Origin of the sequence: Tautonia sociabilis (assembly GCF_003977685.1) — a bacterium.
In the GTDB taxonomy this organism is placed as follows: Bacteria; Planctomycetota; Planctomycetia; order Isosphaerales; family Isosphaeraceae; genus Tautonia; species Tautonia sociabilis.
The window spans coordinates 1-115343 of sequence record NZ_RYZH01000011.1; the positions used below are offsets into that span (position 1 = coordinate 1).

Consider the following 115343-nt stretch of genomic DNA (forward strand, 5'->3'; position numbering starts at 1 on the left):
GGCAAGAAGGCGATCGTGGCGGTGGCGCGTCGGCTGCTGGGGGTGATGGTCGCCCTGCTGCGGACGATGACGCCGTACCGCCTGGCCGCGACCTGAGCCGAAGCCGAAGCCGAAGCCGAAGCCGAAGGGACGATCCATCACCAAGAGCCGGAGACCTGTCGAGCCACCGCCCGGTGGGCGTGACGACCTGAGGGATGACCCCGGAGCGAACCCCGGCGGCGGCCCCGCCGCTGACCGCCGAGACATTGAGTGGCGGCGTCCCTCGGAATCCTCTTTCCTGGCGACGTCCGGCCTGGCCGGACGATCCCGCATAGATGGTTGAGCGTCCACGTCACGTCGGCCGAGCCTCGTGGAGAAGGATGCGGGCCGGGGCCTCCCCTCGGCCTGTGGCTCAGGGGAGGTGTGCCGGGGTGCACCGCCGCATCGCTGGTGGGCGTGGTCTGGGACGGGCAGGCCGACCGACGCCGACGGCGAGGGGGAGGTGCCGGGGCCCCGAGCCCACCGAACCTGCACCGGCAGCTTGACAGTCCCCCTCTCATAGATGGGTTCGTTTCGTCGCGAGCGTGCGGGAGCGGGGACGGCTCTGCCGCCGGTACCTCGATTCTCGGGCCGGGAGGCTCCCGGTCGGCCCGCTCGGTGGGAACGGGGATCGGGGGGGCCCATCGCCCTGCTCGCTCGGAGCGAGGGAGGGAGAACGGCGGGAAGGTCCTGGGAGGGGAATCCAATGGTCCTCGATTCGCTGGGAAGGTGTTCTGGAAGGCAGGGGAGCGCGGGGGATCGACCGGCCTCGAAGCGCTGGGCGAGCGGCCTTCGGGGGGAGGATCGGACGGCGATCGTCCCCTCCGACCCGGATCGGAGTGAGGTCCGTCTGCGATTCAGGAGGCGGGCGACGACGGTTCATGGGACGACGGTTCATGGTTCGAGGCGAAGCGACGACGATCCGGCCGGACAAACCCCCGGGTTCGAGGGCCCCACAGGGAGATCATCGGGAGATCGGGGGGGGGGGCGCAGTGCGAATCCAAGGGGAGAGGGGCGGGGTCGCGGGGGAGGGTGGGGGAGGGCTATACTCTTGGATCGACGCCGGCCGGAGGGAGCGACGGGGTGCTGTCTCGGGTCCGGCGAGGCGAGAGAGGAAAGGAGCGGTCGTGCCGGCTCGCATCCTGGATGGGAAGCAGACGGCCCGGGAGATCCGGGGAGAGCTGGCCGCTCGCGTGGCGGTCGTCCGGGATCGGCTGGGGAGGCCGCCGGGCCTGGTGGCCGTGCTGGTCGGGGACGACCCGGCCAGCGCCCTCTATGTGAAGAACAAGGAGAAGGCCGCCACAGGAGCCGGCTTCTCGGGCGAGGTGCTCCGGCTGCCGGGGACGACCTCGGAAGCCGAGCTGCTCGGGGTGGTGGACCGGCTGAACGAGGAGGAGCGGGTCGACGGCATCCTCGTGCAGTTGCCGCTGCCGAAGCAGATCGACAGCGACCGGGTGATCGACCGGATCCGGCCGGAGAAGGATGTGGACGGCTTCCATCCGGAGAACGTCGGCCTGCTGGCGATCGGTCGGCCGAGGTTCGCGTCGTGCACTCCCCTGGGGGTGGTGGAACTGCTCCGGAGGCACGGGGTCGAGACGAGGGGGAAGCGGGCCGTCGTGCTGGGGAGGTCGAACATCGTGGGCAAGCCGATGGCGCTGCTGCTCTTGCGGAAGGGGGCGGTCGGCGACGCCACGGTCACGGTCTGCCACTCGGCCAGCGAGGGCCTTCCGGAGATTGTCGGAGAGGCGGATCTCCTGGTGGCGGCGGTCGGCCGGCCGGAGTTCGTGAAGGGGAGTTGGATCAAGCCGGGGGCGGTGGTGGTGGATGTCGGCATTCACCGTCGGCCGGACGGGTCCCTTTGCGGGGACGTGGCGTTCGACGAGGCGGCCGAGGTGGCGTCCTGGATCTCGCCGGTGCCAGGGGGCGTGGGGCCAATGACCATCGCGATGCTGCTGGCCAACACGGTGGCGTCGGCCGAGCGGAGGGGGGGGTGGACGGCCGAGGGTTGAGGTCGGAAGGCGGAAGGCCGATGACGGTCGGGACCGGGACCGGGAGGCGAAGGGGGAGCGTCGAGGGCTGGGCACCCGGACGATCGCCCCGGAGAACCGCGTTTCGCCCCGGGAGGCCGACCGGAGGGCATCCGATCCGGGAGGGCGGGAGATCGCCCGCGTCGAGCAAGAATTCTCTTTCTGGAAGGGGATCGGGCGATGATTCGATTCGGGATCTGCAACGAGCTGTTCGAGGGCTGGGACCTCGCCCGGACCTGCGCCAGCGTGAAGCGGCTGGGGTACGAGGGGATCGAATTGGCGCCGTTCACGCTGGCGCCGCTGATCACGGACCTGGGCAAGGATCGCCGGGAGCAGATGCGGCGGACGATCGCCGACTCGGGATTGGAGACGATTGGCCTGCACTGGCTGCTGGCGAAGACGGAAGGGTACCACCTGACGAGCCCGGACCCGTTCGTGAGGGCGAGGACCCAGGACTATCTGAAGGCGCTGATCGAGGCGACGAGGGACCTGGGGGGATCGCTGATGGTCTTCGGCTCGCCGAAGCAGCGGGACATCGCCCCGGACCTCGCGCCGGAGGAGGGGATGCGGCTGGCGGCGGAGGTGATTTCCGGCGTCTCGGACGACCTGGAGGCGGCGGGGGTCGACCTGTGCCTGGAGCCGCTGTCGACCGCGGAGACGAACTTCCTGACCAGCATCGCCGAGACGAGGACGCTGATCGATCGGGTCGGCCACCCGAGGGTGACGCTGCACCTGGACGTGAAGGCGATGTCCTCCGATCCGGGCGGGACGGTCCCCGATCTGATCCGGGCCCATGGCGGCGTCGCCGGGCACTTCCACGCGAACGACCCGAACCTCCGGGGCCCGGGGATGGGAGCGGTGGACTTCGGCCCGATCATGCAGGCCCTCGTCGCGTCGGGGTACGACCGTTGGGTGTCGGTCGAGGTCTTTGACTTCTCCCCCGGCGCCGAGGAGACGGCGAGGCAGAGCATCGAGACGCTCCGTCGGACGCTCGAGGCCGCCCGGGGAGCGTGACTGGGGAAAGCGATCGCTTGCGGGAGGAGCGGCGTCGGGACTATCCTCGGGCCGGGGCAGCCCGGGGCCCGGGGTTCGATCCGGTCCCGGAGGGATCGCCGTGCCGGGTCGATGCGATGCGCTCCGATCCGATCCGATCCGAGAGCGACAACCAGCCAAGGAGCTTAGACGATGGCCGAGATCCGCAAGGGCGAGGTGACGATGAAGGGGAACCCGGTCGATCTGATCGGGCCCCGGTTGAAGGCGGGGGATCAGGCGCCGGACTTCTCCTGCGCGACCAAGGGGGAGGCCGGCCTGGCGGTGCTGTCGCTGAAGGACACGGCCGGCAAGGCGAGGCTGTTCAGCGTGGTGCCGTCGCTGGACACGCCGGTTTGCAGCGTCCAGACGAAGACGCTCTCGAAGACGCTGGCCGAGCTGGGGGACAAGGTCGGCGCGTATACGATCAGCATGGACCTGCCCTTCGCGATGGCCCGGTTCTGCGCCGACGCCGGCGTCGTGAACATGACGAACCTCTCGGACCTGCACAACCACAGCTTCGGCGAGCATTACGGCGTGCTCATGCACGGGACCCCGGTTCCGCTGCTGACCCGGGCCCTGTTTGTGGTGGATCCGAGCGGCACGATCGTGCACGCGGAGTACGTCAAGGAGGTGACGAACGAGCCGGATTACGGGCCGGCGATCGAGGCGCTGAAGAAGGCCGCGGGGGCCTGAGGGACCGGGAAGTCGGACGGATTCGAGCTTCCGGACGCTCTTGACCGGATCCCGGCGATCGACGGACGGGGAAGGCCCCGGAGGGGAGCCGGGATCCGGGCTCGAGGGGTCAGGGGAGCGGGGTGATGAGGGGGGCGTTGCCGTTGGGGGAGGGATCGGACCAGTACGAGGAGGGGGAGCCGCTCCGACAGGGGTCGGCAGCGCCTTCGGGCCAGGGGAGGTAGGCGATCTCGGCGCCGCGGACGATGACGTGGACGCGGCACTCGGGGGCGCAGATCAGGGCGGTTCGGCGATCGAGGCGGCGGTAGAAGAGGGCTCGCCCGTCGGCGTCGCCGCGGTGGGGGAGGCGGTCGGAGGAGCGGGACAGGGCGTCGTCGAAGAGGACGGGCATGCGATCGCGGCGGTCGAAGTCCTCGGCGACGATGCGGGCGACCCGGAGCAGGTGGGCGCGCTGTCGGGCGGCGGCGGCGGCCTCGGACTCGAAGGACATGGCCACGAGCAGGAGCATCGTCACGGCCGGGACAAGCAGCAGGGCGGAGACGATCCGACCGGGAGTGCGGTCGTCGGGCAGTCGTCGGAGCAGCGGCAGCCAGCAGATGAGGGCCACGGTCATCATGATCGCGGCGATGAAGAAGAGCAGTCCGAGGATCAACTGGTCCTGCACGTGGAAGCTGCCGTCGTACCGGACCCAGGCCCCGAGGGCGAGCAGGGTGAGGCTCGTGGCGATCCAGGCGGCCAGGGGGACGTGATAGAGCATCGTCGGCCGACGGGCTCGAAGGCGCTGGCTCGGCGGAGAGGAGAGCGTCCGTGCCCCCAGTCTACTGAAGGCCCCCGTCGGGAGGAAGGCGGGGGCGTCGGAGCTGGTGGTCGGGGGTGAAGGCGCGTCGGGTCCGCAGGGAGAGCAGGACGAGGATGGCCAGGCCGACCGAGCCGCTGATGGCCAAGTAGATGAGGATCTGATAGCGGAAGGCGGCGGTCGGCTCGGCGCCGGCGAGCAACTGGCCGGTCATCATGCCGGGAATGGAGACGATGCCGGCGACCATCATGCCGTTGATCGTCGGGGTCAGGCCCGCCGCGACCGCGGCGCGAAGTGCCGGCAGGGCCGCTTGTCGGGCAGAGGCGCCGAGGGAGAGGCGGCGCTCGATCAGGTCGGCCCCGGAGCGCAGCTCCGACTCCAGCCGCTCGGCGGCGAGAGCCACGCCGTTGACGCTGTTGCCCAGAATCATACCCAGTAGGGGGATGACCACCGGAGGGTCGTACCAGGGAGCGACGCCGAGGGCCAGCCGAGTGGACACCACCACGGCCAGGCCGGCGCCGACGGTCATGGCGGCGGCCGCCTCGAGGCGGAGCGACCAGCTCGGCCGGGACTGGCGGGCCCCGACCGCCTGGGCGGAGGCCGACAGCATGACCAGGCCGGCCGCGCCGACGACCCAGGGATGATCGACCGCGAAGGCCGCCTTCAAGACCATCCCGAGCAGGAGCAATTGCCCGGCCATCCGGGCCGAGCCGACCAGCAGCGGACGGGCCTGGCCGAGCCTCCTCGATCGGAGAACGGCGGCGAGCAGGACCACCGGGATCGCCGCCCAGGCCAGCCCGGCCCAAGAGGGGATGGGGACCGGAGGCTCGGTCATGGGAGGGGCTCCTGACCATCGAGGGGGGCGTCCGATCCCCAGGCGAGGGGATCGGCCCGGCGGAGGACATCGAGCGTGGGGCCGAGGTCGACGACCCGTCCGGCATCGAGCACGACCGCGACGTCGCCGAGGATCGGAGCGAGGCGGCGGTCGTGGGTGACAACGATCGTTCGCAGGGCGTCGGCACGCACCCGGCGGTCGATGGCCTCGACGAGTCTTCGGGAGGAGGCTGGGTCGAGCGCGGCGGTCGGCTCGTCGAGGGCGAGGATCTCGGGGGAGGTCTGGAGGGAGACGGCGATCGCGAGCCTCCGGCGTTCTCCTCCAGAGAGGGCGGAGGCGTCTCGGTCGAGCCAGGAGGGGTTGAGGCCGAACTCGTCGAGGGCGAGGGCGAGCTCGGCGTCGGGGGGCGGCTTGAGGCCGGCGAACTCCGAAGGGGCGAGGAGGTTGTCCCGGATCGAGCCGGGAAGGGGGAGGGGGTCCTGGGGGACAACGGCGATGGCTCGGCGGAGGAGCCGCACCGGGAGGCTCGGGAGTGGGAGGTCTCCCAGGAGGATGCGGCCGGAGTCGGGGTCGTCCAACCGGTTGAGGAGGCGGAGGAGCGTCGACTTGCCGGCGCCGGAGGGGCCGAGCAGGAGGAGTCGACGATCGGCGGGGATGTCCAGATCAACCCCGTTGAGGATCGTGGTCGCCCCTCGGGAGAGGCGGACCCCCTCAAGCCGGAGGGGGAGACCGCGAGGCCAGGGGAGTCGGGACGGTGAGAGGAGGGGGCGGGTCACAGGGGAGATCCGGTCGGCCGCTGGGTAGGGGATGGTCATTCTGGCAGATCCGGCCGCCGGGTGCGAGGAAGGAGGCCGCGGAGGTTGATTGGCCGAGGGGATTCGGGGACGATGGATCGGGATTCCCCACCGGCAGGCGGTTGCCGAGGGAGAGCCGCCCGGTGACGACCCAATCCGACGCAATCCGCCGATGCCGCTGGACCTGCTGACCCGACTCGATCCGCTGCGCCGCGTCCAGTGCCCGTTCTGCTTCGAGCGGTTCGCGGCGTTCGAACTGCACGTCAAATGTGACGGCCCGGGATGCGAGTCGGACTTCAGCCGACAGGTCGAAGACCCGATCCTCACCCGGACCTTCTTCGGCTCGGGCGCGGACTCGATGATTCGGAGCCCGTGGTGGGTCGACCCGAGGAGGGACCAGCGGCGGGGGGTTCGGAGGCACCTCGATTGGCTGGTGCTGCCGGGATCCCTCGACTGCCCGAACTGCGGCCGGGAGACCGACTGCCGTCTCTGCCCGAGGTGCCATCAGCGAATGCCCGAGGCGGCCATCGCCAGGAGGCCGGGGCACATCACGGTCTTCGGGCCGCAATCGGTGGGCAAGACGACGTACATGACCGTCGTGCTCAACGAGTTCGACCAGCACGTCGGCCCCGAGCGCGGCCTGCTGCTGGAGCCGATCGACGAGGAGGTGCGCCGCCGCTATCGTCAGGAATACCGGGACGTGACCTACGGGTCGGCGCTCCAGGGGGTCGGCGTCGGCCACTGGGGCGAGGTGACTCGCCAGGCGCACATGCCGACGCCTCCGCTGGAGGTCAACCGCCGGGTGCTCCAGCCGCTGGTGTACAAGGTGAAGCGGCGGGGGAAGACCGGCAGCGAGCCCCTGCTGTCGTTCTCGGACATGGCCGGGGAAGACTGGGAGATGAACTTCTCCGTCCTCCGCCGGGAGGCCGGGCACCTGATCCGGCGGGCGAAGGGGCTGCTCCTGCTGATCGACCCGATGCGGCTGCCCCAGGTGGCGTCGGACCCGAGGATGCGGCTCTCCCCCAAGGAGGCGATCGCTCCCCCGGCCGACTATCGGGAGGACCTGTCGAAGCTCGCCGGCTTCTTCGACCGGGTGCCCGTTCGCGTGCCGCTGGCGATTTGCCTGAACAAGCTCGACCGCTGGGGGCCGCTCATGGCGCCCGGGACGACGCTGCATGAAGTCGCCACCGGGGTGCCGGGCAAGCCGATCGAAGGGGACCTGGACGTCCTCGTCCACGAGGAGGTCCGAGCGGCGATGAGGCGGTGGGACCAGCTTTCGTTCCTGGAGCACCTGGGCATCGACTTCCCCCGTCACCGCTTCTTCGCCTGCTCGGCCCTGGGAGACGCCGCCCAGGAGGACGAGGAGGCCCCCCAGCCGCTGCCGACCCCGCTGCTGGTGGAGCGCCCGCTGCTCTGGCTGCTCCGGCAACAGGGGCTGCTTCGCTGATCGAACCGCCGAGCCATTCTTCCCCCCGCCCCCGAGCTAATGATGAGCGACGACGACCGGCCCGATGTGACCGAAGAGCCCCGGGAGGACGAGCAGGAGGCGGGGCCTCCCCCGGAGGAGACTCCCGATCGAATCGAGGAGGAACTGGTCGCGTCGGCCTCGTCGTTCGAGTCGATCGCGACGATCGGCCCGCCGGGATGGCCGGACGCTGCCTCCGAGGACGCCAGCGTCGAGCCGACCGGCATCAGCATCGCCCCGCCGGCCGATCCGATGACGCCCGTGCTGGAGGCGATCGCCGGACTCGGGGACCTGCTCGGAGGGCGGCTCGACCGGCTCCAGGCTCAGTTTGACCGGGAACTGAGGGCGGAGTCGACCCGGGAGAAAGTGGTGGATCGGCTCCATGCGGAGCTGCAGGAGTACAAGAACGATCTGCTCCTGAAGGTCACCAAGCCGATCTTCCTCGACCTGATCGTGTTGCACGACGACATGGGGAAGATGGCCGATTCGGTCGGCGACGATCGGGCCGCGGGCCTGCTGAGGGACTTTCAGCGGGGGGTGGAGGATGTGCTCTATCGCCAGGGGGTGGAGCCCTTCCGGGTCGATGGGGAAACGTTCGACCCGAGGCGGCAGCGGGCGATTTCGACCGTCTCGACGGAGGACCCGGCGCGGAACAAGACGATCGCCGCCCGGCTCCGGCCGGGGTTCGCGAGCGGAGACCTGGTGATCCGGCCGGAGCTGGTCTCGGTGTTCGCCCTCCGGAAGGCTCCCGCGACCGGGGAGCAGTCCGGGGCCCAGGAGCCGTGAGCGAACGACCGCCCCCGGATCGGTTGAGGAGCCCTCGATGGCGACCGCGCTGATGTTCCTGGCCGGGCTGACCCTGCTGATCGTCGGGGCCGAGGCGTTCGTCCGGGGGGCCTCGGCGCTGGCCCGCGCGTTGGGGATCGCTCCGCTGGTGATCGGCCTGACGGTGGTGGCCTTCGGCACCAGCGCCCCGGAGCTGGCGATCTCGCTCTACGCGGGATGGCGGGGGAACGCGGAGATCGCGTTGGGGAACGTGGTCGGGAGCAACATCTTCAACGTGCTGTTCATCCTGGGGGTTTCCTCGCTCGTCGCTCCGCTGGTGGTGGCCGGCCGACTGGTCCGGCTGGACGTGCCGCTGGTGATCCTGGCCTCGGTGCTGACGCTGGTGCTGGGGATCGACGGCGAGATCGGCCGGCTCGATGGGCTTGGGCTGTTCGCCGGCATTGTCGCGTACACCACCTGGCTGATCCGCCAGGGGAGGTCGGCGGTCCGGGAGCAGAGTGCTCTGGCCGGGGAGGGGGACGATCTCGGATTGGGTCGGGGGTGGCTGGCGGTTGACCTGACGATCATCGCGGCGGGGCTGGGGCTGCTGGTGGTGGGGTCGAGGCTGCTGGTGTCGGCGTCGGTGGCGATCGCCACCGGTCTGGGGGTGAGTGAGCGGATCGTCGGGCTGACGATCGTGGCGGCGGGGACGTCGCTGCCGGAGGTGGCGACGTCGGTGGTGGCGAGCCTGAGGGGGGAGCGGGACATCGCGGTCGGCAACGTGGTGGGCAGCAACCTGTTCAACCTGCTCTGCGTGCTGGGACTGACCGCGGCCGTGTCCGGGGGCGTGGCCGTCCGGCCGGATGCGATGCGGTTCGACCTGCCGTTGATGATCGCCTCGGCGGTCGCCTGCATGCCGATCTTCTTCAGCGGGCATCGGATCTCCCGGTGGGAGGGCCTGCTGTTCCTGGGGTACTATTTCGCGTACACGGCCGACATCGTGCTCGTGGCGACCGGCAACGCGGCGCTCGGGACCTTCCGGGTGGTGATGGCGGCGTTCGTGACGCCGCTGACGGTGGTCACGCTGGCGGTGGTGACCGCCCGGGAAGTCCGGGCGAGACGGCCTTCCCGGTCGTCTCGCTGAGCGTGCGGAACGGTTCCGGTCCGGACAGGGGAGCCGGAACTGTCGCTTTCTGAGAGAAGGGGAGGCAGGGGCGGGCGTCCCCGGACGGGCCGGGAGGGGCTCGCCGCCACCGAGGAGGATTGATCGATGGACCATGGGAATCGTCGCCACCTCTCGCGCCGGGGGATGCTCGGCGGGCTCGCGTTCGGGGCCGCCGCGTTCGCGACGCGGGGGGCATTCGCCGAGGAGCTCGTCCGGACGCCTCCCCAGACCGAGGGGCCGTTCTACCCGGACCACCTGCCGCTGGACACGGATAACGACCTGCTCATCATCAACGATGAGATCACTCCGGCTGTCGGCGAGGTGACGCACCTCTCCGGCCGCATCCTCGACGCCAGGGGAGAGCCGGTCCGCAATGCCGTGGTGGAGATCTGGCAGGTCGACAACCAGGGCGCCTACCTGCACTCGGGGAGCGACAACCGGTCGGCCCGAGATGCGAACTTCCAGGGGTTCGGCCGCTTCCTGACCGGATCGACCGGCGAGTACTACTTCCGGACGATCAAGCCCGTCCCCTATCCCGGCCGGACTCCCCACATCCACTTCAAGATCTGGAAGGGCCGCGAGGCGCTGCTGACGACCCAGTGCTACATCAACGGCCACCCCGGCAACGAGCGGGACGGCATTCTTCGCCGGATCACCGACCCCGCCTCCCGGAAGGCGGTGCTGGTCGATTTCAACCCGGTCGCGGGCTCTCGCATCGGGGAACTCGCCGCGAAGTTCGACGTGGTGCTCGGGTTCACGCCGGAGGCGTGACTCGGGATCCCCCGCGTTTCGGATCATCCGAGGATCGGGGTGGCTGAGCCCGACTCGATGCCAGCCACCCCGATCTCGGATCGTCTCGCCTCGAAGGGCGCCGGAATCCGATCGCTCCGAGATCAGCGCTCGTCGGCCGGCGGTGCGGGCTCGATCCGGTAGACCTCCTCCCCGATGGCGACGACCAGCGGCTGGGAGAAGGAGAGGTAGGCATTCTCCTTCGCGGAGAGGCGTCTCGAGAGTGCGAAGTAAGGCTCGGTGAACTGGGTGATCGTGGTCGCTCCCCGCTCGTCCTCGGGGGAGACGGCGGAGTCGATCCAGCGCCCGTCGCGGAAGAAGAAGGTCTTCGGGCCGACCTTGCGGACCGTGGCGACGGGGACGACGTTCCCCTCGAAGTCCCGGGCGACCGCCATCGTGCCCCCGGCCGGCGCCATGCCCATGCCTCCCCGGCCCATCCGGCTCGAGCTGAGATCAGACTCGGGGGCAGAGGCGGCTGCGGCGAGCGTTTCGGGGGTCAGGAGCCGATCGTTCCGCTGGTAGTAGGCCTTGTTGGCCCGCTGGCCGACGCCGGCGGCGCCCTGGACCTCGCTGAGTCGATCGAGCTGGTCTCGGGCGCGTCGGGTGTTCAGCCCAATGGCGAAGTGGTCGGTCTCCTCGTCGGCGAGGAAGGAGGTGTACGGCGTGAGGATGCCGTACTGGGTGCTGAGCCGGACGAGCTCCTCGGTCAGCTCGGGGTTCGCTCCGTGCAGGTCGATCTGGTCGATGATCTCGCCAATGCGTCGGGAGGCCCAGAGGGGCTCGACGAAGTCGTAGCGGGTTCCCGCGCCGGGCTGCGCGAGGTCGGCCTCGAACGAGAAGGTCCGGCGCTCCTCGCCGACGGTGCCGGTGAGGCGGACGGTCGCCTTGCCGGATCGGGTGTAGCGGCCGACCCAGGTGAGCTGGCCGCCCTCGAAGAGGTCGGGGAGCGATCGGGGGTAGGTGCGGTTCAGGTCGGTGCCGTCGACCTCGACGCGGAGGCCGGCGAGGACCGGGCTGGTGAGCTTGGAGAAGAAGCGGGAGACGACGGCCTCGATGTGCTCGTCGGGCTTGACGTAGGCGCTGGCTCCGCCGTGGTCGGCCGAGAGGCGGTCGAGCAGGCGGGCGTTGACATCGAAGCCGACGCCGAAGGGGAAGATCCGGGCATCGGTGCGGTTGGCTTCTCGGGCTCGATCGGCGATGCGAAGCTCGTCGGTCTCCCCGACGGTGGGGAGCCCGTCGGTCAGGAAGATGACGTAGCGGGGGCGGCCGTCGTCTTGGAGCATCTCCAGGGCGGTGCGCAGGGCGGCGTCGAGGTTCGTGCTGCCGCCGGCCCGGATGGTGTCGACGAAGGCGAGGGCGTCCCGGCGGGAATCGGGGGAGTAGCGCTGCAGCTCGGGCCTGTAGGTTTCGACGAGGTCGTCATAGACGACGATGTTGAAGGTGTCGTCCTCGTTGAGGTGATTCAGAACGAACGTCAGGGCGTCCCGGGCCTGCTCGATCTTCTCTCCGGTCATGGAGCCGGAGCGGTCGAGCACGAAGACGACGGTCTTGGGGGCCGGGTGGCGGTCCCGGCGGTCGGAGGAGACGTCGGGGCTGGCCAGGAGGAGGAAGTACCCGTCCTCGTCGCCGTCCGGGCGAACGCTGAGGACCGAGGCGCCGAGGCCTCCCTCGGCGAGGGTGTAGAAGACGCGGAAGTCGGCGGCGGGGACGACCTGGTGGGCCCGGTAGGAGACGTGGGCCTCGTGGTCGGAGCGGGACAGGTGGTCGAGATCGTGGCTGGGGCTGTAGAGGGACTTGATCGGGGTCCGGCTCTCGACGCGGAGGGAGAGCTCGAGCGTCTCGATCGGCTTGGCGGTGAACTTCTGAGTGCCGAAGGGATAGGAGAACTCGACGACCTCGCGATCCCGGTGCAGGAGCTGGGTGTAGGTCATCGTGACCGTGCGCTCGGCCTGGGGAGGGATGGGGAAGACGCTCGTTTTGATCAGGCCGCGGCCCATGTACTCGAGCAGGGCGGGGTCGCGCTTGCGACGGACGATCTCCTCGTAGATGCGTCGGGCCTTCTCGGCGTCCATCAGCTCGCCGGGGAGCTCCTTGCCGTCAACAAGCAGGACGACGTCCTGAATCGTGCCGGCGTCGGGCACAGGGAAGAGGTACTCGGCCTCAATGGTGCCGGAGGAGGGGTTGCTGAGGGTCTGCGAGACGCGGACCCGGGCCACCTGCTCTCGGACCAGGGCATCGACGACGACCGACTTGACCTCGAACGAGCCGGCCACGGGACGATCCGGGATCCGGTCGACGAGGATCCCCTGTCCGGAGGCGGGCGGGCCGACCGCGAGCAGCCAAGGGAGCGCGAGGACGAGGAGGCGGGGACGCGTCGGAGACATGGCGGACCGGTCCTTTCTCCGGGAGGATTCCCGGATCGCTGGCTCAGGGGTCCGAAGGGGCCTATCCCGATGACGATCCCGCGGGGCTGGTTCTTAGGACGACGGCCGGGAGAGGGCGGTTCCCGGGGCTTGCTCTGGGCCTGGGGCGGGGTCGGGTGCTGAATCGCTGGGGCGGTCCCTCTAGAATATTGGCGAGACGTGGGACGAAGACCCTAAAGTGGCTGGCGGCCCGGGGCGATCGCCCGGCGCGCTGATCTTCCTACCGAGTGAGGGCCTCCGTCGTGAGCGAGCCGATGAAGCGGGTCTACGGCATCGACCTGGGGACGACGTACTCGGCGATCGCCTATGTCGACGAGCACGGCAAGCCGGTGATCGTGCCGAACCAGGAGAGCGATCGGATCACCCCGTCGGTCGTGCTGTTCGACGGCGACGCGATCATTGTTGGCAACACCGCGAAGGAGTCGGCCAAGGTCGAGCCCGATCGGGTCGTCAGCCGGGTCAAGCAGCACATGGGGGACCCGCACTTCGTGTTCGAGTACGAGGGGCAGTCGTACAGCCCGGAGGACATCAGCTCGTTCATCCTCCGCAAGGTGGTGGGAGACGCGGAGGTTGCTCTCGGCCTGTCCGACGACGAGAAGATCACCGATGTCGTCATCACCTGCCCCGCCTACTTCGGCACCTCCGAGCGCGAGGCGACCGCCAACGCCGGCGTGCTGGCCGGCCTGAACGTCCGGGCCGTGCTCAACGAGCCGACGGCGGCGGCGATCGCCTACGGGTTGGAGCAGGACCGCGACCAGGTGGTCCTGGTCTACGACCTCGGCGGCGGCACGTTCGACGTGACGATGATCGAGATCAAGGACCGCCTGATCCGGGTCATCTGCACCGGCGGCGATCATCGCCTGGGCGGGACGCTCTGGGATGAGGCCATCGTCATGCATCTGGCCGACCAGTTCCGGGAGCAAACCGGGCTGGACAGCGACCCGATGGACGACCCGGAGGTGCTCAACGACCTGTTCCTCCAGGCCGAGCGCGGCAAGAAGACGCTCACCCAGCGCGACAAGGCCCCGTTCCGGGTGACTCACGCCGGGCAGTCGGCTCGGGTCGAACTGGACCGTTCGACCTTCGAGGAGATCACTCGACACCTGATGGACCGGACGCTCGAGCTCACCCGGGAAATGCTGGCCGACGCGAAGGAAAAAGGCTACGAGGGCTTCGATTCGTTGATCCTCGTCGGCGGCGCCACGAGGATGCCTCAGGTCCGCGACCGCCTCGTGGCCGAGTTCGGCATCGAGCCGATCAGCTTCGACCCGGACGAGGCGGTCGCCAAGGGGGCGGCCCTCTACGGCTTCAAGGAGTCGATCCAGCAGCAGGTGGTGCAATACCTCCCCGGGGCCGAGGGGGAGGGCGGGCGGTTCGACCCTTCGGCCGTGACCGAGGAACAACTGGAGAAGGCGCTGGACGCGATCGAATCGCAGACCGGCTTCACGCTCAGCGGCCCGGTGCGGGAACTGGTGGGGACGCAGATCGTCAACGTGCTGTCCAAGAGCCTGGGGGTGATCGCCCGGAACGACGAGGGGAGGGACGTGGTCGTCTACCTGCTCCCCCGCAACGGCGAGGTGCCGATGGAGCGCACTCAGGACTTCGGCACCGACCAGCCGAATCAGTCGGGGGTGGACATCCGCGTCATGGCGGGAGAGCGGGACAGCCCGGAGCCAATGGACTGCCAGGAGGTCGGCGTCGCGCAGCTTCACCTCCCCGAGGGTCTGCCGGCGAGGAGCCCGATCCGGGTCACGTTCGGCATCACCCGGGACGGCCGCCTGACCGTGACCGCCACGGATCTGACCGGAGGCGGCTCGATCGACGTGGAGTTCGAGACCGAGTCGGTGATGAGCGCCGAGAAGCTCGCCGACCGGTCGACGGCCCTGCGACTGATGGAGGTTTCCTGAACCGACCCGGCCGCCGATCCGATCCAATTCGATTCGATCCGATCCGATCCGAACCGGGATGGGAGGGCCCCGGCCATGTCGTCGGAATCGTTCGCCTTCGCCTGCCCCTCCTGCGCCGCTCCGGGGCGCGCCCGGACCGAGTGGGCGGGCCGATCGGTGCGCTGCCGCCACTGCAAGGCGACCTTCACGCTCCCGACCCGCGGCGAGGCGATGGCTGACACCTACGAGCTGGCCGAGCCGGTTTCCGTTGCGGCCGGGCCGGCCCCGCTGTCGGCCGGGCCGGGCGAGGGGGCGTCAACCTTCTCCCCGTCGTTCCGGGATGCCCCGCTGTCGGACGTGCCCCGCGATCGGCCCCCTCGTGGGAAGACTCGTCGGCGACAGAGCCTCCGGGAGGCGCTGCTCGAAGCGGGGAAGGATGGAAGGGTCCGGATCCTGCTCGGGTTGGGGATCGTCGCCGCGGCGCTCTCGGCGCTAGCGTTCGTGCCGGGAGTCGGGCCGATCCCCGGGTGGGTCCTCTCCGGCTTCGGGATGCTGCTCGTCGCGATCGGTTCCGGGGCCGGCGCCTATGCCGCCTTCCGGGAAGACCTGCTGTACGGTATTGCATATATCGTCTGCCCGATCTATACGGGATACTACCTCGTCTCTCGGTTCGACGACCTGTGGCCGTGGTTCTCGGCCTCGACGATCGGGTTTGTCTCCTTGCTCATCGGGACGAAGGCCCTGGAGCTGGTCGGGGCGCTCTGATTGGCCGGAGGATCGGCCTCGCGCCGAGGGGAATCGCCATGTCCGCGTTCGTCGGGATCGACCTGGGGACGACCAACTCCGTCGTGGCCCGCCGCAATGAGTACGGCCGGCCGGAGGTTGTGCCGAACCGGGACGGGGCGCCGATCACGCCGTCGGTGATCTACTTCGGCACCGACCCGCCCAGCGTCGGTCAGGAGGCGAAGGAGTATGCGAGGCTGGGAGACGACCAGATCGCCAGCTTCTTCAAGCCCCAGATGGGCAACCCACTCTTCTCGCTCCGGTTCGGGGGCAAGGACTATGGGGCAACCGAGCTGTCGGCCCTCGTTCTCGCTCGCCTGAAGGCGGATGCCGAGGCGGCGATGGGGGAGGAAGTCGACCGCGCCGTCATCACCGTGCCGGCCTACTTCGCCGACGCGCAGCGCAAGGCGACGATCGAGGCGGGGAGGCTGGCCGGCCTGGAGGTGATGGGGATCATCAACGAGCCGACGGCGGCCGCGCTGGCCTATGGGCTGCAAAACGCAGGGGCCGACGAAACCGTCCTGATCTACGACCTTGGCGGCGGCACGTTCGACGTGACCGTGGCCCGGATCACTGCCGAGGAGATCACCGTGCGGGCGACCGCCGGCGACCACGACCTCGGGGGCAAGAACTGGGACGACCGGATCGCGACCCTCCTGGCCGAACGGTTCGCCGCCGAGACCGGGTTCGACCCGCTGGACGAACCGGTGGCGCTGAACGAGGTGCTCGTCCGCAGCGAGCAGGCGAAGTGGCAGCTCTCCGAGCGGTCGTCGACCCGGGTCACGCTCCAGCTCGGCACCGAACGCCGCAGCTACGAACTCACCCGGGAGGAATTCGAGGGAATGACCTTCCCGCTGATGGACCGGACCCGGAAGCTCACCGAGGAGGCGCTGGAGGAGGCGGGGCTGCGCTGGAAGGACCTGACCGGAGTGCTCCTGGTGGGCGGGTCGACCCGGATGCCGATGGTCCGTCGCTTCGTGACCGAGATGAGCGGCCAGCAGCCCCGGGCGGGGGTCAACGTCGATGAGGTGGTGGCACTGGGCGCGGTGATCCGGGCGGCGATGCTCGTCGGGGAGCAACCGGAGGACGCCCGGCCGAGGTTCACGCTCGCAGGGGCGACATCGCCGCGGTTCACGCTGCCCGGCCCGTCCCGGATCAGCGACGTGATGTCGCACAGCCTGGGGACGGTGGCCGTCAGCCCGGACGGCTCGGCGTATGTCAATGATGTGGTCGTCCGACGGAACGTGGCGATCCCGGCCAGGGGGACACGGTCGTACCGACTGGCGACGCACGGCGGGAGGAACGACCGGATGGAGGTCTACCTCACGCAGGGAGAGAGCGCGGCGCCGCTGGATTGCACGATCCTGGGCAAGTATGTGTTCACGGGAATCGAGGCGACCGACGCCGAGGTGGACGTGGACGTGTCGCTCTCCTACGACCAGGACGGGGTCGTGCAGGTTTCGGGCATGCAGCGCGATACGGGGCACCGGCTGGCGATGCACGTGGAGCCGGTGCCGGACGATCTGTCGTGGCTTGGCCGGCCTCCCGAGGGGGGGGCCGTCGAGGGGGAACCGGCGCCAATCACGCTGTTCCTGCTCATCGACGTGTCGTCGAGCATGGCCGGCGAGCCGCTGGCCGAGGCGCAGGAGGCGGCCCGGGCGTTCCTGGACCGCTGCGATTTCACGCACACCGAGGTTGGACTGATCTCCTTCTCCGATCAGGTCGAGCTGCAGTCCGACGCGACCGACAATGCTCGCCGGCTGATCGCGGCGATCAATCGCCTCGACGCCGACGGAACAACCAATCTGACCGACGCGATCGCCCTGGCCCGGTCGCACCTGACGGAGCTGGACCGGACGCGATACATCGTCCTGCTGACCGACGGCTATCCGGACTCGGCCGACTCGGCCGTGGAGGAGGCGGACGCGGCGAAGCGGGAGGGGGTGGAGATCGTCGCGATCGGCACCGGAGAAGCGGACCTGGACTACCTGCGCCGGCTCTCGAGCACCGAGGAGGGGTCGATCTTCGCCCGACGAGGGGAGCTGGTGCAAACCTTCGGGCACATCGCCCGGGTGATCGCCGAGGGCGGCCGCGCCCTCCGCCTGACCTGATCGAGAGGGGCCCCGAACCATGTCCACCACCGCGCCGACCGACCCCCGATCCCTTGCCCGGGCCCTGGCGAGCAACGCGAGGCAAGCCTACGCGCTGGCGGTGGCCGGGGCGCTGGGAGCGGTCATCGGCCTGTTCTCGTATGCCGAGCTGATCCGGCCGTTCGACGGGCTCCGGCAGGCCGACGCGCTCTGGTGGGCCAGGAACCTGATGGCCGGGGCGGCGCTGGGGGGCTCGATCGGCTTCTTCCTGAACGCGGTCGACCCGCTTCGCGATGGCGCCCCGCTGAAACTGGCGAGGACGACGACCTGGGGGGCGATCGCCGGCGCGGCGGGGGGAATGGTCGGCCTGGTGCTCGGCGAGCTGGTGCTCGGGGGCCTGCGCGGGGGGCCGATCGGCCGGTCGGTGGCGTGGGCGATCCTGGGGCTGGGGATCGGCCTGAGCCAGGGGCTCGCGGATCGATCCCGGCAACGGTTGATCTACGGCCTGATCGGCGGCGGCCTGGGAGGGCTGGTCGGCGGCTTCCTCTTTGAGGTGCTCCGGGAAGGCCTGGGCAACCGCTACGATCTGAGCCAGGGGCTCGGCGTGGCGATTCTCGGCGCCGGGCTGGGCCTGTTCCTCGCCCTGGTCGAGCAGGTGCTCCGGAGGGCCTGGGTGATGGTCCTCAACGGCCGGCAGGAAGGGCGGTCGTACCTCCTGGCGACCCGGCTGGCCCGGCTCGGGCTGGACGAGCGGGCCGAGGTCGGCCTGTTCGGCGACGCGACCGTGGCCCGTCAGCACGCCGAGATCGAACGGCGGGGCGAGGGTTACGTCCTCCGCAACCTGGACGAGAAGGGCCGGACTCGCCTCAACGGGCGGCCCGTCTCGGGCGAGCAGCGGCTTTCCGACGGCGACCGAATCGAACTGGGGCGCACGGCCCTCGTGTTCCGGAGCCGGTCTTGACGTAGGATGGAAGGGAGCGCGCGCGGACGGGACGGATCGACCTCGTTATTGATTCGAAGCGTGTTGATGCGAGTGGTCGCCCCATGAATCGGCAATCGGGAGGCATCGGCTGGTCGCTGGAGGTCATCCGGGGCCGGGAGGTGGGGCGTCGGTTCCCGCTGCTCAAGGGGCGGTCGATCCTGGGCAACGGGGTTGGCGATGGGGATGGCATCGATCTCTCGGGCCAGGAGGGGGACTCTCCCCGCCGGATGGCCGCGAGGCAGGCCGTGGTCGAGCTCGGAGCGGACGGGCCGAGCATCCGGGACCTGGACAGCCCCGGTGGGACCTTCGTCAACAAGCGGAGGCTCCTCCCCGATCAATCGCAACCCCTCCGGGACGGGGATCTGCTCCAACTCGGCGGCGTGCAGCTCCGGGTGGTGGGCGCTCCAGCGGGACGGGAGACGGCGGAGCCTTCCGCCGGCCCGACGCCCACTCGAGCCGCCTCGGTGAGGAGACCGGGCGCCTCGGCGACGGCGCGGCCCGTCGTCCGATCCGTTTCCAGGCCAAACCCGCGACCGACGCCGACGCCGAGCCCGGCGCCGAGCCCGAGCCCGACGCCGACCACGACGAGCCCGATGGCGTTCGCCCTCAAGGGCGGGCCGGTCTGCCGGAGCTGGGATGACTTCCTGACCGTGTCGGCCCAGCGTTGGGGGGAGCTCCGGGAGGAGCTGACCTCGGGCCGGCTGGCGGCGTACCTCGTCTCGACCGGCAGGGGGGACCTCGCTCCGAGGGCGGACGCTCCCGGGGCGCCGGATGAGCGGCTGGATGCCTGGCTCGGATCGCTGCCGGTCGGCCGGCCGGCGAGGCCCGAACTGGAGGTGCACCCGAGGTCGATCACTGTCCGGGCGACGCCCGGAGCCCGGACGAGGAGGACGATCCGGGTGTCGAACGTCGGCTTCCGGCTGCTGCGATCGACGGCCCGGGTCGAGCCGGCCGGGGCGGCCTGGCTGGCCGTCGCGTCGGAGTTCTCGCATCCGTTCACCACAGTGGAGGAGACCGAGGTCGTTGTGGAGGTGACTGTGCCGGATCCGTTCCCCGGGAAGATGACGGGGGCCGTGGTCATCGACGGCAACGGCGGCTCGGCCCGCGTGGCGATCGTGCTCGAGGCCCCGGAGGCGAGGGGGGCGGAGCCGTTCGGCGAATCGGCTGAGGCGATGGTCGGGGGGGCGGGGCTCGACGAGATCGGGGAACGCTGGGCCGGCTGGTTGGCTCGATTCGGGATGGCACGCCGAGTGATCGGTGGCGCGGTGCTGGGTCTGGGCGTCCGGCTCGGGATCGGGGCGGCGAGCGGGCTGTCGGGGCTGGCGACCCTGCCGGGGCCGGCGGTGGTGCTGGCGGCGACGGGGGCGGTGGCCGGGGCGATCGCCGCGGGGCGGCGGGGGGGGCCGCGCGACGTGCCGGCCGGCGGCTTCGCGGGAGGCTTCGCCGGGCTCGTCGTGGCGGCGGTGGCGGTGGCTGCGTGTCAGGCGATCGAGCCCATCTTGGGGACGGCGCTGTCGGGAAATCTCGTCGCGGTGTCGGTCCTGTGGACGGCGATCGGGGCGGTGCTGGGCGCGGCCTCGATCCTCGCGGTTCCGGAACGGTCGGCGGGGCAGGGGGGAACACCATGACCCGGGCGATCCTGGCGGCGGCGGCTGTGCTGGCGATGATCCCTCCGACCGCGATCGGTCAGGGAGACGACCTCGACAAGAGAGTTGAGGAGGCGATCGCGAGCGGGGTGGAGTACCTGCGCCGAGAGCAAGCCCGGGAGGGGCACTGGGATTATCGGCTTGCGCACAATCATCGGTTGGGGATGACGGCACTCTGCGGCCTCGCACTGCTGGAGAACGGGGTGCCGGCGGACGATGAGGCGATCCGGAAGGCCGCGGTCGTGGTGCGCGACTTGGCGGCGGTGTCAGACCAGACGTATGACCTGTCGCTCGCGATCCTGTTCCTGTCCCGGTTCCAGGGGACGACCCGAGGGGAGCTGGACGCGCTGATCGTCCGGCTGGCGAGGAGGCTGGAACGCGGCCACCACGAGGGGATCTGGTCGTACAAGGTGCCATCGGGGGAGGAGTCGTCGGTGGGCTCTTCGCGGTTCGCCGCCTTTTTTTCCGGGCCGGGAGATCATTCGAACACGCAATTCGCCTTGCTCGGCATGTGGGCGGGGGGGCGGCACGGATTCGACTCGGACGGCGCCCTGGCCGAGCTGGATGCTCACTTCCGATCGACCGCGAACCCGGACGGGGGCTGGGGCTATCAGCCGGGGGCGGGGAGCACGCCCTCGATGACCTGCGCCGGGCTGATGGCGCTGGCGATCTCGGCGGCTCGGCCTTCGCTGGCGGAGCGACGCTCGGCCCGGGCGAGGGGAGAGGCCCTGGCCTCGGATCCGGCCTTCCGGGAGGCCCTGGAGGCGGTGTCACGGCGGGCGAGGTCGATCGGAGGAAATGAGGATGTGTATTATCTCTGGTCGCTGGAGCGGGTGTGCGTCGCCCTCGGGCTGAGGGACCTGGACGGACTCGACTGGTATCGATCTGGGGCGGAGTCGCTCCTTGCCCGGCAAATGCCCAACGGAGGATGGCCGCACGGCAGGTGGGGGGCGCTGCCAGAGTCGTGCCTGGCGATGCTGTTCCTGCGCAAGGCGAACCTGGCGTTCGAGCTGGACCGTGTGCTGAAGCTACCCGGACCGGCGATCGCCCAGGCCGACTCGATCGGCGCCACCCCGGTCGCCGAAGCGCCCGAGGTGGGGACGACCACGGGAGACGACGGGGTGGCGGTGACCGTCCGGCAGGTGGACGAGTCGGGCTTCCCGGAGATCGCGCTCGACTTCGAGGTGACGGGACCGGACGGCTCTCCTGTGCTGGACGCGACGATAGACGACTTCCGCGTCTCGGAATACGACCAGCCGGTGGAGATCCTGCGATTTGGCGCTCCCGCGTCCCGGGAGGCGGTGCAGACGACCGTGGTGCTGGTGGTCGACCACAGCCGGAGCATGGAGGCGGAGGACCGGATCGGGGCGCTGAAGGAGTCGGTGCGCACGTTCCTGAAGGTGATGCCGAACGGCTCCCGGGTGGCCGTGGTGGCGTTCAGTGACGAGATCCGGTTGATCTGTCCGTTCACCACGGACGCGAGACAGGTGCAGGAGGCGGTCGACGCGCTCCAGCCGATCGGGGGCACTCGGTACTACGACGCCGTGGTCGAGGCGCTGGAACTGCTCTCGGAGGAACCGGGGAGGCGGGCGGTGCTGGCGATGACCGACGGCGAGGACACGTTCAGTCAGTTCGCCGACCTGGGAACGGCGGTGCTGGCCGCCCGGCGATCGGGGTTGCCGGTGCATACGCTGGGGCTCGGCACCGAGGACGAGATCGCCAGCGACGACCTGCGACGGCTGGCGGTCGAGACGCGAGGCCAGTACTTCCCGGCTCGGGACGCGGATCAATTGCTGGCGATCTATGAGGAAATCGCCACTCGGCTGGGGCAGATGTATCGCCTCGTCTACCGGACCAAACGGCCGCTGCCTGACGGAACATTGCGGCCGGTCTCAGTGGCCTATCGCGCCTCGGCGGCGGTGGGGACGGCGGAGGTCTTCATCCGGGGGATGGTGGTGCCGGCCTCGGGATGGCCGAGGCTGTTCCTCGGCCTGGTTGTGGGGCTGGTCCTGCTGGCGATCTTGCCCGGCCGGCTGAGGCGTCGGGCCGGCCTCGGCCCGGGAGCGTGAGCGAACCCATGTCGCCACCTCCCATTCGCTATCCGCTGCCGACCCTGGCGCTCCTGGTTCTGCTCGCCGTGCTCTCGTGGTGGGGGAGGGACTGGCTCTCCGCGGCCGGAGCGGCGGTCCGGTCGGGGATCGATCGCATCGCCTCCGGGCCGCCGGTGCCCAGCTCGAGCGACCCGATGCAGGGGGACGGAGGGATCGTCCGGAAAGTCCTGCTGCTCCGGGACGGCGTCGAGGCGACCGACCGGCCCGATGGGACGACGGTCGAGACGATCGGCCGTCGGATCTTCGCCGACGTGTACGACGTCTGGCCGCTGACGGGAGAGCCGACGCATTACCGGATCGGCAACCGCCGGCCGATCGGATGGGTCCCGGCCGAGGAGGTGCTGCCCTGGGATACCCGGATCGTCCTCATCCCGGAGCCCGGTCGGATTGCCCTGGCAGACGAGCCGGGCGGCTCCGATCGGGCCCTGGTCGAGGTCGATGGCACTCCTCTGCCGGTGGTTGATTGGCGAGGGGGCGACTTGAGGATCGTTGCCTGGGAGCTCGGGAAGGGCTGGGAACGCGTCTCCCGATCGGGATGGGTCCGGGTCGGACAGGTCAACGGCACCCTCGGAGCCCTGGTCAGCCGGACCGAGCTGCTGGAGCTGTTGCGACGATCGCTCGACGTCTCGCCGGCCGAGGCACGGGCCCTGCGCGTGTTGACGCTCCTCGGGAGGATGGCCCCCGGCGAGTCGATCAGGGCGGAACAGGTCGAGGAGGTCGAACGAGCCCTGTCCGGGGGGGGCGAACTGGGCGGTTCCCCCTCGATCGACCGGGAAGCGCTCTCCGATCGGTTGGGGAGACTCAACGACGAATGGGAGGCGGATGCGACCTGGTCCGGGATCGAGTACCGGGCGATCCCGCTGAACGATCTGTCGGGGTGAGGGGGGATTCCGAGGTCGAGGGGATGCCTCCCCCGCCCCAGGGGCGGGGGAGGCGATCGCTCGGCAGGAGGCTCAACGCTCGGAGGCGTCGGCCGAAGCCTCATTGGGCTCGGGGGAGTTGGCCGCATCGACCGACCCACGGGTGACGTGGGGCGGCTCGCGGTCGAGGCCGAGGGGGCTGGAGCCCTCCCGGATCTCGGCGAGTCGGCGGCGGTAGCGTTCGTAGAGCTCGGTCTGCCGGCTCTCAGGGGGGACGGGTTTGCCGCCGATGAAGAGGTACTTGATCTCGTTCGTCGGCTGGAGCAGGTGTCCGGCGGCGATGACGAGGTTGGCCCGCTTGCCGGGCTCGATGGAGCCGATCGAGTCGGCCACACCGAGGATCTGAGCCGGGTAGAGGGTGACGGCCTTCACGGCCTCATCGACCGGCAGGCCGAAGGCGGCGGCCATGGCGGCCTCGAAGGGGAGGTTGCGGACCTCGGAGGCGTCGCCGTTGGAGCTGATGGCGAAGGTGACGCCGGCCTCGTGGAGGCGGGCGGGGTTGGTGTAGGAGGCGTCGTAGGGCTCATCGCGGCCGGGGTTGTGGTGGGTGCCGGTGACGAGCACGGGGATGCCGGCTTCCTTCAGGCGGTCGGCGACCTTCCAGGCGTCGGCGCCTCCGGAGATGATCGCCTTGAGCCCGAGCTCCTCGGCCAGTTCGATCGCGGTGAGGATCTCTCCTCGGCCGGAGGCGGAGAGAATGACGGGCTTCTCGCCGAGGGCATAGGGGGCGAGGGCCTCCAGCCTCGGGTCGACGGGGGGACGCTCCCCCCGCTCCTGGGCGGCCCGGACGACCTCGGCGAAGCTCCGGGCCTTGCGGAAGGCGTCCTTCAGCTCGGTGAGGCGCTTGTCTCGGTCGCTGAAGCGGGCTCGGAAGCGCTCGGCGAACTGGGAGGGGACCTGGCTGAGGCGCTGCTCCAGGTCGGAGGGCGGGGCGGGCGGGACATTGACGTGGAGGGCGAGTTCGTCGGCCTGGACCAGCTCGGACCAGATCCAGCCATTGAGGTCGATCAGGGCCCCCTGGCCGGAGATGGTGCCTCCGGTGGGGCGGACGAGACCGGAGAGGACGCCGCCGAGTCGATTGGCGCCGATCAGGGCGGAGTCGGCGTTGATGGCGACGCTGGCGCGAAGCTCGGGCTGGTAGGGGGCCAGCTCCCGGGCATCCTGGGTGGCCGAGATGCTGCCGATCTCGTTCAGGCCGAGGTCGCTGCCGCCGTCGATCATGCCGGGCCAGACGTCGAGGCCGCCGAGGTCGACCGTGGTCGCCCCCTCGGGAACGGCGGTCTCGCCACCGCCCAGCTCGGCGATCAGGCCGTCCTGAATGATGATCGTGCCCCCCTCGATCGTCGGGCCCGAGACGGTATGGATCCGGCCGTTGACCAGGGCGTAGGTTCCCTCAGGGTTCGGCGTGACCTCGACGGTTCGGCCGCGGAGGTCGTCGCTGGCGACCGGCATGGTGACGTGGTCGCCGGGGCGGGGGCGGAGCAGGGGGCCGTCCTCTCCGGAGTAACGCTGGAAGGCGACCTCGCCGTCGATGAGCGTAAGCTGGCACTGGGCGAAGCCGTCAAGCGGGTGGGCGTCGAAAAGCGCGATGTCGGCATCCTTGCCGACCTCGATCGAGCCGAGCCGGTAATCGAGGCCCAGTTCCCGGGCGGGATTGATGGTGACCATGGCCAGCGCCTCTTGCTCGGAGACGCCGCCGTAGCGGACCATCTTGGCGGCCTCCATGGAGAGGTGGCGGACCTCCTCGCCGCTGTCGCTCTTGATGCAGACGTTGGCGCCGGCCTCGGTGAGCAGGGCGGCGTTGTGGGGGATCGCGTCGTAGGCCTCGACCTTGTAGGCATACCAGTCGGAGAAGGTCGAGTTGCTGGCGCCGTGGGCGGCGATCTCGGCGGCGACCTTGTAGCCTTCCAGGACGTGCTGAAGCGACTGGACGCGGATGCCGTAGGACTCCGCGGTGCGGAGGAGCATCAGGATCTCATCGGCCCGGTAGCAGTGGCTGTGGATCTTGATCTTGCCGTCGAGGATCTCGGCCAGGGCCTCGAGCCGGAGGTCTCGGCGGAAGGGGGGAAGGTCCTCGCCGGAGGCGATCGCGTCGGCATAGGCTCGGCGGCGGGCCTGGTATTGCCTCGCCTCGTCGAAGGCGCGGACGAGGACGGCCTCGACGCCGGGGCGGGTGAAGGGGAAGCGGTCGGGGTCGTCGGAGCGCTTCCGGGTGACGTTCTCACCGAGGGCGAACTTGATGCCCTGGGGGCCGTCTCGGAGGATGAGGTCTCGGGCCGCCTGGCCGTACTTCAGCTTGATGACGGCGTCCTGACCGCCGATGGTGTTGGCCGAGCCGTGGAGCAGGCGGGCGGCGGTGACGCCGCCAGCGGCGGCCTGGTAGATGGTCACGTCGTCTCCGGTCACGACGTCCTTGACGCGGACCTCGGCGACGATCGACAGCGACCCCTCGTTGACGCCGCCGCTGATCGCCATGTGCGAGTGCGTGTCGATGATGCCGGGCATGGCGACCATGCCGTCGGCCTCGATGACGGTTACGCCCTCCGGGGCCTCGATAGACTCGCCGATCTCGGCGATCTTGCCATTCCGGACGAGGATCGAGCCGTGCGGGATGGTGCCGTTGGTGACGGTGAGGATGGTGGCCCCCGTGATCAGGACGTCGCCTCCCGTCTTCAACGAGGGGATGCGGTCCTCGTCGAATTCGGTCGCCTCGTCGACGAAGGGCTCGGCGGGCTCATTTTCCGCGTCCTCGGCCTCGGCGACCTCGGGGCGGTCGGGGCGACGGTCGGGCTCCCCGGCCTGGAGTTCGGGCGGGGTGATGTCCTCGGGAAGCTCGTCTCGGAGGTTCTCCAGGGCGACTCGGACCTGTTCCCAGGCGGCCTCCGCGTCGGCGTCCTCGTCCAGGGTGACGACGAGGCGGACCTCACCTTCGGTGCCGATCGAGCGGATGGAGGACACCCCGTCGATGGCCATGACCGCATCCTCGATGGGAGTGGTGAGGCGCTGGGCGATCTCCTCGGGGGAGGCTCCGGTCCATCGGGTCAGGATCGTGGCCTTCGAGCCGCTGGCGACCTCGGGGCGCCCGTTCCCGGGACGTCCACCGGAGGGGCGGGATCGCTCGGACGATTCCTCGATCTCGAACTTCAGGCCGTCGACGAGCACGAACCGGGGAGTGGCGTCCTTCGACTCGAAGGCCCCTTTGAAGGCGACGAGGTGGCCGAGCTTGCCGGGCTCGAGGGTGCCGAGGCGGTCATCCACGCCAGCGATCCGGGCGGCGCCGATGGTGAGGGCCTCGATTGCGTCGGCCGCGGGGAGGCCGGCCGTGATCACCTCGCGGACCTTGGCGGGAAAGTCATCAACCCGGGAGAGGCCGTCGCTGGAGAAGGCGAAGGGGATTCCGGCCTCGGCCAGGGTCCGGGCAAGGGCGACGCGACGGTCCCAGTCCTGCTTCGCGTGTTGGAGGGCGCGAAGCGGGCGGTCTCGGTCCTTCAGCGGCTTCTTGGCGTACTCCTCCTCGGAGGGGACCTCGGGGGAGCGGGGAAAGTTGACGCGGAGGATGACGGGGGTCTTCGACTCCTTCAGCCGGTCGATCACCTGATCGGCCTCGAGGCCGCCGACGATCACGGTGCCGGAGGTGCCGAACTCGGCGGCGAGGTCGAGAACGCGGTGGATCTCGTCTCGGGCATCGGCCTGCCACCAGGAGGGGATGACTCCGGTGCGGGCGTCGTGGAGGGCCTCAAGGGCCGGGTCGTAGGAGGGCCGGGGTCCGCCCTTCTCTCGGGCGAATTCAAGGAGCTTGTGGTGGTAATCGGCGTCGAGCATGGCCTGGCGGAGGTGGGCGATCACCCCCATCAGGGCGCCTGGGAAGCCTCCGGAGTCGGGCGGGCCGGCCTCGGCCATGGCCTCCTCGATCAGACCGAGGAGGGCCTGGTCGCTGGGGCTGTGAGTGTGGCCGGCGCAGTGTTCGTCGTGGTGGATCCCGAGGGCCTGGAGCAGGCCGTATTGCCTGCCCCGGGGGCTGGCGAGATTGAGATGCAGTGCGACGCGGTCGCTCAGCATCGACTCGCGACGGCCGAGGCCGCCGAGCGAGACCAGCGCGCTTTGGCCGGTGGCAATGGCGCCGTTGGGAGCGGAGAGCAGGGCGGTGAAGCCGAGCGAGCGACGGGACGAGAGGGCGTCGTCCTCGAGCCTGATGGCCTCGGCGACCCGGAACTCGGGGGTGAGGCCGTTGCGGTTGTCGGGCGGAGTACTGGCCTGGGCGAACTGGCTCAGCGGGATTGGTCGGCTCAGGCCGGTCGCGGATCGGGGGACGTTCTCGTCCTGACCGATCGTGGTGTAGAGGTCGATGAAGCCGGGGTAGACGGTCAGCCCCTCGCCCTCGATCCGCTCCGCGTCGTAAGGGACCTCGACCTCGGCATCCGGACCGACGGCCTCGATCACACCGTCTCGGACGACGACGGTGCCGACCTCGATGGTGCGGTCGGGAGAGGCCACGACCGTGGCTCCGGTGATGGCATAGGCGGCCGGCACGTAGTCGGGGCGTCGTTCGGTGCCCTGAGCGGCAGCGATCGCCGGGAGGATCAGGGCGATGAGGGCGAGCCCGGGCGCCCTCTTGGCGCGCCCGGAAGCGAATCGCGGCGAGGTTCGGGTCATGGTGGGAGTCCCTGGGGTCGTCGATCGAGGGGCGAGCGGTCGGGACACCGGGAGAGGGGGCGCGGGTGCCCATCCGGTACGAGTCTCGGCATCACCTTATCCGCGCCCGGGAGGCACCCGCAAGTCGCGGCAAGCGCAGGGGAGACGGCCGTTGCCCGCTTCGGATAGAATAACCGTCCGCCGATCGCGGAATTCGAAGCAGAGCCGTCCACCAGCCCCAGGTTGGGCCCGGAGCTTGAGGGATCCGAGCATGTCCCTGGAGACGTTCCCGAACCAGTTCCCCGGGCGCGAGTACGAGATCGAGATCGTCTGCCCCGAATTCACGGCCGTCTGCCCGAAGACCGGCCAGCCCGACTTCGGGACGATCACCATTACCTATGTGCCGGCCGACCTGTGCGTCGAGTTGAAGTCGCTGAAGCTGTACTTGCAGGGGTATCGGAACCGCGGCATCTATTACGAACACTCGATCAATGTCATCCTCGACGACCTCGTGGCCGCCTGCCAGCCGAGGCGGATGACCGTGGTCGGCCAGTTCACGCCTCGGGGGGGGATCTCGTCCCGAATCACGTCCCGCTTCGAGGACGCCAGGCCGCGCTGAGTCATGAGCCGGATCGACGACGACGCCTCGGGAGTCCGGACCATGCCCCCTCGAATCCTGACCATGACCACCGACTTCGGCGGCGACGGCCCGTATGTGGCCGCGATGAAGGGGGTCGTCCTCGCTCGGGTGCCCGACGCCCGGATCGTCGACGTCAGCCACCGAATCGGTCCGCAGAACATCCTGGAGGCGGCCTTCGTGCTGGCCTGCGTCGTTGAGGCGTTCCCGCCGGGGACGGTCCACCTGGGGGTGGTCGACCCCGGAGTCGGCACGCAGCGCCGGCTGGTGGCGGCCCGGATCGCCGAGCAGTGGTTCGTTCTGCCGGACAACGGGTTTTTGACCTACGTCGCTCGGGATCGGTCGGTGGACGAGGTCTACGAGCTGGACAACCCGGCCATCGCCCGAACGCCAGTCTCGAACACCTTCCACGGGAGGGACCTGCTGGCGCCGGCGGCGGCGCACCTGTTGCTCGGCCAGCCGGCCTCGGCCCTCGGGCCTCCCCGGCACGGGATCGTCCGGCTGCCGGCCGCGGAGCCGAGGAAGGAGGACAGCGGAGTTGTGGGCGAGGTCATCTTCCGGGACGGGTTCGGGAACCTGATCACTAACGTCCCGGAGTCGATGCTCACCGAGGCCCCGGGCGACTGCTGGACGGTCGAGATCGGCGATCACCGGATCGACGGCCTGACCCGGACCTACGGGCTGCACGCGCCCGGGACGCTCGTGAGCCTGGTCGGCAGCTCCGGATGGCTCGAGGTTTCCCTGGTCAACGGCGACGCCTCCCGGTTTCTCAACTGCGGCCCGGGGACCACCGTCTGGTTCCGCCGGAAGGGATGAACCGCCCCCACCCCCCTTTGGAAGACCGATGCCCGACGCACCGATCGACGCGGCGACGCTCCGGCGCTGGGACAAGGACCATCTCTGGCACCCCTTCACCGCCCAGAAGGACTGGTACGCCGTCGAGCCGCTGGTCATCGATCGGGCCGAGGGAGCCGAGCTGATCGACACCGAGGGCCGGCGCTACCTTGATGGCGTCAGCTCGCTGTGGTGCAACGTTCACGGACATCGGCATCCGACGATCGACGCGGCGATCCGAGGGCAACTCGAGAAGCTCGCCCACTCGACCCTGCTCGGCCTGACGCACCCGACAGCGGCGGAACTGGCCCGGCGGCTGGTGGAGCTGGCCCCGGAGGGCCTGACCCGCGTCTTCTTCTCGGACGACGGGGCGACGGCGGTCGAGGTCGCCTTGAAGATGGCGTTCCAGTACTGGAGGCAGAAACCCGATCCCGAGCCGGATCGGACCGCGTTCGTGGCCCTGGGGGGGGCCTACCACGGCGACACGATCGGGGACGTGAGCCTCGGCGGCGTCGACCGATTCCACACGATGTTCCGGCCCTTGCTGTTCCCGGTGCTTCGGGCGCCGATCCCGTTCTGCTATCGCTGTCCCCTGGGCCTGGAGCGGCCGGGATGCGGCATGGCGTGCCTGGAGGAGGTCGACCGCCTGCTGGCATCCCATCCGGGGACGGTGGCCGGTGTGGTGGTCGAGCCGATCGTGCAGGGGGCGGCGGGAATGGTCGTCCACCCCGAAGGCTACCTGAGGGGGCTACGGGAGATCACCAGGACGCATGGGACGCTGCTGATCGCCGACGAGGTGGCCGTCGGCTTCGGTCGCACCGGTCGAATGTTCGCGAGCGAGCTGGAAGGGGTCTCGCCGGACTTCCTCTGCCTGGCGAAGGGGATCACCGGCGGCTATCTCCCGCTGGCCGCGACCCTGACGACGGAGGAGGTCTACTCCGCCTTCTTCGCCACCACCGCTGAAGGGAAGACCTTCCAGCATGGGCATACCTACGGCGGGAACCCGCTCGGCGCCGCGGCGGCGTTGGCGACCCTTCGCGTCTTCGAGGAGGAGCGGACGCTGGATCGGCTCCGGCCGAAGGTCGCCTTGCTTTCCCGCCGGCTGGAGGAGTTCGCCGCGCTGAAACACGTCGGCGATGTGCGGCAGAAGGGGCTGATGGCCGGGATCGAGCTCGTGCGCGACCGGGAATCGAAGAGGGAGTTCGCCTGGCATGAACAGGTGGGCAACCGCGTCTGCCGACGAGCCCGGGATTACGGCGTACTGATCCGTCCGCTGGGAGACGTGCTGGTGGTGATGCCTCCGCTGAGCATCTCGGAGGAGCAGCTCGACCGCTTGCTGGACGTGATGCTGCGCTGTGTCCGAGAGGTCACGGAGGGGACGGCCGGCTGAGGGTGTCGAGCCCCCGCCCCCCGAGATCGGGGGACGGGGAGCGGTGCCGTCATTCACCGGGGCGGTAGAACTTGATGCAGACCGGCATCGGAACCTCGGCGCGGTGGCCGGTCGGTTCGAGGGCTCCGGTGTCGGGGTCGATTCGGAAGACGACCACGGTATCGGTTCCCTGGTTGGCGGCAAGCAGGAAGCGGCCGGAGGGGTCGATGCCGAAGTTGCGCGGGGTTTTGCCGCCGGTCTCCTGGTGCCCGAGGGGCTCGAGGGTGCCGTCGGCCTCGTCGATCCGGAAGATGGCGATGCTGTCGTGCCCTCGGTTGGAGCCGTAAAGGAAGCGGCCCGAGGGGTGAACGTGGATGTCGGCGGTGGAGTTCCGCGAGGAGTCGAATCCCTCGGGGAGGGTGGAGATGGTCTGGATCTCGGTGAGCGAGCCCGCCTCGGGGTCGTAGCGGAAGGCGGTGATGGTGGAGGCGATCTCGTTGATGACGAAGGCGAGTCGGCCGTTGGGGTGGAAGTCGAAGTGTCGAGGGCCGGCGCCGGGGGAGACCGAGGCCGAGGGCGGGTCATTGGGGGTCAGGGAGCCGGCCTCGGGATCGAAGCGGTAGACGAGGAGCTTGTCGAGGCCGAGGTCGGCGGCGACGGCGAATCGGTTGGCGGCGTCGAGGTTGATGGAGTGCCCGTGCGGCCCCTCCTGGCGGCGGGGATTGACGCTCGAACCGACGTGCTGTTCCACGTCGCTCGCTGGGGAGAGCGCTCCGTCGGGCTCGATCGGCAGCACGGCGACGCTGCCGCCAACATAGTTGGCCACGAGGACGTTCTTGCCGGTCGCGTCGACGACGAGATGGCAAGGGGCGCCTCCTCGGGAGGACTGCTCGTTGATCGGGGCGAGCGCGGCGCCGTCGTCGGCGATGCGGTAAGCACTGACGTAGCCGCTCGGCTCCCCCTCGTACTGGACGACCTCGTTGACGGCGTAGAGGAAGCGGCCGGACGGGTGGATGGCCAGGAAGGAGGGGTTCTCGGTCCGGGCGACGACCCCCCGGGATTCGAGCCGTCCGGTGTCGGGGTCCATCGCCAGCAGGTTGATCCCCTGGTCGTCGGCCCGGGTGTAGGTCCCGACGAAGACAAGCACGTTGTCATCCTCCTGGGAGGCCGCCGCGCCGAAGGCGGCCGAGGTGGTCAGTAGCGCGATGAGGGTCGTGGCTCGCAGGCCCATGCGGTGACTCCCCGGGTTGGTGCGACGGCGGGAGGTCGGCCGCGGGCATCGCCTCGATCGACGCGCCGCGGGAGGCGAACGATCAGCTTACCGGGCCGGACCGGGCGTTGCGAGTCAATGCCGGTGGGGGTAAGCCGCCCGGGGGCTCAGACCGACCTTCGCCGATCGTCGGTCCATCGAGTGCCAGCGAGGCCGGGCTCGCCCCGACCTTGGCGTCCCTGGCTCAATCCTCCGACACCGAGGACGACTACGATCAGAGGTTGGCGACCATGAGCGCAAGGAAGATCGCGATGACGACCACGGCGAGGGTGGCGAAGATTGCTCGAATGATCCAGTCGTCGTCGGAAGGGGAGCGATGGCGGATGAGATGAGCGATTGGACTGGCCTCGGGCCCGATCCGGAGTTCGGGCTCGGAGGAGAGTTCGGGATCGTCGTCCGGATCGGCGGCGGGGGGGGCGTCCGGCTCGTCGCCGTCGTCGTCTTGGATGATGATGGCGGCGCGAGGCTCGATCGGGGGGCGGCTGAGGGGGGCGGTGATCTCGGCCTCTCCCAGGTCGCGCAAGCCGCCGAGGGAGGAGAACTGACTTGGGTCGAGGTCGAGCCGGATGTCGTCGTCGTCGAGCTCGGGGGGAGGGGGCCGGAAGCCTCGGGCGGGGCCGGCCCGGCGACCGGAGGAAGGCTGGATCCGGCCGAGGTCGCACCAGCGGAGCAGGTCGGCCCGGAACTCCCGAGCCGACTGGTAGCGGTCTTCGGGCTGCTTGGCCATCGCCTTGCGGACGATCGCGGCGAAGGCGGGGGGGACGTCGGGGCAGAGCTTCTCCAGCGGATCGGGATCTTCCATGCGGTGGCGGAAGATCTTGCTGACAATATCGCCCCCCTCGAACGGAGGCCGGCCGGCGAGGGCGAAGTAGAGCGTGCAGCCAGTGGAGTAGACGTCGCTTCGGAAGTCGGCGCGGGAGGCGTCGGCGAGCTGCTCGGGGCTGGCGTAGTCGAGGGTGCCGACGACGGAGTTCGGGTGCGTGAGGATCCCCTCCTCCCCCATCGACTTGGCCAGGCCGAGGTCGAGAATCTTGGCGTCTCCCTCGGGCGTCACCATCAGGTTCGAGGGCTTCAGGTCGCGGTGAACCAGGCCCGCGTCGTGGGCGGCCTGGAGGCCGGAGAGGACTCGGACGAAGTAGCGCGCCGCCTCGTCGAAGCGGAGGGGGCCGGAGCCGTCGTGGATTCCCTTGACGAGGTTATAGAGGCTGTCGCCGGGGACGTACTCCATGACCATGTAGTGGGCGTCTCCCAGGGCGCCGACCTCCAAGGTCCGGGTGACGTTCGGGTGCCGGACTCGTCGGGAGAGCTCCATCTCTCGATAGAAGCGCCGAAGGGCCTGCTCGTCCTCGAGCGCCTTCTTCGGGGGGAGGACCTTGATGGCGACGCGCCGGTTGTCGGATTCCCGGCGGGCGAGATAGACCTTGCCCATGCCCCCGGCGCCGAGCCGCTTGAGGATGCGGTAGTCGCCGAGGAAGAAGCCCCAGGTCCGGCCGTTGAGCAGTTTGTTGGCCTGGTAGGTGGTCAGCAGTCCGCGGTCGACCAGGGCGCGGGCGAACGGGACGGCGTCGTCGGGGAGGGGCTCCAGCTCGGCCCGGATACGGGCGACCTGCTCGGAGCCCAGCAGCCGGCTTTTGAGAAGGCAGTGGATGAACGGGTCGAGCCGGGGCATGGACCTGGAGGACCTCTCGGTAGGCCGGGGGAGCGGCCGCGGACGGGGCAGGGACCGGCTCAGGACGGGAGCTCGGCCGGCGCCTCGTCCCGGGGGTCGCCGGGTAGGCCGTCGACCGAGACGACCAGGCAGGTCACGTTGTCCCGGGAGTCGTTGCGCAGCGCGAGCCGGACGAGATCCCGGGCCGTGCGCTGGGGGTCGTCGCCCGTGCGGAGATGCTCGGCCAGGGCGTCGTCCGTGACGACGCCGGTCAGGCCGTCGGAGGCGAGCAGGAAGCGATCGCCGGGCAGCAGGCCCTCGACACGGACATCCTCGGGGCCGTCGCTGGCCTCGGGACTGCCGAGGTAGAGATAGAGGACGTGGCGGAATTGGTGACGCTCGGCCTCCTCGGGGCGGATGGTGCCGGCGGTGATCAGCGCGGTGGCCAGGTCGTGATCTCGGGTCAGGCGATCGAGGCGCCCGTCCCGGAAGCGGTAGGCGCGGGAGTCTCCGATGCCGGCGATCGCCACCCGGCCGGGGCGAAACAGCGCCAGCACGACGGTCGTGCCCATGTTGGTGCACTCGGGCACGACGTGCGATTGGGCGATGATCTCCCGGTTGGCGGCGGCGATGGCCCCCCGGATGGCGGTGGCGTCGTCTTCTCCGGCGCCGAGGCGCTGGGCGAGGTCCTTGGGAATGAGCTCGACGGCGATCCGGCTGGCCTGCTCGCCGGCGAGCTGGCCCCCCATGCCGTCGGCGACAATAAAGGGGCCGGCCACATTCGGGCGGATGCATCCCGGGGGAGGGGCCTTCGGAGTAGAACCGTTGTCGACGGCCCCCTCCGACGCCTCCGGGGGGCGGAGGATCACCTCGGTCGAGGAGGACGGCCCCTCGGGCAGCGAGGCCACCGTCCCGACTCCGGGGATGAAGAAATTATCCTCGTTGTGTTCGCGATAGTTGCCCACGGTCGTCGCGACGCCGACCCGGAGGCGAAGGCGAACCGCGGGCCGGGAGTCGTGCCGGTCCGACGGCGAGACGCCAGCGCTCGAGGGCCCCGCGCGCGCCCTCGATGGATTCCAGAGTCGCTTCAGCCAGTTCTTCCAGGACACCGCTTTTCCTTCGCGAACTCGCGGCGAGGGCTCGATCGCCGGGCGGCCGGGGCGGTCGGGGGGAGGGGCCGGCCGGTCAGGAACCGCCCCCGGGGCGGTCGTCGCCGCCGATCGGGGGAGGAGCGGCCCATCGGATCAGGTCGTCGACGCCGAATGATCGGTAGTTCATGAACAGCTCACCCGCCTCGAAACCGGCGGTCAACCCGAAGTAACGATTCATCATCTCCACGGTCTGGAACAGCCGCGACTTCGAGGGGGGGAACTGGGAACCATACGCCCTGATGGCCTCCAGCTTCCTCTCCAGCGTGTGCCCGATATCAGCCACAATGTAACCGGAGGATTCCGGCATATCCAGGCGATGCAAGGCGATCGGGAAGCTCAACTGGTTGGTGATCGTGTGTGGGGGCAGGCCGCCGAAATGCTCGTCCCACTTGGACAGGCGGCTGTAGAAGACGGCCGCGTCGGTGATGAGCATCGCCTGGTAGTGGTCCGGCGAGGCGAGGATCGTCTTGCCGCCAAACCCCAGGACGATCCGGGGGCGGTAGCGGCGGAAAACTCGGGCGAGGGCCACCCGGGCCTCGAAGCTGTCGAACAGCCGGCGGTTGGGCAGGTTCAACGAGACTCGGACGTGGACCCCGAGGATCTCCCGGGCACGCTCGGCCTCGTTGGCCCGGACATCGGGGCCGGGAGAGCCGGGAGTCGGCTCGCCATCAGTCAGGTCGACCATCCCGACCCGGTAACCCAGGTCCGAGAGCCGGGCGAGCGTGCCGCCGCAGGCGATCTCCAGATCATCGGGATGGGCGCCGACGGCAATCAGATCCAGCGGGGCGTCTTCCGACTCGGCCATGGCGTTGATCCGGGCGTTCCGGGGGGCGGTCCTTGCGCACAACTATACCGTTCGTCCGACGCAAGGTCAACTGAACACAATCATTACGGCTCGCTCCCTCCGGCCGGTCCTCCCGCCTGACGGGCCTGGAGGCGTCCCGGTCCGGGAGGGTCCGAGGCGGCCCCGAGGGGCCTGGGGAGACGAAGCGGCCGCCAGGCCGGGCCGGTCGGCTCGACGACGGGGGAGGCAGGATCGGCCCGATCGGGACCCGGACCCCGCCGCGTCGGGCATCGCCGCCATCGCCGGGGCCCGCACAGCGCCCTTGAATTTCGGCGGATGGGGGAGCCACGCTAAAGGGGTTCACCATCTGGATCCCGCCCTCCCTCAGGACGACTCCCATGATCACTCCCCTGATCGCGCAGCTCCAGGAAGGCAACAACCTGGCCGTCTTCCTGGTCTTGCTGCTGGTCTTCATCGCCTTTGTCAGTCTGTTTGCCTTCATCCTCTTCGCGAAGTACTTCAACCTTTGGATCCAGTCGAAGACGACCAACGCGAACATTGGGCTGATCGAGCTGATCGGGATGACCTTCCGCAAGGTCAACCCGAACATCATCGTGCGGTCGAAGATCATGGCCGTGCAGGCGGGCCTGACGGATCGGGACGGCGTGACCCGGCAGAACTTGGAGGCACACTACCTGGCCGGCGGGAACGTGCCGAACGTCATCCGGGCGCTGATCGCCGCGCAGCGGGCGGACATCCCGCTGACCTACAAGCGCGCCGCGGCGATCGACCTGGCCGGGCGGAACGTCCTGGAGGCGATCCAGACCAGCGTCAACCCGAAGGTGATCGACTGTCCCGACCCGGCCAAGGGCCGACAGACGGTTGACGCGGTGGCCAAGGACGGCATCCAGCTCAAGGCCAAGGCCCGAGTGACCGTACGCACGAACATCGACCGGTTGGTCGGCGGTGCGACCGAGGAGACGATCATCGCCCGGGTGGGGGAGGGGATCGTGACCACGATCGGCTCGGCGGAGTCGCACAAGATCGTGCTCGAGAACCCGGACATGATCTCCAAGCGGGTCCTGGAGAAGGGGCTCGACGCGGGGACGGCGTTCGAGATCCTCTCGATCGACATCGCCGACATCGACGTCGGCGACAACATTGGCGCCCGATTGCAGGCCGACCAGGCCGAGGCGGACATGCGCGTCGCCCGGGCGAAGGCCGAGGAGCGCCGGGCCGCCGCCATCGCCTCGGAGCAGGAGAACCTGGCGTTGGTTCAGGAGAACCGAGCGAAGGTGGTCGCCGCCGAGGCCGAAGTCCCGCTGGCGATCGCCGAGGCCTTCCGCCGCGGCCAGCTGGGGATTGGCGACTATTACTCGCTAAGGAACCTGCAGGCGGATACGGAGATGCGGTCCTCGATCGCCGGCGGCGCGGCCAACTCGCGCCGGAACGCCGACACCATGAACGGCTGAGCCGGCCTCGAGACGCCCCGCCTGTGCGGTCCCCTGGTCGGTTGCTCTCGCCCGGCCAGGGGTTATAGTGAATGAAACGATGTCCCCGGGGGGCGAACCGTCGTGAAGATAACCCTGGTCCCGTCGACCGTCTCCGGGGTGGTGGGCGACCCGCTCCAGTTCGGGACGTCCTACGTCGTCAACGAGTCCCTGGCGATCGACGCGGGGACGTTGGGGTTCTACCGAGGCCCCGCGGAACAGAGCAAAATCAAGCACGTCCTGATCTCTCACTCGCACGCCGATCACATCGCGTCGCTGCCGATCTTCGTCGAGAACGTCTTCGAAGCGAAGTCCGATTGCGTCCGGATCTACGGCAACTCCGACGTGATCGAGTGCCTCCGATCCGACGTCTTCAACGACCGAGTCTGGCCCGACTTCGAGAAGCTCTCCGAAGGCCCGATGAAGCAGACCCCCCTGGTGAAGTTCATCGAGATCGAGGCCGGGCAGACGCTGCACTTCGACGGGGTCGAGGTCCGCACCGTGGCGGTCGATCACCTGGTGCCGACCCTCGGGTTCATCCTGAAGGAAGGGGACACGCACGTTGTCATCCCCTCCGACACCGGGCCGACACAGCGCATCTGGGACCTGGTCAACGAGTTGCCCGGCGTCTCGGCTGTCTTCCTCGAGGTCTGTTTCCCGGACCACATGTCCGCCCTGGCCGACTCGTCTCGGCACCTGGTGCCGGCGACCTTCAAGCAGGAAGTGCTGAAGGTCAATTCCCAGGGCGTCAAGTGCCCCTTCTACGCCGTCCATATCAAGGCCCGCTACCGGGACCAGGTGCTCCAGGAACTGGAGGCACACGAGATCCCCGGGCTCCGGATCGCCCGCTTCGGCGTCCCGTACGTCTTCTGAGGGGAGCGGCGAGCGCCAGGGACCCCTTGCGGGCTCCAGGAGCTAGGGCCGAAGCGTCGGTTCTCCCTCGAGCGTCCCCCACCTCCGGCTCATTGGTTCGATTCCGCTTCCGGGAGACGACCCGGAGAATCGCGGCGACCCGATCCGAACGGCCGATCGGCCCCGGGATCGATTGGGTCCGGATCCGTCGATCCGACGATGATTCCGATCGAGGACCGTCCCGACCGGGCCGCAGCCGAACACCCAACCGCCGGACCCGATGCCATGCCCCCTCTTCGCCCCCGGATCGCACTCGCCCCGGCGCTGCTGGCCAGCGCCGGGCTGATCGCCGGCTGGTTTCCCGGAGCGACCGCGGCCGACGACCTCGCCCGGCCAGCCCGCGGCGAGACTCCCTCCGGCACCCCCATCCGATTCCTCGGCGCCAACTCGTGCAGTGCCAACGCCTGCCACAACCGAGGCAATTTCCGAGGGGCCTCCGAGTTGAGCGTCTTCGAGCCGAAGCGCTTCTGGGAGCACCAGTACTGGCAGCGGTTCGACCCTCACGTTCGGGCCTTCGAGGTGCTGGAGGGGGAGGAATCGAGGCGGATCGAGCAAAACCTCCGCAGGCTTTCCTCGATCGAGCTGGCCTTCCCGGAGCGAGACGGGCTCTGCCTGAGTTGCCACGTCCATCAGAATTTCAGCGGCTCGGAGCACGGGCCCGCCTTTGCCGAGGCCGACGGCGTCTCTTGCGAGGGCTGCCACGGCGCCTCGGAGCTCTGGAACTCGGCACACTACCAGGACGGCTGGAAATTGCTTTCCCCCGAGCGGAAGGCGTCCTATGGTTTCGTGCCGCTCGACGCGATGGCCGATCGAGCACGGTCGTGCACCCCGTGCCACGTCGGTTCGTCGTACGAGGATCCGGAGCACGGCCTGGTGGACGTCAATCACGACCTGATCGCTGCCGGCCATCCCCGCCTGAACTTCGAGTTCGCGTCGTACCACGCCCAGTATCCGAGGCACTGGAACGACCTGGCCGAACGGGGGGAGGACCCGGCCTACGAGGCGAGGGCCTGGGTGGTCGGGCAGCTCGTCACGGCGGAGTCCGCCTTGCGGCTGCTCAAGGCCAGGGGGATGCGATCGGGAGCCCGGCCGGGCGATCCGGGGCCCCTCCCGCTGCGAGGCACCCTGGATTCCAACCCCCACGCCGGTCCCTGGCCCGAGTTCGCCGAGTACAACTGCTACGCCTGCCACCACGACCTCCGGGGAGGCGTTCCTCTCGCCGTGGGGATCGCCTCCGCCGTGCCGGGACAACTGCCGTGGGGGTCCTGGTCCATGCCGATGGTCGAGGTGATCGGCCAGGAGCTCCCTCCTCGAGGGAAGGACTGGTCGGCGATCCGGTCGGCGATCGAGTCCGAGATGACCCTGCCGCTACCCGACCCCGCTCGGGTGTCCAGCCGGGTGGACGAGGCCCTGGCGACGATTGACGCGTGGCTGGCCGAGTGGGACGACCGTCCGATCGACTCGGAGACGGTCGAACGGCTGATCGCCACCGCCGTCGAGCAGCTTCGCGAGTCGGCGGATCCGACCTGGGACCGGAATGCCCAGGTGTACCTGGCGATGGCCGCCCTGTACGCCGCCCAAGGGGATCTCGACCCCGCTCGCCGGGACCCGGCGATGGCCCAGACCCTCGACGCGATGCTCAACCGGCTCCGGTTCCAACCCGGCATGAACAGCCCTCACGAGTACCGCGTCGAGAGCCTGGAGGGCGTGCGTTCGGCGATCCGGCCCCGAGCTTCGATCGAGGAGTGAACCCATGGCGTTTCTCGGCGTTCGAGTCCCCGCGAAGGCGTCGGTCGCGCTGCTGGCGGCGCTGGTCCTTCCCGCGGTCGGACGGGCCCAGGACGAACCGGGGGCGGCCACCCGGATGGCGGCCGCGGGACGCTATCAGGGCGCGAATTACTGCCACCAGTGCCACGCCCAGCCCATCGCCGTGAACCAGGCGAACGGGGTGCTCGACTGGTGCCTGATGACCGAGTTCTCCACCTGGAGAACCGTCGACAAGCACTCGATGGCGTTCGCCGTGCTCGAAGGCCCCCGGGGGAGGGAGATGGGGGAGAAGCTGGGCGTTGATGTCACCCAACCGGAGTCGGGGTGCCTCAGCTGCCATGCCCAGAACTTCGATCAGCAGGAGCTCACCGCCGGCTTCAGCTTCCAGGACGGGGTCAACTGCGAGGTTTGCCACGGTCCTTCCGGCAACTGGGCGGCGCCTCACGTGCTCGCCACCTGGAGGGAGAACACCCCGGAACAGAAGGCGGAACTCGGGATGTGGGACCTCCGCAATCCCGAGGTCCAGAGCGAGCTCTGCCTGTCGTGCCACGTGGGCAACGCCCAGCTTGGCCGAGTCGTCACGCACCCGATGTACGCCGCCGGGCACCCGCCGCTGCCGAGCGTCGATGTCGCCCGGTTCGTCCGGAACATCCCCCAGCACTGGCGGTCGAAGGACGACATCCCCTGGTGGAAGCAGGCCCCGGAGCCGATCCGGCAGGCCAACGGCATCGCGGAGGCGAAACTCTACGGGGTCGAGTTGACGATGGTCGGCAACGTGATCGCCCTCCGCGAATCGATGAGGCTGCTGGCCGATCGGGCCGACCTGGATGCCGCATCGCCGGATCGGCTGCACCGCTGGCCGGAGCTGTACCTGAACGAGACGGTCAAGGACGATCCTCGGTTCGAGGACCCCGGGCAGTTGCCCTCCCTGGCCGAGAGCCGATGGCCCGAGATGGCCATGACCCATGCCGATTGCCTCTCCTGTCACCACGACCTGCGCTTCCCGGGCTGGAGGCAGCGCCGGGGGTATGAGCATGCCCCTCCCGGGAGGCCGCTCCCAAGGTCGTTCCCCTTGGCCCTGATCGACCTGAATATCGAGCGGTTCGGCGACGAATCGGACCGCTCCGAGTTCGATCGGCGCCTCGACCGTCTGTACGACGCCTTCGCCTCCCGGCCCTTCGGGAGGGCCGACGAGGTCCGGGACGCGGCCCGGGAGCTGGAACGCTGGGCGGATACGTTCCACTCCCGTCGGCTGGCCTCGGCCCAGTTCGACAAGGAGACGGCAACCGGACTGATCCGAAGGCTCTGCGAACAGAACCAATCGGCCATCCCCGATTACGACACGGCCCGCCAGATCGCCTCGGCGATCCAGGTCATCTACTGGGACCTTGCCGACCAGGGAGCCGACTCCTCCGACGGGCACGACCAAATCCTGGGCATCCTCGATCACTGGGACAAAGTGCTCAATCTCGGCCGTTATCCCAAGAGCGAGGATCGAGACGCCCTCTCCCTGGAGATCATCCGGAGGCTGGCGAATGACCCGGATCTGGCGGGCTTCGGGGCCTGGACCCCGCTGGCTCTGGGGTTCCCGGACGATCCCGATGTGTACTGGAACGCCTCCCGACCCGACGCGAACGAGTTGCTCGACACGATTCGGGGCAAGCTGATCCCGGACAACGTGCGGCAGAAATACGTCTCCCCGGAGTTCAAGGAACCGCTCCAGGAGATTAACAACGCCGGGCTCAAGATTGCGCTCGAGCGGGCCAGTCAGTACGACCCCTATCGGTTCCAGGCCGAGTTGGTCCAGCTCGGCCAGCTTCTCATGGGCCTCGCCGCCGAGTGATCGGGGAGGCGGACGCCTCCCAACGACAACGGGGAGCCGCCGGGCGGTTGGGCCCCGGCGGCTCCCCGTCTCATTGGAGCGGTTCTCGGGTTCCCGAGGAAGCTCAGCGCCTCGGCCGATCGGCCGCATCCGGCCGGGCGATGTTGGCCGGGAAGCGGGGCCGGGGGGAGCCGAAGTCGAGCGGGTCGTCGGTGACCGTGTAGAGCTGTCCGTTGCGCAGATAGAGCCGGCGCTGCTCCTCCAGGTTGAGCGGCCGGGCGCCGATCCGACCGAAGACCGAGAGCTGGTTGCCGCTCTCGTCGACGGCGCGATCGCGGTCGAGCGTGTCGGCGATCGCGATGGCGTGCCCTTCCTCGGCGAGCTTGTGCGAGGCGACAAGGTGAGGCGTGGGCCTGGGGCTGAAGCCGTCGTTGCCGGAAGTGTAGGGCGAGGTGAGCTGGACCACGCGAAGGCCATTCTTGCCGTCGGCGAGGTAGGCGAAGAGGCTGTTGTAGGTGATGGCGACCTTCACGTCGTGCAGGTCGTTGATCTCACCCTCGGCGTTGTACACCTGGTCGATGAACGCCTCCCGGGGACGCTCGATGTCCACGATGACGAGGCCCTGCTCACCGGCCGCGACATAGGCGTAGGTCCGGACGAGGAAGGCCTTGTGGGCGTCGTGGATGGGGACCTCGTGAACGAAGGTCGGCCGGGTCGGGTCGGTGATGTCGAAGACCTTCAACCCGTCCTCGTCGCAGGCGAAGCCGTAGCGGAACTGGGCCTGGAAGTCGGTGGGGTGCTGGACCACGTCGGGCCCGATGACGGTGACGACCTTCGGGTCGAGCGGGTTGGCGAAGTCGACGACGACGATTCCGGCGTCGCAGCAGACGTAGGCATAGGTGCCGTAGAAGGTGATCTTCCTCGTGCCGCAGAGGATGCCGCCGGGGTTGAAGGTGAGGTCTCGCTTGAGGAAGTTGTTCAGCGGGTTGCCGTCGAGCAGGGAGGCGGCACCGACGAGGATGATTCCCTCGTACTTGTCGCCGACGTAGAGGAAGGCGTACGGCAGGGGGACCGACGGCTCTCGGTTTTCGGGGAAGTGGTGCCGGGTGGGATCGGGGGCGAGCGTGGTCGGGGCGGTCACGCAGGTGGCGTACCGCGTGCGGACGTAGAACCGCTGACCGAGCGGGGAGAACGGCGCCGTGAGAATCCGCTCGGAGAAGCCCTTGTTGTCGATGAACGCGATGTCGAAGACGCGGAGCCCGTTCGGACCGCAGGCGGCGTAGAGGAACTCGCCGCGGGCCTGGAGGTCGAGCACCTCGGGTTTGTTGTACTTCAGGCTGAGGTTCTCGCCCACGTCCTTACCCGGGTGCTCGTGGGCGACGACCAACTCTCGGCCCTCGGCGAGGTGCTCCTTGTAGCGATCGGGGTAGACGAGGGCGTGCATCGTGCTGCCGATGACCGCCTGGGGCTCGTCGCGCTCGGTCACCTCGATGGCGAACAACCCGTGCTCGCCGGCGGCGACCCAGGCGTATCGGCCCAGGAAGTTCATGAAGTTGGTCCCGTGCATCAAGAGCTGGGCCATGATGGCGTTGTTGTCGTCCGCTCGGGAGACGTGGCAGTCGGTGCACTGCTTCGTCTCACCGCGGCCGGGAAGGTAATTGGCCGGGTTGAGGGCGCGGCCGGTCGTGGGGTCGACCGGAGGTCCTCCTCGAACGGTGTGCGGGACGTTGGTGCTGAAGGCGATCCCGCTGAGGCCCTCGGAGGAGATGGTCTGCTGCTGAATGTAGATCGCCTCGCGCTGGGCGTTGTACGAGGTCACGTGGATGGCGCAGGACGATCGGGAGGGGTTGATGCGATTGCCGGTGACGTCGCCGTCTCGGGCGATCATGAAGGTGTCGTCGCGGAGGGTTTGCCAGTTATACGAGACGTAGTTCCGGGAGACATCGCCGCCGTTGTGCAGCTCGGGCATCTTCATGTTGGCCCGCTGCGGGAGGTGGCAGCCGTAGCAGCTTGGGTTCCACGAGGAGTGGCAGGCCTGACAGCTCATGTTGGTGCTGGAGTGGGGGCAGAGGTCCTCGTCGTTGCCGGGGAGGTCGCCCCAGACGAGGTTGTTCCCCTCGAAGCGGACGGTCTTGGCGAGGTGGGACTTCTGGTTGTAGTCCCGGTTGCCGGGAGTGGTCGTGTCGGCGGTCTGGACGACGCGCCACCAGAGGTCGGGCTCGACCATGGAATTCTGGATGAGCTGGCCGTCCTTGACCTCGAACCGAGGCTTGCCGAACGGAGTGCGAAGGGCCTTGAGGTCGAGGCCGCCGTCGGGGGAGGCGGGGCCGGAGGTCATCAGCGTGGCGTAGCGGACGGCGGTGCCGTGGCAGTCGATGCACTGGATCTCAATCGCGTTGCGGACCTCGCCGTAGAGCTTGCCGTTGCCGTGGGCACTGACGAGGAAGTGGCAATCGACGCAGTGCATCCCCTTCTCCATGTGGATGTCCATCAGGTGGAGGGGGACGCCGTCCCGGTCGGCCTTGCTGCCGTCGGTCTGCCGCTCCTCTCGGCTGGGGGGCGCCATCGCCGCCTGGAGGACGGCGTTGTCGACGTGGGGGACGATGTCGCCGTCGGCGTCGAGGAGGCGGCCCTTGCGGTCCTTCTTGAAGACGGCGTCGAAGACCCAGCCGTGGCCGTGGAAGTCGGCGAACTGCTGCTTCTCGGCGACGGCGTTCAGCTCGGCGACTCGGCTCAGGAACTCGGGATCGCTCCAGAGCCCTCGGGCGCTGGCCTCATTAGGGTCCACCATCATCGCGCTGACGAATTGCTCGGCGGTTGGGTCGCGCTCTTCCTCCGGGTAGAGCAGCTCGCCGTCGGTTTCGAGGTCCCACCACATGTAGCCGACATAGCTGTTCATGACGGTCGTGCCGGGGTGGATATGGCAGACCATGCACTGGCTGGTGGGCGGGGCCCAGACGAACTCGTGGGCGATGGGGTGGCCGGGCTCATTCTTGGGGATGGTCGGGTCGGGGCTGGCCGAGGTGCCTCGGTTGCCGAAGACGGCGAAGGGGCCGGAGTGGACCGGAGAGCGGTCATTCGCATAGACGACGTGGCAGGCGGTGCAGCCGCTGGAGCGGAAGTCGCCGGCCTTGTCGTTGGTGCCGAGGAAGTTGAGCGTCGGGTCGAGCAGCCGAGTCTTCTGCAGGCCGATGAGCACCGGGTCGGTGCGGTTCTTGGTGCCGAGCCCTCGGTTGCTCAGGCCGGAGACGGGTCGGCCTGGGGGATCGCCCCCGGCGTTGATGAGGCCGAGGTTGGTGACCGGGGCCGGGAACCCGATCTCGGCCGGCAGCAAGCGGCCGCGCTCGAAGATGCGGAGCACGTTGCCGGGCTGGGAGACCTCGAATCGGGGAAGGGGGTCGAGGAAGGGAAGCACCCCCTCGACCTTCATCTCGTACTCCGTCGGCGGCGGGACGGTCTGCACGCGCTGAGGGACGCCGTGCATGCTGTAGCTTTCGCCGAAGCGGGCCCGCTTGGCCGGGTAGGAGCCGTTGTTGTAGAGGGCGGCTTCCCAGAGCATGGCCCCGTGAGTCATCATGCTCTTGCGTACGTAATTGACGATTTCGCCGTGGCAGCCGGAGGTCCCGCAACTGATGTGGGCGACGCGGAGGTCGCCCGGATTGACGAAACGGATGAACTCGGGGGACTCGTGGTTGAGCAGGGTGTAGGAGCGGGCCGGGTTGCCGGAGGTCGGCCAGGCGTCGGGGAAGCGCGGGCGGACGTGGGCGAGCTCCTTGAACTCAGCGGTGGGGTCGCCGCCGTGGCAGTCGATGCAGCCAAGGCGGACGGTGTCCTTCATGTGCGGATCGCCGACGTTCTGGTGGCAGGTGACGCAAGTGCCGCTCTTGCGAGCCACGTCGAAGTCGGTCTGACCGAGCAGGTTGACTTGCTCGTAACCGGGAGGGAAGGGGAAGCCGCCGGGTCTGGGCCCGTGTGCGACCGGGTGTCCGTGGTATGAGGCGGGCGGCTCCCCGTGGGGGAGGGGGGGGGCCTGGGCGGCCGCGGCCGACGTCAGGGCGGCCCCGAGCAGGGCGACCAGCCCGGCGACCGGCGGCGATCGGCGGGCGGTGCGACTCCGGTCTCGTCCCGTCATGTGACTGGCGACCTCCATGTCTGCGGCGATCGATTCCGAGAGCGGTTCCTCCGCCCAACAGAAATGACCGCCTTTCAATCAGAAGCGTCTGAGGCCGTCAAGGCCGATCGGGCCGGCGGCGCTCGACGGAGTCGGCGCCTCCGGCCCGGGTGGGGGAGGGATCGGCACTCACGCCGTCGGAGCCGATCAGTAGGTCAACACCAGCGTCCCAAACGCCTGGACAAAGGGGTCGACCCGATCGTAGGTGTTGTTGTAGAGGTCGCGGAAGCCCTGGCCCGGGATCAGCGTGGCGGCACCGGCGAGGAAGACGATGTTCTCGCTCACCAGCGGGCGGTACTCGAACCCGATGCTCAGGTCGGCCCCAATGAAGTCGTGGATGTGGCCGTCGAAGAGGTACTGCTCGAGGACCGCGGTGTGGTCGAAGTAGAGCAGGTTCGCGTTGTTGAACATCTTCAGCTTGGGGGTCAGGTCGAGGTCCACCCCGAGGTTGCCCAGCAGCAGGCCGGGGTTGACGAAGTTGGCCTGACCCTTGACCTTGCTCGACCGGAGGTCGTTCACGAAGCTGTTCCGCTGGGTCAGGAAGACGCCGAAGAGCGGGATGAACTGGCGCTGGTAGAAGCTGAACTGGCCGCCAGCGAAGACGGGGTTGTCCAGGATGGTGTCGAATCCGGTGGCGTGAGTGTCATTCGGGTTGGCGTCGCCGGACTGCCACAGGAACGAGATCTTGAAGCGGGCCCAGTCGCGGTCGTAGGAGCCCTCGATGGCGTAGAACTGGGCGTTGATCGTCTGGGCGCGGTTGGCGATCGGGTTGTTTGTGTCCCGGCCGAGGGCCCAGTAGAACTGGTGGCTGAGGTTGTACCGGCCGAAGTGCCCCTCGCCGCCGAGGCCGAGGTAGGCGACGTTCACCGCGTGGGGGCGGAAAATGCCGATCGGGTCGGGGCGGGCGAGGAAGTGGTTCTGGTCGAACTCGATGCCGCCGTTGTCGTTGTTGTAGGCGACGTTGAACAGAGCGGTGTAGCCGGGGACGATGAAGTCCTGGCGGAAGAGATTGGCGAAGAACAGGTTCTGGTTCCGGAAGTTGAACGCCTGGTTGAGGAAGCTGTTGATGTTCTTCTCTTGCTGGTGGAAGTACACCAGGTTGAATTGCGTGCGGTTGGAGTCGGCGTTGCCGAAGAGCCGGACGCCGGAGTTGATGTCGAAGAAGAGGAAGCCGCGGAAGTCGGAGATGAACGGCTGGGAGCCGACCCGCAGCGACATGAAGTCGTAGTACGGGCTGAGATCGCCGAGCTTCGTCTCGACGAACCACTCCTGGAGCGTCCAGTCGGTCCGGGTGCGCTGCGTCCCGGCCAGGACGTTCGGGTTGACGTTCGCCAGCTCCATCAAGTTCAGGTTATTGATGTTGAAGACCGGGGTGAGCTGGATCCTCCAGTCGGCGGGCTTGAAGGCGGCGTCGCCGTGGAAGAGGTTCGCCGTCAGGAAGAAGTTCTGGACGAAGAAGAACTGGTTCGGGCGGCCGAAGAACTGCTCCTCGAACGGTCGGGAGGTGCTCTCGAAGGGGGTGGTGGCGGTGGGCAGCTCGCGGTACTCGTAGATGCCGATGGTTGAGGCGGTCATCTCGAGGAAGGTGTGCTGGCCGATGATCGGGTAGTCACCCTTGAGCACGTTCTGGTTGAAGGGGTCGAGCAGGTTGCCGGGGTCGTAGGGGTAGTCGTCGTCGAGTCGATTGCCGCGATCGTAGCGGTCCCAGAACGGGTAGCCGATGCGCCAGCGGTCCTCGACCGGGACGAAGTCGTCAACGACCTGCACCTCGGACGGGATCACTCCCGACTTGCCGGCGAACCCCGGAGTGGGGAAGAACGGCCAGCTCAGTACGCCGGGCCCCCTTGGCGGGACGGGCTCCTCCCCGAGCAGACCGAACGGGGTCGACTCGATGGGCCTGCCCAGCACATTCGGTCGGGGATCGAGGTCGGGGTCGTCCGTCGAGGGGGGAGGAGGCTCTCCCGGGATCAGGCCCGGGACGAACTGAGTAACCGATCCCGACCCGGCGGGGGGAGGGATCGCCGGGGACGCCGGCGGTTCGAATCCGGGGGGCAAGGGTGGCAATTCGATCGGTTCCTGAGCGGTCGACCATCCAGTCGGCTGCGCCAGCACGAGGGCGGCGGCCAGCGCCCATGCCCGTCGTCGGCGTGAGGAAGATTTCGACATCTCGCTCTGCTCCCCCAACTTCGGGACGGCGACCTGACCGACCCCCGACGGACACGCGAACCGGCGCCGGCCGTTCGATCCCGGCGACCGTGATGGCTCGGATCGGTGTCGAAGCCTCCCCGATCGTCGTCGCGGCCCGGCGAGGAACGATTGCGTAAGACGTGCGGGTCCGACCGATCTAGACGGTAGATCGGGTTGAGCGGGCCCGAGCATTACGATTTTTCTCCCTCATCGGATGCGCATCGGACGAACGAGGCCCCTCCGTTCGGGCGCTTGGCCCCTCCCCGGGAGGCCGGAAGCTACCGGCGAAGGTCCCGCCAACCGATTCCTCCCGGAAGATTGGTTGAAACGGAACACGCGATTCAGCCGATGCTGACGACGAGTTCCCGACGACCGAACCGGGACCAGACCTGACCCGAGGGTCGCCGCCTGGCCGCGCGATGCGGGCCGGGCGTTCGGAATCCAGCCCGAATGGTCGGGACCGGGCCCGCGGTCGGAGGGGCCGGCTCGACTCCACGGAAGGGGGTTCAGCCATGTCGGACCGAGGTCCCTCCGCGATGAGGAGGCAGTGGGGTGATCGAGGCCGGGCTCCCCGGCGCCCGAGGCGGACGCCGATCGTCGAATCGCTCGAAGCGCGCACCCTGATGGCCGTCAATGTCCAGGTGGTCGACGGGATCCTCCAGGTCCAGGGCAGCAACGGCCCGGATCAGATCGAGGTCTTCCGGGTCGGCAACGAGGTCCTCGTCCGAGACGGCGGCGCGGACGCCGCCCGGGTGCCCTACCGGGGCCTCTCCTCGATCGACATCGAGTCCGGGGAGGGGGACGACACCGTCCGGGTGCTGGCGAACATCACGATCTCGGCGGCGATCGACGGCGGCCCGGGGAACGACTCGCTCTTCGGCGGCTCGGGCAGCGACGTGCTGATCGGCGGCGGAGGGGTCGACAAGCTCGTCGGCAACGAGGGGTTCAACGTCTACACCGGAGGAGAGAACAACGCGGCGGTCCCCGGGCTGAACCTCGACCTCGACTCCGGCCTGTTCCTCGACAACCAGGTTCCCCCCTCGCCGACCACCGACATCAATGGCATGCCACTGACGCTGACCGCCGACGAGGTGAACCAGTTGCTCGACCGCGCCTCGGCCGCCTCGCCGAGCAACGACGCGATCATCGCCATCGTCGACCAGGGAGGACGGGTGCTCGGCGTCCGCGTCGAGGACGGGGTCTCGCCGACCATCCGCAACGATCCCGAAACGCTGACCTTCGCCATCGACGGAGCCCTGGCCAAGGCCCGCACCGGTGCCTTCTTCGCCAACAACACGGCACCCCTTACCAGCCGGACCGTTCAGGCGCTCAGCGAGTCGACGATCTTGCAGCGCGAGGTGGAGTCGGACCCGAACATCACCGACCCGAACTCGCCGCTGCGGGGGCCGGGCACCATGGCCCGAATCGGAGTCGGCGGCCACTTTCCCCGGAACGTGAACTTCACGCCGCAGGTCGACCTTGCGCAGATCGAGTACAGTAACCGGGATACCACCTTCCACCCCGGCCCCGACCGGATCAAGGGAACGGCCGACGACGTTGAGCTGCCCAACCGGTTCAACATTCCTGACGAGGTGATCCCCAAGCGCATCCTGGACCAGGACCTGTTCATCCAGCCGCCCGACAGCTACGGCTTCGTCTCGGGCCTCTACCCGGGGGCCCAGCCGAGGGGGATCTCGACCCTTCCCGGCGGCCTGCCGATCCTGCGACTCTACAAAACCGAGATCAACGGACTGATCCGGACCCGGGCCAGCCTGATCGGCGGCATCGGCGTCTTCTTCCCCGGGGAGACGGGGTACGCGATCGAGGAAAACTCGATCCTCAACGGCCTGGCCTTCGACCCGAGCAAGCCGGATCGCTCGCAGGAGGCCGAGGCGATCGCAATCGCGGCCCTCGGCGGGGTCGTCGACGTGACGAAGATTCCCATGGATGGGCCTCTGATCGTCAACAACCTGGGAGGCGTGCCAAAGATCTCCAACATCGGCCTGCCGCTGGGCCGCATCGACCTGGTCGGCATCACGCTGCCGATCTACGGCGGCCACGGGCTCTCTGGCCTGAAGGCGGTGCAGCGGGAGTTGGCCCAGCTGGGAGTCACGGCGAAGGGCAGCCAGGGCACGGTCAATGGCGTGAACCTGCCCGTGACCCGAGGTCCCGACGGGATTCCTGGCACCGGCGACGAGGAGCACACGATCGCGGGGCGGATCGTCCCCGAAGGCTTCCTCGTCGAGCCGCATGATGCCGCCGACGGCAGCCTGACCCGGGAGGATTTGATCCGGATCACGGCCCAGGCCGTGGTTCAGTCGAACCAGACCCGGTCGGCGATCCGACTGCCGCTCGACGAGTCGGCGCGAATGGTCATCGGGATCACCGACCTCGATGGCAACGTCCTGAGCCTCTACCGGATGCCGGGTGCCACCTACTTCTCGATCGACGTGGCGGTGGCCAAGGCCCGGAACGTCGCCTACTACGCCAACCCGGACAAGCTCCAGGAGGTCGACCACCTGCCCGGAGTCCCTCCCGGGGCGGCGTTCACCAGCCGGACGTTCCGGTTCGCCGCGTTGCCGTTCTTCCCGAGCGGCCAGGACAACTACCCGCCGGGGCCGTTCTCGAAGCTCAACGATGGCCAGGTCTCGACGCAGAGCGCCCTGAACGACGGGCCCCCGCTGCCCGCCTCGGCCTTCCAGAGCGTCAACGGGTTCGACTCGTTCAACCCACAGACCAACTTCCGAGACCCGACGAACATCCTCAACCAGAACGGGGTCATCTTCTTCCCCGGCAGCGCGCCGCTGTACAAGGACGTCGACGGCGACGGTCTCCGGGACCTGGTCGGCGGGTTCGGCATCTCCGGCGACGGCGTCGACCAGGACGACGTGGTCACCTACTTCGGGGCCCAGGGCTACGAGCCTCCGTTCACGGTCCCGAGGGCCGACCAGACGTTCTTCCGGGGCGTCCGACTGCCCTATATCAAGTTCAACCGTCAGCCGTTGAACCAGAAGGACCAGTTCCCCCAGAACTTCCCGGCGATGGAGGGGATCGGACCGCTGCCCTGACCCCGAGGGGGATCGCCCCACGGGCCGGTCGCGCGCCGGACCGGCCTCGATCGTCGAGGCCGGTCCGGCGACCCGGGCTCGCCGACCGTGCCGCGGACGGATCCCGGGACCGAGATCCGAGGAGGAGGAGGAGACCCAGCATGCGAGTCGGAATGGTTCGGCTGGCCCTCGCGGCGGCGGTCGCGGCGGGAGGGACGGCAAGGGGGTCGGATCCGCAGCTCCCACCGCTGCCGGCACCGACGATCGGGGGAGGGCCGCCCACACACTCTCCCCCAATCGTCTCCCGGCCGATCATGTCCCCGCCGTCGCTCGCGCCGGAGATGCCCCTGCCGGTGATGCTCAGCGAGAGCGACTCCGGACTCGGGTATTCCCACCACCACCATCACCACGAGGGGCACGAGGAGGGCCACTGCATCCCGGGGGTCTACAAGACGGAAATCTCGCGGTTTCCCGGCAACGGTTACGTCGCGCGGAAGCACCCGTATACCATCGATCAAAACACGATGGAACGAGCCGGTTTTCCGAAGGAGATCTCCCACCTGGCGGTGCCATCCGACGGGCCGCATTACACCGGATACTTCGTGGGAGGCGGTGCGTCCCTTTTTCACAAGGGCGGGAGGAACCACCCCCTGCAGGAGGGGACCTGGGGCTGGGACTACGAGCACCTCGGCCTGAAGCGCCGGGTCCAGTTGCTGTTCTCGAAGGGAAGGCTGTACCAGGATGGCGACGGGCAATACGAACCCGACCCGCCGTTCGAGATCACCAACGTCTTCGCGATCCGGTACGGAGAGCGGCTGCATCGCTTCCTCGGCCACGAGGCTGAGTGACCCCGGGGCTCTCCCGAGGTCTTCCCCCGTTCGAGGGCCCGGTCTTTGGCCAAACGCCGGAGACCGAGCCCCGGTCCTCTCACTCGGAACGGACGAGCGGACGTCGGGTCGTCCCGACCGCTCCCGGATTGGGATCCCAGCCATGAAGAGTCGTCGGTACCTGACCGTCGCCGGCCTTGGCCTCGCGTTGATCCGACCGGCGGGGGCCGACGAGCCCCCCGAGATTCGGACCCAGGGGGCGCTGATCCGATCGTCAGCCCGAGCTTCCCGAGTGGTCGTCGAAGACGGCCCACCCCGCGATCCGGGCGTTCGGAAGGCCGTCGCTCAGGTGGTGACCGATTTTCCGCCGCCCAAGGCCCTCCCCCGGTACGGTGTGGGCCAGGCACCCGCCAGCGGCGGAAATCCTCTGGTCGTCCCGCCTCCCGGGGAGCTCCCTGGCATCCCCGCCCCGTCGGAGATCCCGGGAGCCCCTGAGCTGCCGCCTCCCTCGGATCTCCCCGGCGTTCCGGAAGCAGTCGTCCCCGTGCCGCCTCTGGAATCGGGGGAGATCCCCCCTCCGCTCGAGCAGCCGGCCCCCGAGCCCATCCTCCCGCCAGAACTTCCCTCGCCGCCGACCGGGTTTCCGGAAGAGGGGCTCCCCCAGCTTCCGACGGCTCCGGAGCCTCCCGCGACGGCGGTCCCGGACCTCTCCCCGATCCCAGAGGCGGCGGAGGCGATTCCGCCCGACGCCTTCTCCTCCGGAGGCCCCGGCGCCGGGGCGCTGACCGACCTGGCCTCGACCGCGGCCCTCGCCGCCTCGTCGGGATTCGCCACGCCGGAAGTCTTCGGCGACTCGTTCGGGGCCTCGGGGATTCGCATCTTCCAGGGGCGTCCCCAGCCTCCTCCGCCGCTGCCGAGGCCGCCGATTCCCCCTCGTCCCCCCTCGCCGTTCGAGCCGGTCGTCTCCGCGGCGCTGGTGCCCACCATCCGGGCGATCAAGCTCTCGGAGAACCAGAGCCCGGCGCCGAGGAGCCGTTTGATCTACCAGTTCAACTTCTACAACGACGTGAACGGCACGGTCAACCAGCGGTTCGGGGCGCCGATCTCTGACATCCGTATCTATCGTCATGTTTTTGGCTTCGAGCGGGCTTTCCTTGACCAGATGGCCTCGTTTGGCATGCGATTGCCGTTGGATACCGTGACCGGGGATAGCCCGTTGCCGAACATCGGGCGCACCTCGACGGCGCTGGGGAACCTCGAGCTCTTCGCCAAGTACGTGCTTTACCGTGACCTGGAGGCGGGTCGATTGCTCTCGACCGGCCTGTCAGTCTCGCCGAACACCGGCCCCCGCCGCTTCGCCGGGGCCGACTACCTCCAACCGTCGAACAGCACAACGATCCAGCCGTTCGTCGGCGGCATCTTCACGGCCGGGAGGTTCTTCGCCCAGGGATTCCTGTCGATCCAGGTGCCCTTCGACACCAACGACGTGACGCTCCTCTACAACGACTACGCCTTCGGCTACTTCCTCTACCGGGCCCAGGAGCCCGGCCGGTGGCTCACCGCCATCACGCCGATCTTCGAGGTCCACGTGAACACGCCGTTGAACCACCGGGGGGTCCGGATTGACGATCCGGTCGGCATCCCGGACTTCGTGAACCTGACCTACGGCGCCGCGTTCGATCTCGGCCGCCGAGCCCGGTTCCTCGCCGCCATCGTCACCCCCGTCACCGGGCCGAGGCCGTTCGACTTGGAGGTGCTCGCTTCGCTGAATGTCTACTATTGAGGGCGGTTCCCCAGAGCCGCCCCCCGAACGGGAACTCCCCCAACGCCGGGGGGAGTTCCCGGTCCTCCTGGTTCAGTTATCGATCCGAGGAGCGGGCCCCTTGATCGTGTCGATCGCCTCGGCGACTCCGGGGCGATCGCGGTACGCTTCGAACCGGGAGAGCCCGACGTCGTTCGCGATCCGGTAGCCCGCCGCCGCGGCCTGGCGGAGGAAGCCGAGGGCGGTTTCCAGCTCGGACTCGAACCGCTCCGGGAAGGAGTCGGGTTGCTGTCTCCTTGCCTCGGCGGCACGGAGGGTGCTGACCGCCGCGAGGTAGAGGTCGAGGCCGCCACCCCGGGCGTCCTCGCCGAAGGCGATGGCCTGCCGCAAGGATTCGTCGTAGTGGTCCAATTCGCTCGCCAGGAAGCAGACCCGCTTGCGCAATTGCTGGACGGTGGACCAGTAGAGCACGTCGTTGGGGCGGTCCCGAGCGGCCTCCTCCGCGAGTTCAAGGGCCTCTCGGAGCGATTCGAGCTCAGCCTCCCGGGCTTCTGGCGAGTCTGGTGACCAGTACCCGCGTTCATCGAGTGCGTTGGCCAGATCCTTCCGGTACTCGGGGACCTCGGGGTAGGCCTCGACGAGTCCTCGGAGCAGCTCGATCGCCGAATCGAGCAGGGCGAGTCCCTCGGCGGGCAAGCCCGAAGCCGGGGACTGGGTGAGGTTCCGCTTGCGGAGGAACGAGGCGATATTCTGGCGGATCAGGGCGAGCCGGTGGCGGTATTCGGGCCGATCGGGATAGGACGCGACCAGATCGGTCCGGATCGCTTCCGATCGTCGGTACGCCTGCTCGGCGCGGGAGAACAGCCCTTCGGCCTCGTCGGCCGATGCCTGGTCGTCCTTGCGTCGGCCGCGCTCCTGGAGAACCTGGCCGAGGTTGCTCAGATAGCCGGCCAGTTCCGACCAGTATTCGGGGACCATCGGGTAGTCGGTGGTGAGGCGATCGGCCAGGGCGATGGCGTTGCGGAGGGGCTCCTCGGCCGCGTCGGGGTCCGTGCCGATGGTCCGGGCGACTCGGTTGTTGAGCGACCGGGCGAGTTCTCGGGAGAAATGGGGAATCTCGGAGTTCTCGTCGACCAGTTGCGACTGCAACCGGATGGCCTCGTCGAACGCGGCATCCGCGGCGTCGGGGTCGGTGCCCTGGAGCAGCAGGGCATAATTGTTGAGGTAGCGGGCCAGTTCGCGGCGGTCTTCCTGCCGATCGCCTCGGCCGTCGACCACTGCCCGTTGGAGGGCGATCGCGTCTCGGTAGAGGTCGAAGGCGTCTCCTTGACGGCCGACCAGCCGGGACAGCACCGCGCCGAGCTGGTAGAGCGTCGAGGCGAGGCCGCTCTGGGCATCGAGGTCGTCCGGGGAGGCAGCGGCCAGCGCCCGCCGGGAGTCCCTCGCCTGTTCGAGGAGGGCGATCGCCCCCTCGAAGTCGTTCATCTGCTTCAGGAGAATCCCGCAGTTGTGGCGGGTCCGCGCGAGGTCGGCTGCCAGGCTCCGGTCATCGGGAGCCTCTTCGGCCAGACGTTCCTGGATCTCCAGGGCGGCTTCATAGGAGGAACGGGCCTGGGGATACTCGCCGAGGAGCTCCTGGATGTCGCCCAGTCGGGTCCGGGCCCGGCCGACCGCCCGTCTGGTCTCGGGGGTCGAGTTCTGCTCGAGGAATTGCTCGTAGAAGGCTCGAGCCTTGGTGAGCAGCTCTCGTCGGGTTCGCTCCATCTGAGGGACATCGGCCAGGTCGATCTCTCCGACCTCGGTGAGCAGCGCGTCGACGGCGTCGTTGGCGATTCGGAAGTTCGCCTCGGCGATCGCCCGCTCGGCGTCGGCCCGCTGGCGCTCGGCCTCGGCCCGCTCGGCGTTGCGCTGGGCCTGCTCGGCGTTGCGCTGGGCCTGTTCGGCGTTGCGTCGGGCGAGCGTGGCATTGCGTTCGGCGCGTTCGGCATTTTCCTCGGCGATGGTCCGTTGTGCGACGGCCTCGCGGCGGGCACGCTCGGTGCGGGACCGCTCTCGCTCCAGCAGGACGGCGCCTGTTGAGAGGCCGACGACCGCCGCGACGAGCAGGACCGTCGCCGAGGTGACGAGCGTCCGGTGCCGCTTCGCCCAGCGGCCAAACCGGACGGTCCACGGTTCTCGGTAGACGGAGACGGGTTCGTCGGCCAGCCAGTGCTCCAGGTCGTCGGCCAGGGCTCGGCAGGAGGGATAGCGGTCCTCGGGCTTGGTGGCCATCGCCTTCAGGCAGATCGCCTCCAGCGGCTTCGGGACGCCCGACGCCACCTGGCTGGGAGGCGGGAACTCGCCGTTTCGAACTTTGATCAAAACCTGGAACAGGTTGCGGTCGGTGAAGGCGGGGATGCCGGCCAGGATCTGGTAAAGGGTGGCGCCGAGACTGTAGACATCGCTGGCGGGGCCCATCCGGGCCAGGTCCCCCTCGGCCTGCTCGGGGCTCATGAAGGCGGGGGTGCCGATGGCCGAGCCGTCGAGTGTCGGCGTCGAGCCGGCGCTGGTCACGGGCCGGAGCGGGAGCTCCTGCGTGCGAGACGGGACCTCGACCGAGTCCAGCGCCTTGGCCAGTCCCCAGTCGACGATGAGGGTCTCGCCGTAGGGGCCGAGCATGATGTTGTCGGGCTTCAGGTCGCGGTGGATTACTCCCCGGCTGTGGGCGTATTCCATCGCGTTGCAGGCGTCGAGGAACCGGCGCAGTAGCGCTCGGAGCTGAAGGGCGCGCTCGCCGGGATCCTTCGGGCCGAGATCGGGGTCGTGGAACTGCTCGATCGCCTTGCGGAGGCTGTCGCCTCGGATGAACCGCATGGCGTAATAGGGCCGGCCGTCGGGGTTCTTGCCCAGCGAGTAGACGGGGACGACGCCGGGATGCTCCAGGCCGCCGGTGATCTCGGCTTCCAGGAGGAATCGGGCGCGGCTGTCAGGGTTGTCGGCGTGGCGCTCCTGGATCTCCTTGAGGGCGACCTCGCGGCGCAGCTCCTCGTCGAAGGCGACCATCACCGAGCCGAGGCCCCCCTTGGCGTGAGGCCGGACAACCCGGAAGCGGCTGCTCGAGGAGGTTGGGGGGAGGATGGACGATCCCGAGGGAGTGGGACCATGTCCCGCCTGGGTCTGGCCGAGGCTCGCGGCCTGGGTTGCCCCCGGGTCCGGGGAGGCGCCGACCTGGGCGGTGGCGAAGGGGTCCGCCTCGGTCGGGACGAGCGACTGGCCCTGGGGCGCCTGGGTCGCATCGTCGACCCTCGGGTCGTGGATGTCCACGTCGGCGGTCGCCATCGGATCGAACCGAGGCAAGTTGGAACCGGAGGAGGGGGATGGGCGGTTGATGGGCAGGTCCAGCGACGAGGGCGGGGAGAGATCGGGCGTCGGGACCGGGCCGGCTCCTGACGAGGCAGAGTCGGCGCCCAGGGCGCTGGGGATCGGGTTGATGTCCGATCCGGGAGGGAGATCCCTGAGGCTGGGATAGGCGATCGGCCCGATCCGGGTCGCGTTGGGATCGTCCTCCTCGTCTTCCTCGTCCTCCTCGTCTTCCTCGGAGAGTGAGCCGGCGGGGGCAGTCGCGGAGGGGGGCGGGTCGAAGTCGGCGATCGTCTCGAATCCGGCGCTTCCACCGCCGGTCGAGGGGGCGGAGTCGAGATCGAGGGGAGGCACGGAGAGGAACCCGGCGACCGTTGCCACGGTGGAGAGCTCGGGCCGAGGCTCGTCGCTGTGCTGCTCGAGCACGATCCGGACGGCTTCGTCGATCTGGGCCCGGACGTCGGGATCCCGGATTCCTTGCTCGTCGAGGAATCCGGCGATCGGGCGAGAGGGGTCGCGCGCCCAGGCGTCGAGGGCACGAGCGAGGGCCGCGTGGTCGACGCTTCGGAGGGCCTCCCGAAGAGAGTCGGGGGGCCGAGGCTCCTCGCGGTGGGGACGGGCCATCGTGCTGCCTCCTCGGGAGGTTCCTCGGGGCCTGGGCTCGTGACTCACTTGCCGGGCAGCTCCCAGACGGGATGCGCCTCGTCGGGCCCCTCGATGAGGCCGTTGACGACACGCTTCATCAGGACGAGCGAGGGGCCGTCCTTGGGGAAATCGGTCAGGAGGTTCCCCAGGGTCTGGGCGGCGACATTGAACTGCTCGTCCTCGAAGGCGGTCAGGGCCCGGTCGTAGCGGGCCTGGAGGTCGGCCCAGTCCCCCTGATAGCGCTCTGGATCGAGCGCGACGAACCGCTCGGGGTCGACGATCTCGTAGAGGTTGACTGGGTCGTCGATATTGACAACACGGACGGAGCAAAGCCGCCGTGACAGGATTTTCGGATCGAGCAGTCGGTGGGTCATCTCGGTGACCATGAGGTACGACTTCAGGTACTTCGTCGCCCCCTCGACCCGGCTGGCGAGGTTGACTGTCGTGCCAAGCGGCCCGTACTTGATCCGGTGGTGCGAGCCCGTGTTGCCGATCGAGGCCATGCCGGTGTTAATGCCGATCCCCAGCCCCATCCGCTCGGGAAGCTGCATCCAGGACTTGTTGATGGTGGGCACGGTGGCCAGCATGTCGATCGCCGCCAGGCAGGCGCGGTTGGCGTGGTCGGGGTCGGGCTGGGGGGCGCCCCACATCGCCATGAGGGCGTCTCCGATGTAGTCGACGATCACCCCCTGGTGCCGGGTGACGCACTCGGAGAGCTGTTGCATGACGTCGTTGATCCAGTCGAACGTCGCCTTGTGGCCGAGGAACCGGCTGATCTTGCTGAAGTTGCGGATGTCGGCGAAGAGGACGGTGATCTCGGCCTCTCGGCCAAGGGCCATGTCGGGGTTCTCGCGGACCCAGTCGGCCAGTTGGGGGCCGAGGATCAGCTCGATCTGGTTGACGGCATTGGCGTAGTTTCGCTCCTGCTCCAGCCGGGCCAGGCCGGTGGCGACGCCGCCGGCCAGCAACTCGACGAGCAGGGCTTCCACCTTGGAGAACTGGGCCTCGCCCCGGGCCCCCTGGCGGCGGTCGCCGTACAGCGCGCCGATGACCTGCCCGGAGCGGTCGAGGATCGGCGCGGCCACCGCCGCCTTGACCGGAAGCAGACTGCGGTTGGAGTCGGTCAGGTTCTGGTCCGGTGCGGTCCAACTTGTCTTCTTCAGCTCCCGGACCCGGTTGAGAAACTTGTTGCTCGGTCGGCGGTCCGACTCGTCGCCGACCTGGCCGCCATAGTGGCAGGCCCGCTCGATCCACTCCTGGTTCGGCTCCTCCCAGGTGAGGACCCAGCCGGTATCGAGGCCAATATTGTCGACCATCGCCTGCGCGGCCTTGAGGAAGAAGTCCGAGGCGTTGGCCGCGTCCTGGAGCACGCCGATGGTGGACTGGAGCCAGCGGACGAGCGTCTCGGGGTCGAGGGCCTCGTCCTGCAGTTGGACCGCAGGCTCCCGCAGACGCTTGATCCGATCGGCATTGACCCCCTGGAACGGGCCGGGGGGACGGGTCACCTCGGAGAGCGACTGGAGCGGTCCGTCGTTGATCCCGGGGTCGGGCTGCACGCGGACAGTCTTCGGGCCGAGGTGGAAGATACAGGGCAGCTCCACTTCCTGAGACGGCGGGCGTTCCTGCTCCCGGCGGTCCCAGCGAGGGAGCAGGACCTCGAAGGGGAGCTGGATCGGAATCATCAACTTGGTGCTATAATTCGAGATCCGAACGCGATTGCCCGGCAGCGGCTCAACCAGGGCATGCTCACGCGACACGTTGTTCTCATCGTAGCGGGCAATCACCAGCCGCCATCGGTTCGCGTCCAGGCGGCGGGGGCGGAAGACCTCCTCCGACTCGTTCGCCCGTAGGTCATTTTGCCGGCCGAGGAGGACGGGGCCGGGGAATTCCCCCTCATAGACGATCTGCTGGCGGTCGAACACCTTGTACTGCAGCGAATCGTTGACGGTCATCGCGGAGTTGTCCCCCGGATCCCGGAATTCTGATCACGACGCCCGTCCCTTCCCTCCCCGGGCCTTGGCCCCCCGCGGGGGCCGGACGATCGCCGTCGGGAGGGGCCGGATGTCCCCCAGCCGGGGCCGCCACCCGAGCCCGGCTCGCAGGTCCTCGACGATCCGGCAGCCGGGATCCCGGCGCGGAGGCAGGCCGCGCCGCCTGCCCTCATGATACGCCACGGGGCCGAGCCCAAGAAACCTATCGCTCGCTCGATCGCCGCCTCCGGAGGGCCCGGGCGCTTACTCGTAGGCCCGAATTCCCCCTGATCCATTGGCGTGGACCGACTCCCCCTCCACCCCCAGCTCGAAGAGCCGCTGGCCGGCCGGAGTGGGATACTCTCCGGTCACGCAGGCCATGCAGAGGTGCCCTCGGGAGAGGCCGACCGATCGGGCGATCGCGTCGACCGGCAAGTAGCGGAGGCTATCGGCCCCCAACTCCTGGGCGAGCCGATTCTGCGCGAGGTCCGAGAGGCCGCCACCGGGCAGGTCGGCGAAGCGGGGAGCGATCAGCTCGGCCCTCGTGGACATGTCGATGCCGTAGAAGCAAGGAGCGATGATCGGAGGGCAGGCGACCCGGAGGTGGATCTCCCTCGCCCCGCCCCGGCGCCGGATCTCGTGCACCAGCGCCCGCATCGTGGTGGACCGGACGATGCTGTCCTCGACCAGCAGCACCCGCTTGCCCGAAAGCACCTCGGGCAGCGGGGTGTACTTCAGGCGGACCTTCGACTCGCGGTCGGCGGTGCCCTCGATGAACGTTCGGCCAAGGTATCGGTTGCGCATCAGGCCCTCGACCGAGGGCAAGTTCAACTCGAAGGCCATCGCGTCGGCGGCGGCCTTGGCGGTGTCCGGCACGGGGACGACGATCGTCTCGGCGTCCCGGGGGACGTCCTCCAACCGGGCCAGCTCCTTGCCCAGTCGAGCCCGGCTCAGGTAGACCGAGCAGTCGTCAAGAGTGCTGGCGACGTTGGCGAAGTAGATCCACTCGAAGAAGCAGTGGGCTCGCCTCGGGCCCTCGGCGAACCTCGAGATGCGGACCCCCGAGCGGTCGACCACGGCCAGGTGCCCCGGCGGCAGGGAATCGATGTGGGAAAACCCCAGGTTCGCCAGCGGGACGCTCTCGCTGGCCGCGGCGAAGAGCGAGCCCTCCCTCGCGACGCAGAGCGGCCGGAGGCCCAGGGGATCCCGGGCGACCACCAGTTGACCCGTGGCCGAGAGCAGCACGACATTGTAGGCGCCGTCGAAGCGCCGGGAGAGCCGGGAGAACACCCCCTGCCAGTCGATCACCGGGCCCTCATCCTGCAGCTCGTAGCTGATCGAGTGCATGAGGATCTCGGTGTCGGTGTCCCGCTTCAGGTGGTAATCCCCCTGGGAGAGCAACTCCTCCTTCAGCTCCCGGAAATTGGTGAGCTGGCCGTTGAAGGCGACGGCGAACCACTTCGACTTGCGGCCGTGGGCCCGCTCGAAAGGCTGGGCGAGGCTCCGCTCGTTGCCGCCGCAGGTGGCGTAGCGGACGTGCCCGATGGCCGCCGGGCCGTCCATCTCCTTCATGATCGACTCGAACTTGGCGCGGTGGTTCAGGCGGAAGGCTTCGGCCACCGTCCCCAGTTGCTTGTACGTCTCGAGCATCGCATCCCGGCGGGGATGGTAGCTGGTCATGCCCGCGGCGAGCTGGCCGCGGTTCTGCATGTCCAGCAGCATCCTCGGGATCAGGCGGGCGGTCTGCTCGGGGACCGCCGGCGCCTGGGAGACGCGACGTCCCTCCTCGGCGTCGAGGAAGGCAACGGCGGCCACGCCACATTCGTGATGCAATTCGCCCATGATCGCGATGACCCTGCCGAGCAAGGAAGGGGGGGGGCTGGCTCGGCTCGCCGAGCGATCGATGAGGAGGGAGCCCCCTCGAGCCGAGTGCGCTGGGCCCGAGCGGCCCAGGCATTATAATCGGTTCCCGCGACGACTCAATGCGCCGAGGTCGGGCCTCCGGAGCCGGGGGCACCGTCCCGGGAAGGAATCAAGAGCCTGGGGGATCGCAAGCCGATGGATCGGGATCTGGTGCGCGAGGACATCGCACATTCGTCGAGCACGTGGGTCATCAAGATCGGCACCAGCGTTCTCGCCGCGCCCGACGGGACCCTGGACGAAGGGCGGATCGCCCGCCTCTCGGACCAGATTTCCGACGTTCTCGAAACCGGCAGGAGGGTCGCCCTGGTCAGCTCCGGGGCGGTCGGCGCCGGGATCGGCCGCCTGGGACTCTCGAAGAGGCCCACCGACCTGAGGAGGCTTCAGGCCGCCGCCGCCGCCGGCCAGGCCTTCCTGATCCGGGCCTACGACGACGCGTTTCTCCGCCGGGGGCGCCACGCCGCCCAGATCCTGCTGACCCGAGCCGATTTCGACGATCGGACGCGATACCTCAACGTCCGCAACACCTTGCTGACGCTCTTCGAGTATGGCGCCGTCCCGATTATCAACGAGAACGACACCGTCAGCGTCGACGAGATCCGCTTCGGCGACAACGACTTCCTCGCCGCCCAGGTGACCAATCTCCTCGGCGCCCCGCTGCTGCTGATCCTCAGTGTCGTCGATGGCCTTCTGCCCGGCGATCCGGCCGACAACGGGGCTCCCCAGGAGCCGATCCGGGTGATTAACGACGTCGACGACGCGATCGTCCGCTTCGTCGGCTCCGGCCGCAGCGCCCTCGGCTCAGGAGGGATGAAGAGCAAGCTGGAGGCGGCCCGCCTGGTTTCCCGGGCCGGGGGCTCGGTGATCATCTCCTCCGGTCGCAAGGAAGACACGATCCGACACGTCCTGGAGGGGAAGCCGGTCGGGACCCTGATTCCGGCCCAGGGGGCGACGCAACAGGCCCGGAGGCGTTGGATCGGCTTGACGGCCCGCCCCCGGGGCTTTCTCGTGGTCGACGACGGTGCCCGGATCGCACTCGAGTCGGGCCGGGGAAGCCTGCTGGCGATCGGCGTCGTGGAGGTCGAGGGGGAGTTCGCCAAGGGGGAAGTCGTCGGGATCCGGGATCGTTCGGGGGCGGAGTTCGCCCGGGGGCTGTCCAACTACTCCTGGGACGAGGCGAGACGGATTCGGGGGCTCCGCACCGACCAGATCGCCGCCACGCTCGGCACAGCCCCGTATGACGAGGTCATCCACCGGGACAACCTGGCCGTCCTCGGCTGAGCGACCCGACCGGAGGGAGGAAGGGCTTCTCCCAACCCTCTGGCCCCCGATGTTAGAATTCGAGACGGTCGGGGCCGCGATCGTCGGCCTCGATCGGCGTCGAGGGATTCCGGAGCCGCTCGTCGATCGCCGGGTCGGAGGTACCACCCATGTCGCGTCCTCGTCTCCTCGGTCCGTGCCTGCCGACGATGGTCGCGGTCGGGCTCGCCGGTTTCCTCGTCGACTCCCCCTGCCGGGCCCAGTTCAACGGCTCCCCGTTCGATCCCTTCCGGGCCGCGTATCGGACCTCCAGCTACCCGGTGGCCCCCTCGGTGGTGCCGGGCCAGGTCCGAACGGTCACACCCCCCGGCCTGGGCACCGTCCCCGGGATCGGCCAGCCCTACGACCTGAATTACACGATTCCCTCGTTCAGCGCTCCCCGAGGAGGGCGGTTCGACCGCCTCGACGAGGAGCTCTTCGGCCCCCTGGGCGATCCCTACAGCCGCTTCCGCCAGCCCGAGGGCAGCGAGCCCCAGGACGACGAATATTCCAACCTCCAGGAGCAACGGCGGCAAGTTTATCTGGAGGCCACCGACCCGAGAACGCCCCCCGAACGACGGGCCGAGCTGATGCGGGAGTATGAGCAACTCGGTCGGCGGGCCGATCTCCTCGGAGCGGGGATCTCACGGAGAATTCCGGGCGGTCGATCGGCACCCTCCAGGTCGCCCGGGGGCCTGGCCGCCGCTGGGCTGCCCTCCGAAGTCCGGTCCTTCGACGACCTGGTCCTGTGGGCCCGCCGGGTCAACCGGGAGGCGATTCGGGCCGGCGTCGTCCGCCCCGGATCGAACTGACGACCCCTGGACCCTTGACGGCCGGCCCCGCATTTTTACAATCAAACCGGTCAAGCCGAGGGGTGGGGGACGATCTCCGCCCGTCGGTGGCGGGCCGGCCCCCGAGGTGTCCCGCATCCCCGAGGCAGGCCTCTTCCGGCGCCATCCGGTTTTTTTTATCGTTTCCCTTGTGAAACCATTCACAAGCGGGGTGACCCCGTCGTCGCCGACGGCGGGCCGAGTCTACGGGAGCGTCGCGTGGGGATCGAATTCACGCCGATCTTCTTGATGATCCTGGTCGGCATTTCGGTGGCGGTCGGCATGCTCGTGTCGAGCTACCTGCTGAGCCCCGGTCGGGCGAAGACGCCCGGCAATCGGGTGAAGCAGATGCCCTACGAATCGGGCATGGACCCGGTCGGCGACGCCCGGCAGCGGTTCGACGTCCGGTACTATCTCGTGGCGATCGAGTTTCTGATCTTCGACGTGGAATTGTTGTTGCTCTACCCCTGGGCCGTGGGGCAGTGGCACCGGGATGACGTCTCTCCGGCGCTGGACGCCACCGTCGGCGTGCCGCTGGAGTTGCGGACGATCGCCTTTCTCGGCGCCCTGGCCTTCATCGGCATCCTCGTGGCGGGCTTCGCATACACCTGGCGGAAAGGGGTTTACGAATGGCGGTGACCCGGAACGGGGGCGGGGCGATCTCAGGCGCCAGCCGGCCCGTGCTCACCAACCGGCCCGGGGCTGGCCTGCCGGCGACCAAGGGCGGCATCGAGGTCCCCGAAAACGTCATTCTCACCACGGTCGACTCGGTCGTCAGCGCGGCCCGGAAGTTCAGTCTCTGGCCGATGCCGTTCGCCACGGCCTGCTGCGGGATCGAACTGATGGCCGTCGGCGCCAGCCGTTTCGACATCGCCCGCTTCGGCGCCGAGGTCATGCGGTTCAGCCCCCGGCAGTGCGATTTGCTGATCGTGGCCGGCCGGGTGGCGATGAAGATGCTGCCGGTCCTCCAGCGCATCTGGCTCCAGATGCCCGAGCCGAAGTGGTCGATCAGCATGGGGGCCTGTGCCTCCACCGGAGGCGTCTTCGACACCTACGCGGTGGTCCAGGGCGTTGACCGGTTCATCCCGATCGACGTTTACATCCCCGGGTGTCCCCCTCGACCCGAACAGATTCTCCGCGCCCTGATGGATATGCAGGCCAAGATCCAGGCTGGCGGATCCGTCTTCGGCACCGGCCTTCCCGAGCTGGCCGAGCGTGAGAAGATGCTCGCCGAGAAGCGGAACCTGCCCGTCGGCCTCGCCACCGCCCGGGAGCGGGGCGACGAAGGCCGATTCGGCTACAAATCCCCCGGCGGCGACGCGCTGCTCGGGGCCGATGAGACCCGCTAACCCCGGCCCATTTCCCGAGTCCCGAGCGATCTCCCCTGGTCGTCCTTGAGTTGCCCGGAGCCGTCCGATGAGCGAAGAGGCCGCCGCGACCCTGCCCCCGGTCGTCGGTCAGTTGAAGGATCGGTTCGGACCCGCCGTGATCCGGGTTTCGACCTTCCGGGACAACGTTCGGGTCCTGGTCGCCGCCGATCGGCTTATCGACATGCTCTCGTACCTCAAGGCAGAGGCCGGATTCGCCTTTCTGGCCGAGCTGGGCGGGGTCGATTATCTCGGCTACCCCGGTCGGAGCGAAGGTGCCCGGTTCGAGGTCCACTACGTTCTGCTGAATCAGGAAACCCACGAGCGGCTCGTCGTCAAGGTCGGCGTCGACGACCCCGACCCAATCCTCCCTTCGGTCGTCTCTCTCTGGGCCGGTGCGGACTGGATGGAGCGTGAGGTGTTCGACATGTACGGCATCCGGTTCGAAGGTCATCCCGACCTCCGCCGGATCCTCATGCCCGACGAGTTCACTTCCTTCCCGCTCCGCAAGGATTATCCGCTCCGAGGCCGGGGAGAGCGGCACAACTTCCCGAGGATCACTCGGGACGAGTCCTGACCCGGACGCCCGATTCGCCCCCCCCCTCGTACGAGCCCCCGCAGCCGAGCCGCCCGATCCGCCCCCGCCCCCGGCGCGTCGGGCCGGTTTCCTTCCCGAGAGGCCAGCCATGCCGGTCAACCTGCTCGAAGACGACGTCCAGGACCAGTCGCCGTCCGACGAGAAGGAATTCCACTGGACGCTCAACTTCGGCCCGCAGCACCCGGCCACACACACCACCCTTCGCCTGGTCCTGGAGCTGGACGGCGAGCGCATCATCAAGGCGACGCCGCACATCGGGTATCTGCACTCGGGGTTCGAGAAGCTCGGCGAGCACCTCACGTTCAACCAGTATGTGACCATCGCCGACCGCAAGAACTACATCAGCCCCCCGATGAACGAGGTGGCCTGGCATCACGCGGTCGAGAAGCTGCTCGGCATCGAGCTCACCCCCCGCTGCAAATACATCCGAGTGATCATCGGCGAGTTGGCCCGGATCAGTGACCACCTGCTCTGCACCGGGGCGGCGGCGCTGGACCTCGGCGCCTTCACCGCCTTCCTCTTCGCCTTCAACACGCGGGAGTTGATCTACGACGTCTACGAGCAGATGTCCGGCTACCGCTTCCACCCGGGTTACACGAGGGTCGGCGGTCTGCTCTACGACTTCGACGAGAAGGTTCTGCAGCGCATCGACCGGGTCCTGCAGCACATGCCGAAGGTGCTGAAGGACATGGAGAAGCTCCTCTTCCGGAACAAGATCTTCGTCGACCGGATGCGAGGGGTCGGCACGCTGACCCGGGAGATGGCGATCAACCTCTGCTGCACCGGGCCCATCGCCCGGGCCAGCGGCGTGACCTACGACCTCCGCAAGGACGAGCCGTACCTGGCCTACCCGGACTTCACGTTCCAGGTCCCCTATGCGACCGAGGGGGATTGCTACGCCCGGTTCCAGGTCCGCATGGAGGAGATCGTCCAGAGCGTCGAGATCATCAAGCAAGCGGTGAAGAACCTGCCCGGCGGCCCGGTGAACGTGCCGATCGCCGAGAAGTATCCGCTTCCTGACAAGGCCACGGCCTACAACAGCATGGAGGGGCTGATCCAGCACTTCGAGTTGATCATGCCCAACCGCGGCCTCGACTCGCCGAAGGATGAGGTCTACGCCGCGGTCGAGAGCCCCAACGGCGAACTCGGCTACTACCTTGTGGCCGACGGATCCCAGGTCGCCTGGCGGGTCCGGACCCGTCCGCCGTCGTTCATTCACTTCGGGGTCTTTCCGCATATCATCAAGGACCATCTGATCGCCGACATCGTCGCCGTCCTCGGCAGTCTGAACATCATCGCCGCCGAGTTGGACCGCTGACGACCCTCGGCCCGGACCCTCCCCCACCCCCTCGACCGACCGGAAGGATCACCATCCCGATGCCCGCCGCCGAGAGCCCGAGTTCGGCCCCGTTGCTCAGCGAGTCGATCCGGGAGAAGATCCGCGCCTACATTCCCCGGTATCCCGACAAGCGGGCCGTCACCCTTCCCGCCTTGCACATCGTGCACGAGCACCTCCGGTGCGTGCCCTACAAGGCGATGGAGGAGATCGCGGAGATCCTGGATCTCCAGCCTTCCGACGTGCACGACACGATGAGCTTCTACGGCTTCTTCCCCCAGGCGCCGATCGGGGAGAAGCGGGTTTGGATCTGCCGGTCGATCTCCTGCATGCTGCGCGGCGGCGACGAGTTGCTCGGGGTCGCCTGCAAGGCGGCCGGCGTCGCGGGGCCCGGGAGCACCAGCGCCGACGGCGAGCTGACGATCGAGTTCGCCGAGTGCCTGGGCATCTGCGACCACGCCCCGGCCGCTCTTTGCGACGACGGCCGGATCTACGGTCCCCTCGACGAGCAAACGGTCGCCGAGATGATCCAGGACGTCCGCTCCCGGACCGTCCCCCCCGACGAGATTCCGCTGTAACCACCCTCATCGCCCACCCCGCGGCACGACGCCCGCCCGGTCCCGAACGATCCTGGAGCGAGACGAACGTGGCAGCCTTCGAACCGGTCCTGACGCGGAATTTCGCCGTCGAGAACAGCCAGTCGCTGAAGGTCTACGAGGGCCGAGGCGGCTACCAGGCGGCGAAGAAGGCGCTCACGACGATGTCGCCGGACGAGCTCGTGCAACTCGTCAAGGACTCCGAGCTTCGCGGCCGGGGAGGCGCCGGCTTCCCAACCGGCCTGAAGTGGAGCTTCCTGCCGAAGGACCGCGCCGAGACGTTCATGTGCGTCAACGGCGACGAGTCGGAGCCGGCGACGTTCAACAACCGCTACTTGCTGGAGCGCGATCCCCACCAGATGATCGAGGGGATCATCATCTCCTGCTTCGCCACCCGGGCCTCGACCGCATATCTCTACAACCGCTTCGAGTACATCGCCGCCACCCGGGTCATGGAGCGGGCGATCGCCGAGGCGAGGGCGGCCGGCTATCTGGGCAAGAACATCTTCGGTTCGGGCTTCGATCTGGAGATCTACGTCCACCGCGGCGCCGGGGCGTACATCTGCGGCGAGGAGACAGGGCTGATCGAGAGCCTCGAGGGAAAGCGCGGGTGGCCCCGGATCAAGCCGCCGTTCCCGGCGGTCGAGGGAGCCTTCCGCAAGCCGACGGTCGTCAACAACATCGAGACGCTCTGCTGTGTCCCCCACATCGTCGAGCGTGGGGCCGACTGGTTCAAGTCGATCGGCACCCCCAAGAGCTACGGCCCGAAACTGTACACCATCTCCGGTCATGTGAATAAGCAGGTGTGCGTTGAGCTGCCGCTGGGTGTGACCACTCGCCAGCTGATCGAGGAGCACGCCGGAGGGGTCTGGAAGGGACGCAAGGCCAAGGCCGCCGTCCCGGGCGGCATCAGCATGGGCCTGCTCTCGGCCGACGAGCTGGACGTGCCGCTCGACTTCGAGGAGATCCGCAAGACCGGCTGCCTCGGCCTGGGGACCGCCGCCGTCACCGTGATCGACGACCAAACGCCGATCATGGACGTCCTCTACAACACCTGCCGGTTCTTCGCTCACGAGAGCTGCGGTCAGTGCACCCCGTGCCGAGAGGGGACGACCTGGTTCTACAAGACCATGAAGCGGATCAAGGCCGGCGGCGGTCGGCTCGAGGATCTCGACGTCATGGAGCAACTCGCCAAGAACCTGGGGATCACCCCCGGCACCACGATCTGCGGCCTCGCCGACGGCGCCGCCTGGCCGATTAAGAACGCCATGACCAAGTTCCGGCCCGAGCTGGAGGAGTACATCCGCTCTCATCAGCAAGCCGACAAGAAGCCGACCGCCCTGCAAGAGGCGATCTTCCGGGGCGTCAGTCCCTCTCTGTTCGACTCCTCGCTCCCCGAGCCTAGTGAGCCACTGCCCGGCCCGACCGCCCCGGGGCACAACCCTCGCGTCTCTCCCGGCACCTGAACCATCCCGCCGCCGTCCTCGACCGGATCGCCGCACACCGATCGCATCACCACGCCCAGGAAACCCGATGGCCACCATCATCATCAACGGCACCGAGTACACGCTCCCCGAGGGCGAGCGACTCAACGCCATCCAGGCTGCGCAGCGGTTCGGGGTCGAGATCCCGTATTACTGCTGGCACCCCGCCCTGTCCGTGGTGGCCAATTGCCGGATGTGCGAGATCCAGGTTGGCAGCAAGGACCCGAAGACCGGGGAGATCAAGATGATCCCCAAGATGGTCCCGGGCTGTCAGACTCCCGCCAAGGACGGCACGGTGATCGTCACCGATAGCCCGGAAGTCCGGTCGCATCAGGCGATGATCATGGAATATCTCCTGATCAACCACCCCCTCGACTGCCCGGTCTGCGACCAGGCTGGCCAGTGCGGGCTGCAGGATTACAGCTACCGACACGGTCAGGCGATCCATCGCTTCGTCGAGGAGCGCACCGTCAACCCGCGCAAGGACGTCTCCGACCAGATCCAGCTCAACATGGACCGGTGCATCATGTGCACCCGGTGCGTCCGCTTCTGCCGGGAGATCACCCGGACCAACGAGCTTCAGGTCGAGCGCCGAGGCAATCACGCCGAGATCACCATCTTCCCCGACCGCCCGCTCGACAACCCGATGGCCGGCAACGTCGTCGACCTCTGTCCGGTCGGCGCTCTGCTCGACAAGGACTTCCTGCACAAGCAGCGCTACTGGTTCAACGACCAGCACTCGTCGGTCTGCACCCGATGCTCGACCGGCTGCAACATCGTCGCCGAGGAGAACCGGGGCCAGATCTGGCGCCTTCGGGCCCGCTACAACCCGAAGGTCAACGACTACTGGATCTGCGACGAGGGCCGATCCAGCTACAAGTCGGCCAACGACGCGAACCTCCTGCCTGCCATGTACCTCCGCGAGGGAGGCCAGCCCCGAGAGGCTCCCGTCGATCGTGCCCTCGACACCGCCCGCACCCGGCTCAAGGAGATCGCCCGCCAGGGAGGCACGATCGCCGCGGTGATCTCCCCCTTCCTGACGGTTGAGGAAGCCTACCTGCTCGCCTCCTACATCAAGGGCCTCAGTGGGGAGGCCGTGCTCGCCCTCGGGCCCGTCCCCGTCGTCGGGGAAGACCAGACCTTCGCCCCCGACCAGCGCCAGGGCCGCACCGGCGACACCTCGTTCGTCGTCCCCAGGCCGTTCACCATCCGAGCCGAGAAGTGCCCGAACCGCAACGGCGTCGAGCGCATTCTCAAGCACTTCCAGGGAGAAGTGATTCCGATCGACCGCCTCCGCGAGCGGGCCGCCTCGACGCCGTTCGACGCCCTCTACATCACTGGAGGAGGCCATGAGCCGGCCTACGAAGGCCAGGAATGGACCAAGCTCCGAGACGGGGCGAAGTTTCTCGTCGTCCAGGACGTCTGGCCGACCGACCTGGCCGGCACGGCCGACGTGATCCTCTCCTCGGCCACCTTCGCCGAGAAGGCCGGCTGCTATGTCAACGCGACCGGCCGCCTCCAGTACGCCTCGGCCGCGCTGCCCCCCCGAGACGGCAGCTTGCCGGATCTCGACATCCTGGCGATCCTCGCCGAGCGTCCTGGCGGCGGCCCGATCTCGTCCCGAGACGTGCTCTCAGAGCTGGCGGGGCAGGTCCCCGCCTTCGCGGCGGTCAGGTCGCTCGACGGCCCCTTCCCCGAGTTCGGTCTGCCGCTCGACGGCTCCGAAGAACCGACGCCAGGCATGTTCCGCTACGTCGACCCCTGGCACGCCCCGCGCGGCCGGGTCTCCCTGGCGACCTGACGCACCTCCGCCGACGCGCAACGACGCCGAACTCCACCGAACCGAACCCAACCATCGAACCGGACGCAGGCCGGAGGGACGAGCGGGCCCATGGCGACCTGGCAGATCGCAGTCATCCTGGTGAAGATTTTCCTCATCGTGGGGCTCTTTCAGGGTGCAGTCGCATATATGATCTTGCTCGAGCGCAAGATCGCCGCCTGGGCCCAGGACCGGATCGGCCCGAACCGCTGCGGACCGCTCGGGTTGCTTCAGCCGCTGGCCGACGGCGCCAAGATGCTGCTGAAAGAGGACGTGATCCCCGGCTACGTGAACAAGCCCCTCTACATTCTCGCCCCGGCCATCGCCATCGTGATGGCCACGATCGGCTTCGCCGTCGTCCCGTTCGGCCCCGCCGGCCTCGACGCGCCGACGGTCAACGGCAATCCGATCCACTTCCAGATCGCCCCGAATGTGGATATCGGCATCCTCTACGTGTTCGCCATCGGCAGCCTCGCCGTCTATGCGGTGATTCTCGGCGGCTATGCGTCGAACAACAAGTACTCGTTCCTCGGGGGCTTGCGCAACAGCGCCCAGATCATCAGCTACGAGATCCCGCTCGGTCTCTCGGTCCTCGGCATGGTGATGCTGGCGCGGTCGCTCGAGTTGAACGACGTGATGAGCTGGCAGGACCGCAACGGGCTTGGACCCATCCCCGCCTGGGGGGTCTTCGTCCAGCCGCTGGCCTTCCTCATCTTCCTGGTCAGCGCCTTCGCCGAGACCAACCGCCTGCCGTTCGACCTGGCCGAGGCCGAGCAGGAGCTCGTCGGCGGCTTCCACACCGAGTACTCGGCGATGAAGTTCGGCATGTTCTTCCTCGGCGAGTACCTGCACGTGATCACGGTCAGCTTCCTCACCGTGATCCTCTTCTTCGGCGGCTGGGACGCCCCGTTCCTGGGGGTTGAGGACACCAGCTGGATCGCCGCCGTGCTCAAGGTCGGGGTGATCTTCTTCAAGGTCACCTTGATGGTCATCTTCATCATGTGGATCCGCTGGACCCTGCCTCGGTTCCGCTACGATCAGTTGATGAACCTGGCCTGGAAGGCGCTCATCCCACTGGCCCTGCTCAACCTTGTCGTGACAATGGTCCTGATCCAGCTCTTCCGGGGGGTCGGCTGACCCGATCGGCCCGACAGACCGAGCGCCGAGTCCCAAACCAACCGATCCCGGAGGACCGCCCGCCGTGAAACCCGACGACCCGAATCTCAAGCGCGTCGAGCCGCCGAAGCTCACCCTGCTGGAGAAGACCTACCTGCCCCAGATCCTGGGCGGCCTGGCCGTCACCGGCCGGCACATCCTGGGGTCGGCCATCGGGGGCAAGGCCGTCACCGTGCAGTACCCCGAGGAACAGCACGTCCCCACGGCCAACTACCGCGGCGTCCACCGCCTGAACAAGGACGAGCAGGGCCGCGTCAAGTGCGTGGCCTGCATGCTCTGCGCCACCGCCTGCCCGGCCCACTGCATCGACATCGTGGGGGCGACCGCCCCGGAAGACTGGCCCGACCGCGAGAAATACCCCGAGAGCTTCGTCATCGACGAACTCCGCTGCATTTACTGCGGCATGTGCGAAGAGGCCTGCCCGGTCGACGCCATCGAGCTGACCGGCCTCTACGACATCACCGGGCTGAGCCGAGAGGAGCTGATCTACGACAAGGCCAAGCTCCTTTCGGTCTTCGACATGACCAAGGACGCCGAGCCGATGAAGACCGGCAATCCCCCCGCGTCCCTCCCCGTCCCCACCTCGCCGCTCGACCCCGAAGGCCCGGGCCCCCGGACGACCGTGCCGGCCGCCCAGCTGCCGTCAAGGAGCTGATCCCGTGACGCTGCTCGACTCGCGAGACCTCGCCCTCATCGCCGCGATCGTCGCGCTCGGCTGGGTCGGGATCTGGCTCCTGCTCCCCCACCGTCACGGCGGCGTGAAGACCGCTCGGGCCTATCGCGTCGGCGCCTTGCTGTCGGCAATCGCCGTCCTGCTGGTCCTCCCCTACCTGACGCCGCCGGGTGACTTGCTCGCCCGCCTTTTCTTCTACAGCTTCAGCCTGCTGGCGCTGCTCGGCGCGGTGCTGATGATCACCGCACGGAACCCGGTGAACTCAGCGCTCTGGTTCGCGGTTGTCGTGCTCTCCAGTTCAGGCCTGTTCCTGCTGGCCGGGGCCCAGTTCCTCGCGGCGGGAACGGTGATCGTCTACGCCGGAGCGATCATCGTCACCTTCCTCTTCGTGATCATGCTCGCCCAGTCGCACGGCCAGGCGATCTACGACCGCAGCGCCCGACGGCCGCTGGCGGCCTCGCTGACCGGGATGCTCTTGCTCGGCGCGTTGATCTCCGCGATCATCGCCCCCGGTGCGACTCGAAAGGACGGGGACCCGGCTCCGATCTACTCCGTCGGAGCGATCGCCGACCAACCGCCCGCCGATGGCCCGATCGCCGCCGTCACCGCCCAGGCCCTGACCGAAACCTCCCGGCTCCCCCGTCCTCTCGAACAGGGCGAGACGCCGGCCCACGTCGCCGGTCTGGGGGCGACACTCTTCACCGACCACCTGCTGACGGTCCAGGTCGTCGGCCTGCTGCTCTTCGTCGCCCTGATCGGAGCCGTGGCGATCGCCACCCCGAAGGCCCCGATCCGGCCCGATCGCTCGACCGCCTCCTCCTCTCCAGGCTCGGCGACGACCAACCCCGGCGGCGTCTCCTGAGCAGTTCCCGGCCGAACGATCCGACCTCCTGGCTCGACCTGACCGCGTCCGAGGGGACCATCCCACCGAGGCCCATCGACCCATGACCGACCCATCGTTCCCGTTCGAGTACCTCTCGAACTATCTGATCATCGGCGCGGCGCTGATGGCCCTCGGCATGCTTGGGTTCCTCTCGCGCCGGAACCTGATCGTCATGTTCCTCTCGGCCGAAATGATGCTCCAGGGCGTCGCCCTGACGCTCGTCGGCTTCAGCCGGTATCACGGCAACTGGACCGGCCAGGTGTTCACGATCGTCATGCTGACGGTCGCCGCCAGCGAGGCGGCCCTGGCCCTGGCCCTGATCCTGGTGCTGTTCCACCGGATCCGGTCCCTCGACGTGACCCTCTGGCAGGATCTCCGCGAGACGGGACTGCCGGAGTCGGTCGACACCTCCGGGGCCGAGCCCTACGAGCCGGTCCCCGGCCCCGAGAGCTATCCCCACCTCACCCCCTCCGGCGTGGAACCGCCGCACCCCCGCCAGCCCTGGGAGCAACGCCGTGGCTGAGTCGCTGATCCGCAACGTCTGGCTGATCCCGCTGCTGCCCCTGCTGGGCGGGCTCATCGCCATCCTCGGCGGCCGGCGGCTGAACGGTTGGAACCACATCCCCGTCGTCGCCGGAATCGGCCTGTCCTTCCTGCTCTCGGCGATCATCCTCCTGGGCATGGAAGGGGCTCACGAGACGGAGGCCTACTCCTGGATCGGGATCGCGCCGACCTCCTCGGCCGCCGACCCGTCCTCGGGGCCGAACGGCTGGTCGCTCGTCGTCCCGGTCGAGTTCCGGGTCGACGGCCTGACGATCATGATGCTCACCATGGTCACCTTCGTCGCCGCCCTGGTCGCCGTGTTCGCGGCGGGGTACATGGTCGGCGATCCGGGCTATCCCCGCTTCTTCTTCGTCTTCGGCCTGTTCGTCTTCTCGATGACCGGCCTCGTCTCGTCAAGTAATTTTCTGCTCACCTATGCCTTCTGGGAAGGTGTGGGCGTGTGCAGCTACCTGCTCATCGGCTTCTGGTACGCGAAGCCGGCGGCGGCGGAGGCGGCCAAGAAGGCGTTCCTGGTGAACCGGGTGGGCGACTTCGGCTTCGCCATCGCCCTGTTTCTCCTCTGGACCTACGCCCCGAACCACGACCTGAGCTACGCGAACATCCTGACCATCGAGACTCGAGACGCGCTGGCGAACACCGAGTTGCTGTTCGGTCAGTCGGCCCTCTTCTGGATCGTGGCCCTGCTCTTCTGGGGGGCGACGGCCAAGAGCGCCCAGATTCCGCTCTACGTCTGGCTTCCCGACGCGATGGAGGGCCCGACCCCCGTCTCGGCCCTCATCCACGCCGCGACGATGGTCACCGCCGGCGTCTACCTGCTCGCCCGAACGAGCCTGCTGCTGGCCGCCGAGCCGGCCCTGCAGATGGTCGTCGCGGTCATCGGCTGCGCCACCGCGCTGCTCGCGGCCCTGATCGCCCTGACCCAGACCGACCTGAAGCGAGTGCTCGCGTACTCGACGGTAAGCCAGATCGGCTTCATGTTCATGGGGATTGGGGCCGGCGTGGGGCACATCGCCCAGTTCGCGATCATCGGGGCGCTGTTCCACCTGTTCACGCACGCGTTCTTCAAGGCCCTGCTGTTCCTCGGCTCCGGCTCGGTGATGCACGCGATGGGAGGCGTCATCGACATGAGGCGCTTCAGCGGCCTGCGCCACCGGATGCCGTACACCTGCTGGACCTTCGCCATTGGCGCCCTCGCCCTCTGCGGCCTTCCCCCCTTCGCCGGGTTCTGGAGCAAGGACGAGATCCTCGCCTCGCTGAAGGCGGCCGGACACGACGAGCATGTTGCCAGCGGCGGCGTCTACACCGGCATCTACTGGGTCGCCACGTTCACGGCACTCCTGACCGCCTTCTACACCGGCCGGGCGTTCTTCCTGACCTTCTTCGGCCCGGAGAAACTCCCCAGCCCGGACGACCCTGAGGCCCTTGGCGCCGACGATCACCACGGTGCCCACGCCTCGTCCGATCACGCGGCTCTCGGCGTCGATACCCCGGCCCCCGATTCTCCCGAGCTCTCCCGGTACGAGGCGGCGATGGGCTCCCACCGGCCCGAGGTGGGCTCGCACGCTCCCGGAGCCTCGGCAACACCCCACGAACCGGCCTCGCACGGCCACGGGCACGATGACGGTCATCACGGCCACGACTCCCACTTCGGGCACGAGTCCCCGCCGATCATGACGGTCCCGCTCATGGTCCTGGCCGCCGGGGCGGTTCTCGTCGGCATCCTGTTCGGGCCGCCCACCCACTGGTTCGGCCACCTGATCGAGGAGACTCCCTCCTTCGAGCTGCTCGGGCACGGCGAGCACGCCTTCGACTGGGGAACCGCCGTCTCCGGTACCCTCGCCGGCCTCATCGGCCTGGGCCTGGCCGCCCTGATGTACGCCCGTCGGACCGAGATCCCCGCCAGGATTTCCGCCCTGGTCCCTCCTCTGGCGAAGGCGTCCTGGAACAAATTCTATGTCGACGAGATCTACGCCTTGCTCATCGTAACGCCGACCCGGCTGGTGGCCACGGCCTGCCGGTACTTCGACGTCTACGTGGTCGACGGCCTCGTCCGGCTGGTCGCCTTCGTGCCGAGGCTCATCGGCGGCGATGCCCTGCGACCGATTCAGAACGGCTTGATCCAGTCGTATGCCGTGATGACCGCGATGGGGGTCGCCCTGCTGCTGATCGTCCTGATGTTCGTCGGCTGACGATGGCGATCGCCCCCGCCCCGGCCCCCCACCCCCGATCCGATCCCGAGGTGACAAGGATCCCGAGATGGCGACGCTCCTGGTGGTGACGGTCCTGCTTCCCCTGCTCGGCGGCCTCGCGCTGCTGCTGGCGCCGAAGCTCGACCACAAGGCGGCCCGATGGGTCGCGCTGGCGACGACCCTCGCCACGCTGGCCTTCTCGCTGGTCCTCGTCGGCGCGTTCCAGGTCGGCGATGCCTCGGCCCAGTTCGCCTTCGAAGGGGCCGACGGCCATGCCGGCCTGCCCTGGGTGGCCGTCGGCTCGGGGCCGGGCATCCGCTTCGCCCTCGGGCTCGACGGCGTGGCCCTCTCGCTCTTCGCCCTGACGAGCCTGCTGTTGGTGACCTCGGTCTTCTGCTCCTGGTCCTCGATCACCGAGCGGGCCCCGACCTACTACGCCCTCCTGCTCTTCCTGGAGACAGGATTGCTCGGGCTGTTCGCCAGCCTCGACGTGGTTCTCTTCTACATCTTCTTCGAATTCACACTGATTCCCCTGTTCTTCCTTGTCGGCCTATACGGAGGGCCGGAGCGCCGCCGAGCGTCGATCACGTTTTTCCTCTACACCCTGGCGGGGAGCCTGCTGACGCTGCTTGGGGTGATCGCCCTGATCGTCGTCCACTACCGCTTCTCGACGCCCCAGGTTCTGACCTTCTCGATCCCGGAGCTGACCGAGGGGCTCTCCCGGATCACGTCGGCCGACTGGGCGTTCACCAGGCCGTTGGCCGACTCGTTCTCCCTCTCGCAATTTCTCCTCCAGCCGCAGGTGTTCATCTTCCTGCTGCTGTTCGCCGGGTTCGCGATCAAGGTGCCGCTCTTCCCGTTCCACACCTGGCTCCCGCTGGCGCACGTGGAGGCCCCGACGGCGGGCTCGGTGCTGCTGGCCGGCGTGCTGCTGAAGGTCGGCGGCTACGGGTTCTTGCGTTTCAATCTGGCGATGACCCCGATGGGGACCGCGGTGCTCGCCCCGATGCTCGTCGCGATCTCGGTCATCGGCATCATCTACGGGGCCCTGACGGCCCTGGCCCAGACGGACGTGAAGCGGCTGGTCGCCTACAGCTCGGTCAGTCACATGGGGTTCATCGCACTGGGCCTGTTCTCGATGACCCTGGTGAGCGTCGACGGCGCCGTGCTTCAGATGATCAACCACGGCCTGACGACCGGCGCCCTGTTCGCCTGTGTCGGCGTTCTGTATGAGCGTTACCACACGAGGGAGATGGATCGGATGGGAGGCATCTGGAAGCGGTTGCCGCTGTTCGCCTTCTTCCTGATCCTGGCGTCGATGGGATCGGCCGCCGTTCCAGGCCTCAACGGCTTCGTTGGTGAATTTCCGATCCTCGCCGGCAGCTTCTCCCGCTTCCCGAGGGCGACGGTGGTGGCCGCCATCGGCATCATCCTTGGTGCCTACTACCTCTTCCTGATGCTTCAGAAGGTGATCTTCGGCCCGCTCCGCGAGCCGGGAGGCGAGGGCCACGGCCACGGCCACGACGACTCGGCCGGGGTCCCTCCGGTCCAGTGGTACGAGATCGCCGGGCTGGCCCCGCTGCTCGCCCTGATCGTGATCATCGGCCTCTATCCGAAGCCGTTCTACGACCGGATCACCCCGTCGGTGGAGTCGATCGTCGCCCGGTTCCCGGCGGAAGGGGCCGGGATGTCGACCGAGCCGAACCAGACCGTCTCGGCCCCGGGCGAGGACTCGCCCCGGGCCCTTCTCGCCCGATCGGCGCAGGTGACCGCCCCATGATTCCCGACCAATCGGAAACGCTCTCCCGGACGATCCTCGTCCTGCTGCCGGAGATCGTCCTCGCCCTGTCCGCCGCGGCGATCATGGTCGCCGGGCCCTTCTTCCGGCGAGGGCGATCCCTCTGGGCGGGCCTGTCCGCCGCGGCGATCGGGGCCTCCTTGCTCGCCCTGCTTGCCGTCTCCGGATCGGGGACCGATGCCTTCGCCTACGGCTCGGTCGCGCTCAACGACGCCCTCTCGGTCTACGGCCGGTTCGCCTTCCTCATCACCGGGCTGATCCTGCTCGGCCTGGCACACAACCAGGTGGGCGACGACCGGGCCGCCGAGTTCTTCGGCGCCCTGCTGTTCGTCATCTCGGGTGCGATGCTCGTCTGCGCCGCCAACGAGTTGATCTTTCTCTTCGTCGGCCTCGAACTGGTGAGCATCCCGACCTACCTCCTCCTCTACCTTCCCCGGAGGAACCGCACGACGCAGGAGGCGACGACGAAGTACTTCTTCCTGAGCGTCTTCTCTTCGGCGCTCTTGCTCTTTGGATTCGCGTATCTCTACGGGTTGACCGGTGTCTCGAACCTCAAGGCCCTGGCCTTCCTGATGGGGGGTGGAGGCGAGGTGATCACGACCGGCACGGCGGCGATCGGCTCGATCGCGGTTGTGTTCGTGACCGCGGGGCTCGGCTTCCGGGTGGCGGCGGTGCCGTTCCACTTCTATGCGCCCGACGTCTACCAGGGGGCCCCAACGGTCATCACTGCCCTGCTCGCCTGGATCCCCAAGGGGATCGGGTTCGTGGCGATGATCCGGGTGCTGACCTCGGTGGTCAGCGTCGGCGAGCCGATGCTGTCGGAGCGGGCCGTCTTCCTCGCCTGGCTCATCGCCGCGGCGACCCTGATCCTGGGGAACACCGTGGCCCTGGTTCAGACGAACCTGAAGCGGCTGTTCGCCTACTCGTCGATCGCCCACGCGGGGTACCTGATGGTCGGCGTCGCGGCGGCCTTCGCCCGGGTCGAAGACCCGGCGAACCTCGGCCCGTATTCCGGGGCCGAGGGGATCGTCTTCTACCTGGCGGCCTACGCGCTAATGACCCTCGGCGCCTTCGGCGTGATCCTCTACCTGGAGGGCTCCGGCGAGCGAGCGGAGACGATCGACGACCTCTCCGGTCTGTCCCGGACCCGGCCCCTGCTGAGCCTGGCCATGGCCCTCTGTCTGTTCAGCCTGGCCGGCGTGCCGCCACTGGCCGGGTTCTGGGGGAAGTTCTTCATCTTCGCGTCGGCCTGGACCGCCGAGCCGATCCAGGGGATCCCGTCGCTGCAGCTGCTCGCGGTCATTGGCGTCATCAACGCGGCGATTGGGGCGTACTACTACCTCCGGATCGTCGCGGCGATCTACTACGGGACGCCGGCCAGGTCGCCAGCGGCCGAATCCCGATCGGCAGCAGGCTGGCCGACTGCGATGGCGGTGGGGACCTGCGCCGTGCTGAGCCTGATCCTGGGCCTGATCCCGGGCCCCTTGCAATCGGCCAGCAGGCGGGCCGCTGTGGCGGCCATCGGCCAGCCTGCTCCCGGCACTTCTGGGCCTGAAGGCGAGGACGAGACCGAGACGGATGACGTGGCCCTCGTCCGACCGCGTCCGGTCCGATGACCCCGCCGAACCGGCGTCGGGCGAGCGAGTTACCGTCGCTCGCCCGATCGCCATTCGGGGAGGCTCCGCCGGGGATCGCTCAGCCAAGCTGGGCCTTCATCCGGCGGCTCAGTTCATGCAACGCACGAGACATGAGGCGACGGGTCGATTCCTCGGATCGACCCATGATGCGGGCGATCTCCTCATAGGAGAGACCACGCCTGCATCGAAGGTTGATGACCTGCCGATAATGGTCCTTCAGGCTGAGGATGGTTCGTTCGAGCGCCTCGGCCGTCTCCCGATGGATGAGAATGGTGCTGGGGGAGGGGCCCGGGTCGGGGATGGAGGGGGCCTGGTCGACGGAGCGGTGCTCGAGCGGACGTTCGCGGTAGTGGTTGCGGCGCTGGGTCCGATACTTGCGGCTCATGTTGCGGATGTTTCGGGTCAGCACCGTTTTCAGCCAGGCCCGCATCTCGCGTTCGGTCCGTCCGTGGAAGCCGTCGAGGTCACGCTGGGCCTCGACGATGGTTTCCTGGACGATGTCGGAGGGGGCCTCTCGGGGGTTGATGGCGGAATCGACCTCCTGATTGGCAATCGAGAGCATCGTGCGACGGAAGAGTTGCACGACGAGCCAGCGTGCCTCTTCCGAACCGTTCCGCGCCTCCCTGAGCAAGAACTGGAACCGGGATTCTGGAGCGGGCGAGGGGAGGGGGGCCATCAGCGACATGGAATCGCTCCGCTAGGCTTCGCGGGTATCGTCCCCCCCGTCATGGGGGCGGTCGCGCCTGGTGTCCTGAACAACACTATCGGGGGGTGTCCGGGGCGCTGTCAAGCATGAATTGGCCAGACTCTCCCAACGCGGATCTCGGGCCTCCGGATCGAATCAGCCGGGCGAGGTACCAGGCGTCGCTGTCGGCCCGATCGGGCCAGAGGATGGCGGTCCCCGGGGTGGGGCTTCCGTCGAGGGGATCGGGGAAGGGATCGAGTTGGAAGTCGGGATGGGTGCTCAGGAAGCGATCGATCTGGGCGACCGTCTCGGATCGCGCCAGTGACGGCACCGCGTAGATCAGGACGCCCGAGGGCCGGACGCCCCGGGCCGCCACGTCGAGGAGCCGGGCCTGCTCCTCGACCCGTCGGTCCAGCGCGGTGCGATCGACGAACCAGCGAGAGGCGGGCTCGCGGCGCCACAGGCCGATTCCGGAGCCAGGAGGCTCAAGCAGGACGCCGTGATAGGATGAGGGCTTGCCGACGACCCGGTGACCGTCCCATCCCCGGGTCGAGACATTGGTGTGAGGCCCCTTCCGGGCCATCCGGGCGGTGCGGATGCGGTCGCGATCCTCGAGCTCGCCGACGACCAGGGTTCCCTTCCCGCGCATGCGGTCGGCCAGCAGGAGGGCGGTTGCCCCCCGGGCGTGGCCGGCGTACCACCAGCGCTCTCCGGGCTCGGCGTCGCAGGCGGCGACGACCGCGAGGGAGCCGAGGTCCTGGGCGACGAGGTCGCCCCGGCGGAACGGCTCGATCCCCTGGAGAACGGTCGAGGGGGGGACGGAGGCGGCGTCCGGGAAGCTCGGGTGGATGCTTACCGGGAGCCCCTGCCGCTGGAGTTCGGCCCACAGCTCGGCGGGCCGTCCTCGGGAGACGCGAAGCCAGGGGAGGGGAGGCCTCTGGAGCGTGTGCAGTAGGGCGACGAGACGATGCTTCAGGGCCTCCTCGCCGGGGGGTTCGAGCAGCTCGTCGCGAAGCCAACGGGGGAAGAGGGTCCAGGGCTCGGTGGTGGCTCGGGGCCGTTCGACCAGCCGGCGGAAGGCCTCGGCTCGCCGGGCCCAGTTCGGGGCGCCCCCGATGGGCTGGAGGCACCGGGGGTCGACGCCGACAGCGCGGGCCCAGAGGCGGCAGGGCTCAGGCACGTCGGTGCGGTCGAGCAGGACCGCGATCAGGAGCCGGGCCTCGATCGGGCCCAGCCGGAGCGGGTCGATCCAGCCCCACCAGCGGAAGAGGGCGTCGATGGACCGGGAAACGAACAGGCGATCGGCGATCGAGACGCCCCGGAGCTTGCGGAGGGCGTCGGAGACAACCGGCTCGGGGCGACGTCCCCGGCCGAAGGCGGCCTGGAGGGCGGCCGAGGCGACCTCGGCGGTGGCCCGGGCCAGCTCGGCGGGGGGGGCCACGTGGTCCAGGATGGGCCCGGACTCCTCTTCCCGGGGAGCGTCTCCCGGGGAGGGGCGTCGGGCCGGAAGGGAGGAGGGAGCGGCGGGGCGTCGCAGGTTCGGGCGGGGGCGCCTCATCGCTTCCGCCTCCGGGCGCCGGATCGGCCGGGGCGGTAGCCGGAGGAGGCGGGTCGGCCGCTCCCGGAACGACGGACTCCGGGAGTCTCCGTATTGGAAACCGTGTCGATCTGATGCACGTAGCGGCCCTCGGCGATCGCCCGGTTGGCCCGCTCCATCCGGGCCCGAAGGGCGGCCTTGGGGGGCTGGGCGGGGATGAGGCAGTCGCAGCCCGAGCCGATCAGGTCCGATCGGCCGGCCTTCAGCAGCGCCTCGCGGACCTCGAAGTAGTTCTCGGGCTTGAAGAACTGAAGTAGGGCCCGCTGGAGCTTGCGGTCGCGCAAATGGCGGGCGACAACAACCTCCTCGCCGGTGAACGGGTCGAGCCCGGTGTAGTACATGCAGGTGGCGACGTCGAACGGCGCGGGGATGAAGTCCTGGACCTGGTCGGGCTTGTAGCCGTTGCGTTTGAGGAACAGGGCCAGGTGGATCATCGCGTTCAGGTCGCTGCCCGGGTGCGAGGCGATGAAGTAGGGGACGGTGTACTGGCGCTTGCCGGCCCGATGGCTGGCGGCCTTGAAGGCGGCGTCGAAGGACTGGTAGTCGTTGATCTCGGGCTTCCTCATCCGCTTGAGCACGTCCGGGTCGGTGTGTTCGGGAGCAACCTTCAGGTGGCCGCCGACGTGGTGCGCGGCCAGCTCCTGGAGGTACTCGGGCGACTTCTGGGCCAGGTCCATCCGGACCCCCGAGGCGACGTGCAGCTTGCGGATCCCAGGAACCTCCCGGCCCTGCCTCATCAGCTCGATAAGCGGGCCGTGGTCGGTGCTCAGCAGCTTGCAGATCTTCGGGTGGACGCACGACTGTCGCTTGCAGACCGCTTCGACCTCGGGCTTCGAGCAGGTCATCTGGTACATGTTGGCGGTCGGACCGCCGATGTCGGAGACGATCCCCTTGAAGCTGGGATCCTGGCCGAGTCGTCGGAGTTCCGTCAGGACGGACTCCTTCGACCGGGACTGGATGATCCGACCCTGGTGGGCGGTGATCGAGCAGAAGGTGCAGCCGCCGAAGCAGCCGCGCATGATCGTCACGGAGTCCTTGATGGCCTCGAAGGCGGGGATCGGCTCGTCGCCGTACATCGGATGCGGCCGACGGGTGTAGGGGAGGCCGTAGATGCGGTCCATGTCGGCCTGGGTGATGGGCAGGGCCGGCGGGTTGCAGACGACGGCCTGGCGGTCGTGATACTGGACCAGCCGGCGGGCGTTGAGCGGGTTCGTCTCCTGGTGGATGATCCGGGTGGCCCTGGCGAAGGCCAGGGGATCGGTCTTCACCTCCTCGAAGGAGGGGAGGACCAGGGCGTCTCTCGGAGGTTCCTCCCTGGCGCCGAGGGCGAAGGCGACCCCTCTCATGTCGCGGAGGGCCTTCACGTCCTCGCCGGCGAAGAGGCGGCGGGCGATCTCCAGGATGGGCTGCTCTCCCATCCCGAAGACGACGAGGTCGGCCTTGGAGTCGAGTAGGATGGAGCGCTTGACCGTGTCGCTCCAGTAGTCGTAATGGGCGAGCCGGCGGAGGGACGCCTCGACGCCCCCGGCGATCACCGGCACGCCGGGGAACGCCTCCCGGGCCCGCTGGCAGTAGGGCAGGGTGGCGCGGTCGGGACGCAGGCCGATGCGGCCGCCGGGGCTGTAGGCGTCGTCGTTGCGGACCTTCTTGTTGGCCGTGTAGTGGTTGATCATGCTGTCCATGTTCCCCGCGCTAATGGCGAAGAACAGGCGGGGACGGCCGAAGGTCCGCCACGGCTCGGCGCTCCTCCAGTCCGGCTGGGCGAGCACGCCGACCCGGAAGCCGGCCGCCTCGAGCACCCGGGGGAGGATGCCGTTGGCGAACGACGGGTGGTCGACGTAGGCATCCCCCGAGACGAAGACGACGTCGACCGCATCCCAGCCCCTCGCCTCCATCTCTTCCCGGGAGGCCGGCAGCGGGGGGAGGGGCGTCGGCCCGAGGTCGTCGAGCACCGGCAGTTGTGTCGGGGCCCGGTTCGGCTCATTGCGGCCGGGGGGAGCCCACTTCAGGTCGACGAGGTCCATGGGAGGGGGTCGATTTCGCGTCGGGAGTGCGGAGGGGCGTTCGTCGTTCGGCGTCGGACTCCACATTGTACGACGCCCGCCCCCCCCGGTTCGAGGCCGATCCCGGCCGGTCGCGATCGGAATCGGGGCGAGCGGGGAGCCGAGCGCCTCCTCGATCCGTCCCGGAGCGTCGGTGCGCCGGACGGTGCGCTCCGGCGAGTTTGGCAGCAATTGACGTTACGTTTTTTTGTACAAGAGGTTGCGGCGATCGCGTCGGTCCGGAATGGGTTCGCTCCGCGCCGGAGGGGTGTCTCCTCGCTCGCCAGCGGACGACCGACGCGATCGATCCCGATTCGGCAGGGGACGCACGCGAGGATCGCTCCGGTGCGCGGATCGGTGCGCCTCGGCACGATGAAGGGGCAACGGCGTAATTTGATTTTTGGCAAGAGGTTGAGGCGATCTCAGTCCGGCAAAATGGCTTCGTTTCGTCAACTGGGCCTCCGCGATCGAAGACCGCTCCGGGGAGTCGCGAGCGGAACGAAACGGGTCCCGGATCACGATTGGATGGATTCGATTGCCAAAGACCAAAGACCGGGGAGATCAGGAGGCCGACCGCCGGGAGGAGTCGAGTGGACGGGCTCCGGTCATCGGGTGAGTCGCGGACGATCGACCGAGGGCGAGGGGGGCGTTGGGGTCAGAGCGATCCCGGAGAAGGGGCCTCTCGTCCCTGGGGTCGATACGATCTCGGACGCCCTGATGGTCGTTCGTCAGTCTTCCGTCGAGTCCGGTTTCCCACCATCATCATCGGGCCAGAGGGGGGCGGCCGCTGACTTCAGATCATCCGACCGTGTTCCGGATGGTTCCTCTGAGGGGACACCGCTGAACCTTGTCGGGACCGCCTGCGGCCTCGCTCACTGTCAGACCGGAGTCAAACACCCAACCCCATGCTCGATGATGAGCCGATTGGAACGCGGCCCTCATCCACACGCATTGATTCCAGGGGTCGCGGACCCTGACTACTCGGGTGGTTCAAATCGGTCCGCTCCGCACCTTGGTTGGCGGCGTGAAACGCGACGGGGGCCCCAGTGTCGGGATGGGTCGACGCGATTTGCCGTTACGGGAGGGGGCTGCTGCGGCCTCGATGCTCAGGTCGCGCTCGACTTCGTACCGCCTCAGCGCAGACAGAGACCGCAGTCCAAGTTCGATGAGCTCCGGACGGTGTGCTTGGACTCGCTCCGTCCGACTTGCTCCATGGTCCTTCTGCTCAATCTCCTCAGCTAAGCGATCGTAACGCCCGGAATCCAGTCGAAAGTCCTCTTGGAGGTCCTTAGCGATGGCGACCCTGTCGTCCTCCGCTCGCTGACGGAGTTCATCAGACGACGCGCGAATCTCAGCAACAAACTGCCCCCGTACCCTGTGTGCCTCCCGTCCAGGTCTCTTCACAACGACCTCCGCCGCCAACCAACTCAGGATGGCGATGCCGACGATCGCTAACATCAGATGCCGCACCTTGAACCGCGTTTTGGGCGAGTGCAGAGCAGGGCCTCGAGAGCATGAGCCGATACCCAACACCCCACTCCAGGGGTTGAGGCTACCTTTGGTAGAGTGGCCCGGACAACGTGTTGTCCGGGCGGCGAAGCCGCAAGAGGCGTCAATCGAGCCAGCCGACCGGCACGCCGACGCTCCGCCCTTGCTCGTCGTATCGCGCCGAACTCCATGGCCAGTCGCACGGATGGGCGACCAGGCCGGCACGCACCGGGTTCTGGTGCAAGTAGGTAAGCTTTTCCTCGAACTTACCCTCCGAGTCGAGGTTGAAGCCATAGAAACGGGGTTGCCAGATCGGCTCCGACAGGACGAAGGTCCGGGCGTATGCCGTCATCCCTTCGCGCAGGAATCGCTTGATCTGCACGGAACTGCGTTGCTTCCACTGCGTCACGAAGTGGGAAAGCTGGTCGTCCTCCGGGAACCAAAGGATCGCGTGCCCGTGGTCGGGCTGACGACGAAGCCGACGCAGCGGCCGTCCTGCAATGACAGCTGCGAGGAAAGGACCCCGAGGACGATCCGCTTGGGCCGGTCGTGGTCGAGAAACCGACGGCGTCGATCGCACGAGAAGGTCACGAAATGGGCGTGCCTGTCTCGATCGTAGATACGCCTGGAGGCCATGGGATGAGCCTACGATTGGGTCGCTCGGACCTCAAGCCTCTCGTCGCTTCGCGACCCGGACAACGAGTTGTCCGGGCCACCCGATGGATGAAGACCATGACGGGAGCCCCTGACAGTTGCGGTATACCGATACTGTCACACTTCTTCGATCATCCGACAAGAACCACGGAGGTCGATCCCGCCCGCCGATAAGAGTGGAGGGGGCATCTCGGATCACACCTGAAGGCGAATCGTTAAGCTGGCCCGGAAGTGGGTACGGAGTCCGCCTGCCCAGGCTGGTCGGGATGGCGGAAGCGGCGGGAGGCCCAGCGGGGGGCGAGGGAGAGGGCGGTCATCTGGGCCGCGAGGCGGGGGTCGCGGGCAAGGAGGAGGAGCAGAGCGGGGGAGAGGGAAAGGGAGCGGCGGAGGCAGCGGAGGGCGAGGGGGGCGTCGCCGGCGTGGAGGGCGTCGAGGGAGCGGTTGAGGAAGGCGCGGCCGAGCAGGCGGTGGGCGAGGCGGCGGGAGCGGGAAGGGTGGGGGAGGGAGGGACGGTCGAGGGTGTGGATCTGGTCGAGGAGGAGGGCAAGCTCGTCGAGGTCGGCGGAGCCGCGCTTGAAGCGGTGGGTTTCGCTGTCGGGGTGCCAGCGGACGGCGACGCTGGGGAGGGGAAGCCAGCAGACGGGCCAGCGGCGGGCGAGGCGGAGCCAGCATTCCCAGTCGACGGCATAGCGGTAGGATGGGTCGAAGCCGCCGATGGAGGCGAGCGCCTCCGCGCGGAGGGTGACGGCGGAGCAGCGCACGGGATTGCGGTGGGCCAGCTCGGCCACGAACGCGGGGGGCGGGAAGAGACGTTCGGCCGGGCCGAGGTCGGGGCGCTCGATGACGGTGGGGGGGATAGGGCGGTCGGCGGCATCGATGACCTCGACGGCACTGATCGCCATGCCGAGGCCGGGGAGGCGGGCGAAGGCGTCAACGTGGGCGGCGAGGTGGCCGGGCAGGAGGATATCGTCCTGGTGGACGATGGCGAGCAAGGGCGTCCGCGCGAGGGCGGCGCAGCGGTTCCAGTTGCCGGCGAGGCCGAGGCGCTCGGGGTTGATTTCGATCCGGGCTCGGTCGCCAGCGAGGGAGCGAACGAGGGAGACCGTCTCGTCGTCGGAGCGGTCGTCGCAGACGAGGAGATCGAAGGGGACGCCCTCCTGGGCGAGGATCCCCCGGAGCGCGTCGGCCAGGTGTCGGGCGCCGTTGTAGGTGGGGAGGGCGACGGTGACGGGAGGCGTCGAAGTCGTCGTTGGGAGGGGCGTCGGCATTTCGGGCCGGATCTCGCAATGGGAGGAAAGGGAACGGCGTTCGATCGAGAAGAGAAGACCGTCGCTCATGGGATGACCGGGGAGGGTCGCATTCAGCGGACCTGGACGTGGACCGCTCCGACTCGGACGGGAGGACTCCTGCTCTCGGCACAACAGATCAGAGAACAGAGGGTGAAGTCACGCAGATCAGAGAACAGAGGGTGAAGTCACGCGGATCAGAGAACAGAGGGTGAAGTCAGGCAGATCAGAGAACAGAGGGTGAAGTCACGGAGAGAGCCTGAAGGATTGGCAAGAGCGTGAAGTCACGGCAAGAGCGTGAAGTCAGGGCGATTGATTCGATTGTCTGAAAGATGGGATCAATCGTTCACGGGCGTAAGGGTTCGGATGATGGCACTCCCGAACACGAGACGATGGAATGTCACGATCGATCGGGGGGCATCCTGGAGGTTGGGGATCGTCGATCGGTCGGGGAGGGGGGGATCGATCCCTGGGACAAGAGGCGCTCGATGTGGGGGGGACACGACCGCGGTCCTTCCGGCGGATGATGATGGGGCGGGGAGGAGGCTCCCGCGGAGCGGGCCCGCGGGCGGTCAGGAGGAGGATCGCCCCTCGTGGAGGTCGGCCAGCCGACGGAGGTTCTCCCAGGTGTAGAGGCCGGAGGAGTGGCCGTCGTTCCAGGAGATGCGGACGGCATAGGAGCCGATCGGCTCCAGGGCCTCGATGCGGAGGTCGGGCCGGATGGTGGCGGGGTCGAGGATGCGCTGGCCGGTCCACTCGTCCTTGCAGGAGGCGCAGGGGCACTCGGAGCGGATGAAGCGGTAGGGGACCCTCGCGGGCCCGACGTCGTCCCAGGAGAGTTCGAGGGCCTGGTCGGCCTGGTGGGCTCGGATGTTGGTCGGGGGATCGGTCATCGGCGAGGACCCGGGGCGGAGCGGGGAAGGGATCAGGAGAACAGCTCGGTGATCGGCCGGCCGGCGGCGATGGAGAGGGGGCGGTTGAGACGGTCGCGGACTTCCGTCTCGGGATCGAGGCCCAGCGCGTGGAAGATGGTGGCGGCGACGCGCTCGAGGGGAGCGGGGTCGGTGTCGGGATAGGCGCCGATGCGGTCGCTGGAGCCGTACACGGCGCCGCCGGTCGTGCCGCCGCCGGCGAAGAGGACTGTATAGCAGGAGGGCCAGTGGTTGCGGCCCTTGCCGTCGCGGTCGCCGATCTTGGGTCCTCGGCCGAACTCGCCCATCCAGACGATGAGCGTCTCGTCGAGGAGGCCTCGGGCGTCGAGATCCTGGATGAGGGTGGGGACGGTCTGGTCGGTGATGGGGAGGAGGCGGTTTTTGAGGTCGTTGAAGTTGTCCTGGTGCGTGTCCCAGCCCTGGCTGCCCTGGCCGCCGATGGATCGGGAGAAGTAGACGGTGACGAAGCGGACCCCGGCCTCGACGAGGCGGCGGGCGAGCAGGCAGCCCTGGCCGTAGGTGGTGCGGCCGTAGGAGTCTCGCAGGGCGTCGGGCTCCTCGCCGAGGTCGAACGCTCGCTTGACCCGGGGGGAGGCGAGCATCGAGAGGGCTCGGCCGTAGAAGTCGTCGATGCCTCGGGCGGTGGCGTCGTATTCGAGGAGTTCGGTCTGGCGGTCGATCAGCTCGAGCAGGCCTCGGCGGTCGTCGAGGCGGCCGAGGGGCATGGTGTCGGGCAGGTTCAGCTCGGGGAGGCGGAAGCCGGGGTCGTTCGGATCCTGGCCGATGAAGAAGGGATCATACGGCTTGCCGAGGAAGCTGGCGTGCTGGCCGGGGGTGACGCTGCCATCCCGGAGCACGTGCGGGTAGGAGACGAAGGACGGGATGGCGGGGTCGTCGCTGGGCCGGAGCTTCGCGACAACGGAGCCGTAGGCGGGGAACAGCTCGAGGGTGTCGCGCAACCGGATGTCGTCGAGCGGGGGGGCGTGGCCGGTGAGGCTGTAGTAGGTGGCGGAGTTGTGGTTCTTCATCCGGTGGTGGACGGAGCGGACCTGGGCCACCTTGTCGAGCACGGCGGCGAAGCGGGGGAGGTGCTCGCTGACGGGAACGCCGGGCACGGCGGAGGGGATGGGGGAGAACTCGCCTCGGATGCCCTGGGGGGCGTCGGGCTTGAGGTCGAAGGTGTCGATGTGGCTGGGGCCGCCGAACTGGTGAAGGAAGATGACGTTGCGGGCGGGGGCCCGGCGAGGCTCGCCCCGGTCGGAGGCGCGGAGCACGTCGGGCAGGGTCAGGCCGGCCAGGCCCGCGGCGCCGACCCGGAGCAGGCTGCGGCGGGAGAGGCGGAGCGTCTCGAGGAAGTCGGGGCAACCGGAGGGCATGGGTCTGATCCCCGTTGGCGGGTCGTCCGGTGAGGTTGGGGGGGCCGGTCCGATGATCGGTCAGCGCCGCAGGAGGAATTCCTTGCTGTTGACGATCGCCCAGGCGATGTCCTCCCAGGCGAGGCGGGGGTCGTCGTGAGCGGACAGGTGGGCGAGGGCGCCGCTGCGCTCCTCCGGGGAGGGGAGGCGGCAGAGGGCGGCAAGGTAGAGCTCATCGAGGATGGCGTCGTCGGGCGTCCCGGAGGCCAGCAGGCGGCCGATGCGGTTGTCGGGGGCCTCGAGGATGGCGCGGACGACGTCGCCGTTGATGAGCTGGAAGGCCTGGCCGAGCGTGGTGGACTCGGATCGCTCGCATTCGCAGGTGAGCAGGCGGTCGGGCTTGCCGAAAGCGTCGAGGAACTCGGGTCCGGTGTTGGCGCCGGCGAGGGCGACGGCCCGGGTGCCGGGGGGGACGCCGTCGAGGTCGGCGGGGCGGCCGAGGGCCGAGCCGATGGCGTCGAGCAGGACCTCGGCGGGGAGAAGCTTCACGCGGGCTCGGGCGAAGTTGGCCTCGTCGTCGCGGTTGGTGGGACGGGGGGAGGAGTCGAGGGCATAGACCCGGGAGGTCATGATCGCCCGGACAAGGGGCTTGAGGCGGTTGCCGCCGGCCTCGAAGGTGGCGGTCAGGGCGTCGAGCAGTTCGGGGTTGCTCGGGGGGTTGGTGGCGCGGAAGTCGTCGACGGGCTCGACGACGCCTCGGCCCATCAGGTGGAACCAGGCCCGGTTGGCCATGTTCCGGGCGAACTGGCGGTCGGACTCGGTGAGCCAGCGGGCCAGGGCGGCCCGGGCGTCGAGGTCGGGGCCAACCGCGAGCGGGACGCCGCCGGGGGCGGTTGGGGCGAGGCGCTCGCCGGAGACCGGCTGTCGCATCCGGGGGCGGCCGTCGAGGTGGATGATCACGTCCCCGTTGATCTCGTGGGAGTTGAGGCGATCGCGGCGGCTGTTGTTGACTTCCTTGCGGTCGATGTTCGCGAAGGCGGCGGCGAGGCCGTAGTAGTCGTCCTGGGTCCAGACGTCGAAGGGATGGTTGTGGCATCGGGCGCACTGGAGCCGGACGCCGAGGAAGATCTGCCCGAAGCTCTCGGCGCAGGTCTCGGGGTCGCGGTTGGTGCGGTAGAAGCTCGCCGGGGGATTGGCCCAGGAGGAGCCGGAGCCGGTGAGCAGCTGCTCGGCCAGCTCGGTCAGGGGCACGTCGGCGGCGATCCGGTCGCGGAGCCAGCGGTGGAAGGCCCAGACACCCTTGGGCCCCATCGTCTTCTCCTCGTTGCGGAGGAGATCGGCCCACTTGAGCGCCCAGAAGTCGGCGAACTCGGGGCGGCCGAGGAGGCGGTCGACGAGCCGGGCCCGCTTGTCGGGGTCGGTGTCCTCGAGGAAGGAGCGGGCCTCGTCCGGGGTGGGGAGGACGCCGATGCAGTCGAGGTACGCGCGGCGGAGGAAGACGTGGTCCGGCGCGGGGGGAGAGGCGTGGATCGTGAGCGTCTGGAGCTGATCGAAGACGGCGCGGTCGAAGGGCGTAAGCGGCTCGGGGCCGTCCCAGACGAAACCGGGGCGATCGGGGAGGAAGGCGAGCCGGGAGACGGCCTGCTGGCCGAGGTATCGGGCGGAGACGACCGACTGGCCCGGTGCCTCTCGGCGGACGAGGCCGGAGGGGGAAACCTCGACCTCGGTCGGGTCGTCGACGTCGAAGGCGGCCAGTCGGGTCACGTCTCGGGTCGAGCCGTCGGCGAAGGTGGCGGTGACGACGAGCTGCTGGGCCAGGGAAGGAGAGGCGTTCACCCGCTCGGGAGGGAAGATGGAGAGGGAGACAAGCTCGGGGACCGTGCCGAGGTCATCCCGGCCGCCGCCGGCGATCCAGGAGCGGAGGATCTCGGCCTCCGGATCATCGGGTCCGAAGCGACGGCCCCCCTCGTGGGGGACGAGGCCGATCGGCTTGAGGAGCAGGAGGCTGGAATCGGGGTCCGCCGTGTTGACCCGGCGGCCGAAGGCATCCCGGGTCATGCGGAGGAGATCGAGGCCGGGGTCATCCCCCCGAAGGGAAAGTTTGAAGCCTCCCTTGCCGGTGAGGTTGCCGTGGCAGGGGCCCATGTTGCACCCGGCCTTCGAGAGCACGGCGACCACATCCTGCCGGTAGCTGATCGCCCGGGGAGGGGTCGAGGAGACGACCTCGACGGGAACCTCGGCCGACGCCTCGCCGAACCGGGCGATCAGGCGATCAATCCCGCCGGTCCCGGGCTCGACCACTCCGGAAGACGAGACGCGAGCGACCCCTTCCGATCGGAGTTCAACGCGGGCCTCGGCCGTCACGTCTCGGGTCGAGCCGTCGGCGAAGGTGGCGGTGACGGCGACCTGCTGCCGGTCGGTTGGGTCGGCGAGCCGGATCGATGGAGGGTGGATCGAGAGCCCGGGAGAGGAAGAGGAGGAGCCCGAGGGGATCGCCAGGGCGGTCGGGGTCGGGGCCAGCAGGGCGGCGATCGTGGCGGGGAGGGCCGAGCGGAGGACGACGAGCGTCGTCCGGAGGACGAGAGAGGCGGGAAGCGTCACGGCCTTGCTCCTCGGGGGGACGAGGGGTCCGAGGGACGCAGGCGACCCGTCCGGCCGGGGAGGGCTGGGTCTCCATCGATTATTCAACATAGAGGGCGTCCGGCGGGCCCGTCAAGCCGATGGTCGAGGCCGGCCGGAAGAGGAGGCTTCTTGGAGGCTTGCTCGGGAGAAAGGCCCAGGGGGCGAGGGGCGAACCGAATCCCGGACGATGGGCTCCGGAGAGCGGGAGATCGACCCGGTTCGAGGGGGTCAAGCCGTCGTGCAGTGAGGGGGAAAACACCGTACAATTGGGGTCGACTTCCGGACCGAAGGGCCGGGTCCATCGACCGACCGATCCCGACGTCGCGAGACAAGGAGAGGAACGTGGCGCATATCGTCGCCGAGCCGTGCTTCGACTGCAAGTACACCGACTGCGTGGTCGTCTGCCCCGTCGACTGCTTCTACGAGGGGGCGCAGATGTTGTTCATCCACCCCGAGGAATGCATCGACTGCGAGGCGTGCGTGCCTGAGTGCCCGGTCGAGGCGATCTTCCACGAGGACAACCTGCCGGACGAGTGGAAGGAATTCGTCGCCCTCAACGCCGAGGAGGCGCCGAAGTGCCCGGTGATCACCGAGAAGAAGGCGCCGCTCGAGGGCCCGTCCTGCAACGCGAAGAAGTGACGGCGGGGCGGAGCCCCTCCGAGGCCTCGTCGGGGGGACCTTCGCCCCGACCCGGACGGCGGTACCCCCCACCGACGACGACGTCGATGTCCGCTCCGGTCCCGGAAGCCGGGGCGTTTCCCCTCAAGCGAGGCGACCGGTCCCGAGGACGGTAATCGACCGGACCCGGGAGGGTGGATGGTGCCTTCTGTGAGGCACCTTCGATGCCGGCAGGAGAGGCGACCGCCGAGCCGACGGCGCGCCCGGTTCGAGTCCCGAGACGGGGGCCGGGCCGGCCTCGAAAACGACGCGAGCGGCCCCGGGGGGCCGCTCGCGATGCTCGATGAACGGGGGCCGGGGTGGCCGGCCCTCCTGGGGTCACTGACCGCGGCGGAACCGGCCTCGGGAGAGCAGGTCCTGCCAGGCCCGCTTGCCCTGAGGGGCGACCTGGTTGACCTGCTCCTGGCGGCCGGCGAGCCGGGCGCGGAGGGCCTCCCGATCGCGGCGGGCCTTGCCGGCGGTCGGCTGGACGCCGGCGGTCTGGGCCGCGGAGCCGACCCCGGTGCCGGTGCCGGTGCCGGGCTGGAAGGTGCTGTTCGGCTGGCCGGAGGGCTGGCCGAACAGGAGGTTGTCATCCGGCGGGGTGGAGCCGGTCGGCGGGATGAAGATGCCGCCGCCTCCCGAGCCGGCCGAGCCGCGGAACTCGATGGCGCCCATATCGGCGGGTCCGAAGGGCGGGAAGCCGCGGTTGGGGATGTCGACCCGGCCGAGGTTGAGGAAGTCGAGGGCCGGGGCGGTCAGGCTGTCGGCGGTGTCGATCGCATCGGAGTTGGCCGTCAGCCCGAAGTTGCCGTCGAGCAGGGTGATCGTCGGCCCGTCGAACTGCGGCCGAGGGTCGCGGGGAGCGGCGAAGGCGGGGTCGCCAATGTAGTTGTACGCGGCGTCGGCGTTGGGCGTCGAGCCGAGGGCGGCCGTGTTGAACCCGACCAGGGGGGTGTTCGGGTTGCTGGAGAACATGTTGTTCCGGACGACGGCCACGGCCGGGAAGATACCGATCGGGGTGTCGGCGCCGCCGGCGCGGTCGCTGTTTTGCCAGAAGATGTTGTTGACGACGTCGGCGATGACCGGGCTGCCCTCGTTGATGGCCGCGTCGTAGAGGATGATGCCCCCGTTGTTGAGGGCGATCGTGTTGTTGACGATCTGGACCGGCTGGTCGATGGCGATGGTGTTGTTCGGATCCCGGACGACGATGCCGGTGCGGTTGCCCGCGAGGACGTTGCTGTCGATCCGGGCGTTGGAGGCCGCCCCGCTCTTGGGCTCGACGCTGATCCCCTCACCGGCGTTGATCACCACGTTCCCGTGGTACCGGCCGCCGGAGTTGACCAGCCGGATGCCGATCGAGCTGGGGTCGATGGCGCCGGAGACGAGGTTGGTCAGCGGGGCGACCACGGCGAAGCCGCGGAACTCGGTGTCCAGCTCGCCGCCGTCGGTGAAGCCGAGGAGATCGATCCCCTGGACGGTGACCTCGGGGGCGTTCGGGTCCAGCGGGGCCCGGATGATCGTCGACTGGGGAGTGCCCGGGACGACGTTCGAGTCGGTGCTGGAGGGGGCAGCCGAGACGAGTCGGACGAGCGACTTGAGCGTGACCGACTCGTTGTAGGTGCCAGGCAGGACCGCGACGGTGTCGCCGATGGACGCGACGGCCAGGCCGGCGGCGATCGTCGGGTAGGGGTTGGCGCGGGAGCCAGTCGGGGTGCCCGTGCCCCCCGGGCCGACGAAGATCGTCCGCCGCTGGGTCGCGGCGTAGACGACCACGTCGATGGTGTAGCCGCCGGTGCTGTTGCCGACGATCGCGTTGCCGGCCCGGTCGGTGACCGTGTTGGCGACGGTGATGCGGTAGATGTCGTCGGCCGTGGCCCCGGTGACGTCGAAGCTGATGCGGCTGGGCCCGCTGGGGGAGGTGGCGAGGAACTCGACGTTGAGCGACGAGAGGTCGATGCTGGCCGCGTTGTCGTCCTGGGTGTTGAAGACGCCGTCGAGGCCGGCGCCGGTGACGGTGATCGCCCCCTGGGCCATGAGGCTGGCCAGCGAGAGGTTCTCGTCGGCCGTGAAGGAGACCCGGAAGCGGCCGCCGTTGGAGACCCGGCTGCCGGTGGCCGGGTCGGAGGAGATGATGCGGGGCGACCGGGTGTCGAGGATGAAGCGGACGGTCGCGTTCGGGTCGTTGGGGTCGGAGGCGTTCCCGCTGACGTCGGTGATCCGGACGCGGGCCCGGCTGTAGCCGGTGTCGTCGGCGGTGCCGAGCTGGCCGTCGGGGCCGACGTTGAACGGCGAGTCGGGGCTCAGCGCCTGGGTCGGGGTGATGGTGAAATTGCCGGTGGCGTCGGTGGTGGCGGTGCCGACGCCGAGGCGCTCGAAGACGCCGTCGCCGTCGAGGTCGAGGTCCAGGGTCACCTGCTGACCGATCAGCGGGTTGACCGGCGGGAACAGGTCGGTGACGTTGCCCGAGAAGGTGGGCGGGTTGCCGTTGGTGATTTGCAGCGTCGGATCGCTGGGGCTGGCCAGGCCGAAGCTGCCGGGGACGATCGACGGAGCCCGGGTGTCGATGGTGAAGGGCAGGATGAAGTTGCCGCCCGGGAAGCCGTCACCCGAGGGGAGGGCCAGGGGCAGGCCGTTGGGTCCGAGGTTCTCGCCGTCGAGGGCGTTGCCCTGCGGGTCTCGGATGACGTTGCCGCCGCTGCCGACCAGGACGATCCGGTACAGGTCGTTGGACAGCAGCAGGTTGCCCGCACCCAGCTTGATGCTGAGCCGCCGGGTGTCGGGGTCGAAGGCCAGCCGGCCGGAGAGCGGGATGGTGCGGTCGCCGGGGTTGTTGGCGTTGCCGAAGATCCCGTCGCCGCCGGAGGCCTGCAACAGGACGGTCTGGGCGTTGATGGTCTGCGGGTCGACCCGCTCGTCGAACTGGAAGAAGATCTCCTGCGGCACGCGGTTGCTGCCGGCGACCTGCCCCGGGGTGTAGAGGCTGACCATCTGCAGCTGTCCGGTGGCGGGGTCGGCGATGGAGGCGAAGACCCCGTCGCCGATGCCGTCGCCGTTCAGGTCGGGCGCGCCCTGAGTGGTGATCTGCGGGGGGTCGAAGGTGCGGAACTCACGGGCACCGATGTCGAAGAACGGCCGGCTGCCGAAGCCGATGTTCGGCGTGCTCGGGTCGTCGAGCCGGAGGAAGCCCTCCTTGTCGCGCTCGCCGGTGAGCGGGGCGAAGCCGTAGGTGGCGATGTTGGAGGCCGGTCCGAACGAGGAGCCGGCGGAGCCGGCGAGCACCGGGATGAACTGGTCGACGAAGCCCCGGTTCGGGGTCCCGGGGAGGGTGACGATCTCCCGAGGGTCTTGCTGGAAGATGGTGACCCCGCCGAAGGGATTGGTGCGGCCGATGGTGTTGCGGATGCCTCCCCGGGGGTCGAGGACCTGGTTGGAGACCGGGTAGAGCATGTCTCCGATCGGGGTCGGCCCGAACTCGCTCAGGGCCGCGTCGATGGCGGCGGAGCCGGACTGGAGGAAGAAGTTGCCGTTGGCCGGGTCGAGGAACTTCGGGTCCCCGAAGATCGGCGAGTTGTTCCCCAGGAAGGGGGCCCCGGCGATCTGGGAGATCTGGTCGTCCAGGACCGTCGAGTAGTTGTTGAAGACGTTGAACAGCAGTTGGCTGGTGGCCACCATCCCCTCGAGCCGGACCGCCGCGGCGGCCGGGTCGCTGCCGATCGTCCCCCCGTCGAAGATGTTGTTCATCGCGAGGAAGTAGACGTGAGACAGCGAGTTGTTGGGGTTGGGGTTCCAGGCCGGGGCCTGGGTCCGGAAGCCAACACCGTTGTTGTAGAAGGTGTTGTGTAGCAGGACGATCTGGGCCGGGTTCTGGTCGGCGTTCGCGTTGGCCACGTTGGCCCCGTAGTTGACGCGGACGCCCACCGGCATGTTGGAGATCGTGTTGTTGACCAGGAAGAGGTTGGTGGGCTGGCCCCTCAGACCTCCGATTCGGGCGGTGCCGCCGGCCACTGGGGTCGTGGTTCCGATCAGGGTGCGAGCGAGGAGGTCGAAGCCCTGATCGGCGAAGATGCCGGCGTCTCGGAAGCTGTCGAGGCTGGAGTTGGAGACGGTCCAGCCGAGCTGGGCGTTGTACTGCAGTTGAGGAGTGAGGCCGAGCTTCTGGAACTGCAGGTTGTCGCCGATGTCGATGGCGTTGCTGGCGTTGGAGTCGAAGGCGTCGACGATGGAACCGCCCTGGAACTCGATCCGGTGGAGGTACCGGATGTCGGCGTTGTCGATGATGCTGCCGTTGCGGGGGTCGAAGAGGTTGTAATCGAAGAGGCTGCCGCCGCCGAAGGCGATCACGCCGCCGTCGCCGGGGGCGGGGGTGTCGAAATTGATCCCGGCGTTGCTCGGGTTGAACGAGGAGAAGAAGCTGTTCGACTGATCGACGCCGCGGACGACGGGACCGACGGTGTTGTCCCGGAGCGAGGTGATCACCACCGGGACGCGCTGCTGGCCGGTCGTCTCGTTGGTGCCGATGCCGACGATCCGAAGCTGGCTGCCGTAGCCCGGGTCGATCAGCGGGCTGGGGCCGGGCGGGTCGATGCCATCGTCGAAGCCGACGTTGAAGCCGGCGCCGAAGATGTTGGCGTTGTCGGCCGCGACCTGGTTGAGGGCCGGGTCGATGGGGGTGCCGGGGCCGGGGTTGCCCACGAAGGTGTCGGTGAAGAGCTTGACGTACATCGACTCGCCCGGGCGGGCGATCCGGGTGCCGTCGGCCAGCAGGGTATCGGGCAGGGCGCTCTGGATGGTCAGCGTGATGAACGGCTGAAGCTCGGGGAGGAAACCGTTGGCGTCGGCCTCGGGCGAGGTCGGATCGGGCACGGGCTTGTCGTTGTTGCCGAAGCCGCTCCAGCCGGCGAGGTTGACCGTGCCGCGGAGGACGTGGACGATGTCGGTGTCGTCCCAGACCGAGTTGACCGTCAGGTTGGCGCCGTCGTCCAGTGCGGCTTCGGTGTAGAAGTCGCCCTGGTTGTTGGGCGGCGGGATGATGACCCCCGGTGTGGTCTTGATCCCCAGGCCGTTGACCGAGTTCCGCTCCATGACGTTGCCGCGGAAGAACGGGTTCCCGGAGAGCAGGGGACGGGTCGGGTCGGCGGCCAGGAGCTGGTTCGGCTCGACGACGATCGGGGTGTCGAAGTTGTCGAAGAAGTCGTTGTTGGTGATGGAGACGTTGGCGCCGGCGGCGGCGGCGTTGTAGCCGAGGAAGCTGGCGATGTCATTGGTCAGGTCGAGGACCTGACGGTTGGGCAGGGCGGTCAGGGGGGTGATGATCTGCCCGCCGCCGTAGCGGAACTCGGTCTCGTCGATGGCCGCGATCGAGCCGGGCAGGATGGAGATGCTTCCCCAGCGGAGGGAGGAGGGGACGTTGCCCGGGGCGGGAGCGGGGTTGGAGGAATTGTTGTCCGTGGGGCCGGCGGGCACGATCACGCGGCGGGTGCCCGTGGCCTGGTCGAGATAGTAGGTCTCGGCGGCGTCGTCGAAGAGGGAGGTGAACAGGGGCTTGGCGTCGCCGATCGAGTTGGGGACGAAGTTCGGGTCGGCCGGGGAGATGTTCGGGTTGGCGTCGAACTGGCGGATGTAGGTCCGCTCACCGAAGTTGACGCTCGAGGAGGTGTTCACGGTGGCCAGGCTGGCGCCGAAGCTCGACTTGACCATCATGCCGGGCTGCACGTAGAGCCGGGAGGAGACGGTCTGATCAGTCTGGCCGCCGGTGTTGGTGAGCAGCCGCTGGCCGAGAACCAGCTGGGAGTTGAGGACGTAGGGGAGCGGATCGTCGATGGTGAAGTTCTTCCCGCCGCCCTGGCTGGTGGGGTTGGCGGGGTAGAAGATCGCGTCCGTCTCCTGGGCCTGAAGCGACCCGACCGGGGGCCGGATGAGGATGCCGTTGATCGAGTTGTTCAGGAGCTGGGTGCGGCGGATCAGCGGGCCTCGGGCGATTTCGTCCTCTCGGAGCGAGTCGAGGTCGGCGGAGATGGCCGCCTGAGTGCCGCCGGCGGCTCCGCCTCCCGCGGCGCCGTCGGCCACGGTGGTGTTGGTGATGGCCGGCCGGCTGTTGAACAGGGTGATGGTGTCGTACCGGGTGCCGATGGTCTGGGGCACGGCGCCGCCGCCGAAGCGGAGCAGGGCGTGGTCGATGATCGACATCACATCCGAGGCGCCGGAGAGCCCGAGCTTGCCGTCGATCGGGAAGCTGCCCGGGAGTTGGTCGCGCCCGGCGGACACGTCGTCGTAGTTGCGGAAGATGATGCCGCCCCAGTTGCCTCCGCCGGGGGTGGTGTCCTGGGCGTCGTTGTTGGTGTCGCCGCCGACGGAGTCGTCCAGCAGCGAGGTGAAGATCACCTGCTCATCGGGGTTGGAACCGCCGCGGAGTTGCAGGGCCGAACCCTGGTTCTGCACGAAGAGCGAGGCGTTGAAGAGCTTCAGGGCCGAGCCCTGGTCGAAGACGAGGGTGGTTTGGGCCGGAACCGAGCCGCTCGCGTTGTTCTCCGGGCGGGAGGGGTCGGCACCGGCGGGCGGAGCGATGACGAAGGTCTGCTGGGTGGTGTCGGTGGTGCCGGGGACCGGCCGGAGGATGCCCGGCAGGGCGACGATGACGACCGGGCCCTGGTCTCGGACCCGGGTGGCCTCGAAGAAGGCCGAGCGGTCGAAGCGGTTGTTGGCGTTGCGGTCGTAGATCGGGTTGAACCCGGTGCCGAAGTTGGCGGAGGAGTTCAGGTCGCCGTTGTTGTTCAGGTTGGGGACGGCCTCCGGCAGCAGGGTGGGGAAGGGCTTGAGGACGCTGCCGTCGGGGTCGTCGGTGGTGAGGAACGGATCGTCCTGGTAGTCGGGCCGGGCGTAGATGATGTTGCCCAGGATCCGGGAGTTGGGGTCGGCGGGGTTCTCCCGGCGCTGGCCGGGGACGACGACGAAGCCGGTGACGAAGGAGCCTCCCTCGACCGCGTCGCCGGTCAGACCGTCCCGGTAGGTGCCGTCGGGCATGAAGACTTCGAAGCCGTCGCCGTCGGGCCGCTCGTTGCCGAGGAACTCGAGGTCGGCGACGTTGCCGAAGATGTCGGTGATCTGCTCGGAGCCGGTGTTGGGGATGACCAGGCGGTAGTAGTCGGGGGGCAGGGTCTGGCCTTCGGGGATGCGGACGACCAGGCGGTTGAGGTACCCGGGCTGACCGAGCGTGGCGCCGGGGACGGAGTTGACCAGCTCGACAGTCACGCCGCTGACCTGAGTGAACCCGCCGGCCCCGAGCCCGAAGTCGCCGTCGGAGGGGGAGCCGGGGGAGTTGGCCGATCGGATGAGCTGGACGGCGTTGCTGTAGTCCCTCGGGGCGAGGGTGTTGGAGAAGTCGATCTGGAAGACCTCGGGAGGCGCCTCGGCCCGGGGCGTGAAGCCGGGGACGGGGATCTCGTAGTAGGCGCGGGGGCCGGAGGCGGCCATCGTGCCTGGGGAGAAGACCGAGGGGCTGAAGGCGGTGTAGCTGGTGATGAACGTCGCCTCGGGCTGGAGCTCGAAGAAGGTGGCGAAGCTCTGGTTGCCGGGCTGGGCGGGGTTGTTGTCCAGCGGGTTGCCGGCGGCGTCTCGAATGCCCGAGAAGGCGGCCTCCTGGGTGCGAGCGACCAGGACGTATCGCCCCGAGGGGAGGCCGTCGGAGAAGCTCAGCTCGACGCGACCGGTGTAGGGGTCCGAGGACTGGTTGCGCTGGGTGGTGGAGACGAACGTCGCGTTCTCGATGAACCGGGAGAGGTCGGCGTCGTCGGCGGTACCCAGGACGCGGTCGGGCCCCAGGTTGATCAGCGAGTAATTGCCGAGATTGGTCGCCGTGTCGGGGTCGAGGGCCGGGCGGTCGAGCTGGACCGGGATGGCCAGCGGGTCGGTCGGGTCGGCCGGGGAGACCGGGTCGGCGATGTTGAGGGTGATGCTCCGCAGGTTGGAGATGCGGGACTCGTTGGGGATCGAGCTGGCGGTGACCAGCGGGGCTTGGGAGTCGACGACGAAGGAGAGTTCGGCCTGGGTCGCCTTGCCCGGCAGCGGCGGGTTCTCCGACTCGCCGACGACGACGATCCGGACGCGGTGCAGGCCGTCTCGGAGGTCGAACGGGGGCTGGAAGCTGAAGAAGCCGTTCTCGTCGGTGTTGACGATCAGGTCGGGGTTGCCGACATAGCCCTGGCCGTTCGGTCCGACCTGAAGGTCGAAGCCGCTGGTGTGGGCCTGGAAGAACTGGATGGCGACCTGGAGGCCGACGTTGGTGGACGGGAAGGAGGCCACGGCGAAGCCCGAGAAGGTCGGGCGATTCTGGTTTGTCCCGCGGTCGCCGGGCAGGCCGGTGTCGGAGGCGGCGGTCAGGCTGAAGTTGGCCACCTGGGGGGCCTCGACCAACCGGGGGAGCTCCTGAGCGAAGGAGCCGCCGGTTTGGCCGTTCCCCGAGGGGAAGCGGCCGTTGAACTCGCCGTCGAGCCGGTTGCCGGCGACGTCGGTCACCGCGTCACTGACGACCAGGGCGTAGATGTCCGAGGGCATCGCCGACTGCGGCAGCGCACGCAGGTCGAAGATGGCGCGGTTGTTGGCCGCGTCGTAGAAGAGCACCGCTCGGGGGTCGTCGGTGACGACGACGTTTTCCGGTCGGCCGAACGAGCCCGTCCAGCCAGTGCGGACGAGCATGAGGTTTTCCTTGGTGATGGTCGAGCCGCGCATCGCCTCGCTGAACTGGACGACGATGATGCGGCCCTGGAAGATCGTGTTCTGCACCCGGGGAGCCGCCTGGTCGGCGAGTATGAAGGCCCGGGTCAGCCCGATCAGGTTGCTGCCGTCGGTCGCCGTGATGGCGCCGTCGGCCAGGTTGAAGGCGTAGGTGCCGTTGGCCGACACCCCAGCCGGCGCCGTGAATTCGACGGGGAAGCGGATCGTCAGGGCGTTGACCACCTGGGGAGCGCCGACGCTGACCGTCACGCCATTCGGCAAAACGGGGAAGGTCAAGTCGCTGGCCTGGAGCGTCGTCGGATCGACCGGCTTGGAGAAGGTCAACTCGATGAAGGTTGGCGCCTGGCCGAGCGTGGCCACGTCGGCCGGGTTGGAGGCGACGACGCGGAGCTGATCGACCGCGTTCAGGGCCGCGACGGCGTCCACCAGGCCGTGGCCGCCGATCGGGTCGTAGGATCCGCCGGGGGTACCGTTGAGGCCGACGGCCGTCCGCTTGAGCGCATCTTGGATGACGTTATAGGAGACGTTCGGGTTCAGCTGCCGCATCAGGGCGACCACGGCCGCCACATTCGGGGAGGCGGCGGAGGTGCCGAAGAAGTTCGGCAGGGTGTCCGGGTCCTGGGGGATGTCCGGGCTGCCGAAGAAGGAGGTGTTGACGCCATCGGGGCCGGAGACGTCGGGCTTCAGCAACAACTGCGGAGAGGAGAGCCGGTTCCCCTGCGGGTCGAAGAGATAGAAGACCGGGCCGGCGGCGCTGAAGGATTCGGACGGGATCGGCGTGGTCGTGGAGAAGGGGGGCGCGTCGTTGTAGAACACGGCCCCGACGCCGATGGTGTTCGGCGAGGTCTTGTGGCCGAAGGTGGTGGCGTAGGTGGTGCCGCCGGCATTGCCGAACTGCTGGCTCGGGGCGATGTCAGCGGAGAACTGCATGAACCGGACACGGCCGGGATCGGGGCCGGCCGTCACCCGGATGGCCAGCTGGTAGTTGCCCGGCGCGGCGACGACCTCGACCTCCTGGGGCGTGGCGCTGCCGATGTTGTTGTTGATGCCCTGGGTGACGATCTGGTTGTTGCCGTCGAGCAGGAAGAAGTCGAGGTTGGTGTCGGCCTGACCGTTGTACCAGGGATCGTCCCAGTGCAGGAGGACCAGGCCGGCGCTGTTGACCGTGACCGGCAGGGTGGTGGCGACCCCCGGGCCGGGGTCGAAATCGAGGAAGCGGCCGGTGCCGATGCCGGTGACGCTGGCGCTGACACCGCGGAAGTTCGTCTCGATTCCCCCCTGGCCGCTGTTGCCGGCGGCGCTGAGGTAGACCGCGTTGTCGTTGGTGGTGACGTCAACCACCGCCTGCCCGATCAAGCCTTCCTGGAAGACCGGGTTCTGGGCGATGCGGACGTCGTCGACGACCACGTCGGCGCCGCCGGCGCGGACGATGTTCCGCACCGCGTCGGCGTACTGGACCGGGCCGCCAATAAAGACCGTCTGGAAGGCGAGGTCGGCCCCCGGGGCGATATCGTGGATCAGTTCCAGCATCGCCCGGCCTTCGTCGGTGTTGCTCCCACCGACCGGCTCGTCCTGGAGCACGTTGATCCGGCTCCTCGCGGGCAGGTCGCCGCTGGCGATCGAGTCGGCCAAGCCTCCTTGGAAGCGGTCGACGCTGTCGGAGAGGACCCCGACGATCACCCCCGAGCCGTCCACGTTGAACGTGCTGCGGGCTACGTCGGCCCGGAGCACTTGATCTCCTTGGTTGTTCGCAATCCCCTGCTGGTCGATCACGGGGGTGTAGATCGGGTCGATGTTGCGGGTGCCGGCCAGCTCGGTGGCGGTGCGGAGCTGAGAGATGGGCAGGAAGCCCTCGACGATCCGGTAGTTGGCGTCGGTGGCGATGACCTGCATGCCCAGGTCGGTGAGCGACTTGACCACCCGATCGAACGGGAGGCTGGCGTCGGCGTAGAGGTCGATGCCAACCCGGTCGCCGCGGAAGGTGATGAACTGCCGCTTCGCGTCGAGCGTCTGCTGCAAGGCATTGCCGCCAACGCGGGAAGCCTCGTACAGCTCGGCGAGGTGCTTGCCCCCCTTGGCAAAGACCGGGCCGTCGATCGCGGCGGCCGTCACGGCAGGCGGGGTGTTGATCATCGACGCCAGCAGCGCCCGCTGCTCCAGCGCCTCGGGCCCTCGATCGGCTCCAGCGAGCCTTCCGATGGGGCGACGACGATCCCGGCCCGCCTTCCGCTTGTCACCCTTGAAGCTGCCCATCGAACGACTCCTGAATGGTTCGCGCCCCCCACTCGTCCGTCGGCCGTCTTCGGCCGGCCGACGGCGCCCCGCGACGGGCGGGGAGCCTCTTCCCGGGGGAAACTCGGAGATTCGAAGCGATCGGACCCCAGTCGACTCGTTCCGGGACCAGGCCGCGGCGGCCGGCTCCCGGGCACGCTCACCCCTGGTCTCGCGCGCCAATCAATCCCTTGATCGACCGATCGGCCCCTCGGTCTTTCCGTGAGCCGGGTTCGGTCGGGACAGTTGGGGCGGTCGACACGAGAAACGAGCGCTGCATGACATGCACTCACCCAATCATTATGGCGTCGCCCTGGGCGAGTCAAGTCCCGGTCCCTGGGATTTTCGGGGTCGGATCGAGTTGGCGGGCAGGTGCAACAATCCCTCGGGCCGGGCCGTCCCAACGCCCGGGCACGAAGGGAGTGTGCGGCCCGTCGGGCCGGTGTCAAGCGGCCGAATTCGGGAGTGATGGGGTCTCTCGGCGGGGAGGACGGGCTGGGGCGATTCTGGCGACGAGCGGCCTGGAGAGGGCCCCTCAGCGGGGGGAGCTCGGCACCGGGATTCCCAAGGCCCGGAGGTCGGCAGCGAGGGTCGGGGTGTCGACGTAGTGCACGCCGATCAGGCCGGCCTGGCGGGCGCCCTCGACGTTCTCGGGCAGGTCGTCGATGAAGACGCAGTCGGCCGGAGGCGCTCCGGCGGCCTCGGCGCAGGCGAGGAAGAACTCGGGAGCCGGTTTGACGTGGCCCACCTCGAACGAGAGGACCAGGTGGTCGAAGAGCGCGAGCGTCTCGGCGAACTGTCGACGGAAGTGATTCGAGTGCAGTGGGTTGGTGTTCGATCCGAGGATCAGGCGGTGCCCGTTGTCGGCCAGGGCCCGGATCAGGGGGACGATCGACTCATTGGGCCAGAAGATGTCGGCCCAGGCGGCGGCGAACTCGTCGACCGGGAGGTCGACCCCCAGGAGCCGGCTCGCCGCTCGGCAGAACTGCTCGGATCCCATCCGGCCCGACTCGAAGGCGAGGAGAGGCTCGGCCAGCCCGGCCCGACGGGCGGTCTCCAGGAGGGAGGAGCCGTCCAGGCCTCGAGGACGCCCGATCGCCTCGCAGGCTCGAGCGTAGTCGAAGAAGGCGACGACGTTGCCGAAGTCGAAGACGAGGGCGGGATGGGGCATGGCGCAGGGATTCCGGAAGCGGGGTGTGCCTCGGATGGAGGGGGACGTTCCCAGGGCCGCGATCGAGGATTCCGGAGCGTCTCGGGGTTCGGGGAACGGGACGATGGGGTCGATCCGATCGCGGAGCGCCGCCCCCTGAGGAGAGAAGGGGCCGAAACCCTCTGGGAACGCCCCGATGATCGGGGAAGCGATCGGGCAGACTTGGGGAAACGAGGGTGGCGCTCTCCCAAGACGCTGCGCCGAGCTTCCCAAGTTTGGGGGGAGCGCGGTGCGAGCCGGGAGTCGTTCGGGGCCAGGAATCGACGAGGCCTCAGGAGGGCTGGCCGGCTCGCTTACGGGCTCGGCGGCCGAGGGCGTCGTAGGTGGCGTACTTGTAGGTCTCCGAGAGGGTTGGATAGTTGTAGCAGGCTCGGATGAACAGCTCGGCGCCGGCCTCGGCGTGCAGGGCGGTGAGACCGATGTGGACGAGCTCGGTGGCGGCTTCGCCGATGACGTGGACGCCCAGGAGCTTCATCGTCTCCTCGTGGAAGATCAGCTTGAGGAAGCCGTTTGTGTCGCCGATGATCTGGCCTCGGGCGTTCGCCTCGTAGGAGGCTTTGCCGACGACGTAGGGGATTCCCTGGGCGAGCAGGTCGCGCTCGGTGGGGCCGACCATGGAGCACTCGGGGATGGTGTAGATGCCCGAGGGGAGCAGGTCGGACAGGTCTCGTTGGAATTCGAGCCCGAAGGCGTGGATCATCGCGATGCGGCCCTGCTCCATGGCGGTGGAGGCCAGGCCGGGGCCCTTGATCACGTCCCCGGCGGCGTAGACGTAGGGGACGCTGGTCTGGAAGGTCGGGTCGACGTTGATGCGGCCCCGCTCGTCGATCTCGACGCCGAGCCGCTCCAGGCCGAGGCTCGCGGTATTGCCGGAGCGGCCGGAGGAGATGAGCACGAGGTCGGGAGTCAACGTCGCGCCGGACTCCAGGTTCAGCGCGAGGACCTGCCCTCGGCGATCGACGCGCTGGACGCCGTCGCCGAGGAAGAATCGCACCCCGAGCCGGCCCATCTCCTTCATCAGGGCGTCGGAGATCTCCTCGTCCATGAAGGTGAGGACGCGCTCTCGCGTTTCGACGAGGGAGACGCGGCTGCCCATGATCGCGAACATGCAGGCGTATTCGCAGCCGATGACGCCACCGCCGACGACGACGAGTTCGCGGGGGATGTCGGGGATGTTGAGGATGCTGTCGGAGTCGACGATGCGGGGGTCGTCGATCCGGAAGGCGGCCGGGCGGTAGGGGGCGGAGCCGGTGGCGATGAGGATGACCTCGCCTCGGAGCAGCGTTTCGGGGGCTCCCTTGCGTCGGACGGAGATCGTGTGCGGTCCGGCGAAGGAGGCGGTCCCCTCGTAGAGGTCGACGCCGTGGCGGTTCATGTTGGTGAGGATGCGTTTCTGCTCGGTCCCGACGACCGCCTTGCGCCGGGACAGGAGCAGGTCGATGGAGACGTCCCCCTTCCAGCGGAATTCCAGCCCTTCAAGTTGTCGGTTGCGGAAGCCGGAGAGGAACAGGGCGGTCTCGCGCAGGGTCTTCGAGGGGAGCGTGCCCGTGTTGGCGGCGGCGCCGCCGTACACGGGGGGGGGCTCCTTCTCGACCATCGCCACGCTCTTGCCGAAGTAGGCCGCCTGAGCGGCTCCCTTCTCCCCGGCCGGTCCGGAGCCGAGGACGATCAGGTCATAGGTCCGGGGGCTCATCCGCATCTCGATCCGAAGGGGGGGCGAGGAACCCGGGCGGGTCCCTCGGCGATCGATGTCCGAAGGGCATTATCGCACCGGAGGGGGGGTGGCGACGATGCCGATCTCCCGGGCCAGATCGCTTCCCTTCATGCGGTGGGCGGCGTCGTGTGGACAGGCGTAGACGCAACTGGGTTGGCCGTCGAGCTCCCGGCAGAGGTCGCAGGTGGTGGCCTTCTGCTGGAGCACGGGGACCTTACGCCGGAGTTCCTCGTCGAAGACGTTCTGCCCGGTCGGGAACGGGTGCATGTTGATGTTGCCGTAGGGGCAATTCTCGGCGCACTTGCCGCAGCCGATGCACCAGTCCTCGATGATGATCTCCAGCGACCCCCGGCGGCGGATCGAGTTGACGGGGCAGCCGACCATGCAATAGGGGTCGAGGCAGGAGCGGCAGGAGCTGGCGACGAGGAATCGGTCGAACCGCAGTCCCTCCCGGATCAGCCGGGTGACGCCGCCATGAGAATCGGCGCAGGCCTTGGTGCACTCGTCGCAGCGGGTGCATTTCTCCAGGTCGAGGACCAGCACGCTCTGGGCGTTCATCAGCCCCTGCTGGAGGAAGTCTCCGAGGGAGTCCTCGTTGACCTGCCGGAGCATCCGCTCGTTCTGCTTGAGGATGGTGATGGCGTAGTCGATGAACGATTTCTGGACGGAGGGGAACTGCTCGAGCAGCAGACGGAAATCCTCCCCCTTGATCTTCACTAGGTCGACGTGGTCGAGCGCCGTGCAGGTGGCGGTGCGGATGCCGGGGGGAGCGAGGTCCCGGATCTCGGGGATGTGGCCCATCAGGCCGATCTCGCCGAACGACTTGCCGGGTCCGAAGTAGGTGAGGACGAACTCTCCCCCGGGGCGCTCCTGGGAGACTTTCACGAAGCCGATGCGGATGAGGTAATAGGCGTCGGCCGGGTCTCCCTGGCGGAAGATGACCTCGCCGTTGTTGACCCGGACGAGATCGACTCGGGGACGGAGGAACTCGACGAGCTTCTTGAACTCGTCCTCGTTCTTGACCATTCGGGCGAAGACGGTGGCGCCCCGGAGGTGGTTGTCGAGCGCGTTCTGGCGGTAGCGCTCGTCGAGCTGGGCCTTGGAGAACTTGCCGCGTTGGAGGATGTACAGGACGTTGCGGCCGACTTCCAGCAGCGTGCAGTCGGTCTGGGCGACGACGGTGGCCGATCGGGGATAGGAGCTCATGCAAGCCATCTCGCCGAAGATGGCGCCGGGGCCCATGGTGGCGACGGGCTTGTCGTAGCGGAGGACGACGGGGGCGTCGATGGAGATGAACTCGGTGTCCATCTCCTCGTCGCGGCGGTCTTCCCCCCGGCCGGCGAGCAGGCTGTTGCGCACCAGGGCGAAGGGGTTCCAGGAGCCGGCTCCGCGGTGGTTCTTCACGTGTTTGAACGGGGAGCTGATGAAGATCTCGACCTCACCGTCCTCGATGTAGTAGGCGGTGGCGTCGTAATCCCCCTCCCGGCAGATGACGTCCCCCTTACGGAAGTGCTTGCGGACGACGGCTCCTTCGTTGAAATCGAGAAATGCCTTGGAGACGCCGGTGAAGAGCGGGTGCGCCGCCAGCTCCTCGGCCGGGACAGTGCCGGCGGGGGGGCGGGAGAGGACATGGTGCTTGCTCAGCAGGGCGCCGGTGGGGCAGGAGATCATGCACTCGCCGCAGGCGACGCAGGAGGAGTCTCCCATCGGGTCGTCGAGGTCGAAGGCGATGCGAGTCTTGTAGCCCTTGCCGGTGCGGCCGATGACGTGGTTGTTGCGGATGTCGTTGCAGGCCCGGATGCAGCGGTCGCAGAGGATACAGGCGTTGTGGTCGACGGCGATGACCATTGACGACTCGTCGATCGGCTTCTCGCGGCGGGATCGGGAGAAGCGGGGGTTCTCGACGCCGAGCCGCTCGGCCAGCTCGATTAGCTCGTCGTTGCCCTCGCCCCGGCTCTGGCCTTGCTTGGTCAGGCGGGCGGCTCGGGCGGCCTCGGGGTCGGGGTAGTCGGCCAGGAGCAGTTCGGTGAGCATGGAGACGGCGTTGCGGACGCGATCGCTCGTCTCGTGGGTTCGCACCTCCATCCCCTCGGCGACCTCGCGCTGGCAGGCGGGGGCGAGGCGGAATTCCTGGCGGCCGTTGACGCTGACGTCGACGGTGCAGACACGGCAGACGGCCACCGGGGTCATGTGCTCGCGGTGGCAGAGGATGGGAATCGGGTTGCGGTCGCCCGCCTGCTTGACGAAGGCCCGGGTGGCCGCGTCATAGATGGTCGTGCCCGCTGGGACCGAGACCTTGCGGCCGTCGATGGTCAGCGAGACGGGAGGGGCGCCGTTGCCGTTGGCCGAGCTCATCGGGGGATCGCTCCTCGGTCAGACCATCGTTTCGAAGGCGGAGAACTCGCGGACGGGGGGCCCTCCCCGCCGATCGAGGTACGCATCAACATCGTCGGGGAAGTATTTGACCAGGGACAGCAGAGGGTTGGGCGCCACTTGGCCAAGCCCGCAAATGGACGTGAGGATCATCGTCTGCCCGAGCGAGGAGGCGAGGTCCAGGTGCTCCCGGTCGAGCTGTCCGGCTTTCAGAGCCCGGAGCATCTCGACGAGCTTCTGGGAGCCGATCCGGCAGGGGACGCACTTGCCGCAGGACTCGTTGCGGAAGAACTCGGTCAGGTTCAACGCCAGAGCGACGAGGTCGGCCTGCTCGCCGACGGCGACGAACGCGGCGCCGAGCATCCCCTCCATGCCTCGGAGGACGTCGGGGTCGAGGGGCAGGTCGAGGATGTCGAAGAAGGCGCCCCCCTCCGGGAGGTACTTCTCGACGAATGTCTTGGGGAGGGCGTTGCGCGGGATCAACGTCGGCAGGAAGCCGCCGGAGGGGCCCGAGGGGGCGATCGCTTTCAGTCGCTGCCCGCCGGCCATGCCGCCGGCTCGGCGGTAGACGAGGTCGCGGACGGTGATGCCGAAGGGGACCTCGTAGACGCCCGGATCGCGGACGTCTCCGGAGATGGAGCAGAACCAGAGCCCCTGGCCGCCGTTGACCCCCTGGTCGCGGTACCAGGCCCCGCCGTTGAGATAGATGGCGGGGGTCCACATCAGGGTTTCGACGTTGTTGATGATCGTCGGCTGATTGAACAGACCCTTGACGGTGGGGAAGGGGGGCTTGTTGCGGGGCTCGGCGCGGCGGTCCTCCATCGCCTCGAGCAGGGCGCTCTCCTCGCCGCAAATGTAGCCGCCGGGGCTGACGAAGACTTCGACGGGGAAGGAGAGGCCGGAGCCGAAGATGTCGTCGCCGCAGGCTCCCCGGGAGCGGGCGTCTCGGATGGCCTCCTCGACCGCCTCGATCTCCTCGTGGTATTCGTGGCGGATGTAGATATAGCCCTTCGTCGCTCCGGCGGTCAGGCCGGCGAGGACCATGCCCTCGACCAGCAGGTGGGGGGCGCGGCGGAGGAGCTCGCGGTCCTTGAAGGTGCCGGGCTCGCTTTCGTCGCCGTTGCAGACGACGTACTTGGTGTCGGATTGCTGGGAACGGACGGCGGCCCACTTGATGTGGGTCGGAAAGCGGGCGCCTCCCATGCCCCGGAGGGTCGATTCCTTGAGGGACTCAAGCAGGGCGTCGATCCCGAGCAGAGCGCCCGAGGCGGGGTCTCGGGTGGCGACCAGCTTCTGAACCGCCTCGTAACGGGGGGTGCCGCCGTAGGGGTCGATCTTCCAGCCCTGGGGGGAGCGGTCGGCTCGCTGGTGGGGCAGGGGGTCTCGGGCGACCGCCGAGTGGATGCGGGAGCGGAGCTGAGGCTCGGTCAGTCCGTAATAGACCTGGTCGTTGATCAACACGGCCGGAGCGTGGTCGCACTGGCCGAGGCAGGAGACGCCGTCGACGTGGACGGACTTGCCGGTGGGGTCAATCTCGTTGGCCAGCGCCTTGAGCCCCTGCCGCAGCGGCTCGGCGCCTCGGAGGCAGCAGGAGACGTCCCGGCAGACCAGCACCTCGACGTCGGCCCCCTTCTTGAGCTTGAAGTGGGGGAAGAAGCTGGCGACCTCGTGCAAGCGGTGCAGCGGCACGCCGAGCCTTCGGGAGAGTTCCTTCAGCTCGTCGGCGGGGAGGTAGCCGAAGCGCTTCTGCAGGGCGTTCAGTTCCTGGACGAGCATGGGGCACCGCCTGAGGGGTTGACGCCGGGCCTCCGACCGGAGGGGAGGGGCGGCGATCCGGATCGATCGGTGAGGGGGCTCGTGACCTGGGGGGCCTCGGCCTCCCCGGGCGAGGACCCGGACGGGAAGCCGATCGCCCCGGATCGGGTCATTCGGACGGGGGGGACGGCCCGCCCGACAACGGAGCGCCGGCCGAGCCTCGCAAGAAGGCCTCGACCGACCGGCGCTGCTCCTCGTCGACCTGACGGGCGAGGGCGCCGATGCCCTGGAGCGGGGCGTCTCCATTGTGGTAGCGGTGGCATTCGACGCAGTCGGACCTCGCCCCGCCGCGGACCAGTTCCCCTCGAGCGTACTCGGCGGGCCCGTGGCAGTCGCGACAGGAGGAGGCGGGGGCCAGCAAGATGTCATCGCTGACCTTCGAGTCTGTCGCGCCGCCGTGGCATTGCGAGCAGTCCACGGCGCGGTGGGCGACGTGAGAGAACCTGGCGTGGGGGAACCAGACCTCGGGGACCATCGGCGGCCGGACCGTCCAGCGTGAGGGGTCGGCGCCGGCGGTGGCGTCGTAGGAGTGGCACTCGGTGCAGGTCTGGGTGCCGAGGTAGAGGGTGGCCTCGGCCTGCCGGATCCGGTCGGAGAGGGCATCGCCGACGGTTTCGGCCCCCCGACGATCGGGCCCGGGAAGGCGATTGTCGGCGTCGGAAAGCAGTGTCCGGATGGCGTCGATGGCCTGGGATTCGACCTGGGCGTCGGCATCCGGATCAGGACGATCGGCGGGGAGATCGAGGCGGGAGCGGTCGGTGTCGAGCAGCTCGGCGGCGAACGCCTGCTCGAGCAAGCGGCGGAGCTCTCCCGGCTGCGCGCCGTGGGGGATCGCCAGCGGCGGCCTCCCCGGCCCGGGGACCCCGACGGTGAGGGGATGGCAGGCCCGGCAGTGATTTTCATACGAGACGGGGAGCATGTACTCCCCGGTCGATCGGGAAGGAATCGCTCCGTCTCCCCCGGACGGGGTCCAGCCCGAGGCGGGGAGCGGCCGGTCGCCGGCATCGAGCAGATGGCAGGAGTCGCAATCGAGCCGAACCGGGGTGTCGATCGGGGTGCTGGTGGTCTGGCCGTACCGGGAGCGGTCCTCGGGAGAAAGATCCGCGAAGGTGAAGTTGCAGTCGATGCCGACGGCCAGGTGCATCGCGTGGTTGAACTTGAGGTTCGAGGGATCGTCGGGCGAGTCTCCGGAGTCGGACAGCCGGCCGAGCAGAGGGCCTCGGCCGTCGGGGGAGGGGACTCGGACGCCAAAGTCGGGATGGTCGGCGAAGCTGGCCACGTCGACGTAGAGCGGGCCGTCCTCAGGGGGGCCGCCCTGGATGGCGTGGGGCAGGTCGGAGTGGCAGACGGTGCACTGATGGTCGGGCACTCGGTTCAGGTCGGCGTCCCGGCCTCGGTGGTCGCGGTGGCAGCCGCCGCACGACTCGGTGAGCGAGGAACGCTGGTTCGCGTGGTGCGCCGGCCCGGTGTGGCAGGAGGAGCAGCGCTGGTCGGAACCCGACAGGCGGGACGACCCTCGGGAGGCGAAGGCGGCGCCCGACTTGATCGGCTCGAAGGGGGTATGGCAGGCCTGGCAGTCATCTTCCCACATCGCATGACCGCCCCAGACCGGGCCGTGGGAGACGCGGCTGTCGGCGCGATCACCTCGGAGCAGGCGCCCGCCGTACCACCAGCCGAGGGTGAGAATTGGGGCGAGTGCGACCAGCACCAACCGGAGGCGGCCCATCCCGTCGCGCGTCTTGTAGTAGTTCAACGGGATGCGAGCCGCCCGCTGCTTGCCGGACGGCCGGCGCGGGGAGGACCCCGTTGGGTTCGGATACTCCGCCATGCTGCCCCCACCCTTCCCTTCGCTTACCAGTATTTGATCGCGACGTAGATGTGGATGATCATCAGCGCCACCAGGGCGATCGACATCGGCAGGTGAACCAGCAGCCAGCCGTGGAGCCAGCCGTGGAGCCGGGCCTGGTGGTCGTGCTGGCGGCGCTGGTCGCAGGCGGCGGCCAGCGCGTCGACCGTCGGGTGGGCCTTCGGGTCGAGCTGGGTCTTCAGGTCTCGAAAGATCGCCTCGGCCCGGTGCCGCTGGGCGAGTGGGGAGCGGGACGAGCCGCCGGACTTGAGGTAGGGGAGCACCTCGTCGTAGAAGAAGACCCGGAGAGGCTCCGAGCCGGGGACCGGGGCCGAGGGGACACTGGTCTGGAGGACGGTCCCCTGCACCCGGCCGGCGGTCCGGAGGGCGCCGACGACCACGTAGGAGGGATTGGCGGTCTGTTCCTCCTCCTCGTCGGAGTCGATTCCCTCCTCACCGTCGGGGGAGAAGCGATCGCGCTCGTCCTCGGTCGGGCCGCAGGTGGCCTCGACGAGCCGGCGGGCCTCGATCCGGGTGAGCCGGCCAATCCGGCCGATCTGCGAGTAGATCGTTTCGGCCGGGACCTCCTCGAGCATTCGTCGGGGCAGCAGTTGCTGGAGGACGAGGCCCCAGGCACCACTGAGGACCACCGCCACCAGGAGCACGGTGAGCACCGTGCTCAGCGAACCGCCGAGGTGGAAACCGCTGTGGAAGATCAACAGCGGCAGGGTGATCAGCCCGAGCCAGATGTGCCCGGCCAACCAGATCCGGACGCGCCCGATCCGCCAGGCTCGCTTCTTCTTGCGGGGCCAGAGCAGGAACTCGAAGAGGATCAGCACGCCGCCAACGACCCCCAGCGTCAGTCCGACCGCCGTGCTCCCGCCGGGCCACTCCCCGAGGCGGAACCGCTCAACGACGAACCAGGCGCCGAGGCCGGCGAGGATCGCCAGGGCGAGCACCACCCACGGGAGGTGCTGGGCCCTGAATTCCCGATTCAAGAGCACGTTCAGGGTCCTCCTCGGGCGGGTCGATGGGCGGGGACCGACCGAACCTCCAGTGTCGGCCAGGTCGTCGCATCAAATCGGTTCGGATCCGTTGATCCCGGGCGGATGGGGTCGATTCAAGTCGAGTCGAGTCGAGTCGAGTCGGTTCGAACTTGAGATCGCCCCGGGACCTCGAGCGAGACGACAGTGTCTCGGCGATCGATCGGAGGAACCTCGGGACGAACACTACCCTCGAGGGCCGAGAAAAGCACATCCCGAGCTAATCAAGGATGTCCTAGCATTGGATTGCCGCCCCTGTCAACATGCTGTCGAGCGATCGGGCCGGTGGAATCGTTTCGTCGCGGAACCGGGCCCGATCGCTTGCGACCGGGCTTAACGTCTGGCAAGTTCATGTTGGCCGCGAGCCCGGCGATCGAGCGTTGGGGAGGTCGGCCCGTCTCCACCAGGCCGTCGGCGGCCGTCTCGTCTCGAGGACCCGACCACGATGGGATGGCGCACTCTCTGCCCGATCTTCGGCGTGACGGCGCTGGTTCCCCTGACCTCCTGGCTCGCGGCCCCCGAGCCTTCCCCGGGGCGGGAGGATCGGTCGGGGGCCGTTTCCGAGCCCCCTGCGGGAGGAACGCCTCGGGTGGGATCGACCTCCTGTTCGGGACGGGGGTGCCACGGCAAGGTCGCGCCGGCGGGGACCGAGGGAAGCGAGTTCAACACGTGGGCCCGGCTCGACCCGCACGCGACGGCGTTCCTGGTGCTGTTCGACTGCCGATCGGAGTCGATCCAGCGGAACTTACTTGGCTCGAGGCCAGGGGAGGAGTTCGTTCCCGCCTACCGCGATGCGCTGTGCAAGAGCTGCCACGGCGACGCCGACGCGACGGCGGCGGTGCTCGCGATCGGCGAGGTGGACTGCGCCGATGCCGGGGGGCTCTCCCCGGCGATCGGCACCAGCGGCGTGGGGTGCGAGGACTGCCACGGGCCCGCCCGGGAGTGGCTCGACGAGCATTACCGGGAAGGCTGGCCCGACCGCTTCCCCGAGGCCTCGGCCTCCATGCAGCCGCTCCGGGCGACCGCGGACCGGGCGGGCGTCTGCCTCCGATGTCACGTCGGTGACGGGCTCGGTCGCGAGGTCAACCACGACCTGATCGCCGCCGGGCACCCCCGGCTCAATTTCGAGCTCTCGTCGTCGCTCGACCGGCTCCCTCGCCACTGGGATGCCTCGATCACCGACGGGAAGCGCAAGGACGAGGGGCTGCCGCCACGATCCTCGGCCCGAGAGTGGGCCGTGGGCCAGGCCGAAACACTCCGGGCGACGCTCTCCTTGCTGGCGGAGCGGGCCGACCCGCCCTCCGGGCAGGAGCGGAACCCTCCCTGGCCTGAGTTCGCCGAGTACGCCTGCTTCTCCTGCCACCACG

71 protein-coding genes (1 of these 71 running past the window's edge) are annotated in these 115343 nt (G+C 68.7%); 42 read left to right on the forward strand and 29 right to left on the reverse strand.

Features of this window, described 5'->3' with window-relative positions; translation table 11 throughout:
- The first annotated feature begins 1145 nt into the window (after positions 1–1145).
- From folD to tpx, 3 genes are all read left to right on the forward strand, one after another.
- Positions 1146–2027, forward strand: coding sequence for a bifunctional methylenetetrahydrofolate dehydrogenase/methenyltetrahydrofolate cyclohydrolase FolD (gene folD / locus TsocGM_RS07340; protein ID WP_126724657.1), 882 nt, complete (start codon positions 1146–1148; stop codon positions 2025–2027).
- A 198-nt stretch (positions 2028–2225) separates the two neighbouring features.
- Positions 2226–3059 (forward strand): sugar phosphate isomerase/epimerase family protein, encoded by an 834-nt coding sequence (locus TsocGM_RS07345; protein WP_126724658.1) that lies wholly within the window; start codon positions 2226–2228, stop codon positions 3057–3059.
- 171 nt (positions 3060–3230) lie between these two features.
- The gene (gene tpx / locus TsocGM_RS07350) at positions 3231–3770 is read left to right on the forward strand and encodes a thiol peroxidase (RefSeq protein WP_126724659.1); all 540 of its coding nucleotides are present in this window, start codon (positions 3231–3233) and stop codon (positions 3768–3770) included.
- 109 nt (positions 3771–3879) lie between these two features.
- On the opposite strand, the gene TsocGM_RS07355 is transcribed toward tpx, so the two are convergent.
- From TsocGM_RS07355 to TsocGM_RS07365, 3 genes are all read right to left on the reverse strand, one after another.
- Positions 3880–4527, reverse strand: a complete 648-nt coding sequence (locus tag TsocGM_RS07355) for a hypothetical protein (RefSeq protein WP_126724660.1) — start codon at positions 4525–4527, stop codon at positions 3880–3882.
- Between the two features lie 61 nt (positions 4528–4588).
- Positions 4589–5401 carry an ABC transporter permease gene (locus tag TsocGM_RS07360; protein WP_126724661.1) on the reverse strand — a complete coding sequence of 271 codons (813 nt, stop codon included), beginning with the start codon at positions 5399–5401 and terminating at the stop codon, positions 4589–4591.
- Positions 5398–6216 (reverse strand): ABC transporter ATP-binding protein, encoded by an 819-nt coding sequence (locus TsocGM_RS07365; RefSeq protein ID WP_126724662.1) that lies wholly within the window; start codon positions 6214–6216, stop codon positions 5398–5400. Before TsocGM_RS07365 ends, TsocGM_RS07360 begins: the two co-directional genes overlap by 4 nt.
- Positions 6217–6367: 151 nt before the next feature.
- Here TsocGM_RS07365 and TsocGM_RS07370 point away from each other — a divergent pair, with 151 nt between their 5' ends.
- The 4 genes from TsocGM_RS07370 to TsocGM_RS07385 all read left to right on the forward strand — a co-directional run bounded on the left by TsocGM_RS07370 (position 6368) and on the right by TsocGM_RS07385 (position 10361).
- Entirely contained in the window at positions 6368–7642 is a 1275-nt protein-coding gene (locus TsocGM_RS07370) for a hypothetical protein (protein ID WP_126724663.1), read from the forward strand.
- A gap of 42 nt (positions 7643–7684) precedes the next feature.
- The gene (locus TsocGM_RS07375) at positions 7685–8446 is read left to right on the forward strand and encodes a nucleotide exchange factor GrpE (protein ID WP_126724664.1); all 762 of its coding nucleotides are present in this window, start codon (positions 7685–7687) and stop codon (positions 8444–8446) included.
- Positions 8447–8483: 37 nt separating this feature from the next.
- Positions 8484–9569 (forward strand): calcium/sodium antiporter, encoded by a 1086-nt coding sequence (locus tag TsocGM_RS07380; RefSeq protein ID WP_126724665.1) that lies wholly within the window; start codon positions 8484–8486, stop codon positions 9567–9569.
- 126 nt (positions 9570–9695) lie between these two features.
- Positions 9696–10361 carry a dioxygenase family protein gene (locus TsocGM_RS07385; RefSeq protein ID WP_126724666.1) on the forward strand — a complete coding sequence of 222 codons (666 nt, stop codon included), beginning with the start codon at positions 9696–9698 and terminating at the stop codon, positions 10359–10361.
- A gap of 122 nt (positions 10362–10483) precedes the next feature.
- Here TsocGM_RS07385 and TsocGM_RS07390 read toward each other — a convergent pair whose 3' ends face one another.
- On the reverse strand, positions 10484–12763 hold the full coding sequence (locus TsocGM_RS07390) for a VIT domain-containing protein (RefSeq protein ID WP_126724667.1): 2280 nt from the start codon (positions 12761–12763) through the stop codon (positions 10484–10486).
- A 281-nt stretch (positions 12764–13044) separates the two neighbouring features.
- Here TsocGM_RS07390 and TsocGM_RS07395 point away from each other — a divergent pair, with 281 nt between their 5' ends.
- The 7 genes from TsocGM_RS07395 (at position 13045) to TsocGM_RS07425 (ending at position 23181) form a co-directional block, all read left to right on the forward strand.
- Positions 13045–14709, forward strand: coding sequence for an Hsp70 family protein (locus TsocGM_RS07395; protein WP_126724668.1), 1665 nt, complete (start codon positions 13045–13047; stop codon positions 14707–14709).
- Positions 14710–14784: 75 nt separating this feature from the next.
- Complete coding sequence (locus TsocGM_RS07400; RefSeq protein ID WP_126724669.1) at positions 14785–15453, forward strand: hypothetical protein; 669 nt, start codon at positions 14785–14787, stop codon at positions 15451–15453.
- Positions 15454–15491: 38 nt separating this feature from the next.
- Positions 15492–17582: an Hsp70 family protein gene (locus TsocGM_RS07405; protein WP_126724670.1), complete on the forward strand. Its 2091-nt coding sequence runs from the start codon at positions 15492–15494 to the stop codon at positions 17580–17582.
- A 19-nt stretch (positions 17583–17601) separates the two neighbouring features.
- Positions 17602–18522: an FHA domain-containing protein gene (locus tag TsocGM_RS07410; protein ID WP_126724671.1), complete on the forward strand. Its 921-nt coding sequence runs from the start codon at positions 17602–17604 to the stop codon at positions 18520–18522.
- An 83-nt stretch (positions 18523–18605) separates the two neighbouring features.
- Positions 18606–20171: an FHA domain-containing protein gene (locus TsocGM_RS07415; RefSeq protein ID WP_126724672.1), complete on the forward strand. Its 1566-nt coding sequence runs from the start codon at positions 18606–18608 to the stop codon at positions 20169–20171.
- Entirely contained in the window at positions 20168–22258 is a 2091-nt protein-coding gene (locus TsocGM_RS07420; RefSeq protein WP_126724673.1) for a VWA domain-containing protein, read from the forward strand. Before TsocGM_RS07415 ends, TsocGM_RS07420 begins: the two co-directional genes overlap by 4 nt.
- Before the next feature lie 8 nt (positions 22259–22266).
- Entirely contained in the window at positions 22267–23181 is a 915-nt protein-coding gene (locus TsocGM_RS07425; protein WP_126724674.1) for a hypothetical protein, read from the forward strand.
- Between the two features lie 72 nt (positions 23182–23253).
- Here the strand turns inward: TsocGM_RS07425 and TsocGM_RS26915 are convergent, their stop codons facing one another.
- On the reverse strand, positions 23254–27873 hold the full coding sequence (locus tag TsocGM_RS26915) for an efflux RND transporter permease subunit (protein WP_233578541.1): 4620 nt from the start codon (positions 27871–27873) through the stop codon (positions 23254–23256).
- 250 nt (positions 27874–28123) lie between these two features.
- On the opposite strand from TsocGM_RS26915, the gene queF reads away from it, so the two are divergent.
- Genes queF through bioA form a run of 3 tightly spaced genes read left to right on the forward strand, consistent with a single transcriptional unit; the run spans position 28124 to position 30713 of the window.
- A complete protein-coding gene (queF, locus tag TsocGM_RS07440) occupies positions 28124–28471 on the forward strand; it encodes a preQ(1) synthase (RefSeq protein ID WP_126724675.1) in 348 nt (115 codons plus the stop codon).
- A 42-nt stretch (positions 28472–28513) separates the two neighbouring features.
- The gene (locus TsocGM_RS07445) at positions 28514–29305 is read left to right on the forward strand and encodes an SAM hydrolase/SAM-dependent halogenase family protein (RefSeq protein WP_126724676.1); all 792 of its coding nucleotides are present in this window, start codon (positions 28514–28516) and stop codon (positions 29303–29305) included.
- Positions 29306–29333: 28 nt separating this feature from the next.
- Entirely contained in the window at positions 29334–30713 is a 1380-nt protein-coding gene (gene bioA, locus TsocGM_RS07450; RefSeq protein WP_126724677.1) for an adenosylmethionine--8-amino-7-oxononanoate transaminase, read from the forward strand.
- A gap of 49 nt (positions 30714–30762) precedes the next feature.
- On the opposite strand, the gene TsocGM_RS07455 is transcribed toward bioA, so the two are convergent.
- From TsocGM_RS07455 to TsocGM_RS07470, 4 genes are all read right to left on the reverse strand, one after another.
- Positions 30763–31923, reverse strand: coding sequence for a lactonase family protein (locus TsocGM_RS07455; protein ID WP_126724678.1), 1161 nt, complete (start codon positions 31921–31923; stop codon positions 30763–30765).
- 253 nt (positions 31924–32176) lie between these two features.
- On the reverse strand, positions 32177–33631 hold the full coding sequence (locus TsocGM_RS07460; protein ID WP_126724679.1) for a serine/threonine-protein kinase: 1455 nt from the start codon (positions 33629–33631) through the stop codon (positions 32177–32179).
- Between the two features lie 59 nt (positions 33632–33690).
- Positions 33691–34719 (reverse strand): PP2C family protein-serine/threonine phosphatase, encoded by a 1029-nt coding sequence (locus TsocGM_RS07465; protein ID WP_126724680.1) that lies wholly within the window; start codon positions 34717–34719, stop codon positions 33691–33693.
- Positions 34720–34795: 76 nt separating this feature from the next.
- Positions 34796–35566, reverse strand: a complete 771-nt coding sequence (locus TsocGM_RS07470) for a PIG-L family deacetylase (protein ID WP_126724742.1) — start codon at positions 35564–35566, stop codon at positions 34796–34798.
- 377 nt (positions 35567–35943) lie between these two features.
- Here TsocGM_RS07470 and floA point away from each other — a divergent pair, with 377 nt between their 5' ends.
- From floA to TsocGM_RS07490, 4 genes are all read left to right on the forward strand, one after another.
- A complete protein-coding gene (floA, locus tag TsocGM_RS07475) occupies positions 35944–37017 on the forward strand; it encodes a flotillin-like protein FloA (protein ID WP_126724681.1) in 1074 nt (357 codons plus the stop codon).
- A 102-nt stretch (positions 37018–37119) separates the two neighbouring features.
- A complete protein-coding gene (locus tag TsocGM_RS07480) occupies positions 37120–37908 on the forward strand; it encodes an MBL fold metallo-hydrolase (RefSeq protein WP_126724682.1) in 789 nt (262 codons plus the stop codon).
- A gap of 264 nt (positions 37909–38172) precedes the next feature.
- Entirely contained in the window at positions 38173–39696 is a 1524-nt protein-coding gene (locus TsocGM_RS07485) for a multiheme c-type cytochrome (protein ID WP_158633417.1), read from the forward strand.
- 4 nt (positions 39697–39700) lie between these two features.
- Entirely contained in the window at positions 39701–41557 is a 1857-nt protein-coding gene (locus TsocGM_RS07490) for a multiheme c-type cytochrome (protein ID WP_126724684.1), read from the forward strand.
- Positions 41558–41660: 103 nt separating this feature from the next.
- On the opposite strand, the gene TsocGM_RS07495 is transcribed toward TsocGM_RS07490, so the two are convergent.
- Entirely contained in the window at positions 41661–45668 is a 4008-nt protein-coding gene (locus tag TsocGM_RS07495) for a hypothetical protein (protein ID WP_199756712.1), read from the reverse strand.
- 186 nt (positions 45669–45854) lie between these two features.
- Positions 45855–47873, reverse strand: coding sequence for a hypothetical protein (locus TsocGM_RS07500; RefSeq protein ID WP_126724686.1), 2019 nt, complete (start codon positions 47871–47873; stop codon positions 45855–45857).
- A 644-nt stretch (positions 47874–48517) separates the two neighbouring features.
- Here TsocGM_RS07500 and TsocGM_RS07505 point away from each other — a divergent pair.
- The 3 genes from TsocGM_RS07505 (at position 48518) to TsocGM_RS07515 (ending at position 53551) form a co-directional block, all read left to right on the forward strand.
- Positions 48518–50962 carry a heme-binding protein gene (locus tag TsocGM_RS07505; protein ID WP_199756713.1) on the forward strand — a complete coding sequence of 815 codons (2445 nt, stop codon included), beginning with the start codon at positions 48518–48520 and terminating at the stop codon, positions 50960–50962.
- A 140-nt stretch (positions 50963–51102) separates the two neighbouring features.
- The gene (locus tag TsocGM_RS07510; RefSeq protein ID WP_126724688.1) at positions 51103–51789 is read left to right on the forward strand and encodes a hypothetical protein; all 687 of its coding nucleotides are present in this window, start codon (positions 51103–51105) and stop codon (positions 51787–51789) included.
- 142 nt (positions 51790–51931) lie between these two features.
- Positions 51932–53551, forward strand: a complete 1620-nt coding sequence (locus TsocGM_RS07515; RefSeq protein WP_126724689.1) for a hypothetical protein — start codon at positions 51932–51934, stop codon at positions 53549–53551.
- Positions 53552–53623: 72 nt separating this feature from the next.
- Here TsocGM_RS07515 and TsocGM_RS07520 read toward each other — a convergent pair whose 3' ends face one another.
- From TsocGM_RS07520 to TsocGM_RS07530, 3 genes are all read right to left on the reverse strand, one after another.
- On the reverse strand, positions 53624–57493 hold the full coding sequence (locus tag TsocGM_RS07520; protein WP_126724690.1) for a protein kinase domain-containing protein: 3870 nt from the start codon (positions 57491–57493) through the stop codon (positions 53624–53626).
- A gap of 44 nt (positions 57494–57537) precedes the next feature.
- The gene (locus TsocGM_RS07525) at positions 57538–59466 is read right to left on the reverse strand and encodes an adenylate/guanylate cyclase domain-containing protein (protein WP_126724691.1); all 1929 of its coding nucleotides are present in this window, start codon (positions 59464–59466) and stop codon (positions 57538–57540) included.
- A gap of 282 nt (positions 59467–59748) precedes the next feature.
- Positions 59749–61326, reverse strand: a complete 1578-nt coding sequence (locus TsocGM_RS07530; RefSeq protein WP_126724692.1) for an amidophosphoribosyltransferase — start codon at positions 61324–61326, stop codon at positions 59749–59751.
- 216 nt (positions 61327–61542) lie between these two features.
- Between TsocGM_RS07530 and proB the strand changes: the two genes are divergently transcribed.
- The 16 genes from proB (at position 61543) to TsocGM_RS07610 (ending at position 79632) form a co-directional block, all read left to right on the forward strand.
- Positions 61543–62685, forward strand: coding sequence for a glutamate 5-kinase (proB, locus tag TsocGM_RS07535; protein WP_126724693.1), 1143 nt, complete (start codon positions 61543–61545; stop codon positions 62683–62685).
- Between the two features lie 149 nt (positions 62686–62834).
- Positions 62835–63515, forward strand: a complete 681-nt coding sequence (locus TsocGM_RS07540; protein ID WP_126724694.1) for a hypothetical protein — start codon at positions 62835–62837, stop codon at positions 63513–63515.
- A gap of 237 nt (positions 63516–63752) precedes the next feature.
- Positions 63753–64172, forward strand: coding sequence for an NADH-quinone oxidoreductase subunit A (locus tag TsocGM_RS07545; protein WP_126724695.1), 420 nt, complete (start codon positions 63753–63755; stop codon positions 64170–64172).
- Positions 64163–64882, forward strand: a complete 720-nt coding sequence (locus TsocGM_RS07550) for an NADH-quinone oxidoreductase subunit B (RefSeq protein WP_126724696.1) — start codon at positions 64163–64165, stop codon at positions 64880–64882. The genes TsocGM_RS07545 and TsocGM_RS07550 overlap by 10 nt, the downstream gene beginning before the upstream one ends.
- Positions 64883–64949: 67 nt before the next feature.
- On the forward strand, positions 64950–65477 hold the full coding sequence (locus TsocGM_RS07555) for an NADH-quinone oxidoreductase subunit C (RefSeq protein ID WP_126724697.1): 528 nt from the start codon (positions 64950–64952) through the stop codon (positions 65475–65477).
- A gap of 109 nt (positions 65478–65586) precedes the next feature.
- Entirely contained in the window at positions 65587–66816 is a 1230-nt protein-coding gene (gene nuoD / locus TsocGM_RS07560; RefSeq protein WP_126724698.1) for an NADH dehydrogenase (quinone) subunit D, read from the forward strand.
- 59 nt (positions 66817–66875) lie between these two features.
- Positions 66876–67412 carry an NADH-quinone oxidoreductase subunit NuoE family protein gene (locus tag TsocGM_RS07565; RefSeq protein ID WP_126724699.1) on the forward strand — a complete coding sequence of 179 codons (537 nt, stop codon included), beginning with the start codon at positions 66876–66878 and terminating at the stop codon, positions 67410–67412.
- Between the two features lie 68 nt (positions 67413–67480).
- On the forward strand, positions 67481–68896 hold the full coding sequence (gene nuoF / locus TsocGM_RS07570; RefSeq protein WP_126724700.1) for an NADH-quinone oxidoreductase subunit NuoF: 1416 nt from the start codon (positions 67481–67483) through the stop codon (positions 68894–68896).
- 67 nt (positions 68897–68963) lie between these two features.
- Entirely contained in the window at positions 68964–70715 is a 1752-nt protein-coding gene (locus TsocGM_RS07575) for a molybdopterin-dependent oxidoreductase (RefSeq protein WP_126724701.1), read from the forward strand.
- A gap of 90 nt (positions 70716–70805) precedes the next feature.
- The gene (gene nuoH / locus TsocGM_RS07580; protein ID WP_126724702.1) at positions 70806–71870 is read left to right on the forward strand and encodes an NADH-quinone oxidoreductase subunit NuoH; all 1065 of its coding nucleotides are present in this window, start codon (positions 70806–70808) and stop codon (positions 71868–71870) included.
- A gap of 64 nt (positions 71871–71934) precedes the next feature.
- Entirely contained in the window at positions 71935–72564 is a 630-nt protein-coding gene (locus TsocGM_RS07585; RefSeq protein WP_126724703.1) for a NuoI/complex I 23 kDa subunit family protein, read from the forward strand.
- Between the two features lie 4 nt (positions 72565–72568).
- A complete protein-coding gene (locus TsocGM_RS07590; protein ID WP_233578568.1) occupies positions 72569–73444 on the forward strand; it encodes an NADH-quinone oxidoreductase subunit J family protein in 876 nt (291 codons plus the stop codon).
- An 82-nt stretch (positions 73445–73526) separates the two neighbouring features.
- Positions 73527–73988 carry an NADH-quinone oxidoreductase subunit NuoK gene (nuoK, locus tag TsocGM_RS07595; RefSeq protein WP_126724704.1) on the forward strand — a complete coding sequence of 154 codons (462 nt, stop codon included), beginning with the start codon at positions 73527–73529 and terminating at the stop codon, positions 73986–73988.
- Positions 73981–76218 (forward strand): NADH-quinone oxidoreductase subunit L, encoded by a 2238-nt coding sequence (gene nuoL / locus TsocGM_RS07600; RefSeq protein WP_126724705.1) that lies wholly within the window; start codon positions 73981–73983, stop codon positions 76216–76218. Before nuoK ends, nuoL begins: the two co-directional genes overlap by 8 nt.
- 67 nt (positions 76219–76285) lie before the next feature.
- The gene (locus TsocGM_RS07605; RefSeq protein WP_126724706.1) at positions 76286–77998 is read left to right on the forward strand and encodes a complex I subunit 4 family protein; all 1713 of its coding nucleotides are present in this window, start codon (positions 76286–76288) and stop codon (positions 77996–77998) included.
- The gene (locus TsocGM_RS07610; RefSeq protein WP_126724707.1) at positions 77995–79632 is read left to right on the forward strand and encodes an NADH-quinone oxidoreductase subunit N; all 1638 of its coding nucleotides are present in this window, start codon (positions 77995–77997) and stop codon (positions 79630–79632) included. The genes TsocGM_RS07605 and TsocGM_RS07610 overlap by 4 nt, the downstream gene beginning before the upstream one ends.
- A gap of 79 nt (positions 79633–79711) precedes the next feature.
- Here the strand turns inward: TsocGM_RS07610 and TsocGM_RS07615 are convergent, their stop codons facing one another.
- From TsocGM_RS07615 to TsocGM_RS07650, 8 genes are all read right to left on the reverse strand, one after another.
- Positions 79712–80338 carry a sigma-70 family RNA polymerase sigma factor gene (locus tag TsocGM_RS07615; RefSeq protein ID WP_126724708.1) on the reverse strand — a complete coding sequence of 209 codons (627 nt, stop codon included), beginning with the start codon at positions 80336–80338 and terminating at the stop codon, positions 79712–79714.
- Positions 80339–80414: 76 nt separating this feature from the next.
- Complete coding sequence (locus TsocGM_RS07620) at positions 80415–81896, reverse strand: RsmB/NOP family class I SAM-dependent RNA methyltransferase (RefSeq protein ID WP_126724709.1); 1482 nt, start codon at positions 81894–81896, stop codon at positions 80415–80417.
- A complete protein-coding gene (locus TsocGM_RS07625) occupies positions 81893–83959 on the reverse strand; it encodes a YgiQ family radical SAM protein (RefSeq protein ID WP_126724710.1) in 2067 nt (688 codons plus the stop codon). The genes TsocGM_RS07620 and TsocGM_RS07625 overlap by 4 nt, the downstream gene beginning before the upstream one ends.
- Before the next feature lie 1630 nt (positions 83960–85589).
- A complete protein-coding gene (locus tag TsocGM_RS27880) occupies positions 85590–85874 on the reverse strand; it encodes a transposase (protein ID WP_391731832.1) in 285 nt (94 codons plus the stop codon).
- A gap of 460 nt (positions 85875–86334) precedes the next feature.
- A complete protein-coding gene (locus tag TsocGM_RS07635; RefSeq protein ID WP_158633418.1) occupies positions 86335–87387 on the reverse strand; it encodes a glycosyltransferase family 2 protein in 1053 nt (350 codons plus the stop codon).
- Positions 87388–87977: 590 nt separating this feature from the next.
- The gene (locus tag TsocGM_RS07640) at positions 87978–88298 is read right to left on the reverse strand and encodes a gamma-butyrobetaine hydroxylase-like domain-containing protein (RefSeq protein WP_126724712.1); all 321 of its coding nucleotides are present in this window, start codon (positions 88296–88298) and stop codon (positions 87978–87980) included.
- 32 nt (positions 88299–88330) lie between these two features.
- Positions 88331–89713, reverse strand: coding sequence for a DUF1501 domain-containing protein (locus TsocGM_RS07645; protein WP_126724713.1), 1383 nt, complete (start codon positions 89711–89713; stop codon positions 88331–88333).
- A 60-nt stretch (positions 89714–89773) separates the two neighbouring features.
- Positions 89774–92293: a DUF1549 domain-containing protein gene (locus TsocGM_RS07650; protein WP_126724714.1), complete on the reverse strand. Its 2520-nt coding sequence runs from the start codon at positions 92291–92293 to the stop codon at positions 89774–89776.
- 363 nt (positions 92294–92656) lie between these two features.
- On the opposite strand from TsocGM_RS07650, the gene TsocGM_RS07655 reads away from it, so the two are divergent.
- On the forward strand, positions 92657–92953 hold the full coding sequence (locus tag TsocGM_RS07655) for a ferredoxin family protein (protein ID WP_126724715.1): 297 nt from the start codon (positions 92657–92659) through the stop codon (positions 92951–92953).
- 357 nt (positions 92954–93310) lie between these two features.
- Here the strand turns inward: TsocGM_RS07655 and TsocGM_RS07660 are convergent, their stop codons facing one another.
- The 7 genes from TsocGM_RS07660 to TsocGM_RS07685 form a co-directional block, all read right to left on the reverse strand.
- Positions 93311–103957 carry a S8 family serine peptidase gene (locus TsocGM_RS07660; RefSeq protein WP_126724716.1) on the reverse strand — a complete coding sequence of 3549 codons (10647 nt, stop codon included), beginning with the start codon at positions 103955–103957 and terminating at the stop codon, positions 93311–93313.
- Positions 103958–104510: 553 nt separating this feature from the next.
- The gene (locus TsocGM_RS07665) at positions 104511–105146 is read right to left on the reverse strand and encodes an HAD family hydrolase (RefSeq protein ID WP_126724717.1); all 636 of its coding nucleotides are present in this window, start codon (positions 105144–105146) and stop codon (positions 104511–104513) included.
- Positions 105147–105456: 310 nt separating this feature from the next.
- On the reverse strand, positions 105457–106878 hold the full coding sequence (gene sthA, locus TsocGM_RS07670) for a Si-specific NAD(P)(+) transhydrogenase (protein ID WP_126724718.1): 1422 nt from the start codon (positions 106876–106878) through the stop codon (positions 105457–105459).
- Positions 106879–106947: 69 nt separating this feature from the next.
- Positions 106948–109254 carry a cyclic nucleotide-binding domain-containing protein gene (locus tag TsocGM_RS07675; RefSeq protein WP_126724719.1) on the reverse strand — a complete coding sequence of 769 codons (2307 nt, stop codon included), beginning with the start codon at positions 109252–109254 and terminating at the stop codon, positions 106948–106950.
- 18 nt (positions 109255–109272) lie between these two features.
- Positions 109273–111048, reverse strand: coding sequence for an NADH-ubiquinone oxidoreductase-F iron-sulfur binding region domain-containing protein (locus TsocGM_RS25885; RefSeq protein ID WP_158633419.1), 1776 nt, complete (start codon positions 111046–111048; stop codon positions 109273–109275).
- Between the two features lie 148 nt (positions 111049–111196).
- Positions 111197–112915: a cytochrome c3 family protein gene (locus TsocGM_RS25890; protein ID WP_158633420.1), complete on the reverse strand. Its 1719-nt coding sequence runs from the start codon at positions 112913–112915 to the stop codon at positions 111197–111199.
- A 23-nt stretch (positions 112916–112938) separates the two neighbouring features.
- Positions 112939–113937, reverse strand: coding sequence for a hypothetical protein (locus TsocGM_RS07685; protein WP_126724721.1), 999 nt, complete (start codon positions 113935–113937; stop codon positions 112939–112941).
- 484 nt (positions 113938–114421) lie between these two features.
- Between TsocGM_RS07685 and TsocGM_RS07690 the strand changes: the two genes are divergently transcribed.
- On the forward strand, positions 114422–115343 hold the 5' portion of the coding sequence (locus TsocGM_RS07690) for a hypothetical protein (protein WP_126724722.1). It continues 602 nt past the right edge of the window; only the first 922 of its 1524 coding nucleotides appear in the window; its start codon is at positions 114422–114424; the stop codon falls past the right edge of the window.

Bases quoted from the DNA above. Each gene is read 5' to 3' on its own strand.
- TsocGM_RS07345 (WP_126724658.1), top strand. From the start codon at position 2,226: ATGATTCGATTCGGGATCTGCAACGAGCTGTTCGAGGGCTGGGACCTC.
- tpx (WP_126724659.1), top strand. From the start codon at position 3,231: ATGGCCGAGATCCGCAAGGGCGAGGTGACGATGAAGGGGAACCCGGTC.
- TsocGM_RS07355 (WP_126724660.1), bottom strand. From the start codon at position 4,527: ATGCTCTATCACGTCCCCCTGGCCGCCTGGATCGCCACGAGCCTCACC.
- TsocGM_RS07360 (WP_126724661.1), bottom strand. From the start codon at position 5,401: ATGACCGAGCCTCCGGTCCCCATCCCCTCTTGGGCCGGGCTGGCCTGG.
- TsocGM_RS07365 (WP_126724662.1), bottom strand. From the start codon at position 6,216: ATGACCATCCCCTACCCAGCGGCCGACCGGATCTCCCCTGTGACCCGC.
- TsocGM_RS07370 (WP_126724663.1), top strand. From the start codon at position 6,368: ATGCCGCTGGACCTGCTGACCCGACTCGATCCGCTGCGCCGCGTCCAG.
- TsocGM_RS07375 (WP_126724664.1), top strand. From the start codon at position 7,685: ATGAGCGACGACGACCGGCCCGATGTGACCGAAGAGCCCCGGGAGGAC.
- TsocGM_RS07380 (WP_126724665.1), top strand. From the start codon at position 8,484: ATGGCGACCGCGCTGATGTTCCTGGCCGGGCTGACCCTGCTGATCGTC.
- TsocGM_RS07385 (WP_126724666.1), top strand. From the start codon at position 9,696: ATGGACCATGGGAATCGTCGCCACCTCTCGCGCCGGGGGATGCTCGGC.
- TsocGM_RS07390 (WP_126724667.1), bottom strand. From the start codon at position 12,763: ATGTCTCCGACGCGTCCCCGCCTCCTCGTCCTCGCGCTCCCTTGGCTG.
- TsocGM_RS07400 (WP_126724669.1), top strand. From the start codon at position 14,785: ATGTCGTCGGAATCGTTCGCCTTCGCCTGCCCCTCCTGCGCCGCTCCG.
- TsocGM_RS07405 (WP_126724670.1), top strand. From the start codon at position 15,492: ATGTCCGCGTTCGTCGGGATCGACCTGGGGACGACCAACTCCGTCGTG.
- TsocGM_RS07410 (WP_126724671.1), top strand. From the start codon at position 17,602: ATGTCCACCACCGCGCCGACCGACCCCCGATCCCTTGCCCGGGCCCTG.
- TsocGM_RS07415 (WP_126724672.1), top strand. From the start codon at position 18,606: ATGAATCGGCAATCGGGAGGCATCGGCTGGTCGCTGGAGGTCATCCGG.
- TsocGM_RS07420 (WP_126724673.1), top strand. From the start codon at position 20,168: ATGACCCGGGCGATCCTGGCGGCGGCGGCTGTGCTGGCGATGATCCCT.
- TsocGM_RS07425 (WP_126724674.1), top strand. From the start codon at position 22,267: ATGTCGCCACCTCCCATTCGCTATCCGCTGCCGACCCTGGCGCTCCTG.
- TsocGM_RS26915 (WP_233578541.1), bottom strand. From the start codon at position 27,873: ATGACCCGAACCTCGCCGCGATTCGCTTCCGGGCGCGCCAAGAGGGCG.
- queF (WP_126724675.1), top strand. From the start codon at position 28,124: ATGTCCCTGGAGACGTTCCCGAACCAGTTCCCCGGGCGCGAGTACGAG.
- TsocGM_RS07445 (WP_126724676.1), top strand. From the start codon at position 28,514: ATGCCCCCTCGAATCCTGACCATGACCACCGACTTCGGCGGCGACGGC.
- bioA (WP_126724677.1), top strand. From the start codon at position 29,334: ATGCCCGACGCACCGATCGACGCGGCGACGCTCCGGCGCTGGGACAAG.
- TsocGM_RS07455 (WP_126724678.1), bottom strand. From the start codon at position 31,923: ATGGGCCTGCGAGCCACGACCCTCATCGCGCTACTGACCACCTCGGCC.
- TsocGM_RS07460 (WP_126724679.1), bottom strand. From the start codon at position 33,631: ATGCCCCGGCTCGACCCGTTCATCCACTGCCTTCTCAAAAGCCGGCTG.
- TsocGM_RS07470 (WP_126724742.1), bottom strand. From the start codon at position 35,566: ATGGCCGAGTCGGAAGACGCCCCGCTGGATCTGATTGCCGTCGGCGCC.
- floA (WP_126724681.1), top strand. From the start codon at position 35,944: ATGATCACTCCCCTGATCGCGCAGCTCCAGGAAGGCAACAACCTGGCC.
- TsocGM_RS07485 (WP_158633417.1), top strand. From the start codon at position 38,173: ATGCCCCCTCTTCGCCCCCGGATCGCACTCGCCCCGGCGCTGCTGGCC.
- TsocGM_RS07490 (WP_126724684.1), top strand. From the start codon at position 39,701: ATGGCGTTTCTCGGCGTTCGAGTCCCCGCGAAGGCGTCGGTCGCGCTG.
- TsocGM_RS07495 (WP_199756712.1), bottom strand. From the start codon at position 45,668: ATGACGGGACGAGACCGGAGTCGCACCGCCCGCCGATCGCCGCCGGTC.
- TsocGM_RS07500 (WP_126724686.1), bottom strand. From the start codon at position 47,873: ATGTCGAAATCTTCCTCACGCCGACGACGGGCATGGGCGCTGGCCGCC.
- TsocGM_RS07505 (WP_199756713.1), top strand. From the start codon at position 48,518: ATGGCCGTCAATGTCCAGGTGGTCGACGGGATCCTCCAGGTCCAGGGC.
- TsocGM_RS07510 (WP_126724688.1), top strand. From the start codon at position 51,103: ATGCGAGTCGGAATGGTTCGGCTGGCCCTCGCGGCGGCGGTCGCGGCG.
- TsocGM_RS07515 (WP_126724689.1), top strand. From the start codon at position 51,932: ATGAAGAGTCGTCGGTACCTGACCGTCGCCGGCCTTGGCCTCGCGTTG.
- TsocGM_RS07520 (WP_126724690.1), bottom strand. From the start codon at position 57,493: ATGGCCCGTCCCCACCGCGAGGAGCCTCGGCCCCCCGACTCTCTTCGG.
- TsocGM_RS07525 (WP_126724691.1), bottom strand. From the start codon at position 59,466: ATGACCGTCAACGATTCGCTGCAGTACAAGGTGTTCGACCGCCAGCAG.
- TsocGM_RS07530 (WP_126724692.1), bottom strand. From the start codon at position 61,326: ATGGGCGAATTGCATCACGAATGTGGCGTGGCCGCCGTTGCCTTCCTC.
- proB (WP_126724693.1), top strand. From the start codon at position 61,543: ATGGATCGGGATCTGGTGCGCGAGGACATCGCACATTCGTCGAGCACG.
- TsocGM_RS07540 (WP_126724694.1), top strand. From the start codon at position 62,835: ATGTCGCGTCCTCGTCTCCTCGGTCCGTGCCTGCCGACGATGGTCGCG.
- TsocGM_RS07550 (WP_126724696.1), top strand. From the start codon at position 64,163: ATGGCGGTGACCCGGAACGGGGGCGGGGCGATCTCAGGCGCCAGCCGG.
- TsocGM_RS07555 (WP_126724697.1), top strand. From the start codon at position 64,950: ATGAGCGAAGAGGCCGCCGCGACCCTGCCCCCGGTCGTCGGTCAGTTG.
- nuoD (WP_126724698.1), top strand. From the start codon at position 65,587: ATGCCGGTCAACCTGCTCGAAGACGACGTCCAGGACCAGTCGCCGTCC.
- TsocGM_RS07565 (WP_126724699.1), top strand. From the start codon at position 66,876: ATGCCCGCCGCCGAGAGCCCGAGTTCGGCCCCGTTGCTCAGCGAGTCG.
- TsocGM_RS07575 (WP_126724701.1), top strand. From the start codon at position 68,964: ATGGCCACCATCATCATCAACGGCACCGAGTACACGCTCCCCGAGGGC.
- nuoH (WP_126724702.1), top strand. From the start codon at position 70,806: ATGGCGACCTGGCAGATCGCAGTCATCCTGGTGAAGATTTTCCTCATC.
- nuoK (WP_126724704.1), top strand. From the start codon at position 73,527: ATGACCGACCCATCGTTCCCGTTCGAGTACCTCTCGAACTATCTGATC.
- TsocGM_RS07605 (WP_126724706.1), top strand. From the start codon at position 76,286: ATGGCGACGCTCCTGGTGGTGACGGTCCTGCTTCCCCTGCTCGGCGGC.
- TsocGM_RS07610 (WP_126724707.1), top strand. From the start codon at position 77,995: ATGATTCCCGACCAATCGGAAACGCTCTCCCGGACGATCCTCGTCCTG.
- TsocGM_RS07615 (WP_126724708.1), bottom strand. From the start codon at position 80,338: ATGTCGCTGATGGCCCCCCTCCCCTCGCCCGCTCCAGAATCCCGGTTC.
- TsocGM_RS07620 (WP_126724709.1), bottom strand. From the start codon at position 81,896: ATGAGGCGCCCCCGCCCGAACCTGCGACGCCCCGCCGCTCCCTCCTCC.
- TsocGM_RS07625 (WP_126724710.1), bottom strand. From the start codon at position 83,959: ATGGACCTCGTCGACCTGAAGTGGGCTCCCCCCGGCCGCAATGAGCCG.
- TsocGM_RS07635 (WP_158633418.1), bottom strand. From the start codon at position 87,387: ATGCCGACGCCCCTCCCAACGACGACTTCGACGCCTCCCGTCACCGTC.
- TsocGM_RS07640 (WP_126724712.1), bottom strand. From the start codon at position 88,298: ATGACCGATCCCCCGACCAACATCCGAGCCCACCAGGCCGACCAGGCC.
- TsocGM_RS07645 (WP_126724713.1), bottom strand. From the start codon at position 89,713: ATGCCCTCCGGTTGCCCCGACTTCCTCGAGACGCTCCGCCTCTCCCGC.
- TsocGM_RS07660 (WP_126724716.1), bottom strand. From the start codon at position 103,957: ATGGGCAGCTTCAAGGGTGACAAGCGGAAGGCGGGCCGGGATCGTCGT.
- TsocGM_RS07665 (WP_126724717.1), bottom strand. From the start codon at position 105,146: ATGCCCCATCCCGCCCTCGTCTTCGACTTCGGCAACGTCGTCGCCTTC.
- sthA (WP_126724718.1), bottom strand. From the start codon at position 106,878: ATGAGCCCCCGGACCTATGACCTGATCGTCCTCGGCTCCGGACCGGCC.
- TsocGM_RS07675 (WP_126724719.1), bottom strand. From the start codon at position 109,254: ATGAGCTCGGCCAACGGCAACGGCGCCCCTCCCGTCTCGCTGACCATC.
- TsocGM_RS25885 (WP_158633419.1), bottom strand. From the start codon at position 111,048: ATGCTCGTCCAGGAACTGAACGCCCTGCAGAAGCGCTTCGGCTACCTC.
- TsocGM_RS25890 (WP_158633420.1), bottom strand. From the start codon at position 112,915: ATGGCGGAGTATCCGAACCCAACGGGGTCCTCCCCGCGCCGGCCGTCC.